The following is a 115,343-nucleotide window of genomic DNA, read 5'->3' as shown; positions in this document are numbered from 1 at the left end:
CGATCCATGCGACGCCTGAAATCGCGAGCCATCCGCAGATGCGCCGGAAGTTCGCGGTGAGCGCATGGTCGCGGCCCAGAAACGCCAGCACGACCAGACTACGGCCCACCTGGATCACCACGTAACTGATCGCGAAGACGAGGCCGCGTTCGCCGTAGGCGAGCGGCAGGCTCGCGGCCATGACCATGCCGATCACCATCACCGCGAACAGCAGCAGACGGACCTGGATGCGCTCGGGATCGAACCAGTTGGTGACCCAGCAGGTGTACTGCCAGCCGAGCCATACCGCGAACCACAGGACCAGCGTTTCGAGCGCGCCGAACGCGCTCAGGTTATGCATCAGCCGATGCGAGAGTTGCGTGACGGCAAACGCGTAGATCAGGTCGAAAAACAGTTCGACGTTGGTAACGTGGGCCTCTTGCCCGTCGCGTTCGCGCAGGAAACGCGCGGGGGCGCGGGTGAGCCCGCGGGCGGTGTCGCTGGACATGCTGTCGTTCCTTCTTGCGGGAGCGGGCAGGGTGGTTCGGTGGCGTTCATGCTGCGTGCTATTGCGCGGGCAGCTGTAGGGCGCAGTAAGTCAAAGACAGGCGCGGCGTGCGGCAGCTTACCGCGCAGACGCGGTGTCTAGTGGTGTTTCTTTGCTTTGTCGGGGTGATGGGTTGCTGGAGGCACAGGCGTGGGATGCGGCCGCTCGGTGGGATCGACAGCGATCGGGTCGCTCGCGGGGAAGGTTTCGTCGAGAGCCTCATCGAGACGGTCTTCGGCCGTTTGGGCGGGCGGCGGCGCGTGTGGCTTCGGCTTGGACATGTCGTGCTCCGCAAAGAGTGTCGAATAGTCAGGATAGCGCAAACCCGGCGCCGCGTTCCACGGCTTTTCTGTGGACCGATGCGCCGCACGAAGCCACAAAACGTCACAAAAATGCTTGAAATTTGGGCCTTGTGACTCGTCTTGGGTGTGTCGCGAGAGACGGCCGGCATCGGTCGCATCCGGGCGGCTCAAAGACGAGGTGGCGCAGCTATGGAATCGAACGGATCGCGGCAGGCGCAACGCTTAAACGCACTGCATGTCGTGGAAGCGGAACTGGAGCACCTCGACTGGGCCACACAGCAACCCATGCAGCGCATCCTGAACGCCGGCTATTGGCGCCGGCGTGTGCTCGCGGTCAAAGCCGGGTATGAACTGACGCACCAGCAGGGGGTGCGTCTCGAGCAGATCTTGCAGCGTCTGGGGAATGCGGCGCAATCGGCCGGCTGAGCGGTGGGGTAACCGGGCGAGCCACTCAGGCCAGCGAAGCTGGCCAGTCAAGCGGATCAAGCAAGGCGGACCAGCCGGCCCGCCTCTGCAACACGACCTATTCCTGACCGTTGTTGTTGCCGTTACCGTCGCCATTGCCCGTGCCGAACAGGCGCCGGCGGCGCGTGACCACTACCGGGCCGTCCGAAGGCGCCCGGTCAGAAGACGGCGTGCGCTCGGCAGGCGGCTGGGCGCCATACGATTCGCGCGGCTCACGCGGTTCGCGGTGTTCCCGCGGCTCGCGCGAGCCATGCGGGCCGCGCGTGGTGTGCTCGCCGTGCGACGGCCGCCCGGCCCGCGGCGCGGGACGCGTGCCGGTGTCGAGCTGGATGGTCGAAATGGCGCGCTTGTAGATGCCTTGCAGGCCGACCGGCGTGCGCAGCATCACCAGATACTGATCGAACGACTCAATACACCCCGTCAGGCGAATGCCGTTGACAAGATAGATCTCGACGCGCTTTCTTTCTTTGCGCGCTGCGTTCATGAAGTCGTTTTGCGGATGCGATTCTGCGGATGCCATGGACAAGTCAGGTAAGAAGGACAGTTGCTCGCCGCGATTCTACCCTTTTCAGGGAAAAGCGCGCGGGGGGAGCGTTCTCTGCGTCCACTATAACGGCTTGCGCGGATAGAAGCATCTGATAACTGACCCTCGTAACGTTGAGTTACCAATCTGGCAGGACTCTGGCGGAGGAAGGCTGGCCCGGCTCCCGGCATTGCCGCTGCTCCGCCTTGCCGCGCTTTATCTGCAAGAGGGCGGAATAAACCTGCTGTCGCGGCGTTAACGTTGCATGGGCGGCGTGTTCGGCGGCGCCCTGCTTCGACTTAGCCCGCGTCCGGACGGCCCTGCAGGCGGGCCAGTCTCGACGCGCCGGCGGTCACGGTCCGCTGCGCCCGTCGCGTGGCAATTCAACGCATGACACACCGCAACATCCCGGCATCCGGTCGCAAACCGGCGCGGGCCCCAAAGCGGGTGTCGTCAGGAGACTGCATATGAAATTGTCCCAACTGGTTTCAACCGCGTGCGTCATCGTGGCGCTCGCGCTAACAGCCTTCGGCACCACGGCTTGCACGACAGCGGATTCGTCCGGCGGCGGAAGCACGAGCAGCACTGGCGGTTATTAACAGCCCGCGCGCGCCGTTCGCTGCGTGAAGTTCGAAGCGGAAGTGATTTCATGGCTCCCGCAGTTGCGCCGCTATGCGCGCGCACTGACGGGCGATACCGCATGGGCAGACGATCTGGTGCAGGACACCGCCGAGCGCGCGCTTGCACGCTGGGCGGCGTTCCGGCCGAACAGCAATCTGCGCGCATGGCTGTTGACGATCCTGCGGCATCTCTACATCGATCAGTTGCGGGTGCGCCGCGAGGTCACGGTCGATGAGGAAACCGCGCCGTGGCGCGATCTCGCAGCGCCGCCCGGCGAAGTGGACGGGCTGGTATTGCGCGATTTGCAACGGGCACTGTATTGTCTGCCGATCGAGCAGCGCGAAGTGCTGCTGCTCGTGTGCGTCGAGGAATTGACTTATCAGGAGGCGTCGATTGCGCTCGGCGTGCCGATTGGCACGGTGATGTCGCGCTTGTCCCGTGCCCGCGAGCACATGCGTGTGCTGCTGACCGAAGGGCCGGCGCGCATCCCCACGCCGTTGAAAGTAGTGAGAACGCCGTGATGAGCCAAGACGACCACGACTCCGCTCTTCCCGATTCGCTGAAACCGGCGGATTTGCGCGCGCTCTCGGCGTTCATCGACGGTGAGTTGCCGCAAGGCACGCGCGCGGCCGTTCTCGAACATCTCGCCGACGATCCGGAGGCGGCCGCGCGGGTGGAAGCGTGGCGGGCGCAGAAATCTGCCTTGCAGGCCTTGTGCGGCGGTGTATCCCAGCGCGATGCGAGCGATGGCGCGCCGTCGTTCGTAGTCGTGCGCGTGCCGCCGCCGTGGTGGCGCCGCGTCAGTCTCGCGGCGTGCTGGCTGGCTGTGGGCGCGGGCCTCGCGCTCGCAGCGGGACCGCTCGCGTCGCGCTTGCCGAGCGGTTGGATCGGCGCGCAGCCGCTGAGCTTCGCCCGACGCGCGGACGTCGCCTATGCGGTCTATACGCCCGAGCAGCGCCATCCGGTCGAGGTCGCGGCTAGCGAAGAACAACATCTGATCAGCTGGCTCTCGAAACGGCTGAACCGGCCGCTCTCGGTGCCGTCGCTGCAGGAGTATGGTTATTCGCTGGTGGGCGGCCGCCTGCTGCCGGGCGAAGCGGGGCCGGCGGCGCAGTTCATGTACGAGAATTCGGACGGCGCGCGGCTCACGCTTTATGTGACCGGGATTCCAGACGATGAAACTGCGTTTCGCCTGTTTCGCGAAGGCAACCGGCGCACCTTTTACTGGGTGAACAGCCACATGGGCTACGCGTTGTCGGGGCCGATCTCGGAGGGCAAGCTACGCGAAATCGCCATTGACGTATGCGGCTCGCTGGGTGGCAAACCGTCGTCGTGGAAAGAATAGACCGGCGCGGCTGGCGCGCCGCCCGACACCTGGCGGCAACGCCTGCTGAAACATGATGTAACGCAACCGGGCCGCGCGTCCGGCGCATCATCGGAATAGCGTTGTCCGGCATTTCGTTTACTCGTTGCAAGCCCATGCTAATGCGGCTTCTGCTTGCGCCGCTTGCGCGGTTTTAAGCAGACAGCCGCATGGGCGGATGCGAGGCGAAACGACGTGGTCTTTACGGCGACGGCCGCGAGTGCGGGCGCAACACCGAAGCGTCGGGACAGGACGGAATCATGCGTTATATCAAAGGACGTTGGGCAGTATTAGCCTTGTGTGTCGCGTGTGCGGGGCCGGTAGCAGCGCAATCCAGTGAGGACGGGCCGCCATGCCAGACGGTCGCGGGTCAGGCCGAAATCAATGGCTCCATGCAGCAGATCACCGGACTCGCGTGCCAGCAACCGGACGGCACCTGGCAGATCGTGCAGGGCGACGACAATGCCGTGGCGCTGTATCCAGCGGGACTCTATCCGTACTACGATCCGTGGTATTGGAGCGGCGTCGTGACCGTCGGATTCGGTGGGCCGTTTATTTTCGTCGACCGGTTTCATCACCGCTATGCGCTGGATCATATTCACTTCAGCCGGGTGGGATTCCGTGGCGGCAGGCCGGCCGGGGGTTGGCACGGCGGCGGCTGGCACGGTGGCGGTGGCATGCATGGCGGTTGGGGCGGCGGAGGTGGGATGCGCCGGTAGTGACAGTGAAGGAGACGTTTTGACACGCATCTTGCCGCCGAATATCGCGGAAGCCCAGTTCGACCGGGCGCTTGCCGAATGGACGGCGATTGTCGGCGAGGAGAACGTCGTGTCCTCCGGGATCGACCTCGCGTCGTATCGCGATCCGTTCGCGCCCGGTCAGGCTGCGGCGTTCTCTGCATCTGCCGCGCTGCGGCCGGATTCGGTCGAAGCGATCCAGGCCATTCTGCGCATCGCGACGCACTACCGTATTCCGCTATGGACTGTGTCCACCGGCCGCAACTTTGCCTATGGCGGCGCCGCGCCGCGGCTGACGGGCTCAGTGGTGCTCGATCTGCAGCGGATGAACCGCATTATTGAGGTTAACGAAACGCTGGCTTACGCGCTCGTCGAGCCCGGCGTCAGCTACTTCGATCTGTACGCCTGGCTACGCAGCAAGGGCTACCGGCTGTGGGTCGATCCGCCGGCGGCCGGCTGGGGCAGCGTGATCGGCAACACGCTGGAACGCGGCTTCGGCTACACGTCGTACGGCGATCACGCTGCCACCCAGTGCGGCATGGAGATCGTGCTGGCTAACGGCGATGTCGTGCGCACAGGAATGGGAGGGATCGACATCGGCACCTCCTGGCAGACCTATCAGCCGGGCTACGGACCATCGTTTGACGCGATGTTCATGCAGTCCAACTACGGTGTGGTCACGAAAATGGGCGTGTGGTTGATGCCCGCGCCGCCCGCTTATCTGCTCGGTGAAATCCAGTTTCAACATGAGCAGGACCTCGAAGCGATTGTCGAGATATTGCGGCCGCTGCGCCTCGCTGAGACGATTCGCAATAACGCGGTGATCGAAGGCGGCCTGCGCCGCGCGGCGGGTATCACGTCGCGGACGCAGTGGTATGACGGCCCGGGCGCGATGCCGGAAAGCGCGCTTGCGGCGATGCTCGAGCACCTGAAGGTCGGCCGGTGGAATCTGCACTTCGCGCTGTACGGCACACCGGAGGTGATCGACGCGCAGTACGCGCTTGTGAAGCGTGCCTTCGCACAGGTGCCGCAGGCCCGCTTTCTGGCGAGCCGCTATAGCGGGGATGCGCAGCCGTCCGGTGGCGGTGACCGCAACATGTCCGGCATTCCCGCGATGACCGCGTTCCGCATGCTCGACTGGCGCGGCGGCGCGGGTGCGCATGTGGACTTCTCGCCGATATGTCCCGCGACCGGGCGCGATGCGATGCGTCAATACACGATGGCGAAGGCGCGCGCGACCGAGTACGGCTTCGATTACTACGGTGGCTTCACGGTGGGCACGCGCCATTTGCACCATATTTTTGCCGCGATTTTCGATCGCGACGACGCGCAGCAGGCGGACCTCGCGGGCGATCTGCTGCGCGTGCTGATCAGCGACGCGCGCGCGGCCGGATATGGCGAGTATCGAACGCATCTTGCGTATATGGATTTTGCAGCGGCGCAGTACAACTTTAACGACGGCGCCTTGCTGCGTTTGTCGGAAACGATCAAGGACGCGCTGGATCCAGCCGGGATTCTTTCGCCTGGGAAACAGGGTGTATGGCCGGCGGCGTGGCGTGACCGGCGTGGATATACGTGAGTGATGTACAGATGTCGGCGCAAAGGCGCAACGGCGGATGCGATGAAGGCTTACGTCTGAGTGAATCACGCAGGTACGAACGATGGACAGGCGTACATTTTTGATGACCGGCGCGTGGCTCTCTACGACAGGTTCTGCCTGGCCGTGGATGGCTCGCGCCGCTAGCGCGCCCACCACAGTCGCGGTAGTGGATGCCAGCCTCGTGGACGCGAAAACGTTCTCAGTCGATGGGGGCCGCGGCGCGCTGCCGGTTTTCGAAACCGGCGACGACATCGGCATGCTCTGGTACACGACACTTGCACCGCGGCTCGCTGCGACGCCAGGCTTGCTGGTCGGCGTCACGCGCGCATCCGATCATTTCGTGCTTGAACAACTTGCGTTGCGTTCGGGCCGGATGGTCGAACACTCCCGTCATCAGTACGCGAGAGGCAGCGCCGCGATTGCATTCCTGATGGGCCCGCGCGAAAGCTGAAGCGGTGGCCGGCGGCGCAGTGGCAGCACCGCCGTTATCGCTCAGAACTTATAGGCCGGGTTTTTCGGATCGAACGTCGCATCGTCGAAGGTCTTCGGCGTAATGCTCTCGAAGACGATCTTCTCGAAGATCTTCCCGTCGTTCGCGTAGGACTCGGCCGTGCGGAAATACGGATGCCGCAAATCGAGCCCGAGCGTTTCTTTCTTCGCATAGAACTGCGGCTGACCGATGGGCGTTTCGTATGTGAAGGTAACGACCCGTACCTCTTCGATAGTTTGCACACTGATGTGGGTAGAGCGCGGCACGCCTGCCTCGACGTATTTTTTCCCTTCATCCAGATACTGGCCGGCGATGTATTCGGTGCCGAGATCGCGCACCTGGTGGTTCGATTGCGAGCGAGCCAATGCGCCTGTCGTCGAAGTCCACAACGGCATCACGCCCAGTATGCCGCCCAGGTGCCCATACATTTCATCGGCCCGTTTGGACTCGTCGTAGATGATCTCCTGGCCTGCATGCGCGCCATCCGGCAACCATTTCGCGTAGATTCGCAGCGGGTCGTGAGCGATGCGCACCAGCATGTGATCGGGCTTGTCCGGCCACTCGCCCTTGAGACGCTCCCAGCGCAGCATCGTGAATTCGTACGATGGGTAGCCGTTCGGCCCGTCCTTGATTAAACGCGGCAGCGTGAGCGGATCGAGCGACTGGAACAACGACGTGAGTTGCGCATCGTCGAGCTTTTCCAGTTCGCCGCTTTCCTGCGCCTGCCGCAACCAGTGCACCTGTTGGTCGAGGGTCAGCTTGCCGGCCTGCGATGGCGGCGTGGAGGGCGCCTGCGCGGTGCTGGCAGCGCCGGCGTCCGCCGAGGCCGGTGCGCTGGCGGGTTGCGGGGCCGATTGCGCGAATGCCGCAGCAGGCGCCAAACCCAGCGCCGCGCCGGCGAGCAACGAGGAGGCCAGTGCGCGCCGCAGCAGGTGCGCGGTGCGCCTGAGCGCCGGTGCTGATGCGGCCGGAGCAGGCTTGAGCGATGGATGTAAGCTACACCCATCGTCAAGGGGGGGAAGGTAATCCAGACGGTGATCCAGGCTGCACGAGCGGCAGTGCTTCATTCATCTCCCTCCAGATCCAGTGTTGGCGGAATCGCGCTCGGTCATGCCGTTCGAGGCGTGCTTCCTCTCAGGCACGCTTTTCTTTCGCGAGTTCCTCGTCGCGTAGCGCCCGCCGCAAGATTTTGCCGACATTGGTCTGCGGGAGTTCGCTGCGGAACTCGACGGCCTTCGGCACCTTGTAGCCGGTCAGATTCTTGCGGCAGTGCTCGATGACCTTCTCAGCGGTCAGCGCGGGATTGCGCGAAACGATGAACACCTTGACGCGTTCTCCCTGCGCGGGGTCGGGAATACCGATAGCCGCCACTTCGCGTACATCGGGGTGCATGGCGATCACATCCTCGATTTCGTTCGGATAGACGTTGAAGCCGGAGACGAGAATCATGTCTTTCTTGCGGTCGATCAGGCGCATGAAACCGCGTGAATCCATCACACCGATGTCGCCGGTAGCGAGCCAGCCATCTTCGTCGAAGACCTTGGCGGTTTCGTCGGGCCGGTTCCAGTAGCCTTTCATCACCTGCGGACCCTTGACGCACAGTTCACCCGCTTCGCCGATATTGGCCCAGGCACCGTCGTCTTTCTTGAAGCGCACCTGGGTGGAGGGCGCCGGCAGGCCGATCGAGCCTTCGCAATCGCGCAGGTTCTTCAGGTCCACCGGGTTCATCGAGACGATCGGCGAGCATTCGGTGAGGCCATAGCCTTCGATGATCGGCTTGCCTGTCACCGCCTTGAAGCGCTCGGCGACAGCCTTTTGGGTCGCCATGCCGCCGGCCATGGCGAGTTTCAGGTTCGAGAAGTCGCGCTTCCTGAACTCCTCGTTTTCGAGGAACGCGCTGTAGAGCGTATTGACGGCGGTGATGCCGGTGAATTTCTCGTTGCGGATGATCATCATCACGCGTTTGGTGTCGCGCGGATTGGCGATCAGGATGTTGCGCCCGCCGAGTCCCATGAAGATCATCGCATTCACGGTCAGCGAATAGATGTGATAAAGCGGCAGCGGGGTGAGCACGGTCTCGATCTCGCCGCTCAATTGCCCCTGCGACCAGACCTTCGCCTGCAGCAGGTTGGCGATGATGTTCTGATGCGTGAGCATCGCCCCCTTGGCGACGCCGGTCGTGCCGCCCGTGTATTGCAGGAACGCCAGATCGCCCTGCGTGAGACGCACTGGCGTCAGTGGTTTCGTATAACCGATGGCGAGCACGTCGAGCAGACGCACCGCCTTTGGCAGGTAATACTTCGGCACCATCTTTTTCACGTGCCGCAGCATGAAATTGAGTAGCCGTCCCTTGAGATTCAGGCCGTCGGCGAGCAGGTCGCCGAGACCGGTGACCACCACGTTCTGCACGCGCGTGCCGGGCAGCGCCTGTTCGACGGTCTTCGCGAAGTTCTCGAACACGATGATGGTCTGCGCGCCGCTGTCTTTCAGTTGATGCGCCAGTTCACGCACCGTGTAGAGCGGATTGACGTTGACCACCACCGCACCAGCCTTCAGGATGCCGAACAATGCGACCGGATACTGGAAGGTGTTGGGCAGCATGATAGCGACCCGTTCGCCCGGTTTGACGCCGATGTCCTGCAGCCATGCTGCGAAAGCCGTGGCCTTGCGCGCCAGTTCTCCATAGGTCAGATTGGCGCCGACACTCACATACGCAACCCGTTCGCGGAACTGCGTGGTGCATTCGTCGAAGAACTGCACGATCGATTCGTACTGCCGCACGTCGATTTCGTGTGGCACATCCGCTGGGTACGACGCATACCAGATGCCGTCGGTATTCGGTGCGCGCGGTGCCGGTTTGGCATCGAGAGGCGGAGTCGGTGCCGACTGGATAGGTTGGTTCATCTTTTGTCTCCTGAAGCGAAACGCTTCATCTGTGTCTGTTATGTATGCCTATGGCTGGCGATGTACGGTGCAAATGCATGGCGGGAGCTAGCGTTCGAGAATCGCAACAACGCCCTGGCCGCCCGCTGCGCAAATCGAAATGAGACCGCGCGCCGTGCCAGCCGGTTTGTCGAGCTGCGCAAGCATCTTCGCGAGGCCGGCGACAATTCGTCCACCGGTTGCGGCGAATGGATGACCGGTGGCGAGAGAGCTGCCGTTGACGTTCAGTTTCGCACGGTCGATCGCACCGAGCGTTCCGGATAAGCCCAGTTGTGTGCGGCAGTACTCATCATCCTGCCACGCTGTAAGCGTGCATAGCACCTGGGCCGCAAAAGCTTCGTGAATCTCGTACAGGTCGAAGTCCTGCAGGCTGAGTCCGGCGCGGGCCAGCATGCGTGGCACGGCGTAGGCGGGCGCCATCAGCAGGCCCTCTTTTTTGTCGAAGTAGTCGACCGCAGCGGTCTCCGACCAGCTCAGATAGGCGAGCACCGGCAGGCCGTGTTCTGCAGCCCACGCTTCGCTGGCGAGCAGCACCGCGGAGGCGCCGTCGGTGAGCGGCGTCGAATTGCCGGCAGTTAGTGTGCCGGCATCGCGGTCGAACACGGGTTTCAGGCCGGCCAGTTTTTCCAGCGTCAGATCGGCGCGCAGGTTGTTATCGCGCGCGAGGCCTTTGTAGGGCGTCATCAGATCGTTGAGAAAGCCACGTGTGTAGGCGTCGGCGAGCTTGCGATGGCTCTCGTAGGCCAGTTCGTCCTGCGCCTCGCGCGCAATGCTCCAGCGCTTGGCCATCAGCTCGCAGTGCTCGCCCATCGAGAGGCCGGTGCGCGGTTCGCCATTGCGCGGCAGGAGCGGTTTGAAGAACATGCCGGGCCTTAGTTTGGTCAGTGCGCCGACCCGTTGGCCCGGCGTCTTGCCGCGATTCGCTTCGAGCAGGATCTTGCGCATCCGCTCGTTGACGCCAATCGGCGCGTCCGAGGTGGTGTCGACGCCGCCTGCAACGCCCACTTGAATCTGTCCCAACGCGATCTTGTTGGCAACGAGGATGGCGGCTTCCAGGCCGGTGCCGCAGGCCTGTTGCACGTCGTAGGCTGGGGTTTCTTTCGCGAGGGTTGTTGAGAGGACCGACTCGCGCGTGAGGTTGAAGTCGCGCGAATGCTTGATGACCGCGCCCGCTGCCACTTCGCCGAGGCGCTCGCCGTGCAGGTTGAAGCGGTCAACCAGCCCTTGCAGCGTGAAGGTCAGCATGTCCTGGTTCGAGGCGCTCGCGTAGGCGGTGTTCGAACGCGCAAACGGAATCCTGTTGCCGCCGATGATGGCGACGCGTCGCACAGCGGGAAGCGGGTGGGACATGCGTGACTCCTTGCAGGGTGAAGCGGGTTGATCGGGTTGAGCGGTGGCCACGACTGCTGCGTGGATGGGCCGTTTGCAGCTTTGCGGGTATGGCGCACCGCGAGCTCAAAAGGGCGAACGATGGGTCATGACGGTGGCCGGTTCATAGAGATGTCCATTGAAAGCGGCCGCGCAAATGCGGTTTGTCACCAGCCGCGTCGCGCACTTCCAGTTCGCGTGTGCTGGGCGAGGGTGAGCTGGTCCATAACGAGGCGTCGCCGGGCAGCAGCATCGGCAGCTTGAATTCCGCGCTGATGACCGCTTCGGCGAGCGGCTTGGGCGGCTGCAGTGCGGCGGCGCTGCGCGCGAGCGTCCACATGCCGTGTGCGATGGCGCGTGGGAAACCAAATGCCTTGGCCGTCAGCGTGGTCAGATGAATCGGGTTGTAGTCGCCGGACGCATGTGCGTAGTCCCGCCCGAGTTGCGCAGGAAGCTGCCAGCGTGCCACTCGGTGCAACGTGTCGCGTTCGATCTCGAGTGCGGCCAGGGGATCGCCCATTGGGGCTGCACCGCGCTTCAGATAGACGCTGTCGCCGTCCCACACCGCTTCGCCGCGCCGGTACAGGCGCGTATGCAGTACGAACGCCTGACCCTTGTCGTGACGCAGCAAGGCACCGAATTCGACCTCGACCCGCAACGCCTCGTTGTACGCGAGCGGTCTGCGCAGCCGCACGTGATTGGCGAGATGCACGAGCCCGAGCGCGGGCCATGGGAAGGCCGGATCGGTCAGCATCAGCAGATGCAGCGGGAAGGCGAGCAGATGCGGGAAGGTCAAGGGCACGCCGTGCTCGGGGATAAAACCACAGACTCGCGCATAGCGTTCGATCGCTGCCGGCTCGAGCGGCGCCGCCGGACGCACGAGCCGCAGCGCCGGCAACTGGGAGGGGCGGCCGCGTTTGATCAGGCCGGACAGCGCGCGCGCATACAGTTTCGCCGGCGCGGGTAACGCCTCGATGACCACCGTCTTCGGACGCACCGCGCCGTAAGCCTGGCCGATGCCGGAGGGCTCGTGCATGCTCATGCTCCGATCAAGCTTTGACCGCAGACGCGCACCACCTGGCCGGTGACGCCTGCCGATCCAGGATGCGCGAGCCACGCAATAGTCTGGGCCACGTCCACAGGTTGGCCGCCCTGACTCATCGAATTCATCCGGCGTCCGGCTTCGCGGATGGCCAGCGGAATTTTTGCGGTCATCTGCGTTTCGATGAAACCGGGGGCCACGGCGTTGATCGTGATGTTTCGTTTGCCTAACGGGATAGCCATGCTTTGCACGCGGCCGATCACGCCCGCTTTCGAGGTTGCGTAATTGGTCTGACCCATGTTGCCGGCGATGCCGCTGATCGACGACACGCACACGATGCGGCCGCCGTCGCGCAGCGTCCCGGCCGCGAGCAGGGCGTCGTCGAGGCGTTCCTGCGCGGACAGGTTGATGTCGATCACGCTGTGCCATGCGGCTTCTGTCATGCGGGCGATGGTTTTGTCCTTCGTGATGCCGGCGTTGTGCACGACGATGTCCACACCGAGTTCATCGAGCGCCGCGGCGATCTGCGCGGGTGTCTCGGCGGCGGCGATATCGAAGGCGAGGGCGGTACCGCCGAGTGGCCGGATGGTGGCGTCGAGCGCGTCTTTGGCCGAGGGGATATCGATGCCGATGACGTGCGCGCCTTCGGCTGACAGGGCACTGGCGATCGCCGCGCCGATTCCGCGTGCCGCACCGGTTACGATCGCGCGTTTGCCGGCGAGAGGTTGAGCCCAGTCGAACGTGGTTGCGTGAGAGGTGCCGTTCGCAGCAACGCGCACCACCTGACCCGAAACATACGCCGAGCGTGGCGACAGAAAAAAGCGCAGCGTCGCCTCGGCCTCATGTTCAGCGCCTTCTGCAACGTAGACCAGATTAGCCGTGACGCCGCGCCGCGCCTCCTTGCCGAGCGAACGCGTGAGTCCTTCGAGCGCACGTTGCGCAGTCCATTGCCGCGAACCCGCGCACGCTTCGGGCGGCCGCCCAAGCACAACGATGCGGCCGCATTTGCCGAGCGAGCGCAGCGTGTCGTGGAAGAACGCGAACAGCGTATCGAGCTGGCCGCTGTCTTCGATACCGCTCGCGTCGAAAATCAGCGCGGCAACCCGTCCATGCGGTCCGGCTTCGGCGGGCTCGAAGCGGCCCGTCATCAGACCATGACGCGCCGCGAGCGATACCCATAATCCGGCGCTTTGATGCGCGACGCTGGTGAAACCGGTGCGCGCGATCACACCCGCCAGCGCATTGAGCAGACGCGGCTCGCGCCCCGCGCCGATCGCCACGAGTCCATCGAACTCAGGCTGGTCCGCGCGATAGCGGCGCAATACCTCGGGCTTCGGCAAGCCGATCGAGCGCGCGAGGCGCGCGCCGAACGGCGAGTTCACGAAGTTCAGGTAGGTGTCGTTCATCTTCTGTTGCTCCGCTGGCCAGTCGGGGTTGCTTTCGTATGCCTGGGTTTCAGGTTTGGATTACGTGACGCATCAGTGTGCACGGCGCAACGCTCAGGCTGCAAGCTGCATCGCTTTTTCCAGTGCCTCCTTGCGCCGCTGCAGCGCTTCGAGCATGCCGAAGTCCGGTTCGAAGTCGTCCACCTTGATGACCTCGGCGCCATAGCGGGCATAGTCGTCGAGCACTCGCCGCTCGTCGGTGTCGAGCACACCCTGCTGTTGGGCGTTGGCGGTCCACTCCGCGAGATGGGCGAGGCTCTGCGGCATCGGCGCGAGCAGGCCCTGCTTGACCGCATCGCGCAGCTTGCGATCGATGGCGTCGATACTCGGACTCAGCGCGAACAGCAGTTCGCCGTACCCGAGCGGGTCGACGTCAGGATGCGGCACATAGGAGTCGGATACCAGCCGTTCACGCGCTGCGCCCGGCGTTTGCATCAGTTCGGCGATTGCCGTTCCGAGCGTGTCGGAAGGCGCACGATGTGGCAGGCCGAACGGAAACGCCAGCAGACGCACGAGACCCGCGGCGAGACGGTTCGGATAGTTAACCAGCACGCCGTCGATAGCCTCCTGCGCCTGATGCAATGCATCCTCGACGCCCCAGCGCACGAGCGGCAGGTCGCTTTCCTGACGGCCTTCGTCCTCAAAGCGCTTGAGTGTCGCCGAGATCAGATAGAGCTGCGACAGCACGTCGCCCAGCCGGCCGGAAATCCGTTCGCGCCGCTTCAGATCGCCGCCCAGCACGAACATCGATACGTCGGCGAGCAGCGCGAACACCGTGGAGATCCGCGTGGCTGCGCGATAGTAGGGGACCAGCGGCGCATACGCACGCTGCGGTCTCCTGATGAATGCGCCGGCCGTGATGCCATAGATGAAGCTGCGCACGACGTTCGACAGCGTAAAGCTGACATGCCCGAAGAACGCTTCATCGAAATCGCGCAGCGCTTTGCCGCGGTCGGCTTCACGCGTCGCAGCCATTTCCTTGAGCACATACGGGTGGCAGCGGATGGCGCCCTGGCCGAAGATGATCAGGCAGCGCGTGAGAATGTTCGCCCCTTCGACGGTGATCGACACCGGCACCTGTTGGTAGGCACGCGCGAGAAAGTTCGACGGTCCCATGCAGATGCCCTTGCCGGCGGTGATGTCCATGCCGTCGTTGATGACCTTGCGGGCGCGCTCGGTGACGTGATATTTCGCGATCGCCGAGATCACCGAAGGTTTTTCGCCGAGATCGACTGCGTGCGCGGAGAGTCGCCGTGCCGCGTCCATGACGTACAGGTTGCCGCCCATCCGGCCGAGCGCTTCCTGTACTCCTTCGAACTTGCCGACCGCGGTGCGGAACTGGCGGCGCACGGCGGCGTAGGCACCGGTACCGCGCACGGCGATCTTCGCCATGCCGACATTCGACGACGGCAGCGAGATCGCGCGGCCCGCGGCGAGGCATTCCATCAACATGCGCCAGCCGTTGCCGACCTGATCGCGTCCGCCGATCACCCAGTCGATCGGTATGAAGACATCCTTGCCCGAGTTCGGACCATTCTGGAACACGGCGTTGAGCGGCCAGTGACGGCGGCCGATGTTGACGCCTGGATGACTGGTCGGAATCAGCGCGCAGGTGATGCCGGGTTCATCAGTAGAACCGAGCAGATGATCGGGGTCGAGCGCACGGAACGCGAGGCCCAGCACGGTCGCAATCGGTCCGAGCGTGATGTAGCGCTTGTCCCAGGTGACGCGAAAGCCGAGCGTCTCGCGGCCTTCAAAGGTGCCTTTGCAGACGATGCCCACATCGGGAATTGCCGCGGCATCCGAACCCGCGTACGGACTCGTCAACGCGAAGCAGGGGATTTCGATGCCGCGCGCGAGACGCGGCAGATAGTGGTTCTTCTGCTCTTCCGTGCCGTAGTGCATCAGCAGTTCGGCCGGCCCGAGCGAATTCGGCACCATCACCGAAACGGCGGCGGCCGAGCAACGCGTGGCAAGCTTCATGATGACCTGCGAATGCGCGTAAGCGGAGAACTGCTTGCCGCCGTACTGCTTCGGAATGATCATGCCGAGGAAGCCGCGCTCCTTGATGTATTGCCAGGTTTGCGGCGACAGGTCTTGCCAGACAGCGGTGGTTTCCCAGTCGTTGGCGAGATCGCAAAGATGCTGGCATTCGACGTCGAGAAACGACTGCTCTTCAGCAGTGAGTTTCGCGGGGCCGTGCCCAAGCAGGGTGTCCCAATGCGGGCGTCCGGAGAACAGTGCAGCGTCCCACCAGACCGTGCCTGCTTCGATGGCATCGCGCTCGGTCGGCGACATCTCCGGCAGGATCTTGCGAAAGATCTCGAGCACCGGCTTCGATATCCAGGCACGCCGCAACGGCTTGAGCGTGAGAACAAGCGCGGGCAGCACGAACACGATGGCGAGGATAGCCGTAGCAACCGGCCCCGCCGCGCCGCTCAGATGCGCGGCGGCGACCCATACGATCAGGAAGGCGAGCCACCACGAGGCGCGGGCCTGCACATAGACGAGTGCCGCAGCGGCGAGAACCAGCACTAAGAAGAACCATGACATGGCGTTTCCTCCTGATTTGATGGTGCGCGCGGACGCGTCCGCAGGATGCGGAAGGTTCGCATTGTTTGTTTGACAGCACATGCGGTGCCAGGTGCACCGCGGCGCCGGTGGGAGACAGGGCGGTCACATCCGGGCCAGCCCGGACGTGACCTGCTCAGGCTGCGCCGTGCGCGACGTGCCGCAACGAACCGCTCAGGCCGCCACTCAGTCCACCGCCCAGGCGTTCCGGTTCACGTGACAGCGCCTCGGGTTCGGCGGCGCCCAGCGCAGCCGCTGCGTTGCAGCCGCTGCCACTGTCCTGACCGTCGCCCGTACCGTCGGTGGCATCGCCCAGTACGGCCGCGAAGGCGGCCAGCTGGGTCGCATCGGGTAGCGGCGCCTTGAGCGCGGCGACCATCAGCGAGGCGAGGCGTGCGATCAGTTGCAGATCGTTCATCGACTTGCCTTGCGAGAACTCCGTGATCAGGCTGTCAGTATCGGTGCCCGCCAGTACGCCGGAGAGCGCGCCGATCGCAAAGTGCAGCCGCCAGCCGAGTTCGTCGCGTGGCAGATGCGGCAGCGCGCGCTGGAACGCTGCAAAGAAACGCTCCGCCACCAGGGCGTAGTGTCCATTCAGAAAGTCGCGAATGAACGACGACGGATCGGTGTACGCGCGTCCGAGCAGACGCAGGAACGCCTTACCGCCCACCCGCGGATCGCGCGACAGCCGCAACGCCGGAATGAACATCGCGCCCAGCACGTGCTCGCACGTAAGCCGAGGTCCGAGCATGTTGTCGAAACGCTCGAGCAGCTTGACCCGTTCCTGGTTGAGGCGGTCGAGGCGACGCGAGAGCATCGCGTGAATCAGCGCTTCCTTGCTGCCGAAGTGATAGTTGACCGCTGCGAGATTGACCTCGGCGCGCGAGGTAATCTGACGCAGCGACATGGCCTCGTAACCGCATTCAATGAACAGCGTTTCTGCGGCATCGAGGATGCGAGACTTCGTGTCGCCGGTGTGCCGGCCTGTCGTACGAACTGCCATGTTGCGTCTCCCAATTACCGGTTACCCGGCCGCAAACAAGCGATTCAAATGCGCATTTGAAACGCGCGTTTTTTTCAGGATAAGAAGGTTATGGATCATCGGGCAAGGGCTCTCTATGGACGGACTCCTCTAAAAAAGCACCGCTGCGGTGCATCAAATGCTTCGGACACCGCACGGTTGCTGTTCCGGTTGCCGAATAAAAAAGGCCGTTCCGATAGCAATCGGAACGGCCTCGCGGGTACTGCCTGGCGTGGCGGCCTGGGGCCGCCTATAAGTGTGTTTCGCGTCTTTCGGTGCTGCTGATACTAAACCGCTGCAACCTCTTTGGCAGATTGTGTCATATCTATGCCTCGACGTTCACGACTAAACGGAATCAGTACCGCAATTACCACGGCGACGATACCGATCACCACGGCCATGACTAGCGCATAGTTGTTGCCGTGCTTCTCGGCGAGGCCTGCCTGCAGCGGCGCGTTGACCGAAGCGAGCAGGTTGCCGAGCTGGTACACGAGGCCCGGGAAGGTAGCGCGGATTTCATCCGGCGAGATTTCATTCAGGTGGACCGGGATCACACCCCAGGCGCCCTGCACCGAAATCTGCATCAGGAACGCGCCGACCGCCAGTAGCACCGGCGTGGTCGAGAACGCCCACAACGGCAGAACCGGCAGTGCGATCAGTGCTGCGATAAAGATCGCGCGCTTGCGGCCGATTTTCTCGGAGAAGAAGCCGAAGAAGAGGCCCCCGCAGATTGCGCCGATATTCAGCACGATGGAGATCAGCGAGACCGTATGCGCATCGAAATGATGCTGTTCGCGCAGGAAGGTTGGGTACAGATCCTGTGAGCCGTGCGAGAAGAAATTGAACGCGGTCATCAGGATGATCGAGTAGATCGACAACGCGACGTTCTTCTTCAGCGTTGCAAGCAGCCCTGGCCTTGCGCGCTTTTCCAGCGTTTTGAAGGCCGGCGACTCAGGCACGTGCGCGCGCACATAAAGCACCAGCAGTGCAGGCAGCACGCCGACCATGAACATGCCGCGCCAGCCGATGTATTGATACAGCACGCCGAACACGACCGAGGCAAGCAGATAGCCGCTGGGATAACCGGCCTGCAGCAGACCGGAGACGATGCCGCGCGATTTGGCCGGCACGGTTTCCATGGTCAGTGCGCCGCCCACGCCCCATTCGCCGCCCATGGCGATGCCGAACAGCGCGCGCAGCACGAGCAGTGTGGTGAGGTTGGGGGAGAAGCCGGACAGCAGTTCAAGCAACGAATAGCACGCGATGTTGACCATCAGCGTGGGGCGGCGGCCGAATTTATCGGCGAGCCAGCCAAAGATGAGTGCGCCGACTGGGCGCATCATGAGACTCAACGTGATGCCAAAGGCTACGGTTTTGACGTCCGTCCCGAATTCGCTCGCGATATCTTTCAGGATGAACACCATCAGAAAGAAATCGAATGCATCGAGCGTCCACCCGAGGTAGGCGGCGATAGTGACGTTTTTCTGTTCCCGAGTCCAACTCATGTGTTTTTTCTCCAAGTCTCCGAACAACCCGTGCCTTACGGCGGATCGCAAGGCGACCCGCGCGCCCCGTGCAGCGGGCTCGCAGGGAGTGTACGCCGACGGTTAAGCGTCTGCATGCTTGAAATGCGGTTTCTCAGTAGATGTCCCTAATGTCTGCACGTCCCCGAGCGCGTGCTGGCTATAGATATATTCATAAAATGAATCAATAAATTATAAAAATAAATTTGCCTCATGCTGTGGTGCGGCATACGATGACGGCATCCGAAAATAGCTCCTATCATTGCTCTCACCATGTCCACCAGACCGATCCCCTCCGAGCCTGCGGCTGATCATCGAAGCCCGTTCGCCGTGCTTGTCAGCGTGACCTTGCTCACCGGCGTCGGCGCAGGTCTCGGCGGCATGTCGCTGGCGCTGTTGCTGCACTGGATCCAGCACGTTGCGTTTGGCTACAGCCTCGAGCACGTCATCAGCAACGAGAGCTTCCTGAGCGGCGTGAGCGGCGCGGCGCCCGAACGGCGAGTGCTGGTGATGGTCGTCTGCGGCCTTGTCGCCGGTCTCGGCTGGTGGGCGCTGTATCGCTACGGGCGTCCGCTCGTCAGCATCAAGAAGGCGGTCAAATCGGAAGATCCGCGCATGCCGGTCGTCAGCACGGTGATTCATGCCGTGCTGCAGATCGTGACCGTCGCGCTGGGCTCGCCGCTTGGCCGCGAGGTGGCGCCACGCGAGATCGGCTCGGTGTGGGCCGGCTGGCTGTCGCATCGCGCGGGGCTGACGGTTGCCGAAAGCCGCATCATGGTGGCGTGCGGGGCCGGGGCCGGGCTGGCTGCCGTCTATAACGTACCGTTAGGCGGCGCGGTGTTCGTGCTCGAAGTGTTGCTGGGCACGTTCGGCTGGGCCGCGTTGGTGCCGGCGGTGGCGACATCTGCCATTGGCGCCGTGGTCGCGTGGATCGGTCTGGGCGATGAGCATCAGTATTCGGTTCCGCAGCTGCTGTTAAGCACGCCTCTGGTCGTCTGGTCGGCGCTGTGCGGTCCCATTTTCGGGCTGGCGGCGTGGGGCTTCACGCAACTGACCACGCGCGCCCGCGCTCATGCGCCGAAGGACTGGCGATTGCCGGTTCTGGCGCTCATCAACTTTGCCATCATCGGTGTGCTGGCCATTGAGTTTCCGCAATTGCTCGGCAATGGCAAGGGCCCGGCAGGTCTGTCGTTCAATAGCGAACTGACGATCGGGCTGGCGGCGGTACTGCTGATCCTCAAGGTTGCGATCACGGCCGGCAGTCTGCGTGCCGGTGCCGAAGGCGGTCTGCTGACGCCGGGGCTCGCGAACGGCGCATTGCTCGCGATCGTGCTTGGCGGGATATGGAACATGATCTGGCCGGGCACGTCTTCGGGCGCTTTTGCGATTGTCGGCGCGGGGGCGTTTCTTGCCGCATCGATGCAGATGCCGTTGACGGCGGTCGTGCTGATTCTCGAGTTCACCCGCGTGAGCCATGACTTTCTTGTGCCCATCCTGCTGGCGGTGGCTGGCTCCGTGTCGACCTTCAAGCTGCTGGCGACCGTATGGGCGGCGCGCAACGTGCCGGCCGCGGCGTCGGCGAAGCCGGCGGGCGCGGTGATGGCGAGGTCGGCGGGCGAGGGTTAAGGGGGGAGATACCGCTCAGCTCATATTGGTGCATCTTCGGCTTGCATCAGTTTAATTCTATGGTGACTCGCTAGCCGTCTTCGTATGAATGCCTGGGCAGGTCTTTCAATCATCGAGAAAGCATATTTTGAAGACACCAGGGTTACGGCAATAAACCCGAGAAAGAACCAGACGCTTCTATAGGGCACAGCTACGCCAGTTTCGCGACAGACCAGCATAATGCATAGCTGGATAGGGAAGTGAAGCAGATAACTGGAATATGTCATATTCCCCGCTGTTTCAATAGCGCCGCGAATCCTCGCCGGAGGATTGAAATATTCCGACATAAAATATACGCAGGATAGGGTTGCCGCCATCAGGAAAAATTTTGGCTGAATTTCAAGTTCGGGTCTGCTGTTAAGGAAATGCCAACCGGCTACCATTGCAATGACCACAAAAAAAGAAGCCCCCGCCGCCGTTCGGTGTCTCCGCATAAACGGACCCGCCATCGTCAGGACCCCGCCGGCATAGAACAGGGCCAGGCACTGAAGTACTGGGCTTGACACGCCGAAGCCCATTGCAACGGCAGTTGCAACCACCACCATTCCAGAGAGAAAGATGTTATTTAAAAAAATTCGCAAAAATGCATAGAATATAAAATATATCAAGATTTCCACCGAAATCGACCAGATCGGACCGTTAAATCCAACTGGAGCCGTACCGATCCAGCTGCTCGCCATGAATATCTGGAGAAAGAATTCCCTAAAATTATTGTTCTGATAAACAAAATAAACGCCGCTTTTCCGGAAGTAAGCGTACTGCAGAAGCGCTACAGCCAGAAGCGTGACGAAATGAAGAGGATAGAGCCGGGATAGTCTGTAGACAAAGAAATTCCATCCTGAAATCGATCCCGTTGCTATCGCCTCACCGTATTTCCAGAAGAAAATATAGCCGCTTATGCACCAGAATATCTGGACCCCAAGGTATCCGTATCGATATATCGGGAGCAATAAAGAATAGAGCGGTTGGGTCGACGGCGAAAATTCAACGGGCTCGCTGCCAAGATATGAAAAGTGTTTGTAATGCCAGACAAGAATCGCGAGTGCAGATACAAATCGTATGCATTCGAGACCTAATATTTTGCTCCGTGATTTTTCGCCTTCGGTGTTGCTTTCAGAGAGGATGCTGGCGGGTTGGGTGGCCGTCATGCTGTCGATCCTTTGGAGCGGAGAAGAATGCCTGCGGGTTGACCGCGGGATGGCAATTGCATCTACTGCACGACCAAAGTCGCCATCGTTGTGATGGACAAAACGGCTTTGCAACTGATCCTAACCAGCCGCTAACACGTGAACTGTTGGTTGGCGCACAGTCAGCCGTGTACGGCGCCCTGTAGCGGGCTTTAGCTCCCCGTTCTTTGCAGCTGCCCGGATTCTTCACGCCATCGCAACCTGTCCGCCCCGACGGCTCCAGCGAAGTGGCAAGCGCGCTCCATATCCGAAGCTTGTGTTTGTTCAGCTCTATTCGATGTTCATAAAATACGAACGAGAAAAAGAAAACGATTGAACATCGGCTGTGGGGCCATTTCGATTAAAGTTCGGCCATTTCAACCCGATATACATAGGACAAGTAGATAGAGACCACATCTGCCGGGGGACAAAAAGCATGTTGAAAAACCTGTCGATTCGCGCCAGCCTTAACCTGATGATCGCGTTGTTCGGGATCCTGCTGGCGGTAGGGGCTGCGGTCGGGCTTTTATCAATGCGTGATGGCAATGAATCCTTGCGCCAGATGTACACGGTCGATACGCCTGCCGTGGCTGACCTCGAGGGCGATTCCGTCAAGTTGCTGAACGCACGGCTCGCGCTTGCGACCTACGCGTCGCTTGCCGAACTGAAGGATCAGGCGGGCCAGGACGCCGTGCTCGGCCGCTTGGGCACCTACCTGCAGGCCTCCAACGATTACCTGTCGCACTATTTGAGCCACGCAGGCCATGGCGATGAGGAGCAGGCCCTCGTCAAGGACATGCAGGACAAGCGTGCCGCGTTCCTGCATCAGGGCCTAGAGCCAGCTCTCGCTGCGATCAAATCCGGCGACACGCAAGCCTTCGTGCAACTTCAGGCGCACGTCATGCCAAAACTGTTCAACGTGTATTCGACGGCGATGGCGGCGCTCATCAATGCGCAACTCGATCGCGGTGCGCGTCGCTACCAGGATGCGGAAAACCGCTTCCACATGGTCAGCGTGGCGGTCGCCGCCGGTCTCGTAGCCGCACTGCTGCTCGCCTTGGGCGGCCGCATGATGCTGATGCGTGCGATCGTCGATCCGGTCAACGCGGCGATCGGGTATTTCAACCGTATCGCCGAGGGCGACCTGACGGGCCGGATCGTCGCCACGGGCGCCAACGAGATGAGCAAGCTCACGGCCGCGTTGCAGAAGATGCAGGATTCGCTGCGTGCAGCGATCACCTCCGTGCGGGGTGGCACCGAATCGATCAATGTTGAGGTGAACGAAATTGCCGCGGGCAACGCCGACCTGTCGCAACGCACGGAAGAGCAGGCGGCATCGCTCGAGCAAACGGCGGCGAGCATCGAAGAACTGACCTCGACGGTCAAGCAGACCGCAGAGAACGCCAGGCAGGCGAGCCAGCTCGCGCAGAGCGCATCCGGGCTGGCCGTAAAAGGCGGTGAGCTGACGCAGCAGGTGGTGGGCACGATGCAGAACATCGTCGGTGATTCGCACAAGATCGCCGACATCGTCGGGGTGATCGAAGGCATCGCCTTTCAGACCAATATTCTGGCGTTGAACGCAGCGGTGGAGGCCGCCCGCGCGGGCGAGCAGGGACGTGGCTTCGCGGTGGTCGCGAGCGAGGTGCGTGCGCTCGCGCAGCGCAGCGCCGGCGCCGCCAAGGAGATCAAAGGATTGATCGCCGAGTCGACCTCCCGGGTGCAGTCGGGCTCCGAGCTGGTCGACCAGTCAGGCACGACGATTACCGAGATCGTCCAGTCGATCGCACGCGTGAGTTCGATCATGAACGAGATCGCGGCGGCTTCGGCCGAGCAGAGCGTGGGCATCGATCAGGTCAACCTCGCCGTCGCGCAGATGGACGAGGTGACCCAGCAGAACGCGGCATTGGTCGAAGAAGCGTCGGCCGCTGCGCAATCGATGGCTGGACAGGCTCGCACACTCAGCGACGCAGTAGCGGTGTTCAGGGTCGCCGAGACGGGCACTTCGACGGTGTCGCGAGCCGTGGCTCCGCAAATTGCCTCGCAAAGCGCATCACGCCGGCCTGCGTTGGCAGTTCGCACGCCGCCAGCCCGTACAACGAAGGCAAAGCCGTCACCCGCCGCCGCTGCAGACAGGCCGACGGCCATCGTGGCGGATACCAGTGCTGCGGACTGGGAGAAATTCTGAGTCCGGATTTCGCGGGACTTTGAAATTCCCGTGCGTAAGTCACCGCCACCGCCTGCTTCATGGAGCCGCCCGATCCTCATCGCGGCGGCATTCCCCTTTGCGAATCATGGCGACCGCCAATAGTACGGTGCGCGCTCATCGCTTTGCTCTGATTTTCACGGGTACGCGCAGGGTTTACGTGATACCGCAGCGCCAGTTTATTCACCTAATATATTCAAAATATTGAATTCAAAATGCCACGGATAACGATCATGTAGTCAGGGACAACGCGGTGTACCCAGGAGACGGTAAGCATGCGTATTTACCAGTTCATCAACAAGGTGCCGGGCGGGCTAATGGTGGTTCCGCTGTTTATCGGCATGCTGATCAATACATTCTGTCCGAACGCTTTAAAAATCGGCGGCTTTACTCAGGCGCTGACTAATCAGGGATATCCAACTGTCCTTGCGATGTATCTGTTCACGGTCGGCACCAAGATGACCTTGCGAGCGGCCCCCGGCATGCTCAAACGCGGTTTCGGCATTCTGCTTTCGAAGGTGGGTATCGCGGTTCTGATTGCACTCGCCATTTCGCATTTCTTTCACGGTAATTTTCTGGGACTCAGCACGCTCGCGGTGCTGGCCGCCATGAACGACACCAATGGCGGTATGTTCCTCGCGCTGACAAGCACCTTTGGCAGCAAGGAAGATTCCGGCACGTATGTCGCGCAAAGCATCGAGACGGGTCCGTTCGTGACGATGATCGTCCTTGTCGGCGCCGGCCTCGCCAATATCCCGTGGCTGACCATGCTATCGGTTATCGCGCCGATTTTCGCCGGCGCGATTCTTGGTAATCTCGACAGCGAACTGCGTGATTTCTTTGGCAGGCATGAACCGCTGATCGTGCCGTTCATGGCCTTCACGCTGGGACAGGGGATCAATCTCAAAGCGGTATTTACGGCAGGTGTGCCAGGCATCCTGCTGGGCGTGGCCGTATTTGTCGTCACGGGCATCGTCTGCATCTTCGCGGACCGGTTGCTGGGCGGCTCCGGCGTGGCGGGCGCCGCCGCGTCGAGCACGGCAGGCAATGCAACCGGCACGCCGCAGGCGATCGCGCTGGCGGACCACTCCTATGCGGCGATCGCGCCGGCTGCAACCATCCAGGTGGCGGCATCGGTGATCGTGACGGCCGTGCTTACGCCGATTCTGACTGCCTGGGTATTCCGGAAACAACAAAAGAAACAGCTGCAGCCGGACGCACAGATCGATCGCGAGAACCGCGAATCGCAAGCCGACGAAGATCACTATCCGCCGCCAATCGGTGCAAATGAGTGAGCAGGCGATGCGCCGTGTCTTACCCCGGCGCTTTGAGCTTTGAGTCCATGACATCCGCTCATGGACGCCATGACAAACTTTCGATTGGCCGCTGATATCGGCTCGGGCTAAATTCCTCCGCACACCCCGGATGCACGGAAGCGTTCATCCGGACCCGATCCCCGAGGAGGACCCATGCGAAGCGCCAGCGCGCCCCGTTCGAAGCTGCCCGACGTCGGCACCACGATCTTTACCGTGATCGGTCAGCTCGCGTCCGAGCACGACGCGCTCAACCTGTCACAGGGCGCGCCGAACTTCGCGCCGGATCCGGCGCTTGTCGAAGGCGTGGCGCGTGCGATGCGCAACGGACACAACCAGTACGCGCCGATGGCCGGCATCGGGGCGCTGCGCGAAACGCTCGCCGACAAGACCGAGCGCCTGTACGGCGCGCGCTACGATCCGCAGACTGAAGTCACCGTGATCGCGAGTGCGAGTGAGGGGCTGTATGCCGCGATCAGCGCGCTCGTGCATCCTGGCGACGAGGTGATCTATTTCGAGCCGTCGTTCGACAGCTACGCGCCGATCGTGCGGATGCAGGGCGCGACGCCGGTCGCCATCAAGCTCGCGGCGCCGGACTTCCGCGTCGACTGGGACGCGGTCGCCGCCGCGATCACCCCGCGCACGCGGATGATCATCGTCAACACGCCGCACAACCCGACCGCGACCGTGTTCTCGGCTCATGACATCGAGCAGCTCGCCAGGCTCACGCGGCAGACCGACATTGTGATCCTGTCCGACGAGGTCTACGAGCACATCGTGTTCGACGGTGTGCGCCACGAGAGCATGGCGCGGCATCGCGAGCTCGCGGAGCGCAGCGTTATCGTGTCGTCGTTCGGCAAGTCGTTTCACGTGACCGGCTGGCGCGTCGGCTACTGCTTCGCACCTGCCGCATTGATGGACGAGATCCGCAAGATCCATCAGTTCATGGTGTTCTCGGCCGACACGCCGATGCAGTTCGCGTTCGTCGAGCACCTCGCACAGGCCGACAGCTATCTGGGGCTGTCCGCGTTCTATCAAGCAAAGCGCGACCTGCTTGCGCGCGAGCTCGCGGGTTCGCGCTTTGAGCTGTTACCGAGCGAAGGCTCGTTCTTCATGCTCGCGCGCTTCCGGCATTTCTCCGACGAGCGCGATAGCGATTTCGTGTTGCGCCTGATCCGCGACGCGCGCGTTGCGACGATTCCGCTGTCCGCGTTCTACACGGATGGCACCGACCCCGGCGTGATCCGGCTCAGCTTTTCGAAGGACGACGCGACGCTGGTTGAAGGCGCGCGCCGTCTGAGCAATATCTGAGGCCGTCGACGTACGGCAGCCACCCGCCCGACTATTCACGATTCCAATAGAAGGACATCACGATGAAGCACCTGAAAATCTGGCTTGCGCTCGCCTGCGCGTTCGGTTCCTGTGCGGCGCTCGCCGATGCGCAGACGCTGCGCTTCGGCCTCGAGGCGCAATATCCGCCGTTCGAATCGAAGGCGCCGAACGGTGAGTTGCAAGGGATGGACATCGATGTCGGCAATGCGGTGTGCAAGGCCACGAAAATGACGTGCGCGTGGTCCGAGACGTCGTTCGACGGCCTGATTCCGGCGCTGAACGGCCGCAAGTTCGACGCGATCAATTCGGCGATGAATGCGACCGACAAGCGGCGCGAGGCGATTGACTTCACGACCCCGATCTACCGCGTGCCCACCGAACTGATCGCGCGCACCGGCAGCGGTTTGGTGACGACGACGGAATCGCTGAAAGGCAAGCGCATCGGCGTGCTGCAGGGTTCGATCCAGGAGACGTTCATGAAGGTGCACTGGGAACCGGCCGGCGTCATCGTGGTGCCGTACCAGGATCAGAACCAGGTGTTCGCGGATCTGACGTCGGGCCGCCTCGACGGCACGCTGCTGCTCGCGCCGGCGGGCCAGCCGTTCCTGCAGCGTCCGGACGGCAAGGACTTCTCGTTCGTCGGGCAACCGGTGCACGACGACAAGATCCTCGGCAGCGGGATCGCGTTCGGCGTGCGCAAGGGCGACGACGCGCTGAAGGCGAAGCTGAACGAGGCGATCGCGAAACTCAAGGCGGACGGCAGCGTGAAGTCGCTCGGCGCGAAATACTTCGGCGATATCGACATCTCGACAAAGTAACGCCGGACGACGATGCGATGCCAGACAATCAGATCGACGCCGCGCTCGATCCGCTCGGCATTCTGAATCCCGGCAAGGTGCTGTGACGGGAGAGCGGGGCAGAATCCCCGCTCAGTGGCTGTGCCGTTCGGCAACAGGCGAGGGTGGCTGCTTCGACTGCCGGCTCAGCATCACGGTAACGACAGCCGACACAGCCAACGTCGCGCCAACTGCGTACAAGCCTGCTGCATAGCCGCCCGTTACGTTCTTGAGCCATCCGATCGCGAACGGGCCGACGAAGCCGCCCAGGTTGCCCACTGAATTGATCATCGCGATCCCCGCAGCCGCGCCGGCGCCTGACAGGAACATGCTGGGCATCGCCCACAACGGCGCCTTGGCTGCACTGATGCCGATGTTCACGATTACGAGCGCCAGGATGATCATTAGCGCTGTAGTCGCGCTACCGGCAAAGATGAATCCGAGGCATGCCAGGATACACGGGATGACAACGTGCCACGTGCGCTCTTCCGTGCGGTCCGAATGCTTCGCCCACCAGATCATCGCAATGACCGCGAGAATGCTCGGCAGGCCTGCCAGCAGGCCCGTTTCGAACGATCCGAAGCCATACTGGCGAATAATCAGCGGTGCCCACAGTCCAAGCGTATAAAGCCCTGCCGACGTGCCGAAGTAGATCAGCGCCAGCGCCAGAACCCGTGGATCGCGCAAGGCGGTGAGTGCACCGGCGGTGTGGCCGGCATGTGACTGCTTCGCTGCTGCTTCCGTGTTCAGTTTTGCGATCAGCCATTCGCGCTCTTCCGGCTGCAGCCACTCCGCTTTCGCCGGTGTATCCGTGAGGTACTTCAGCACGCCGAAGCCGAGGATGATCGCCGGCACCGCTTCGAGAATGTAGAGCATCTGCCAGTCGGCAAGTCCGGCGAGCGGAGGCAGTTTCATGATCGCGCCGGAAATCGGCGAGCCGATCGCGGTGGAGATCGGCGCGGCGGCCATGAACCATGCTGCAGCGACTGCGCGTTGACGCAATGGGAACCACAGACTGAGATACAGAATGATGCCGGGAAAGAAGCCCGCTTCGGCGACGCCCAGCAGGAAGCGCAGCGCGTAGAAGCTGTTCGGGCCGATCACGAACGCGGAGGCCGCCGACACGATCCCCCATGACACCATCACGCGGGCAATCCAGCGGCGCGCGCCGACCTTGTGAAGAATCAGGTTCGACGGCACTTCGCACAGAAAATAGCCGATGAAAAACAGTCCACCGCCGAGACCGAACGCCGTCGGCGACAGACCGATAGCCTTGTTCATCGACAGCGCCGCAAACCCCACGTTGACGCGATCCAGAAAACTCACGAAATACAGCAGCATCACGAACGGGATAATGCGCAGCATGAGCTTGCGCGAAACCCGGCTTTCGAGTTCGGAAATCATTGTCTCCTCCGTGGAGGCTTGAGCAGTGCTCTATTCAGAAACGGAGTTGAGTTACAAAGCGCGTCGTGGCCGTCCGGTGCGGCTCTCCTGTTTTTTTCGGCGCGCTTGCCGGTCAAACCCTCGTATCGCCACGCTCGGGGCGAGCGGGGCCACGGCCGCCGGATGACGGCCGTGCGTTCCAGGCCCCTGGGGAGCCGCTGATGGAGAGTTAAGCTGCGTTGGCCGAGGGCACTGCGGCTGTTTCAATGAAAGAGCAGACGGCCGCGGTCACCTGCGCGGTCGTTGCCGTGCCGCCAAGGTCGCGGGTGTGCAGCGATGTATCGGCAGTCACCGCTTCGACGGCTTGCATCACGCGTTTTGCCGCGTCGAATTCGCCCAGATGTTCGAGCAGCATCACAACCGACCAGAAGGTGCCCACCGGGTTGGCGAGACCTTTGCCCATGATGTCGAACGCCGAGCCGTGGATGGGTTCGAACATCGACGGATAGCGGCGCTCCGGATCGATGTTGCCTGTCGGTGCAATGCCGAGGCTGCCGGCGAGTGCCGCGGCGAGGTCGCTGAGGATGTCGGCGTGCAGATTGGTGGCGACGATCGTATCGAGCGAGGCGGGGCGGTTGATCATGCGGGCGGTCGACGCGTCCACCAGTTCCTTGTCCCATTTGACGTCCGGGAATTCCTTCGAAATCTGCAGCGCAATCTCGTCCCACATCACCATGGCGTGACGTTGCGCGTTGCTCTTCGTAATGACGGTCAGCAGTTTGCGCGGACGGGATTGCGCGAGACGGAACGCAAAACGCATGATCCGCTCGACACCGGCGCGCGTCATCATCGACACATCCGTCGCGGCTTCGATCGGGTGTCCCTGGTGGACGCGTCCGCCTACGCCGGCATATTCGCCTTCCGAGTTTTCACGGACGATGACCCAGTTCAGGTCCTCCGGCCCGCAGCGCTTGAGCGGTCCGTCGATACCCGGCAGGATGCGGGTCGGACGCACGTTGGCGTACTGGTCGAAGCCCTGGCAGATCTTGAGGCGAAGGCCCCACAACGTGATGTGATCGGGAATGTCCGGGTCGCCCGCCGAGCCGAACAGGATCGCGTCCTTGTTGCGGATCGCGTCGAGCCCGTCGGCGGGCATCATGACGCCGTGCTCGCGGTAGTAGTCTGCGCCCCAGTCGAAGTTCTCGAATTCGAATGCGAACGACTTCGTCGTCTTTGCCAGGGCTTCGAGCACCTGCGCGCCGGCCGGTACGACCTCCTTGCCGATGCCGTCGCCGGGGATGGTCGCGATGCGATAGGTTTTCATGTCTCCGTCCTTCAGGTGTTGTACGAATGAATGAACTCTACCTATCTCCGGGCGCAAAAACCGGTGCTAGACTCAAAGCATCTTTAACTTTAATTCACAAGTGAAAGCCATGCGAGATACGGTCGATCCGTCGGATTTGAGCTTTTTCTCGACGCTTGCGGCGTCCGGCAGCCTGAGCGCCGCCGCGCGGGAACTGGGACTGACGGCAGCGGCGGTCAGCAAGCATTTGACGCAGATGGAAAGCCGCGCGGGCGTGGGACTGATCAACCGGACGACGCGGCGGATGATGCTGACGCCGGAGGGCGAGTTGTACCTCGAGCACGCGCGCCGGATTCTCGACGAGATCGACGAACTGGCCGAATTGCTGGGTACCGCGAAGAAAAGTCCGAAGGGATTGCTGCGCGTGAACGCGACGCTTGGCTTTGGACGCAGCCATGTCGCCCCTGCGATTTCGCGCTTTGTCGCGAAGCACCCGCAAGTATCGGTTCAGCTTCAGCTATCGGTCACGCCGCCTCCGCTGACGGACGATACGTTCGATGTCTGCATCCGCTTCGGCGAGCCACCCGATACGCGGGTGGTCGCGCGTCGCCTGGCGACGAACCGGCGCTTGCTGTGTGCGGCGCCTTCGTACATCGCCGCACGCGGGATGCCGGTGACCGCGCATGACCTGACGCGGCACAACTGCATCGGCATCCGCCAGGGTGACGAGGCTTACGGCGTGTGGCGTCTGACTTCGGGCAGGGGTGCGTCACGCAAAACGGAGGCCGTGCGCATTAACGGGACGCTGACGACGAACGATGGCGAAATCGCGGTGAAGTGGGCGCTGGAAGGACACGGCATCCTGATGCGGGCCGAGTGGGACATCAAGCAATATCTGGCCGATGGTTCGCTGGTCCTCGTATTGCCCGATCACGACACGCCGAACGCGGATATCTTCGCCGTTTATTCGCAACGGCACCAGATGTCCACGCGGATTCGCGCGTTTGTCGATTTCATCGCCGGGGATCTTCGAAGCGAAGCGGGCGAACTGGGGTGAGACGCAGCGACGCTCATTCGGAGCCCAACTGCATTTGTCGACATACGATGGCGTTGCTGGCTTGCGCAGACAAGAACGCAGGCAACAAAAAACCCCGTAAGACGTTGATCTTACGGGGTTTCTCGAACTTCGCCGGCTTATGCCGGAACAACCGATGGTGCCCAGGAGAGGACTCGAACCTCCACGGTGTTGCCACCGCTAGGACCTGAACCTAGTGCGTCTACCAATTCCGCCACCTGGGCACATTTTCAAGCTAAACCGTTATTTTAACGGGACGACTCAGCGTGTCAATGGGGACTTCAACAACCGCTTCATTGCACCGTCCGGACTTTCAGGTATTGAATCACGTTCGATACTGATTTCCGCACTGCCGATACGCTGTTGTTCATTCGAACAAGTTCAAACGAACCGCAGAGCCTCACACAAAAAGCAAAGCCGCTCGGAAGCGGCTTTGCTTTTGAATCTGGTGCCCAAGAGAGGACTCGAACCTCCACAGTGTTGCCACCGCTAGGACCTGAACCTAGTGCGTCTACCAATTTCGCCACCTGGGCAGGTGTCTGTACAGCAGAGACCGCTATTATAGCGACAGCTTCAAAGCTGTCAAGCATTTCGAGAAAGCCTCCGCATGGCGCCGGATTGCGGTTCACGGCAAGTACTGCAGCAAGTATTGACGCGCCGCTTGGCGCGCAATACGGGTGTTAGAATGCCTCGCAGTAGTTCGTTGGCACGGTGCCCAGGCCCGTCGGACTCAGCTTTGAATGAGCCAGACCCGAGCAGTCAATCGCAGGTGCAACAGAGCCGCGTCATAACGCCGACCGACGTCCATGCAACGAGAAAAAATCATCGACAAGCCCTTGAGCAAATATCCGTACCCGATTCCGAGCCGCGAGGAAATCCTCGGCGTGCTCCGCACGAGTGAAGCGCCGCTTGCAGCGAATGACATTGCCGAAGCGTTGTCGATCAAGCGCCAGGAGCGCGAAGGATTTTTCAAGCGTCTCGCGGCCATGGAGCGCGACGGCCAGATCCGGCTCGATCAGCGCAACCATTACCAGCTTACGCATCCGTCCAATTTTGTCGGCGGCCGAGTGCAGGGCCATCGCGACGGCTACGGTTTCCTCGTGCGCGACGACGGTCAGGACGATCTGTTCCTGCCCACTGGCGAGATGCAGAAGGTCATGCACAACGACCGCGTGCTGGCGCGGATCGTCGGTTATGACCGGCGCGGACGGCCCGAAGGCCACATCGTCGAAGTCACGGACCGCGCCAACAAGCGCGTGATCGGGCGCCTGCTGAACGAGAACGGTGCGCTGATCGTCGCACCTGAAGACAAGCGCATCGGCCACGACATCCTGATCACGCAGAACACCAAGAAGGCCAAGGTCGGCCAGGTGGTGGTGGTCGAGCTGACGGATTTCCCGAGTCGCCATTCGCAGCCGCTCGGCCGCGTGGTGGAAGTGCTGGGGGATATCGACGATCCCGGCATGGAAATCGAAATCGCCGTGCGCAAGTACGGCGTGCCACACGAGTTCAGTCAGGCCGCGCTCGACGACGCCGCAAGGCTGCCGGACGAAGTCCGTCCCGTGGATATTCGCCATCGCGTCGATCTGCGCGATGTGCCGCTCGTTACGATCGACGGTGAAGACGCCCGCGACTTCGACGATGCGGTGTACTGCGAGCCAATCGCGGTCGGCAAGGGCGAGGGCTTTCGCCTGATCGTGGCGATCGCCGATGTCTCGCACTATGTGCATCCGAAGAGCGGTCTCGATGTGGACGCGATCGAACGCAGCACCTCGGTCTACTTCCCGCGCCGCGTCATTCCCATGCTGCCGGAGAAGTTGTCGAACGGCCTGTGTTCGTTAAACCCGCACGTCGACCGTTGCGTGCTGGTGTGCGACATGGTGATCACCGCGCGTGGCGAGATCAAGGCTTACCAGTTCTATCCGGGTGTGATGCACTCGTCGGCGCGCCTGACCTATACCGAAGTCGCCGCGGTGCTGAAGAACACCAAGGGCCCGGAAGCAACGCGCCGCGCGGCGCTATTGCCGCAACTGCAGAATCTGTATGGCGTGTACAAGTCGCTGTTCGCCGCCCGGCAAAAACGTGGCGCGATCGACTTCGACACCACCGAGACCTACATCGTCTGCAATGCGCAGGGCAAGATCGAACAGATCATCCCGCGCACGCGCAACGACGCGCACAAGCTGATCGAAGAATGCATGCTGGCCGCGAACGTCTGCGCGGCCGACTTCATGAAACGCAACAAGCACCCGGGCCTGTACCGCGTGCACGCCGGACCGACCGCCGAAAAGCTCGAGAACCTGCGCACTTTCCTGCGTGGCATGGGCCTGACGCTGGGCGGCGGCGACTCGCCGCACGCGAGCGACTACGCCGCGTTGATGGCGCACATCCGCGACCGGCCCGACGCGCAGATGTTGCAGACCATGTTGCTGCGCTCGATGCAACAGGCTGTCTACAGTCCGGACAATATCGGCCACTTCGGTCTCGCGTATGAGGCGTACGCGCACTTCACGAGTCCGATCCGGCGCTACCCCGATCTGCTGACGCACCGTGCGATCTACGCGGTCCTGCAGGGGCGCAAGTACACGCCGGAAGCGCCGCATGGCGTCGATCTGAATACGGCGCTGTCGCCGCGCGCCCGCGCGATGCAGCAGGCCGACGACGAAAAGCGCGGCCGTACGCGTTCGAACAACGTGGCGATCTGGGAAGAGCTCGGCTTGCACTGCTCGGCCAACGAGCGTCGGGCGGACGAAGCCTCGCGCGACGTCGAAGCCTGGCTCAAGTGCTACTTCATGCGCGACAAGCTCGGTGAAGAGTACGGCGGCATGGTGAGCGGCGTGACTTCATTCGGCATTTTCGTGCAGCTCGATGCGCTGTTTATCGAAGGCCTCGTGCATGTCACCGAACTGGGCTCCGATTACTTCCAGTACGACGAGATCAAGAACGAGCTACGCGGCGAACGCACGGGCATCCGCTACCGCCTGTCGGACCGGGTGCGCGTGCAGGTGAGCCGCGTCGATCTCGACGCACGCAAGATCGACTTCCGGCTGGTGCGCGATACGCCGATCAAGTCGCCGGGTGCGCGTCCCGCGCTCGCCGACAAGGCTGCCGTTGAAAGCGGCGGTGCGCGTGTACGCTCTCTGGCGCCGGCCGAAGCCGGCGCAGGGGCACGCCGCAAGAAGGCCGCACCGGCGCCGACGCTCGCGGTCAAGGAGGCGCGCGCGGCACGCAGCGCCGCCAGGAAACACGGCGCCTCGGCCAAGTCTGCTTCTTCTTCGAAGGCACAGACACGCAAGAAGCGCTGAGCTCACACGCAAATCGCGAGGCGAGTCGGCACCAGCAGGCTCGCTGCAGCGGGTTCGCCGCGCGCAACCGGTACAGGTTCATGTGCCGGTTGCGCGCGGTCTGCATTTCGGTTTGTCTTTATCCCAGTAGCGCAGCCGCGTCGCGGCGCGCTCAATCAAAGGTTGTTCAGTCATGTCACGTCTCAAGGTTCTATACGGTTTCCACGCGGTGACCGCCCGTCTGCGTCACGATGCGTCCACGGTCGAAGAGGTCTATTACGACGCGACGCGCAAAGACCGCCGCATGACGGAGTTCCTGCACACGGCTAAGGAAGCGGGCGTGCGTCTGATTGCTGCCGACGAAACGCGCCTGTGGGGCCTCGCGCACACGGAGCGTCACCAGGGCGTGGTGGCGCGGGCAGGGGACATGCCGCTGGCGCAGAATCTCGCGGAGCTGCTGGATGGCATCAACGGTTCGCCGCTGATTCTGGTGCTCGATGGCGTGACCGATCCGCACAACCTCGGCGCGTGTCTGCGGGTCGCCGATGCGGCTGGCGCGCATGCGGTGATCGTGCCACGCGATCGTGCCGTCGGCCTGAACGCGACGGCCGCGAAAGTGGCGAGCGGCGCAGCCGATACGGTGCCTTACATCACGGTGACGAATCTGGCGCGCGCTCTGCGCGAACTGAAGGACGCCGGCGTATGGGTGGTGGGCACGGCGGGCGAGGCGAGCAAAAGCCTGTATGAGACCAGGCTCGACGGTCCGGTCGCGCTCGTGATGGGTGCGGAAGGCGAGGGCATGCGCCGCCTGACGCGCGATACTTGCGACGAAGTCATGCAGATTCCCATGGCCGGCAGTGTGGAAAGCCTGAACGTGTCGGTCGCGAGCGGCGTGTGCCTGTTCGAAGCCGTGCGCCAACGCTCGGTGAAGGTCAAGACCTGATTCAGGACGCGGCATGCACGATGACCGTCGTGCCGCGCCGGGTCTTCCGGTCCCGATTGTGCCCACTTGCCGGATAAGTTCGAGCGGCGCATGCTAGTCCGGTAAACTTGCGGTTTTCCGCCTCTAGCCAGCAACTCCCATGACTCAAGACGAACTCAAGCAACTGGTCGGTCAGGCCGCCGCCGACTACGTGAACGCCAACGTACCCGAAGGCGTCGTGATCGGCGTCGGCACCGGCTCGACCGCCAACTGCTTTATCGATGCGCTGGCCGCCACGAAGCACCGTTATCGCGGCGCCGTGTCCAGCTCGCTGGCGAGCACCGCGCGCCTGCAGTCGCACGGCTTCAAGGTGCTCGATCTGAATGAAATCGAATCGCTGCCGGTCTATGTCGACGGCGCGGACGAGATCGACGCCAGCGGTGCGATGATCAAAGGCGGCGGCGGTGCGCTGACGCGCGAGAAGATCGTGGCGTCGGTGTCGGAAGTGTTCGTCTGCATCGTGGACTCATCGAAACGCGTCGATGTGCTCGGCCAGTTTCCGTTGCCGGTCGAAGTGGTGCCGATGGCACGCACCGCAATCGGCCGCCGCGTGATCGCGTTGGGCGGCGTGCCGGTGGTGCGCGTGACGAAGGAAGGCACGCCGTTTATTACCGACAACGGCAATGAGATCATCGACATCAAAGGGCTGAAGATTGCCGATCCTCGCGCGCTCGAAGCACAGATCAATGCGTGGCCAGGCGTCGTCACTGTAGGTCTCTTCGCAGAACGCGGAGCGACCCTGTCGCTGCTTGGCACCGACACCGGCGTAGAAACCATCCGCTACACGCGCTAAATAAAGCTGCGCGTTCAAGGCACCGCACCGCGTCAGGCGCGACGCGGTGACGGTGGCGCGAATGCGCATCTCCCAGGCGACCCGCCTCGCCGTCATCCTCTCCCGGTTGACGGCTCACGTCCTCTCTCCTCTGCGCCAGCCTGCTCCGATCGCGTTTGCCGTTGCCCCACAGTCGGCGTTCTGCTTTCGGCTAGTCGACAAACCCTCACATTTTACTGTCTCTCGATTGCGGAGTGTGGTCGGGCGCACGCTCTGCGGACGGCGCTCCTTTTAAACTCGGTCTCGTGGCGTTGGACAGTTACGCCCAGGTGAAGTCGCGAAAGCGATGAGCGGCACTGCTCGCCTCATCGTCCCGCGACCACGCCGGCGGTACGGATCGATTAAATGCTTTCGAACTGTTAGCAATTCGTCATCCTTAATAAAATGAAAAGATTGATATGGGTAATTGCCGTCATTCAGGGAGAGGGAGTCGTGAGAGAACAGCGCTCGCTGTCAGCCCGCATTGACCAACGCCTAAAGAATACGATCTTCTGACAAGGAAAATTCAAACAACATGAATGCCGATCGCCTTTCGGGCCAGGTCCCCGATATCGTTGAAGCTTGGGCTGCGTTGCAGAGCAAGGTGCCTCTCAAGCCTATTCGCAATGAGCAGGAATACGAGCAGCTGACGCAGCTCGCGAATGCGCTGACGAACCACCTTCACGGCGACGCGGACAATCCGCTAACGGATCTGCTCGGCGTTCTGTCCGCTCTGATCGGCGGCTGGGAGTCTCGCCAGGTGGTGGTACCCAGCGCGGAGCCGCGTGAGGTGCTGCGCCATCTGCTGGAAACCCACGGTCTCAAGCAAAAGGACCTGGCCGATATTGCCTCGCCCACTGTGGTCAGCGACATCCTCGCAGGACGCCGGGCAATCAGCAAGAACGTGGCAAAGGCGCTGGCCGTGCGCTTTCGAACAGACGTCAGCGTTTTTATCTGACGCCGCCTCAAAGACGTTGAATCGCCCGCACGAAAGTACCGGGCGTGTTTCAGCAATGCATGACTAATTGAAAATTCGTTTTCCTAATTAATCAGCATTGTGCGAATTAATTCGCCGGGTCTGATTATTAAACGGGCGCGAGGCCTCTGTCCTGGCGTTTCGCATTTCAATCGCACGCTGCTTTTCACGCTGCCGCACATCCAAAACGCGAACTTCTTCGGCCTCTAGACGAAGAAGTCGGCCACACGTTTTCTTGACAATCTTTTGAAAATTCATCGCTGCTTCTTTGGACGATTTTCCGTCGTCGTCGATGAAACCGTGCGGTTGGTGTGATGCCGCACGGAATGTATCCGGTCGAGGACGTAGCTTATTACTGTGGACTGAAAGAGTGCTTAACCGGTGGATAAAACGGTGACGCGCACCGGCACGGAGTACCTGTGAACGAGTGTGCATGCTCCGCGCTGAACGGCGTGGAAGAGCCGAACCCCGGGGCAAGCTGCCGTTCGGGATCAACAAGGTGCGGTCGATGGGATACGTCGGCGTGGACGATAGGGCGCGTCTCGCCGCTAGCGATACAGGAAGCGAGCTTTCCGTCGCTGGTCTATGGCCATCCGGATGGCAAGCGCATTAACCATGTGTCGCGACGAGGCCGAAACGCTCGGTGCGGAGAACGTTAAGGTTTGGGGTAACCGAAATGTCAGAACTAGTCCATCGAGTGATCGACATCGCACTTATCGTACTGGGTGCGGTCGGCGCGTTGCATCTGAATCTGCCGCAGGCAGGTCATCCGCATCAGCTTGATCCTTCACTGGTCGCGTTCGTGGCCGCGCTTGCGTTGTCCGTGTTTCCTGCGTGTGGAACCTACCCATCGCGACGCACCCGCTCGGTGGTGAGTCTGGCGAGCCGTACAGCGTTCGCGTGGCTGGCAGTGCAGCTCTGCGGTCTCGCCCTGCTGTACGCCATTCATCGCGAGAATCAGGTGTCCATGCCGTGGTTTCTGTACTGGACGCTGACGACCGGCATCTCGCTGCTTGGCTCGCATACGTTGATCTTTGCTGAATTCAACCTTGCCCGGAATGCAGGACTGCGCCTGTTCCGCACCGCGACGGTCGACGCACCGCAGTTCGATACGAGTTCCGCGACATCCACGGCACCCGCTAGCGCGGCGAGCTCCGGCAAGACAGGTCTGGACTGCGCAGGAGCAGCGCGACAAGTGGTCAAGCGAGGCTTTGACGTCGTGTTCGGCACCTTGCTGATTGTCTCGCTGCTGCCAGTGTTCGCGCTGCTTGCGGTTCTGGTGATGAGCGACGGTGGTCCCGCGACGTTCGGACACGTTCGCGTAGGACGTAACGGCAAGAACTTTCGTTGCCTGAAATTCCGTTCGATGGTTCTGAACGCCGATCAGGTGCTCAAGGCCTTGATCGAAAGCGACCCACAGGTGCGTGCAGAGTGGGAACGCGATTTCAAACTGAAGAACGATGTGCGCATCACGCGGATTGGGCGGTTTCTGCGCCGCACGAGTCTCGACGAATTGCCACAGCTGTGGAACGTGGTTCGCGGCGACATGAGTCTCGTCGGACCACGGCCCGTCATCGATCAGGAGCTGGAGCGCTATGGCGCAAACGTCAGGTACTACCTGATGGCCAAGCCTGGCATGACCGGCTTGTGGCAGGTGAGCGGGCGCAGCACCACGGACTACGCGACGCGGGTGTCACTAGACGTCGCGTACGTAAAGAACTGGTCGTTGCTGCGCGATGTCTCGATTCTGTTCAAGACTTTCAAGGTTGTCTTCAAAGGTAGTGGGGCGTACTGAAACAGCGGGCCGGGTTGGTTGAAGGTGATATGGCGGGTTGATTTTGGGGGGCCGGGTATCGTCGGCGATGAAGGCGGTAGCCGTCCCGGACTAGAGCATAAAAAAATCTACATAGCGGTGTGTGCGTCTCAGCGGGGGCAGTGGCTTGGGCGCGCGACGGAAGGGAGTAGCGATGATGTCATGCAACAAGTTGGGTTCGGAAAGGACCACGAACGCATCAAAGTCAAACGTGCTGGTTCAAGCGCAAACGGCCGAAGTGCCCGATCCATTGACTCGATCTGATGCCGGATGCCATCCGCGACGGGTTGGGCTCGCAATCGCCGGCGTAGTGCTGGCGGCATGCCTCGCCGGCTGTGCGTGGTCGCCGGGGATGTCATACAGCGCCCCATCGGGCATGTCTAATCAGACCCCTGCGGATACCAGCAACCTCGCGGCGTCCAACGCTCACCCCGGTAAGGGGGCGGACGCGCCGCCGGCAGGCCAGCTGATCGAAATTACCGACGATCTGGTAGAGAAGGATCGCGCTGCACGCTCGAATACGGTGCCCGACGACGTCACGCAACTGTTCGCGAAGCCCGAGCCGTACACCTTGGGGCCGGGCGACATCCTGAGTATCGTCGTCTGGGATCACCCCGAGCTGAATATGCCCGGCGCCTCCGCGACCAATGGACCGGAGGCGACCGGCACCGATTCGATGACCTCCGGCTATACGGTGGACTCGGGCGGCATGATCCAGTATGCCTATATCGGTCCCTTCAAGGTTGCAGGGCTCACCGAAATGGAAGCGCGCGACGCACTAGCCCAAAAGCTCAGCCGTTATGTGCGGCAGCCTCAGCTCACGTTGCGGATCGAAGCCTATCGCAGCAAGCGCGTCTACATGGATGGTGCAGTCAAGACCCCCGGTGTGCTGGCGCTTAACGACATGCCGATGACCTTGCCCGAAGCCATCAATCGTGCCGGCGGATTTACGCCGGTCGCGGACCGCTCGAAGGTCGCGATTACGCGAGGCAACAAGACCGTGGTTGTCAACATTCCCGACATGATCGCCAAGGGTGTGAATCCGGACAACATCGAATTGCGCAGGGGCGATCTGGTGCGCGTCTTCGCGCAGACCGACACGAAAGTGTACGTGTTCGGCGAAGTGAACCGCCCCGGCAGCCTGACATTCAACAACGGCCGGATGAGCCTGAACGAAGCGCTCGGCGACGCCGGCGGCATCAGCCAGACTTCGGGGGATGCGTCGCAGGTCTTCGTCGTGCGTGGACGCGATGCGGGCAAGCCGGTGGTCTATCACCTGAACGCCGGGTCTCCGGCGGCGATGGCGACCGCGGATGGCTTCCCGTTGAAGCCGAATGACGTCGTGTTCGTCGATGCGTCTGCACTGGTCAGGTGGAGCCGCGTGATGGGCCTGATTGTGCCTAGCACGGAGGCGGCGGCCGCTAGCCGGGCCGTTGGTTACTGATGAGTCAACTATTTGTTAGGCCCGGTGGTAAGGCATCCGGTGGCGCGCTGGAGCAGCCGCCGCCGGAGCGCGTGGGAATGGGGAGGGGGCGCATGAAATACCGTGACACGTCGATGGACACGATAGATGTAGGCCCCCCGCAGGGCGACCACCTTGGTAGCTATATAGACGTCCTGTATCAGAACCGCGGCTTGATCTTCCTGATCACCGCGTGCTTTCTCTTTGTGGGTGCGGCTTATGCACTGCTTGCAGCGCCCGTGTATCAGGCCGACATTCTGATCCAGGTCGAGGAGAATCCGACCGCCGCCAAGGACGCCCTGGGCGACGTGAAGTCGATGTTCGCCGTCAAGACGGCCGCTTCGGCCGAGATCGAGGTTTTGCGTTCGCGGCTGGTGATCGCAGGAGCCGTGACCGCTGCGCAACTGAACCTCAGCGCGGTGCCGCGCTATTTTCCGGTGGTCGGCCGGTGGATTGCCAACCATCTGAATGACCTGTCCCACTCGGGCCTGGGCGGCTATGCATGGGGTGACGAGCGGATCGGCGTTTCAAAATTCGATGTGCCCGACGCGCTGCAAGGCGAGAAATTCGTCCTGACGCTGCAGAAGAACGGCAACTATTCGCTCAAGTACAAAGATATCGATTTGTCCGGGCGCGTCGGCGAGCTGATGCACGCAGACACGGAGTACGGGCCGATCGCTCTTCTCGTCGACCAGGTTGTCGGAAAGCCGGGCGTACGTTTCGAACTGGTCCGGACTTCCGAGCTTTCCGCGATCCAGGATGTGCAATCGGGCTTGCTGATTGTGGAGAAGGGCAAGGACTCGGACGTGATCGGCGTTGCGCTGGAAGGCACCGACCCGAAGAAGATCAGCGCCATTCTCAACGCGATCGGCACGGCATATGTCCGGCAAAATGTCTTGCGGACCCAGGAAGAGGCGCAGAAGTCGATCACCTTCCTCGATGGTCAGTTGCCTGAACTGAAGACCAAACTGGAGACCGCGGAAAGCGAGTTCAACACGTTCCGCGCGAAGAACGGGACGGTGGATCTGAACGCAGAGGCCGCCGCGCTTCTGCAACGCTCGGCTCTCGCGCAAGGCAAGGTTGCCGATCTTCAGCAGCAGCGGGCGTTGCTTCTTGCGCGGTACACGTCGGAAAACCCAGCGGTGATCGCCGTCAATGACGAACTGGCCGAAGCCGAGAGGGAGGTTGGCGGCATTGCCTCCGTTACGCGGCAACTGCCGCCCATGGAGCAGAGCCTGCTGCGGTTGCAGAGAGAGGTTCAGGTAGACACCACCATTTACACGAACCTGTTGAACACGCGTGAACAGTTGCGCCTGCTCAAGGCAGGTAAGGTGTCGAATGTGCGACTGGTCGACCCGGCGATCGTGCCGGATAGTCCGGTTCGTCCGAAACGTGCGCTCGCGTTGATCGGAGCCCTGATGGCGGGCCTGTTCGTGAGCGTCGCGGTGGTATTGCTCAAACGCAAGGTCTTCGACGGGATCACGGCTCAGGACGATATCGAAACAGGGACGGGGCTGGCCGTGTACGCCACCATCCCGCGCAGCAAGGTGCAGGAAACGCTCACGCGGAGCCTCCAGACCAACGTCGACTCGAACCTGGTGCTAGCGCATTCGGCAAGCGGAGATGCGGCGATCGAAAGTCTGCGAAGCTTCAGAAGCGCGCTTGAATTTGCGCTGGTCGACGCACCGAACCGGATCGTCCTGCTCGCCGGGCCGACACCGATCGTCGGAAAGTCGTTCGTGTCCGTCAATCTCGCCGCGCTGATCGGCGCATCGGGACAGCGTGTGCTACTGGTCGACGCCGACCTGAGAAGGGGCACGTTGCATCAGTACCTCGGGGTGCCGTGCAGCCCGGGCATTTCGAATATCGTCACGCGTGGCCGCACGTTCGAAAATGCGGTACACCGCAACATACTGCCTGGTGTCGACTTCGTTGCTAACGGCGGCTACATGCAGAGCGCGAGCGAGATTCTCAAACATCGGAACTTCCTCGCGTTCGCCCAGCAGGCCGACAGCGAATACGACGTGGTGCTGATCGACGCGCCGCCGATTCTGCCGGTAGCCGACTCGGGCATCGTGGCATCTCTCGCCGGCATGGTGTTCGTGATTGCGCGACACGGCGTGACGACGGTTGAAGAACTGCGCGAATCCGCGCGCAGGTTCGAGCAGATCGGCGTGCCGATTCGCGGCGTGATTTTCAACGACGCGATGCCGACGAGGCCAGGCCGCTACGGAAGGGCGTATACCACCTACGGCTACGCTAGCCATGGCAATGACGTGCCGACGTAGGGTTGGCTGATACACAAGCGAAAACCGCCGCGCGAGACGTGGCGGTTGCATTTTCAGGTGCTCACTTGGCAGGTGCTCAGGTTCCCGGTGTATTCGCCGGTGTGATTTCGAGCAGAATGACGTGATCGGGTACATCCACGGTGAGTTGGCGCAGGTCGCGATGGCTTGCGCCGGGCGTTGCCGAAACGAGTGGATCGTACACGTCGATACGGCTTACCTGCGCGCCGAGGTCCAGTTCGACGCTGGCGGGTGGGCTGGTGAGCGGCTTTCCCTTCTCGCGGTTCCAGATCGGCGTTTCGTTCCATAGCGCCAGCACGAAGCGACCATCCTTTTTCTGCAGCAACAGGCTGTTTGCCGATACCGGCATTCCCTGGAGCGTATACGCGAGCGTGCCTTGCGATGCGCCGTTGGCACGGTGCGGCGCGCCGTCGTTCAGGATCGACGTGAGATTGCGGATCGCCTGGGCCACCGGCTTGGGACTGTTGTCGTTGCGAAAGAGGCCGTAGTGCATCTCGCCGCTCTTGCTGTCCGGGTCGGGCTTTTCGTCGAGCAGTTCGTAGACATAGGTCCGCTTCACGCCTGCCGCCGCCGCGTCCATGTAGCCGTTGAGAATGCCTTTGGCCTGGGTGCGCTCGTCGACGCCGATCATGTACCAGCCCGCCTGAGGCATCGAGAAGTAGCCGAACTCGGTGATGACGAGCGGTAGATGGTACTTCTTGACGACATCGATGGCCGAGCCCATCCACCTGTCGCCGTTCGCGTTATAGGTGGGTTGTTCGCCGTTTTGCGGGTAGACGTGCTGATTCGCGTAATCGGCCGAATCCGCGCGTGTGTCGACCGTCTTTTCGTCGTAGCCAGTGAGATCGTAGACGGGTACGCCCTTGAGCTCCGGCGTAGCGTGTACGCGTGTAAAGATCTCGCGCTGCACGGCCAGTCCGGCAGCCGTGCCCGTGAGGCCGTGATAAGGGATGGGCCAGTTGTTGATCTCGTTGAAACCTTCGACGGCCGCGACGCTGCCAGGCACGGCGGCGTTCAGCTTCGCCGCTTGCCCGATCGCTTCCACGAACTTCGAGCCCGTCAGGAAGTTGAATTTGACGCCGCGTTGCGCGAGATAGACATAAGTCGAAAACGGCGGCGAGTCGCCGGGTGCATAGTCGCGAACGTAGTGGATCCCGAGCCATGCCAGATCGTCGGCGACGTTGTGCACATTGACATAGGCGCCATCGGTGTAGTTCACGTGCGTAATGACAGCGAGCGTTTCGATGAAGGCGTCGGTTGGCATGGCGCGCACGGCATCGGCGGCTTGCACCGTCGATGCGCATGCGAGCGCGCAGAGGCTGGCTGCGAGGCTTGCGGCGGTGCGCACGCCAAACGCCCTATAGGGCCTTTCCCGTCTCGCGTGTCGCGCGCCGGGAGGGGCGGCTGGGCTGGCGAGCACGTTATGGGCGGTTGCTGCGGAATGCTTCACGGGGACTCCTTGCGCGGGAAGGTTGCCGGTTCCGCGCGCTTTGCGCCATGCCGGCAGCTCGATGGGTTCACCTCGCATGGAGGCGTATTCATCGATCATTTTGATGCGTGGTGGCGTGCTTCGTGTGTGGGGCGGCGAACGGATAGGGCGCCCCCTCTGAAAACTGGCGTTGCATGAGCGACGGCGAACATTTTTCTGGCGGTGGGTCGGTCACACTCTGGGCCATAAGACCTGTATCACAGGGTCTGCCGAATCTGGTTGTGTGTCGCGGTGACTTTGCGCACGCGTAACGACGTACTTTGAGCGATGCCCGGAACCCGCCGATGAAATCCCTGCATATTCCGAATCTGGTAATCAATGGCCGATTTCTGGGCCGGCGCGCGACGGGCGTCGATCGCTTTGCATTCGAGACCATTCGGGCGCTCGACCAGATGATCGAAGTGGGCGATCCGCTCGTCGCCGGACTGAGGACCGAGATCGTCGTGCCCGAAGCACTGGCCGATATGGCCAATCCGTTCAGGCACGTCGGACTGCGGGCGAGCGGTAAAGGCGGCGGCCTGCGTTGGGAACAGCTGGCGTTGCCGAAGGCTGCATCCGGACGGTTGCTGGTCAATCTCTGCAACTCCGGGCCGCTGCTGTACGGCCGCCAGGTGACGGTGCTGCACGATGCAGCGCCCGCGCGCGTGCCGGACAGCTATAGCCGCTCCTTTGTCGCCTGGTATCGGCTGATGGCGCCGCGCATCGGCCGGGTATCGCGCCGCGTGCTGACCGTGTCGGAATTCTCGCGGCGCGAGTTGAGCGACGCTTACCGGATTCCTGCCGGCAAGATTGGCGTCGTGCCGGAGAGCGGCGAGCACATGTTGCGCGTCCAGCAGGAGCAAGGCGCCGTGGAGGCCACGCTGAACGGACGTCCGTTCGTGCTGGCGGTGGGAAGCCTCAACCGGCATAAGAATTTTCGTCTCGTGGCCGAGGCCGCGCGCCTCATTAACGATGCGCAGTTCGACATCGTGGTGGTGGGCGGCGGCGATGCGCGGGTGTATGGCGCGGGCCAGAATGCCTTGCCCGAATTCGTGAAGCACCTCGGTTATGTGAGCGACGGCGAACTGGCAGCGCTCTACCAGCGTGCGGCCTGTTTTGTGTATCCGTCGCTTTACGAGGGTTTCGGGCTTCCGCCGGTCGAAGCGCTGGCGCTCGGCTGTCCCGTCATCGCCTCGAGGTTGCCGGCCGTGATGGAAGCGTGCGGCGATGCCGTGCTCTATACCTCACCGGACGATCCCGCGGAACTGGCGCGCCTGCTTGAACAGATCACCGGCGACGCTGCGTTGCGCGCGAGCCTGCGTGAGCGGGGCCGCGCGCGTACCGCGGAACTGACCTGGCGTGCCACCGCAGTCAAACTGATCGAGGAGATCTCGCCGTGGCTAATGTAACGCTTGCCGCAACCCTTGCAAGCGACACACGTCGTTTCGGCCGGGTCGCCCTTGTGCACGACTGGCTCGCTGCATACGCGGGTTCGGAAAAGGTGGTGGAACAGATTCTGCAACTGTTTCCCCATGCCGATCTCTACAGCATCGTCGACTTCTTCCCGGAGTCGCAGCGCAGTGTGCTGGGCGGCAAGCGCGCCCATACTTCATTCATTCAACACTTGCCGCGGGCGCGCAAATCGTTTCGCGCTTATCTGCCGCTCATGCCGCTGGCGATCGAGCAGTTCGATCTCTCTTCTTACGACCTCGTGATTTCGTCGAGCCATGCCGTGGCCAAGGGCGTGCTGACCGGACCGCATCAGGTGCATGTGAGCTATGTGCATTCGCCGATTCGCTATGCGTGGGATCTGCAGCATCAATATCTGGCCGAAGCCGGCATGCAACGTGGAATGAAGAGCTGGATCGTGCGCCTGCTGCTGCATTACATGCGTATCTGGGACCAGCGCACCGCTCATGGCGTGGACGCTTTCGTCGCCAATTCGGCCTTCGTCGGAAGGCGCATCCGCAAGGCTTACGGTAGCGAAGCCACCGTCGTCTACCCGCCTGTCGATGTCGAGCGATTCGAGCTCGGCACCCAGCATGAGGACTTCTATCTGATTGCCTCGCGCATGGTGCCGTACAAGCGGATTCCGCTGATCGTCGAGGCCTTTGCGGCGATGCCCTCGCGGCGTCTCGTGGTAATCGGCGACGGCACTGATTTCGCGCGCGCCAAAGCGAGCGCGACGCCCAACGTGACGCTGCTCGGCTATCAGCCCGATGCGGTGCTGGTGGACTACATGCAACGCGCGCGTGCCTTCGTTTTCGCCGCGGAAGAGGATTTCGGTATTTCGGTAGTCGAGGCACAGGCCTGCGGCACCCCGGTGATCGCTTTGGGCCGCGGCGGTGTACGGGAGATCGTCGTCGATTCGGCGGATCCCGAGCGCGGCACCGGGCTGTTCTTCGAAGAACAGACTGTGGCGTCCATTGTCGATGCGGTGGAGCGTTTCGAGCAGCGCCCGGCGTTTCGCGGGGAAGTCTGCCGTCGCAATGCGTTGCGCTTTACAGCGGAACGGTTCAAACACGAATTCATGGATGTCGTGGAACGCGCGATGCATGACAACAAGGGGTTCGCCGATGCACAGCCGGCGCTCCAGTACCGACGCTCCGCATAAGACGGTGCAGCAACAGGATCGTTCGCGCATGAGCGTGCGGTGAACGGATAGGGGTTCAAGCAAGTGGAACTGACGGTATTTGGGATCCTGGTGATCGTCACTGGCATGGTGGCGCTCTACACGTCGCATAGCGGCGTGGTTTACGGAATGGCGGTGTACTCGCTGTTCGGTTGTGCGCTCGCGCTCGGATTGGGCGGAATCGGCATCCTGCCCCCGCAGCTCTTTCTCGCATTCTTCGTCCTGAAGGCCTTCCAGATGGGGGGCGGGAAGAAGATTAACGAGGCGTTCTCGATGGATCAGCCGGGCTTCTGGCTGCTGTGCAACTGCGTGTGGGCAAGCGTGGGCGCCATGCTGCTGCCGCGCCTGTTGCTCGGTACGACGCTCGTGTTTCCCGTCGATCGCAGTACCACGGAAATTCTGCTGAAGCCGCTCGCTCCCGTCTCGGGCAATCTGTCCCAGGCGGTGTATTGCATTGGCGACGTGCTGGTGTATTGTTGCATGTATGCGTTTCTGAAGTGGCGTGGCACGTACAGGACGCTCGCCAACGCTCTCCTTCTGCTGACCCTGCTCGACGTGGTCGCGGGCGTGCTCGATGCCGTGTCGCACATCGCCGGCATGGACATTCTTTCTTCCGTCAAGACTGCGCAGTTCGCCGACCTGAGCGGCGAGGAACTGGGTGGACTGGTGCGCATCAGCGGCACCTTCAGCGAGACGTCTGCGTTCTCGACCTTCACACTGCCGTTGTTTGTCTTTTGCCTGAACCTGTGGCTGGTCGGGTGGCGGCAGAAACTGGCTGGCGCGCTGGCTGTTGCGACGGGGATACTGATGTTGCTGTCCACGTCGGGGAGCGCCTATGTCGGGATGGCCGGGTATCTGGTCGTACTGGTGTTCAGCCGGCCCGGTCTCGTCACGCGTGACGCCGCCGCACGCAAGCAGCGCATGTGGCTCATCTCGGCCTGCCTCGGCATGCTCGGAGTGATCTATGTCATGCTTTTCCTGCCGGCGGTGGTAACGACGATTGGCGATTTTGTCGACGCCGCGATCCTGAGTAAAGCGGGCAGCTCCTCCGGCGTCGAACGGATGGGGTGGAACAATCAGGGCATCACCAACTTCTTCGATACCTATGGGATAGGCGTTGGATTGGGCAGCATCCGGGCATCGAGCTTCCTGGTGGTCTTGCTGGGGAGCCTGGGTGTGGTGGGTGTGGTCTGCTACGGGATATTCGTGGGCAAGTCTTTGCTGTCGCCCATGCCAACCCATTACTCGTTCACGGAGCGCGCCGTCTGCTACGCGTCCCGGCACGCCATGATCGCAGCATTGATCGTGGCTTCGACTTCGGCCGGGGTGTTCGAGCTTGGCTCGTGTTTCTACCTGTTTGCGGCCGCTGCGGGCGCACTCTCGCCGCTTGCATCGACGGGCGTGTCGAGGCGCCAGACACGGGTTGCATCTGCGGCCTATGTCTGGCCCAGTCACAACGCGGAACCCGTCATGCACGCAGAAGCTGCGAACGTAGAAACGGTGAACGTGGAAAATGTCGAAGTGGTGATGGAGCCGCGGCGCGGCCGCAAGCGTTCTGTCGAAGAGAAGCTTGCGAGAGTGCGCCGGACCTTTTAGGACCTTTTGGTCCGGCGCGTCTGAGTTACAGCTTGGCCGCGCGTTCGGGCGTCAGCCTTCCGCGCAGAAAATCCCACAGGCCTATCAGATTGCCGCTCAGACGGCCCCGACGGTCGACCCAAGGCTCCGGCGCAACGCTTCGCACAATATTGCTGCCCACGTTACGCATAACGTGGTCAAGCGCATCGCGCAACGGCATCGTATTCTTTCTCACCAGATAGAGCGGATTGATAACCTGCGAATAGCCGAACTTGCGCCCAGATACTCGTCCGCGCTTGACGCCCAGGTGCACGCCGAGCGCAGTATTGATGCGAACCACGCGGCTGCCCAGATTCCAGATCTGGCCTCCAAAGTCGCGGTCCTCCTGCCAGCCATAGAGAACCAGGCGCTCGTCGAAGCGAAGGCCTGCAATGCTGCGCGCCCGGAATGCCATATTGCATCCATAGGGACCGCCCGTCGAAGTGATGGATAACCTCTCCGGAATTTCATTCGTGCTGGCGAGGATTGCCCGTCCTTCTTCGAAAGAATAACCCGGTCCATGGATGCCATCCGCGATGACGGTTCCAGTCACGCAGGCAATCGAGGGGTCGCTGTCCATGACCTTGAGGACTTCCTGAATCCATGTGTCATGCATCAGGAAATCATCGTCCAGAAAGATCACGACATCGAAGCCGTCCGGCACATGGTTCAACGCATTGTTACGTTGCGCGGGGAGGCCGGGCTTCCCCTTGATCACGAGTATTCCGGGGTGGCTGGCCACGTTGCCCACATCCTCGTCCGACACGCAGGAGACAATGGTCAGGTCCGGCTTGACAGTCTGCAAATCGACGAAGGCGATGACATGCTCAAGGAGCTCGGCGCGGCCCCGCGTGGCGAAGATCAGGCAGATTCTTGATCGTTTGCCGGGAGAGGAGCCTTTGTCGGGGCTTATTTTCACAGTTTCCATCCTCAGTTCCTATGCTGGAGCCAACTTCCGCGGTCTGGTCTCGGGCTGAAAATCCCAGCTTCCACAAGCAACGCCAGCCCGCATATAGGAGGGCATGGTATGGGTGACGCAGATACAACACTGCTGCCTACCGCACACGCAAGCGCACGCGTCTCGAGCGCGGGCCGCGGCGATTCTGTTCCACATGGAAGGTGCCGCAAGGACGCTGCCTGAGCATGGAGGATGGTTGCGCTTACGTGGGGTAGGTCGCAGTACGCGTACTGGCGAGCCGATACTATTCAGGGACAAACTGACCGGCGCTGCGTCGCGCGTCGTCATCGAGCGGACCGGCCATTGGCCAGGCCCGCAATCAAAAGAATGATTGGGGGGAATTCCCGGTGAGCGTCACATTACGCAGGCCCGTGGCCGGCTATCGGCCGGACATTGATGGATTACGCGCGGTCGCGGTTATCTCAGTGGTCATTTTTCATGCGTTCCCGACGGCGTTGGCCGGTGGCTTCGCCGGTGTGGACATCTTCTTCGCGATCTCCGGCTACCTGATTTCGCAGCACATCATCGAGACGCTCGATCAGGGACGTTTCAGCCTGATTGACTTCTACGTACGGCGGATCAAGCGCATCTATCCGGCGCTCATCACCGTGATGGTCGCCACGCTTGCGGCGGGCATCGCGCTGATGGCCTCGGGCGAACTCAGGCAGCTCGCCGCGGATGCGCTCGCGAGCGTCGCGTTCGTCGCGAACGTCTATTTTTATATGACGCGCGACTACTTTTCGCAGGGCGCGTCGGCAAGCCCGCTATTGCATCTGTGGTCGCTCGGCGTGGAGGAGCAGTACTACATCATCTGGCCGGTAGCGCTGTTCGTGCTCTGGCGATTCACGAGCCGGCGCGTGGCGACGTTTGCGATCGCGGCGGCCATCTTGCTCTCGCTTGCCTGCAGTATCGTGCTGAGCAGGACGCACGCTATCGCAGCGTTCTATCTGCCGCTCACGCGCTTCTGGGAATTGCTGTTCGGTTCCGCGCTCGCATGGGCGCAGTTTCATTCCGCCAAACGCGCCGCCATACCTGCATGCGACACGGTGCAGGCAGCGCGCCTGACGCTGCGCGATCTGGCCTCGGTGGCAGGCGCGATCCTCCTTGCCATGAGCTTCGCGCTGTTCGATCCGGGTACGGTGTTTCCGGGCTGGCGTGCGGCACTGCCTGCCGGCGGCGCTACGCTCATCATTGCCGCGGGTCCGGCGGCGTGGTTCAACCGGCGCGTGCTTTCCGTCAAGCCGATGACCTACATCGGACTCGTCAGCTACCCGCTCTATCTCTGGCATTGGCCGATACTGGTCTTTGTGCGTCTGCTGAGCGGCGATACGCCAACCGTTGCCATGCTGGCCGCCGCCATCGTCGTCGCTTTTGCGTTGTCGGCCATCACATTCAGGTTTATCGAGAGGCCTGTGCGCTACAGCCGCGTGGTGCGCTGGCATCCGCTGCGTGCCGCGTGTGTTCTCGTCGCGATGATGATGGGCATCGGCCTGTCCAGCTACGCGATCTCGCGCGATAACGGCTTGCCCGGCCGTTTTCCCGATGCAAACTTTGGTGCGAATCCGGAACACTGGGCATCCACCGATGCGTGCAAGAAGACCTTCCCGGCTTCCGAGCTATGTGTGATGCCCGCGCCCAACGGCCGTCCTGAGGTTGCCTTGCTCGGCGACAGTCACGCCAATCACTTTTACGATGGGCTGCAACCGGCATTGGCATCCGACGGGGATAACCTGTTTGCGGTCGGCGCCGGCAATTGCCCACCGTTCTCCGACGTCGACATTTATCTTGATAAACACGTCAAGCATTGCTCGGAGCTGTTCCGTAGCGTGCTCGATTACGTTGTGAATTCGCCCGACGTCCATTCGGTGATCCTGTCGAGCTATGCCATTTCGACGATCGCGGGTGGCCTCGACTATGGCGAGGGCGACACCATCCGTCTGCTGACAGCGGACAGCGGCCGGGCGGGTCTGACGACGGTAGGTCAGAGCGACGGGAGCAACCTGAGCGTCTATCTCGCGGGTCTCGAACACACCCTGACCCGGCTCACTGCCGCAGGTAAGCGCGTGGTGTTCGTGCTCGACACGCCGGAGCTGGATTTCGATCCCAGCACCTGCGTACGCCGTCCTGTGCAATTTTCGCTGCGCTCACCCTGCGCGGTCCCACGCGCGAAAGTCGAGCGTCGACTGACGCGCGCGGAAACGCGCATCCTCGCGGTGCTGGCGAGGTATCCCGGTGTAAAGGTGTTCAATCCGCTGCCGTTCCTGTGCGATGCGCAGAATTGCTACGCGCGGCGGGGCGGCGAGTTCATGTACGCGGACCGGGATCACCTGACGCCTGACGGTTCACGCTACGTCGGCAAGTGGCTCGCGCAAGACGTCGAAGACGCACACGGGATCTGAGCCAGTCAGATAGCGTCCTGTTTGACGGACACGTTGCGTGCAGGGACGTCATGGGCAGCCATGACCGGCTGGCTGATTACCGCGTGCCTCGTTCCATGCCGCGGCATCTTCATTAGCCGGTGCAACAGCCGGCGCGCGCCGGTGTGCAGCGGCTTGTCGACGAACCAGTAGAGCATGCCGCCCACGGCGGTCGCCACGACGATGATGGCCGCTACCCCGATGGGCGACGTGACGTCAAAACCGTGGATCGCCTTTGGCAACAGTTTGCGCGCGGCTTCGACGCAGTAGGGATGGCTCAGGTAGACGGCATAGCTGGCATTGCCAACGAATATCGCGCCACGGGTCAGCGGGTCGGAACCGATCATCGATTCGAGACTCAGGCTGCCGAAGACCATCAGAAACGCCGGAATGCCGAAATACAGCAGCGGCGTATCGGCCATCTGGTGCCAGTCGACGAACGCCATCCACACGTAACATCCTGCCACCGTGCAGGCGGCGAGGACCGGATTGATCCGGATCCCACGCTTCCAGAGCCACCAGGCCGTGAAGCCGAGCGGGAACTCAAAGACGCGCTCGTGAGAGTAGAACGTGGCAATCGCGCCGTGCGAGCCGGATGCCCTGACTACGCAAAAGATCGCGAGAATCAACGCCGATGCGAATAGCAGCCGATGGCGGCGCATCAGTATCAACGACACGGCGGCGACCATGTAAAACATCATTTCGTAGTTCAGCGTCCAGCCGACGAACAACATCGGGAAGATTTCGCCGCTTTCCTTGCGGTAGGGAATGAAAAGCAGTGACTTGAGCAGGTTCCCGAGATTGGCCGTGGTTGAATTGAACAATGACGGGGCGATCAGGGTGGCGGCGAACACGCTGAAGGTCAGCAGCCAGTAGAGCGGCACGATCCGGGCAATGCGATCGGCGAGGAAGTGCCGTGCGGTCATGCCGGGGCTATCCAGCACGAGTGCGATCACAAAGCCGCTCAGCACGAAGAAAATATCCACACCGAATCCGCCGAACGTGTGGCCGGTCGGCGCGAGGGTGTGAAAGAAAATCACCGTCGTGGCTGCGATGGCGCGCAGCACGGTTAGCGAGTGGAGCTTGTTCGTCATGGGCGGCTCATTGGCTGCTTTGCGCCCAGCGGCGCGTGTAGTTGCGCATCGATGCGACCAGCTCGAGCAAACGCGCGTAGGCCCGTGGTTCGGTGCGCGCGCTCCATGCAAGCGCAACGACCGTCGTGCCGAGCCAGACCACGATAGCGGGCCACGTGAGTGGAGCGAAGACGAGCGTGCCGACATACGCGAGCGCGATGATCAGCGCCGGCACGGCCAGCATGCGCGTTGGCCGGGCATCGAGGCGCGCGGCATGGAGCAGCAGCACGCCATCGAGCAGGCAGCGCGCGCTCCATGCGAGCGCAGCGCCCAGTACGCCGAAGTGTTGCAGCATCCACCACAGCAGGGCGAAGAACGGCAACATTTCGTAGGCCTGGAAACGCGCGACGATGCCGGGCTTGCCGATTGCCTGCAGGTGACAGGCAGCGAGCGATGCAATCGAGGTGAGCCAGATGCCGACGAGAATCGTTTCACCCACCGACGCGGCCCGTGCGGCGAAGTCCTGGCCCACCCACAGCGAGAGAAACGGATGCATCAGGAATATGCCGAACACGGTCATCGGCGTGAGTGCGGCGGCGAGGCCCCGTATCGAGCTGGAGGAGAGTGCTGCGGCGCTCGCGGCGTCGAGCGCAGAGAGGCGCGGAAATAGCGTCCGGACAATGACCGAGGGAAAGATCCGCACACGGCCGGCGAGATTGAACGGCACCTGATAGTAGGTGACCGCTTGCGGGCCAAGCGCGTGGCCGATCATGAGGCGGTCGGCGGTCTCCAGCAGAGGCTGCGCGAGGCTGGTCACGCTGATCCAGGCGCCGTACGAGAAGAGTTTGCCGACCAGGTCGCGGCGCGGGCCGGCGGCGAGGCGCAGCGGAAAGACGCGCCACACCGCGAACGCGGTCACCAGCAGCGCCGCTATCCCGGCCACTAGCGTGCCGTACACCAGATACCGCAGGTTCGGGCCGAAGAGAAGCGCCGCCCCAAGCGGCACGAGCTGGTACATCAGGGTGACCGGAAGCGTGACGACGTTGAGCGTGCCAAAACGCTCGCGTCCCACCAGTGCGCCGTTGAAAACGGAAATGAGGTTCGAGAGCGGCACGAGGCAGGCCACGCAGGGCAGCGCGGGCAACAACTCGTTACGCAGGTCCGGACCCATGTCGAAGTACGAGAGCAGAACGTGCATGAGCCCATAAAGTGCGACGCCGCCCGCGAGACCCAGTGCGGCGTTGAGGATCAACGCGGTCCACAGGACGGCCTCGCGCTCGCGGTGCGGCTCTTCGCCGAGTTGCGCGATACGGTTGGACGTCGCGGATGACAGCCCCAGATCGAGAAAGCCGAAATAGCCCTGCACCATCCAGACGATGGCGAGCACTCCGTAGCGCGCTGCGCCGATGTAGTGCAGATAAATGGGCGTCGTCACCAGCGCGACGAACATGGGCAAGATTCCGCCGATGAAGTTGAGCGTGGCGCTGCGTTTGAGGCTGGGTCTAGCTGTCATGTGGTACTCCAATGCGCGACTTGCACATTCTGGCCGAGGCGGCCCGGAGCGTTTGTGTGTCGGCGCACGGTGGGGTGGGCTTTGCATTATTAAAATTCGCCTGCACCGCGGGGCAAGGCGGTGACGGGCGTTTGCGTGCCGCAGCGGCATGCATGTTGCATGCTGCAGTTGCGTGCGGTAGGCAGCAGTGCCGCGTTTTGTGCGCCGATAACCTGTCTTCTTGAGAAAACTGCTTCGTCCTGCGTGATGTCGTCACATTCGGTCGTCCGCAACATCGTGCGCACTATTGCGAAGAACATTCACGCGTGAGCGTACGGAAAGGCTATGAAAACGATCGCATCGAAAACGATAGCGTTCAACGGCAAGTTCTTCGGAGCAGCGCCGACGGGCGTGCACAGGGTTGCGGAGCAGCTGGTTGCAGCAACGGATGCCCTGATCGCCGGGCAGGGCGGTAACGGCGTGAACTACGCCGTCGTAGTCAGAGATCGGGTCGAGATTCCGCCTTACCGCAATATTTCGTGCGTTCGCGAGAGTCATTGGGCTCGCAAGATCCACAGGATCGCGTGGGAACAAGGCTATCTTCCTTTCGCGCGCAGGAAGGATTTCATTCTCAATCTCTGCAATCTTGGGCCGCTGCTTCATCGCAATTCGGCGACGATGATTCACGACGCCCAGGTGTATTCCGCACCCGAATCCTATTCCCGGGGTTTTCGGACGTGGTACAAGTTTCTGTTCTTTTTCATCGGCAAGCGGCACAAGATCATTTTTACCGTTTCGGAGTTCTCCAAACAGGAACTCGTACGTTACGGCGTTGCCAGTGCCGACAAGATCGTCGTCGTACACAACGGTTGCGACCATGTTTTGCAGGTTGTGCCGGACGAGGGGCAACTCGCGGCATTGCGCCTCACGCCGCGACGCTATGTGCTTGCGCTCGCGAATACCCAGAAGCACAAAAACATCGGTGTCCTGCTCAAGGCCTTCGCCGATGCGGAGCTGCGGGGCGTCGAGCTCGTGCTGTTCGGTGGCGCGACACAGGCCGATTTCGAAAATCTGGGGCACGTCGTACCGCCCAACGTGCGATTTGCCGGCCGCATTAGCGATCCGGAGCTCGTTGGACTGATGATCAATGCCGGCGCGCTCGCCTTTCCGTCGCTAACGGAAGGGTTTGGTTTGCCGCCGCTGGAAGCGATGGCGCTGGGCTGTCCGGTTGTGGCCGCGCCGTTCGGCGCACTTCCGGAGGTGTGCGGCGAGGCCGCGCTGTTTGCGGACCCTTTCAGCCCGGACGCGTGGCGTCTGAATATTCTGAAGGCGCTCGACAACGAAGCCGTGCGGCATTACCTGATATCCGCCGGACGCCGGCAGGCTGACGGCTTCACCTGGAAACAGGCGGCGCGCAACCTGTGCGACGCCCTGAAGGCGGCGAACCGCTAACTTGCCTGAAGACAGAGATATTTGGGGTAAACAATGTCGATTGATGTTGATTTCTCATTGGCGCTGAATGATCGTACCGGGAAGCTTTTTTTGGGGAGGGACATTATTTCCTCGCTCGGTCACCGGATCGCGAAGGTCCGCTACGGGCGATTTCACGGATTTCCGCCCAATAATTTCATGCGCCGTGTGGTGGGTCGCCTGACCCACAAGGAAACCATCGCGAGGGTGTATAGGCCCCGGTTGGCTTCGTTCATGCCGGTCATTCGTACGCCCCGTCCTACGTTGCATCTCGATCCGCTCAGCGTCGTGCGTCATCGCCTGGAGGCGAGGGACATCGTGCTCTGTCACGACGTCGGTCCAATCACGCATCCGCAATACTTTGCCCCTGGCGTGAATGATCTGTACAGCCAGGCTTATGAGCAGATCCGTCGAACCGGGCCTCACATGGTGTTTGTCAGCAAGACGTCCCAGCGGGAATTTCATCGGCTCTACGGCGACGATTTTGCTTCGTCGAATGTCATCTACATTCCGACCCGGTTGGGGGTAACGGAGGGCGAAGGGCGCCCGGTGGATGGACTGGAGTTACCCTTTATCCTGACCGTCGGGAGTATCGGTGACCGTAAAAACCAGGCCCGTTGTATCGAGGCCTTCGCGGCAAGCGGGCTGGCGGAGAAAGGGTGGCGGTATGTGATCGTCGGCGGGCGCGAGCCCGGTGCGGATAACGCTATCCAGCTGGCGAAGCAAACCCCCGGGGTTGTGATGCCGGGATATACGACTGATGAGGAGCTTCGCTGGCTCTACCGTAACGCATCCGGTTTTGTGCTGATGAGTCTGCTGGAAGGATTCGGAATGCCGGTTGTCGAGGCAACGGAGCATGATTTGCCGTGCCTCGTTTCCAGCTCCAGTATTTTGACGGAAATAGGTGGGGAGGCGATGCTGGATGCCGATCCGCTTGATCCTGAATCGATCGCATCGGGTATGCGGTTGCTGGCCGACATGCCGGATGAGGAACGTGCCCGGCGAATTTCCCAGGCCCGTTCGCATCTCCTGAATTTTGCCCGCGAACCCATCCTCGCCAGCTGGAGAGAGCTGATCGAGAGGGTGAGCTGAAGCGGACAGGAAAATTACGACTGTGATGCCGGATTAGCGGACCCGCTCCAGATTGCGAACGATACGCCTGCGCACGGGAACGACAACCTTCATCACCGATGACTTCGCATTGTCGGTGCCGGGGTTCGTACCGGGCGGCTGGGGAGTGACACCGAGTTTGCGCAGGAAGTGATTGGCGGCAAAGATACGGCCACGGGCCCGGCTCGCGTCGGTCTCGTAGACGAACGCATAGGACACGCTACGTTCCGCGCCGGTTTGAACCCAATGGGGCGCGTCCTGCGGCTGATGAAAGCCATTACCGGGCACGAGGTCGAAGACGTGTTCGAGGCTCTTGTCGCGCGTGGCGAGATCCACCTGGCCGATCTCTATTTTGCCCTGCACGTAGAAATCCTCGAGTTCATCTTCCCGAACCGCACTCGGACGATAGACGTGGTATTGCTTGCCGCCCTCGATCTGAAAGAAGTGATTGATTTCCGGATCGAAATGGAACGGTGTGGTCGAGGAGGCGGAGCTGATGAAGATGGCCGATTCGAGTCGCACGATCTTTTCACCGTTGAGACCGCCGCGCAGTTCGGCCACTCTTGCGAACAGCGTGTCCAGCAGTTCTCGAAAGCCGGCGTCATAATTTTCGGGCCGCTTCAAAAGCACGCGCGTCGGCCCCATGGCAAGCTGGGCGAGCGCTTCATCCGGTTTCGACGGTTTTGCCTTGACATCGAAGAACCTGGTCCCTGGCGTGGGGGCCGAGTTGGAGACGTAATAATCCGCGGGTTTCTCACGATACTTCTTTGCCAGCTCCGTCAATGCCTCCGGCTGGAACATCGGCAGCTGATGCAGATAGTGTTTGAAACTGAACGGCGTATTGTTGAACGCGGTCTTGTAGACAGCGGGATCAACGGTCAGTAGAGCATCGGCAGAAGGTAGCATTATTGTCAATCCGGACTAGGTGAAACAACTTCTCAAACGCGGCAGGAACCGATGCCCATTCATCCAACTCCGCGTTCTGCGGCACTAACCGCCTCTGCGCAAAGCCGACCTGGCAGCTTCGCGAACGGCCTTCGCTGTCCCAAACGCCATAGCCTTGGCGCGATCCTTCACCGGGCTTTGTCCGGGTGGAGTGGGATTGATTCCAAGCTTCCTGAGGTGATGGTTGGCCCGATAGATATCCGCTCGCACGGAGTCGATGAACTGGAAGTTCACGCTCAAAGTCACTGAGATGTTGTCGGCGTTCTTCAACCAGTGGGGACAGTTGACAGGAACGTGAACGCCATTTCCGGGAGCCAGTTTGTACAGGCGCGCGCGGTCCTGCAGTTCGGGTCTGTAGTTCGGCGCGTTGTTGTCCACCGCCCAGAATTCCTCGATTTCCTCCTCTGGAAGAATTTGCCGGTCTTGACGATCGAAGACGTACAGATCCTTTTCCCCTTGGAGCTGAAGAATGAAATTGCATTCACGATCGATGTGATAGGCCGTCACCCGCTTCGGCGACGTCACGAAGATGATGATGTCTTCCCTGCTGATCTGGGGTTCGATGTGGCGTCCAACGAGATCCTTGACCTCTTCCATCGCTTGTCTGTACAGCTCGGTATAGAGCGGATCTCGTTGCGCACTTCTGAAAATGAACCAGGCGTCCGACTCTTCCAGCTGGGTTAGCGCGTTCAGTGGTGAGAACGCGCGATTCGTATCTCGCCATTTTTGACCAGGTGCGACGTTGCCCATGTCGTAGTAGAGATCAAATGGGCGCGTCTTCAGGGTTCGCTCCGCGAGGCCCATCAATTGAGGGAGTTGAAACAGCGGATGGCCCGCCAGATGGTGGGCGACCTCGAAGCTCTTCCGCTCGAAATTCTCGCGGAACAGCGAAGAATCCGAGTCGATCCATTTGTCAGGCAATGTCGCTTCAAGTACTGGGGGAACCGTGGACATGTCCATGCGATCGCTCCTTGCAGTCTGATCAGGAAGCCGTCTCATCCAGCCGCTCGCTTGGCGGCACTGGTATTAAAATCTTTATCTATAAAACGGTACTATTTCAGGGGTTTCGAATAAACCGCTCTGTTGCAACTGGCTCATATGGCCTGAAGTGTGGTCCGTGTTCGCCCCGGCGAATGTGCGCCGTCGCTCATGTCATGCTATTTGGTTAAAGGTGTGAGTAGTGGCGCGTCTGCGCGCGTGCTTGCAGTGAAGCTCGGCTGCAGAAAGCCGAACACCTCGGCATCCGTGACCGGTTTGAGATGCAATCCGAACGCAGTGTTCAGGGAAGTGACAAGGTGTTGCGTCCAGAGGGTATTCCAGACTACGCCGGCATGTCCGTCGGCAAGGACAGCGTTGTGCGGATCATCGCCGGATGCATTGGTGATTGCCCAGCCAGGCGACAGATGCACGGTCTTGTACAGCGGACGGCCCTGGTCGTCGCGGGTGCCCCACAGGCTCCTGAACCAGGCGCGATCATCGAGAAAGTGGACATGTCGATCCGCCGCGGCCAACTTGCGCAAGCCGTTGTCGAAGCGATCAAGGCCTGCGTCGATATTGGCTATCTGTCCGGCCGATTGCCAATTGTCGAACTTGATCGACCAGTCCGCATTGCTGAGCACACCCACCAGCACGATATTCGTATCCGGGTGTTTTCTGCGGATCAGAGCGACGCTCTCGGCGATTGCGCCAATGCAGGCGTTGATCGCGGCCCCGGGGCGCGAAGCATTCGGATCACGGGAGAGCTCGTCGAGGATGTCGTGCGCACCGAGATCGTTGATGCCAATCCGGATCAGCACGATGCCGCCTCGCCAGGCTTGTGGTTCGGTGTCCATCAGGTCGACGAGGCGGGGCGTCTCGCGCAACGGATGGCCCATCAGTTGATTGCAGGTAGCGCCGCTGACGGCAAAATTGTAGCGATAGTCGTCCTTGCGAGGCGCCCGGGCGGGAGCACCGAAAGCCTCGTCGAAATAGGCGCGATACTTGCCGGTGCCCCACGTCCCCCAGTCGCCGAGGTCGATCTGGTTGCCCCGCAGCTGGGCGAGGACTTCGGTCCACTGCCAGGTGGTTGCGCGCCGGGGGCCGCCTCGCATGCTCGGGTCTCCCAACATCCGCGTGTCATGGTAGGACTGGCTATCGGAATCTCCGAGCACTGCAAGTCGTATCCTGTCAGACGGCATCGGCAAGCCGGCAGCAAGGGCGGTGGGCGGGTGGCGGAACAGGTAAGGCATGGCGAGCGTGACAAAGATCAGGCCGGCCACGGTCAGTGCACCCAGAAACGCCGCCAATAGCACTCTACGCAAACGGGACATAACCCAGCCGCCTTGTCGAGTCACGTCCCGTTCTGGCGCAAAGGACTGTTTTTGAAGCCACTTCTGATCTAGGCCTCGGCACGGCTCAGCAATGCTGCCGGGGCGTCCTGCTCACCCGAACTGGCTGCAACCCTGTTCGCTCCGATTCCGCCCAGGCGTTCACGCAATTGCTTGCCGATCACCGCAGAGCCGGCGGGGCGGAAAATCTGATCGTGCATGCCCGGCACCTCGGTGACGACCAGCCTGTTCCCGACCACCGGTTGCCATCCCAGATCCCACGCGAACAGACGCCCTTTGAGCACCTGGCCACTGCGGAAGATCTGAACGTCGCCGTCATAGGGTGCCGGACGGTAGCGGGCCTGCTGAGCCAGCAGATACTCGATGTACCAGCGATTCTCAGAAACCATATGCTCCGAAGCATTGCCCTTGATGAGGCCGAGCCTGAGAGCAAGGTCCGCGATGCCGAGCCAGCGCACGATCCGATACTGCTTGAGGAAGGTGACCATGGAGGTTTCGCCGCGCATGGCCTTGCGGAAGTCGCGCGGGATGTTGTCCGCACGCACCTGCATCTTGCGCAATTTCTGATCGTACCAGGGCATCGACTCGCGATAACCCGGGCACCATGAATCGTTGAGAACGACGAGCTCTACCGTTTCGCCCTCGCGCCGCAGCTGATGGGCCGCCTCCAGCGATAGCGAACCCAGCACGCAATGTCCCATGAGGATGTAGGGACCTGTTGGCCGGGCCAGCCTGATCAGGCGTACGGCGTCCGCGGCGATATCCTGGAAGGCCCGCGGCGGGAACTCGCGCGGCGGCCCTTCGGGCACCATCGGAATGTCGATGATGGGCCGGTCGGTGCCGATCTGCCGGGCCAGTTCGTAGAATACGGCCGTGTTGTTGAGCACGATGATCGGCGTGCCCGGCGCGTTCTCGTTGAAGCGCACGATGTTGCGTACTTTTGCCTCGATCTCGGCCTGACTCATGAAACCGCTGGCGCCGACGCCTGCCGTGAGTTTCACCGTCTCTTTCGCGGGTGCGGGTGCTGGCGAGCGCTGCGTGACGATTTCAACGGTTTCCAGCACCTCGCGCCACTTCGCCAGATGACGGTCGATCGTCTCGACGTCGTAGAGGTCCGTGTCGCCTTCGCAGGAGATGCGCCAGCCATCCGGGCGCCGCACCATAAAGAAGTTGAGATCGTAGAGCGCGCCCGCGTTGAACGAGGGCGAGGTCGTCGCGGCGAAATCCTGGCGGCGAACCTCGTCGCCCATGCCGACGAAGCTTTGCTGCAGGGCGAAGTTCACCGAGCAAAGCGGCGGGCGATCTACGCCGGAAACCTCGCCGGCCATCTGCATCATCTCTTCGAACGGCAAGTGCAGATGTTCGATGGCGTCGCTAAGCTTGGCGCCACACTGCGCGATTATGGAGGCAACGGTGCTGCCTTCCGGAACGTCGAGGCGCAGGATCACCGTGTTGATGAGCGGTCCGACGACGCCCTCGAGTTCCTGTTGATCGCGCACCGACATCTGCGTGCTGATCGCTACCCTGGTCTGGCCGGCCGCCGTTTGCAGCGCCATCGCGAGGCCCGCAGCCGCCACGCTGAACAGCGTCACGCCCTGGGCCTTGGCGGCCGCTATCAGGCGATCGCTCAGCGCAGCGGGCAACAGAATGGAGCGAATGACGCCCTGGAAGCGCCGCTCCTGCGGCCGGGGACGATCGCCAGGAACGTCGAAGCGGCTGAAACCCTGAAGCTCCTGACGCCAATGGGTGCGGGCGCGATCGAGCGCGCCGCTGGTCAGGAACGCTTCCTTCCACAACGCGTAGTCGCCATGATGAAGGTCGACCTCGGGGAATTCGGCGTCATGGCCGGCATGCAATGCGGCAAGGCCTTCCACTAGCTCGCGCGTGAGGATTGCGAAGGACCAGCCGTCCATCACAAGCGAGTGGAAGGTCAGCTGCAATTCGCCCTGCGTGTTCGACCGTGGCAACCACACGGCGCGGAAGAAGGAGGGGGACGACAATGCGAAAGGCGTGCGAGCCTGCTGTCTGCCGACACGTTCGTCCTCGGCAAGGGCAGCCTTCTCGTCGAAACCGGCAAGGTCGACCACTTCGAGCTGGAAGGGCGCGAAGCTCCAGACCTGCTGCTGCAGCCCCGCACCCGTCATCAGGAAGCCAGTGCGTAATATCTCGTGCCGTGCAACCAGTTCGCTGAGTACGCGTTCGATCCTCGCGGCACTCAGCGGCCCGGACAACTGCAGCCGGAACGCGATATTGAGCGCGGACGCCTTCGGCGATGCGTTCTGTTCATGCCAGAACCGCACCTGGCAGGCGGTCGCCGGGAACAAGGCGAAGCTGGCTTCGCTCTCGTCGGTCTCGGCGATCCTTAAGGCTATCCCGTTCATTGCTCAGATCCCCCCCGCGTTCTTGCGCTTGAAGTTCAGGATCGATGGCCGGTTCACCGCAGGAGCCTCCATCGATTCGTTCTCCTGCGTGCCGTCAAGGCTTGCCGCCAATTCGGCGATCGTGACATTCTTCATGAGCTGACGGGCATCCACGCCCAGTCCGCGCTCGTTCATTCGCGCGACGATGCGGAACAGCTGCAGGCTGTCTGCGCCGAGGCTGAAGAACTGCTGGTCGATGCCGACATGCTGCAGGCCGAGCACGTCTGCCCAGATCGCCGCGAGGGTAGCCTGGGTCGGCGTCATCGCTGCGGGTTTGACCACGATGAGTTCGGGCTCCGCCGGTTCCACCGCGGCTGGTTCCACCGGCATGGAGGCAGGCTGAACCACCTTGAGCGCAGCGTGTGATTGACGCACAGGCGCCGCCACCATATCCGCCGTCGGCACCGGCAGCGCTTTACGGTCGAGCTTGCCGTTGCTGGTCTGCGGCAGCGCGTCGAGCGTCATCCACAGAGTCGGCACCATGTAGGCCGGCAGTTGCGCGGCAACGTGCGCTGCGACCGCGCCCTGGTCGGTCTTGTCCGAGGCCGTCTCGACGATGTAGGCCGCGAGGCGAGGGCTGCCGTTGACCGTATGCAGGGCTACGGCTGCCGCGGCGACGCCAGGCGCCTTGCGCAGGGCAGCTTCGATATCCTCGATCTCGATGCGGAAACCGCGCAGCTTGATCTGCTGGTCGCGACGGCCGAGGTGTTGCAACGAGCCGTCGGCAAGCCGTTTCGCGAGGTCGCCCGTGCGGTAGAGCCGGCTCGGCGCAGCGCCCTCGATGGCCACTTGCCTGAAGGCGGCGTCGGTGAGATCGGTACGGTTGAAATAGCCCTTTGCGAGGCCTTCACCGCCGATCCACAGTTCGCCGCTGACACCTTGCGGCGCCAGACGCAGTTCGTCTGTCAGCACATGCAGTTGCGTATTGGCGAGCGGGGCGCCGATCACCACCGGTCCGTTGGCAACGACACGCGAGGCCGCAGACCAGATCGTCGTTTCGGTCGGACCGTAGAGGTTCCAAACCTGCGCGCCGGTCGCCAGCAGGTCGTCGGCGAGATCGCGCGGCAAGCCTTCACCGCCGCACAGGATCTTGAAGTTCTCCGGTGCCTTGAAGCCAGCTTCCAGCAACATGCGCCAGAGCGACGGGGTTGCCTGAAGCGCGGTGGCAGCCTGCTCCTTCAGCCGGGTCACCAGCTCGAAGCCGGTGCGTACTTCCTCATGACCTGCAATGAAGGTCTGTCCACCGACGATGAGCGGCAGGAACAGTTCGAGACCGGAGATATCGAACGAGAAGGTGGTAACCGCGATGATGCGGTCGCTAGCCGTGAAGCCTGGCGCTTCCTTCATCGACAACAGGAAGTTGCTCAGGGCGCGATGGGGAATATCCACGCCCTTGGGCTGGCCGGTCGAGCCCGACGTGAAGATCACGTAGGCCGAATCGGTATCTGGCACGAGGGGCAAAGACACGGCCGCGTCGTCGCGTTGCGCAAGCAGAGCCTCGAGTTCCAGCACGCGATGTTCGCCCGCTTCCAGTACGGTGCGGCTTGCGCTATCGCTGAGGATAGCGGCAATGCCGGCACCGTCGAGGATCTGGCGCAGGCGCGCAGGCGGCATCGTCATGTCGAGCGGCACGTAGGCGCAACCGGCACGCCACACGCCGATCATGGCGGCCACGGTCATCGCCGTGCGGTCCATCGCGATGGCGATGCGTCCGCGCGGTGCGATACCCGCCGCCACGAGTCTGCGGGCGATCTGGCTGGCGCGTGCATCGAGCGCGCCATACGTCAGGCGCGTCGTCTCGTCCGATACCGCTGCTGCGTCGGGCGTTTGGCGAGCCTGCGCGGCGATCAGCGCGGCGGTCGTCTGCGAGAGATCGTAGGCACGGCCGGAGGCGTTCAGTTCGTCGCGCAGGTGGCGGATTTCGCCATCGTTGAGCAGAGGCAGTGCCGCAACCGGCGTTTCGGGATCGTGAGCGATCGCCGTCAGCAAGGTTTCGTAGTGGCCGAGCCAGCGCTGGATCGTCGCCTCGTCATAGACGTCGGTGTTGAAGTCGCAATCCAGACGAAGTCCCTGCGCCGATTCGATGATGTTCAGGAACAGATCGAAGTTGCTATAGGCCTTTGCGTTCGGCGCAAAGCGCGTGGTGACGCCGGCCATGTCGAGCTGCCCGTCGACCTTCTCCAGATTGAACTGCAGATCCGTCAGCGGAAGCCGGTTGAAGTCACGCTTGATACCGAGCTCGCGTACCAGCGCGCCGTAGGTGTAGTTCTGCCGGTCGCCAGCGTCGAAGAGGTGATCGCGCACCGCCTTCATGTGCGCGGCGAAAGGCTTGTCGCCATCGAACCTGACGCGCAATGGCAGGAAGTTGACGCAGTGCCCGACCAGCAGCGCTTCGCCGGCTTGCGACTGACCTGCCATCGGTGCGGCGATGACGACATCGTCCCTGCCGGACAGACGGCCGAACAGTACTTGAGCGGCGCCGAACAGGGCGGCAAACAGCGAGCAGCCCTGCTTCGACGCAGCGGTTTTGACCTGCTTGAGAAGATCGGCACCCAGATGACGTGTCGTCGATGCGCCGTTGAAGGTCTTCACCTCGGGGCGTGCGCGGTCGCCGGGCAAGTCGAGTTGCGGAGCGGGCTCGCGATGAAGGTTCAGCCAGAACTCGCGCGTCTCCTTGTCGATGCCGGCCTCATCCTGATCCTTGGCAAAGGCGAGAAAGCTCTGCACTTCGTCGAGCTCAGGCGCTTGGCCCGAAATTTCGGCCGAGTAGAGCGCTTGCAGATCGCGCAGGACGATGTTGATCGACCAGCCGTCGCAGACGATGTGGTGCGCGGTGAACACGAACGCCCACTTCTGGCTTTCCAGACGGATCAACGCGGCACGCACGAGCGGAGCGCGGGTGAGATCGAACACCTCACGCGCTTCCGCATCGACGAGGGCCTTGAGATCGCCGGCGGCATCGGCGTGGCCGGAGAAGTCGATTCTTTCCAGTGGCACGGTCGTCGCTGCATCCACGAACATCGTATCGCCGACGCGTGAGAAGTGAGCGCGCAACGCATCGTGACGGGCAATCGTCGCCGCGAAGGCGCGTTCGAAAGCCGCTTCGTTCAGGTTGCCCATGAGCTCGAGCGTGAAGGACTCATTGAACGCGAGCGATGCTTCGTGGCCGAGCTGGGCCGACATCCAGATTTCTTTCTGCGGCTCGGTGAGCGGCGACTGCGTGAGCTGTTTCGCTTCGACCGGAGCCGTGAGAGACGGGGCTTCCTGCGTGCTTCGGAGAATGCCGACGCTCTGGAGTGCGCGAATGCTTTCGACGAAGGCATCGCCGATCTTGCGGATGTCCTCATCCGAATGGCTGGTGGTCAGGAAGCAGGGGAAGCCTTCCATGATGTGCACGCCGAGGTAACGCATATAGGCATAGAACAGACTGCCCAGACGATCCTCGCCGGCGAAGCTGATATAGAACCAGCTCGAGAACGATTCCGCCCGCGTGGTGATGCCGACTTTTTCCAGATGCGTATTGATGCGCTGTACGAGGCCCTCCATACGTGCACCGAGCGATTCCTGCAGCGTCGGACCGGCCTCCTTGAGATGCATGAGAACGGCTTTCATCGCGGCCAGCACGACCGGGTGGCGCACGAAGGTGCCTGCGAAGAAGGTCGGCGGGACTTCGGGAACCGACGCGTCGCCGAATTGCCACTGGCCGCCGTCGAGCGCATCCATGTACTGGGCGCTGCCGGCGAGCACGCCGACGGGCAGACCGCCGCCGACCACCTTGCCATACGTCGCCATGTCGCCCTTGATGCCCCAGTAGCCTTGCATGCCGGCCGGGTGCACGCGAAAGCCCGTCACAACCTCGTCGACGATCAGCGCGGACTCGTTGGCCGCGGTGACCTCGCGCAATTGCTGAACGAATTCCTTCGGCCGCAGATTGGGATGGCGCGACTGCACAGGCTCGATCAGGACCGCGGCGATATCGTCGATGTTGGCCTTGATCCACTCGAGGCTTTCGGACCTGGCGTAGGGCAGCACGACCATGTTGCCCACGGAGCTCTGCGGGATGCCGGGTGCGAGCGGGAACGCACGCGGCACGCCGGCTTCGCTGCCCGGCTTGACGAGCACTTCGTCGAACTGGCCGTGATAGTCGCCGTCGAAGCAGACGACCTTCTCCTTGCCCGTCACGGTACGCGCGAGACGCATTGCCGCCATCACGGCTTCCGAGCCGGTATTGCAGAAGGTGACGCGCTCATGTCCGGTCATCTCGGCGAACATCTGGGCGACCTCGCCCGCAAGCGGCGACTGCGGTCCGATGGCGAAACCTTCCGCCATCTGCGCGTTCACCGCTTCGACCACGAAATCCGGCGTATGGCCAAACGCGGTCTGGCCGTAGCCGTTGACCACGTCGATATATTCATTGCCGTCGACGTCCCAGATCTTCGAACCTTTGGAACGCTGGGCGACGATCGGGTAGACGAGTTCCTTCCATTCCTCGCGGAAACCGCTCGCGGTGCGCGGATCGGCAAGCACCGCACGATAGGTCTGCGTACGAGCCTTGGAGGTGGCTGTTTTGGCCGAGTAGCGAACCGACAGGTCGGCGATGAACGCCGTCTGCGCATCCGTGATCTGCGCCGAGCTGGATGCGCCCGGCTTGTACGCGGTGAAGCGCGTCGGCCGGTTCTCTTCGAACTTGATCTCGGGGGCAGCGGCCCGCGCGGGCACTGCGGCTGGCTTCGGAGCCACGGCCGGTGCCGGCGCGGCAGGGGCCTGGGTGGCTACAACCGTTGCTGCTACAGGCTGCTGGACGGCTGCCGGTGCGCCTTGCAGCAGGTCGAGCTGACGCGACATCAGCGACTGCATCGCCGCGAGCTGATCGCGGAACACCGATTGAATGTCGCCCGTGGCCGGGGTGGCCGCAAACGGAGCGGCCGCTGCCACAACAGTGACCGGTGCGGCCACGCTGGGCGCGCTCGGCGCTGCAACGGCAACTGCCACTGCGGCGGGCGCGGCCTCGGCCACGACCGGCGCGACCTGCGGTTCCGGGTCAGGCGGCAATGCGCCGTCGAGGAACTGTGCCAGCGCGGGCAGCGTCGGGTAGTCGCTCATGATCTGCCGGAAGCTGATCGTGACATCGTAGCGGCGGCGAAGCTGGCGGGACACCTGTCCCATGAACAGAGAGTCGTAACCGAGATCCCAGAAGGTCACGTCCGGATTGGACGTATCCGGCGCCTCGCCGGACATCTCGGCGAGAAGTGATGCCAGTTCGGCAATGAGACGCGGTTTGCGGTCGATTTGGTCAGTATGGGCCATGGCGGTCTGAGGAATGTCGGTTATGACGTCGGACGAAGCTGGAGCGGCGAGCGCCGCGGCGGGCATCGTCGTGTGATGTGAAGAAGCGGTTGCAGGGGCATCGATCCAATGCCGTTCCGGTTCGAACGGATAGGTCGGTAGCGAAATGCGGTGGCCGGCTTCGGCCCGGACGGTTTGCCAGTCCGGCGTGACCCCGTTCAGCCACAGTCGCCCGGTCGCTTCGGCGAGGATTGAGAGTTCACGGTCGCGCATGGCGAAATCAGGCAGCGAGGCAATCGCGCCCAGATGCCGGTCCTTGGGCAACCCCTGCATGACGAAGGTCGACAGTGTCCGGCCGGGACCGATTTCCAGAAGCAGCGGTTTGCCCTCGGCAGTCACCGTGGCCAGTGCATCACTGAAGCGCACGACATTGCGGCAATGACTGGCCCAGTAATGTCCCGGCACCGGCTGATCCATCGACGCCCACTGTCCGGTCACCGAGGACACGTACGGGATCTTCGGCCTTGCGAAGGAAAGACTGTCCGCCAGCTTCGCGAGATCGTCCACGACACCGGACATCATGCGCGAGTGGAAGGCATGCGACGTATGCAGCCGTCGATGCTCGATATCGCCCGCTTTCAGCGTGGCTTCGAAAGCCTCGATCGCGGCGAAGGGGCCCGCTACGACGCTAAGCGATGGCGCATTGACTGCGGCCAGATCGACGTCGGCGGGCAGAAGGGGGACGAGGTCCGTCTCGGACAAGCGTACCACCAGCATCGCGCCCGGTTCGGCCGACTGCATGAGCGCACCGCGCCTGGCGATCAGGTACAGCGCATCCTCGAAGGTGATCGCCTCGGCCACGCAGGCGGCGACCAGTTCGCCGATGCTATGGCCGATCATGGCCGTCGGCTTGATGCCGCGCGACATCCACAGTTGCGCCAGCGCATATTCGACCAGGAACAGGGCCGGCTGCGCGTAGAGCGTCGAACGGATGGGATGCGGGGTGTCGTCGCCTTCCGGGGAGTCGCTCAACAGCAGGGTGCGGATATCCAGGCCCACATGCGGAGCCAACGCTTCGGCACCCTTGTCGATCCACTGGCGATAGACCGGCTCGGTGCGATAGAGCGCTTGTCCCATGCCCGGGTACTGCGCGCCCTGGCCAGGAAACATGAACACAACCGGAGGCGTGGCTTGAGGGGCCTGTGCTTCGATCGCTCCTTTGACGAGCCGGGCCTGCGCTTGCTCGACGCTGTCCGCGATGACGACGGCGCGATGCGCGAAGTCACGGCGACCCATTTGCAGCGTCGCGGCCACGTTGGTGAGCGAGACGCCGGGGTTGGCGGCCAGATGCCCGGCGAGATTGGCCTTGGCCCGTTCGAGCGCTGCCGCGCTCCGTGCCGAGAGCGGCAAAATCTGCAGCGCTTCTGGTGGCTTTTCTTGCGGCTCACATGCGGCGTCGACACGGCGCGGCGCTTCTTCCAGCACCACGTGCACATTCGTACCGCCGACGCCGAACGAACTCACGCCGGCGCGACGCGGCGTCGCGCCGGCAGCCCAGGCGTTCGCGCCGACGTTGAAAAAGAAGGGGCTGTTAGCGACATCGATGCCCGGGTTGGCTGAACGGAAATGCAGGAGCGGCGGCAAGACCCGGTCGCGCAGCGCGAGCGACGCAGCGATGAAGCCCGTCACGCCGGCGGCCGCGTCGAGGTGGCCGACATTGGCCTTCGCCGAGCCGAGGGCGCAGAACTGGCCGCCTTCGACGCCGCCGAGGCGGAATGCCTGCACGAGACCCGCGAACTCGATCGGGTCGCCGAGCGGCGTCGCCGTACCATGAGCCTCGATGTAGCCAATGGAGGCTGCATCTACACCGGCTTCGGCGTGCGCGATGGCAATAGCGCGAGCCTGGGCATCGACGCTAGGCGCCGTGAAACCGACCTTGTCGGAGCCATCGTTGTTGATGCCGACACCACGGATCACGGCATAGATCGGATCCTCGTCGGCGATCGCGTCCTCGAGACGTTTCAGCAGGACAACCCCAGCGCCGCTGCCGAATACCGTGCCCTTGGCCTCGGCATCGAACGGGCGGCACACGCCATCGGGCGCGCCCATCCCGCCTTCTTCATAGTAGTAGCCGCGCTTTTGCGGGAAGGTGATCGACACACCGCCGGCCAGTGCCATGTCACAGCGGCCCGAGCGCAGGTTCTCTACGGCGAGACCAATTGCAGTCAGCGAGGTCGAGCAGGCCGTCTGCACTGAGAGAGCTGGTCCCTTGAGACCCAGCTTGTACGCGGTGCGCGTGGCGACGAAATCACCGGCCCCGACCAGCTTTTGGTACTCGCCGATCTGGAACTGGCTCGTGAACTCGTCGATGACGCCACGGTCCGTCAGCACATGCTTGAGGAAGTAGGTGTTCATCGAGGTGCCGGCGAATACGCCGACGGCGCCAGCGATCGTCGCCGGATCGTAGCCGGCATCTTCGAACGCCTCCCAGGCGATCTCGAGGAACAGGCGCTGTTGCGGGTCGGTCAGCGCTGCCTCGCGCGCAAGCATCCCGAAGAAGCCTGCATCGAAGCGGTCGACGTCCGGGAGTATCGGCCGTGCCTTGACATAACTGACGTCGCGGCGCGAGTTCTCGTCGAAGCTGTCTTCCAGTTCCGCCACGTCGAAATGGGTGATGCAGTCGCGTCCCGCGAGGATGTTGGCCCACAGCTCGGAGACATTGCGCGCGCCCGGGAACCGTCCGGACATGCCGATGACGGCGATTGCCCCGCCCTGGGCATCCCGGCGTTGCCGGATTGCCTCGTTCCTTACCGCTCCGAGGGTGGTGCGCAGGTGCGCGGCCAGCGCCTCGACATTGGGATGGCGAAACAGATCCACTAGCGCCATCTTTGCCGCTACATCGCGCGCGATGATGGCGTGGGCCCGCATCAGATCCAGCGAGCGCAGTCCAAGGTCGAAGAAGTTCGCGCGGCGATCCACGGGGTTGCCGAGAATTCCCTCGAACACGGCTGCCAGCTTGCCGGCGATATCGTCGTCCACCTGCTGCGCCGCAGCTGATGCGGCAGCATGCGCATCGGCCTGCGTGAGCTCCTCGAGCAACGCTTTGCGGTTGACCTTGCCGTTCGGCGTAAGAGGAAAGGCCGACAGGACACGCAACTCCGTCGGCACCATGTAGTCGGGCAATGCAGTCTTGAGGTAAGCGCGTAGCCCGGCGAGGAAGACGTCAGACTCCGCCGCGTCGGCCTTCACGAAGCCGGCGATGGACTTGCCTCTGCGGCCGTCGAATGCCGCCACCGCCGCATCGGCGACGCCGGGAGCCGCACGCAGGGCATGTTCGATTTCATCGAGCTCGATACGTTTGCCGGCGATCTTGATCTGCCGGTCGTTGCGACCCAGGAAATCGATCGCACCGTCCGGGCGCCGGCGCACCAGGTCGCCGGTGCGATAGAGCTTGCCGCTGGGGCTGAAGACGTCGTCGACGAACTTCTCCGCGCTCAGTTCGGGGCGATTGAGGTAGCCGAGCGCCACGCCGTCACCGCCCACGACGAGCTCACCGACTTCTCCTTCGACAACCGGCACGAGCTTCTCGTCCACGATATAGACGCGCGTGCCCGCGATGGCGTCGCCGATCGGAATGGCGTCGCCATTTGCCAGGGCTTCGCCACTGCGCGGAATGCGGTAGCAGCAGGAGAAGGTCGTGTTCTCGGTCGGGCCGTAGCCATTGATGATCTGCAGCTCGGGATGCGCCTCCATGACCTTGCGGATATGGACGGGCGACAGCACGTCGCCGCCGGTCAGCGCCTCCTTGAGCGGAAGAAAGGCTTCCGGCCGATAGTCGGCGAGCGCATTGAAAAGGCCGGCTGTGAACCAGGCGCCGGTCGCGCCGAGTCGCGCGATCTCAGAGGCGATCGTGTCGAGCGAGGGCTGAACCTCGTTGATGATCGCAGCGCACCCGCCGTTCAGCAGCGGACCCCAGATCTCCAGCGTACTGGCATCGAAAGCGAGCGGCGCCAGGTTGAGGAAGCGCGTCTGCGGCGACAGCTCAGCGAAGCTCTGGCCATGCACGAGGCGCAGAATCGCGCGGTGCGGCACGATCACGCCCTTGGGTTTGCCGGTGGAGCCGGAGGTGTACATGATGTAGGCGGGGTCGTCGCGGCCGCAAGCCTGGAGCGGAGCGGGATCCGCCGTCTCCGCCGATGTCACGATATCCGCCAGATCGACCGCCGCACCGTTCAGGTCGCCGACGCTGGCGAGAGCCGCCCCTTCCGCGATGATGAGCTTGGGCGAGCAATCGGCCACGATGAAATCGAGTTGTGCGCGGGGATAGGCCGGATCCAGCGGCACATAGACGGCGCCGACACGCAGGATCGCCAGCATCAGGGCCAGCGTGTCGCGACTGCGTGGAACCATGATGGCGCAGCGCTCGCCTCGTTCCAGTCCCATGCGGGACAGGACGGTGGCAAGGCGGGCCGACCGTTCGCCGAGGTCGGCATAACGCTCTTCACCCGTTGCGTCGATCACAGCAAGATGATCGCGAAACTCTGCACATACGACATCGAAGCACGCTGCCACGCCAGGTACATGACCTGCCCCGTTCGGCAAGTCGCCTGGATAGTTGTCTCTGTGTGACATTTGCCGCTCTCTAATAATTTAGATGAAGGCCTTGTACTGAGCTACGCCTGGCCATTAGCGCGCAGCTAGCGCACATAACGGCGGCCGGTCCCGGCAGGCGCAAGCAGCACGAGGCTCTCTGCACCTGACCCGTGTCTCAAGCGCGAAAGATGCTGTAAGTGAAAGTTAATCTTTCGCGGACCACCTCTCCGTACGCCTTCGCACACACGAGCGATTCAACAACACATCAGCTCGACGAGATTGCGTGTTCAGAGCGTGTCAGGCGCCCGCGCTAAAGCCTGGAATCTGACGGGAGAACAGACCGCACGACGTTGAAGCAGACGCCGTCCGTCAATTCATTTCGACAATCGACCAGTCCGTGCTTCGGGCCGCTACTGCTCCCGCGCAGGTCGAACTGGGTGACAGGGCACAGATGCGCCACTGGGTTGCTTCCTCCGCCTCGCCGCCGACAAAGCGCGGTGTCGTGTCGCCGCGAATGGACAGATCGAACTCGAAGTGGGCCGGGGGCAGGGTAAAGCCGGTGCCGAGCGCTTTCAGGCAGGCTTCTTTGCGCGCCCAGCTTTCGAAGAAGACCTCTTGCCGTTCTTCATCCGGCAACGCGCTGAATTCCGCGCACTCCTGTATGGAGAACACTTCGAGTGGCACACACTCTTCGATCGGGCGAACGTTTTCTACGTCGATGCCGACCTCGAAGCCGTTCGAGATGGCGAGAGCCGCCGCACTCTCGCTGTGGCTGAGGTTGAAGCAGACCGTCCATCCGACAGGCTGGAGGTTGCAGAACGGTTTGCCGTCGGGACCATAGTCGAGGGCGACCTGTCGCGGCGATAAGCCGAGATAGCGGCTCAGGAGCTCCCTGAGTTCGCCTCGACCTGCCACATAGCGACGGCGATGCCGTTCGAAGCGGAACTTGTCGGCGCGCTCGCGCTCTTGCGTCGACAGCATGGCCCAGTGCCGATCGAAATCGTCACCGCAGACATCGAGATCCCACTGCCAGACATGCACTTCCTGTGCAGAGGGCGGTGTGAGGAGAGAAGAGGACATTGAAAAACCTGGATTCGACTGGCAGCGACACGCACGCGTCGCGGCGCACAGGACAGCAAACCGGCGTTCAGGAGGACGCCGGCTTTATCACGCGCCCTTCGGCGCCTCTTGGGGATTCGCGTTTTCGCGAATCGTGCCGCCAGAGTTCAACGAACTGGCGTAAGGACGCTCTCGAAGGCAGCGCGATGCTTCTTCTATTACTGCAACTGCGCGAACGAAGGTGAAGGCTTAGCTGACCGTGTCGGCCTGACGCATACGCGGCAGCAACCGGTCGAACTCGCGCTTCACGAGGCCGTAGCATTCGCATGCACGCGATTCCAGCGCCTTGCGGTCGAGTACCTTGATATGGCCACGGCTGTGATGAATCAGGCCGTCGTCATGCAGCTTGCCCGCGGCTTCGGTGATACCCTCGCGGCGTACGCCGAGCATGTCCGCGATCAGTTGCTGTGTGACCGTCAGCTCGTTTGAGGCGACGCGATCGATCTCGATCAGCAGCCAGCGGCACAACTGTTTGTTCAGCGAGTGATGGCGGTTGCATGCCGCGGTCTGTGCAACCTGCGTGAGCAGGGCATGCATATAGAGCATCAGCAGGCGGCGCAGAAAGTCGGAGCGCGCGAACTGCTGGCTGAGGGCTTGCGCCGTCATGCGATAGGCGAAACCGGCGCTTTGCACCTGCACACGGTTAGGCATGGTCTCGCCGCCCGTCAATACCGGAACGCCCGTCATGCCTTCGCGTCCAACTGCGGCGATCTCAACGGAGCTGCCGTCTTCCATCGTCGACAACATCGAGATGATCGCGGTTGTCGGAAAATAAACGTGATGAATACGTTGTCCGGAATCGCACAGAAGCTGTTCAGTGCGCAGATGGACGAGTTCGAGGTGAGGGGCGATGGCTTGCCACTCATGGGAGGGCAGTGCGCCAAGCAAATGATTGCCGTGCAGATCGGATTGAAGCGTAAGCATGATTCGGTCCTCGCGTGGAGCCGCGTGAGGCAGCTCCTTGTTTTTTCTACCCGTCCCTGCATCCGTCTTGCGTTGCCGCCTGGCGAGCGGTCATGGATTTGCAGTGCGGGCCCCGTATGGCTGTTGCGCGCCAGCGTTATTTTTGGGTTGTGTACATCGGCGCTGGTGTTGCGCTTCTCATTTAGCGAGGACTGTGCCAGCTTGTCCGGAATGAGTACTGGTGCGACGCAGCGAAGAGGTCAATGGGGGTTTGCGCTGCAAAATGTGCGTTTTTGTTTCAATTTTGTACCAGGGGCCTCCCTGGTCATGGCCGCGCCCGAAGCATTTGTTTTTGACTCAAGTCTTTGATCGGATTGCGTTAGTTCGTGTCGGACAGGCGGCGGAGCAAGGCGAATCGACGCCGAAATGCTAGCTGGGCGGGACCATACACCGCCGTCCAAGATGACTCAGAAATGATTCACATGTGGTTAGCGGATTGCGTGGGCTGGCGCACGGAAGTGGTTTTTGACGACCAGTTCGATGTCGACGCAACCTTCTCGAACTCGCTACAACGAAATGCGTAGAGTGAGGTTCCATGCGCGCTGTGGGGCAGTCAGGTGATCCAGTGGATCGCGTCAGCGCTAAAAAAACGGTGCTTCAGTATTAATTCTGCATACCTCGGGCTCAAGTGCGGCATCTGTATCGTTCGCGTTAAACGGCACCTGGTGAATCGTTCATGAACAGTTGAACGACACGATGGAACATGCGCGAGCAGGCTTGTCCAGTTGACGGATTGCGAAGTGCCGCGTGCATCACGTCATGCGTGTGCGGGCCGAAGCGATGTGCATAGATGAAGTCGACGAGTCGTCCACGACAGTCGGCGGCGTACATGCGCTGCACGATGTGTGACTTGTGTGTGGCCGATGCGTGGCGCGAGTTGAAGCACGCGATTTTCGATGCAATCTTGACTCCTGAGTCGTTGAGGCAGATATGCCGAGGTTGTGCCTGCAACGACTTACTGGTGTCATGGATCAGGTGTAGTTCGAGGCCGTTCTGTCCTTCCCGGTTGTTCGCATTTGACTGCTTGTGACGTCTTGTCGTCGGTGCGCTTGCGCACCGAGTTCGAAAGGAGCGTCGGCGTACCTTGCATGCATGGCAATGACCAGGTCCTGTCGAATAAATCGCAGGAGGGGACGCGCGATGAACTGGAAGACGCTCGAATTCGAGCAATGCACGGTACGTGAGTTGTATCTGATCATGCGCGCACGCAGCGCCGTATTCGTCGTCGAACAGTCGCACCTGTGTCTCGACGCCGATGGCCGCGACGAATGCGCGCTGCACATTTTCGCGGCCGAAGACATGTCTCATGCAATGCCCATCATGGCGTATGCGCGGATTCGGCGCGTCGATACAAAGCATCCGCAAGTGGTGCTCGACAAGGTCTTGACAAGCCCGGCGAGACGCGGCGACGGCACGGCCGAGGAACTGATCGAGCGGGTTCTATGGGCGACGGCGGAGCGCTGGCCGGGAATCCTCGTGCGAGTGACTGCGCCAGTCGGCATGCGTGCCTTCTATGAGCAGTTCGGCTTTCGCAAGGTGGAGGGGCCATTCCTCGACCATGGCGCGCTATCTGTCGGTTTGACGTGCCGCACGCGTAACGTCCGGGCGCCGATGGCCTTTGCCCGGCGCGAGCGCAGCATCATGTCGGGCGCGGGAACGTTCGAAAATCTGTGAGCACATCGGCGTGGGCCCCGAATCGCTGCGTGCTGCCGGAGAGGGCATCCATTCGCGGGTTATCTGTCGGCGAAGATGGTAATTAATTCGGTATTCTAATCGTTATAACCACATGAACGGCAATGGCGTCGGTACGTCTTTCCGGCTTTGGCGCCTATGAACCCGTAGAGACAGATCGAAGGCCGCCGGGCCCGTGAGGCAGTGTGTGGGTACGAACAGAGACGGGCTGCCTGAGCATGCTCCAATCAAACTATCACGCCTATTGTGTCGGATTCAATCAGGGTCGCGGGGGCTCTGGGGGTGTGCATTGGAGAGGCTCGAATGAACAATTTCAATTTGAACGAATTTGCATCGCCGGCGGCGCAGCCAGCACTGGCACGCGAGGCAATGGAAGACTGCGTCGTGCAGCCCGTGATTCTCGCGGGCGGCTCGGGCACGCGGCTGTGGCCGTTGTCGCGCGAGCAAAGCCCCAAGCAGCTGATCAACCTGTTCGGCGACGAGTCGCTGCTCGAGTCGACGGTTCATCGGCTCGAGCGCCTGTTTGCCGGCGAGCGCCAGTCTCAGGGTGCACCGGGTTTCGTGCGGGCTGCGCCGATCGTCGTATGCGGCGGCGATCTGCATCTGGCCACGCTCGAGCGGCTCAAGCGCTGCGGCGGCGTGCCGCGTGTTCTCGTCGAACCGTCGCCGCGCAATACTGCGCCGGCACTGACGCTCGCCGCGCTTGCCGCGCAGGCCGATCTGCCCGACGGCCCGGATCCGGTACTGATCGTCGTGCCTGCCGATCATCTGATTGCCGACAACGAGGCGTTCGTCGCGGCGCTTGCGCAAGCGGTGCTGCATGCCGCGCAGGGTGCAATCGTGACGCTGGGCGTGCCGCCCGAGCGGGCGGAGACGGGCTACGGCTATATCCGGATCGGCGCGCCGGTCGGGCTGCAAGGGGCGTGTGCAATCGACGGCTTCGTGGAGAAGCCGGATCGGGAACTGGCCGAACGCTACGTCGAGAGCGGCGGGTATTGGTGGAATAGCGGCATTTTCGTGGTGCGCGCGTCGGTGTGGCTCGCTGCCATTGCGCGTTGCCGTCCCTCGATCGCGTCGACGTGCGTGGAGTCGTTTGCGCGGGCGTCGCTCGACAGCACAGGCGCACGCCAGTTCGATCAGTCGGCTTTCGCAGCCTGTCCTTCCGATTCTATCGACTATGCGGTGATGGAACAGGTCGGTGCCGAGGCGGGTCTCGCCGGCGTCGTCGTGCCGCTTGTCGCGGGCTGGTCCGATGTCGGCGCGTGGGATGCGGTCTGGGAAGCGTCGGGCAAGGACGCCGATGGCAACGTTGGCCGCGGCCGGGTGCTGTTCGAAGGTTCGAGCGACAGTTTCGCGCATTCGGATGGCCGGCTGGTCGCATGCGTCGGCCTGTCGGGCGTGGTGGTGGTCGAAACCGCCGATGCGGTGCTGGTGGCCGCCAAGGACCGTGTCCAGGACGTGCGCGCGATCGTCAGCCGCCTCAAGACCGAGCGCGGCCCGGAAGTGCAGGAGCATCGCAAGGTCCAGCGGCCGTGGGGCTTCTACGATTCGATCGACCGTGGCGAGCGCTTCCAGGTGAAGCGTATCGTGGTGAACCCGGGCGGCCGTCTATCGCTGCAGATGCATCATCACCGCGCCGAACATTGGGTGGTCGTGCGCGGCACGGCACGCGTCACGCGCGGCGAAGAGACTTTCCTGATGTCGGAGAACCAGTCGACCTATATTCCGCTCGGCGTGACGCACCGGCTCGAGAATCCGGGCAAGACACCGCTCGAAATCATCGAGGTGCAATCGGGCGGCTATCTCGGCGAGGACGATATCGTGCGCTTCGACGATCAATATGGCCGTGCCCCGGAGGCGGCACATGAGAGTAGCGACGCTTCGGGCCGCTAAACCGTCCGCTACCGGAGCCAGGTTGTGCGCTGTCGGACACAAGCTGTTGTAGATCCGCCAATCGACGACGCTGCGTGCGTCGTCGCACGATGCAATCTGTGAGGCCCGCGCACGCTTATCACGCAAGCTTGGCGCGCTTCTTCGGCCAGCGCGTTACATGAACGAAACAATTCTTCAGAGGGATAACCCTGTCAGGACGTTTCCCAACTGGCGCATCTGTTTTTAAGCTAGCACCGTATCGATTAATACAACAACAAACAATACAAAACGACACACGAGGGCCGCTTGATCAACAGGCTACGCGGGGGGATAACCCGCTTTCGGGGAGAGTGTCATGGAACAGGGAAACAAGGATCGTTCGTTGGTCAGCAAGGTCATGGACGGGCTCGTCACGGGCATCGTCGAAGAAAAATATGGCGCTGTGCTGCCACCGCAGGATGTGTTGTCCAAAGAGTTCGATGTGAGTCGAACTGTGATGCGTGAAGCGCTGTCGATGCTGCTCGCGCGCGATATGCTCGATGTGCGGCCGAAGATAGGCACGCGCATCAGGCCGATGCGCGACTGGCGGATGATCGATGAGGATGTGGTGAGTTGGCGTTTTCGTGCAAAGCCCGATCCGGTGTTTCTGCGCGATGTGATTGAGTTTCGCATCCTGATCGAACCGCGTGCGTGCGCTCAGGCGGCGGCGCGCGGCAGTGCGGCGGATATTGCCGGGATTCGCGATGCCTACGACGCGTTCCGCACCATCCGCCCGGGCGAGGCCGGCTATCAGGCGGCCGACGAGCTGCTGCATACGCGCATCGTGGTGGCGAGCGGCAACCAGTTCTTCCAGCAGATGGCTGCGATCATCCGCGGTGCGCTGGCGGCTGCCAATCCCATCGTGACGGCCAGGCCGGGCGCGTGGGAGACCGTGGTGGCGAACCACGGGCGCGTGGTCGCGGCGATCGAGCGGCGCGATGCGAAGGAAGCGGAAGCGGCTTCGCTCGCGTTGATCGATTTCACAGCGGAAGAGATCGGCAGCACGTTTTCGGCTTAGTTGGCGGTTCGCGGTTGCGTGCGATCGGGGAGACCTGGGCGACAATGGCGCCTGGTCTCTACCGCACCGGAACTCGAACGCCACATGAACAACGCTCTGGAGGCCGTCCCCGGAGGGGACGTGCCTGAACACTTATCCTCTGTGAACCCCACCGTGATTCGCTGGGGCATCGTCGGCACGGGGCGTATCGCCCGCCGCTTTGCCCAGGGCCTCGCGCATGTCGAAGCCGCGCAACTGACCGCGCTCTGGTCGCGCCGCGCCGAACCGGCGGCGGCTTTTGCCGCGGAGTTTGGCGGCACGGCGTGCGCGAGCTTCGACGCGCTGCTCGCCAGCGGTATCGACGCGCTCTATATCGCCACGCTGCAGGACAGCCACGTGGACTACGCGATCGCGGCGCTCGAGGCAGGCCTGCACGTGCTGTGCGAAAAGCCTGCCACGATCAATGCCGCCCAGCTCGAACGCGTGCTGACGGCCGCGCGCGGTGCGCGACGGCTCTTCATGGAGGCGATGAAGCCGCCTTTCTATCCACTGTATCGGGCTTTGCGTGCCCATCTGGCTGACGACCCCATCGGCGAAATCGGCCTTGTGCGGGCCGGCTGTTCGGCGGCGAACGTGCCGCCCGATCATCCGTCGTTTTCCTTCGAACACGCGGGCGGCGCGCTGCTCGACATCGGCATCTACGAGATGTTCCTGGCCGTCGACTGGCTCGGCGCACCACTCGAGGTGCAGACGCTCGGCCGGCTCGGGCCGACCGGCGTCGATATTTTTGCGAGCCTCAATAGCCAGCACGAGCGCGGCATCTCGCAACTGTTCTGCGGGCTCGACCTGCATGGCAAGGGCGATGCGCTACTGCTGGCGGCGGGCGGACACGTCACGATCCACGAGAACTGGTGGAACCCGGCCCGCGCCACGATCCGCTATGCGGATGGGCGCGTCGTCGAACTGGATGTGCCGTTCGAAGGCGGCGGCCTGAACTATGAAACCGCGCATTTCTGCGAGCTGATCCGGGCGGGGCAACTGGAGAGTCCGGTGATGCCGCACGCGAAGTCATTGCAGATGATTGCGATGACCGACGCGGCGCGGGCCGCGCTAGGACTGCGTTTCGCGGGAGAGTGAGCCGCGCGAAGGGCGGTGTGGGCAGAGCCGCGCTTCGGGCACCCGTGACGCGCACGGTGTGCCGCGGTGGTACGATTTGCGCGGACGCGGTGCCCAGGCGCCGCCGAAGCTTTCGATTACCTTCCGCAGGAGCCGCTTTCGATGCGCATGCTTGGAAAATTGTGGCGCGACAACAAGAGTCTTGTCGCGTTTATCGTGCTGATGGTGTTGTTCCGTAGTGCGATCGCCGACTGGAACGTGGTGCCGAGCGGCTCGATGCTGCCGACCATTCGCGAGGGCGACCGCATCCTCGTCGACAAGATGGCCTATGACCTGCGCGTGCCGCTCACGCATATCGCGATCGCGCATCTGCACGATCCGCAGCGTGGCGACATCGTCACGATCCAGTCGTCGGCAGCCCACGAACTGCTCGTCAAGCGGCTGATCGGCCTGCCGGGCGACAGCGTGGCGATGCGCGACAACGTGCTGTATGTGAACGGCGTGCGCGCGGCCTATCAGCCGCTCAAGTTCGGGCCGCTGCCGGGCGATGCGTCGTCGCCGGGCGACTATCTGACTGAGCGTTTCGACGGTGTGTCGCATATCGTGCGGCTCTCGCCGGATTCGCCGAGCCCGCGCAATTCGTTCGGGCCGGTGGTCGTGCCGCCGGGCCAGTATCTGATGCTTGGCGATAACCGCGACAACAGCGCGGATTCACGCTACTTCGGCTTTTTCCCGCGCACGGAACTGATGGGCCGCACGCGTCGCGTCGCGTTCTCGCTCGACCCCGATCATTACTACGAGCCGCGCTTCAGCCGCTTCGGGGCGCCGCTGGATGCGCCGCTCGCGGCGCGCTGAGCGCTCGCCGATCAGGTACGCTCACGCTCACGCTGCTACGCGGCGGCAGTCCGGACGCCTCGCCTCACACGTGGCTCAGTGCCGCGTGGGTAGCGCGAGGCGCTGTTCGTACCAGTGCTGGACCCATTCGAGCACCTGGCACAACACCCAGTAGATGGCCGCCGCAGCGAGGTAGAGCGGCAGCGGCTGATAGGTCGACGCAATCACTTCCTGCGCGCTGCGCAAGAGCTCGGTCACGGTGATCACCGACACCAGCGAAGTGTCCTTGATCAGGCTGATCAGACTGTTCGACAAACTCGGCACGGCGATGCGCAATGCCTGCGGGGCCACCACATACCGCAGCGTCTGACGGCGCGACAGACCTAAGCTGTAAGCCGCGAGCCACTGGCCACTCGGAATGCCGAGGATGGCGCCGCGCATGCTCTCCGACAGATACGCCGCGACATTCGCCGACAGCGCGATCACACCCGCAGGCGTTGGATCGAGCGAGATGCCGAGACTCGGCAAGCCGTAGTAAATCACGAAGATCTGCACCAGCAACGGTGTGCCGCGCATCAGGCTCACGTAGACGCGTGCGATCCAGTTCAACACGCGGTTGTGACTGATGCCCATCACGGCGATGACGCTGGCGGCAAGCAGTCCGAAGATCATCGACAGGACCGCGAACTTGACCGTCAGAATGACGCCCTGAGCGAGCACCGGAAGCGATTGGACGAGCAGGGAAGTGGTGGACATGGGCGATGAGTGATGTGCGCAGCAAAGCGCACATCATAAACGCTCAGTGGGGCTCAGTTCGCGATGGGCTTCGTGACGTCGATGCCGAACCACTTCTCGGAGATCTTCGTGAAGGTGCCATCCGCTTCGAGCTGGGTCATTGCATCGTCGATCGCCTTGGCGAACTTCGGATTGCCCTTCTTGAACGGAATGCCCGACGGCGTGCCGGTGCCGACCATCGCACCAGTGCGCAGCGGCAGCGGCGAAGTCTTCAGCAGATAGGCCAGCATCAGACGGTCGTTGAGCGCGGCGTCGAGACGGCCGGCGGCGAGGTCAGCCAGATATTCAGGTGCGCCCGGGTAGGTCTTGACGTCGATGCCCGGCACCGACTTCGCCATATCCATGTAGTTCGTGCCGAGACCCACGCCGAGCTTCTTGCCCTTCAGGTCGTCGAGCGACTTGAACTCCCGCGAGTCGTCCTTGCGCTGGATCAGCTGGGCCGCGGAGAACGTGTAGCCGGGCGAAAAATCGAGCACCTGTTTGCGCGCGTCCGTGATGCCGACCTGGTTGACGATCACATCGAACTTGCCGGCCTGCAGACCCGCGATGATGCCGCTCCATTCGGTCGTCACGAACACCGGCTTCACGCCGAGCTTCTGCGCGACCGCTTTGGCGATATCCACGTCAAACCCGACCAGCTCACCCGACGGCGCCTTGGAGTCGAACGGCGGGAACGTACCTTCGAGGCCGATGCGCAGCGTGCCGCTTTGCTTGACCTGATCGAGCAGGTCTGCTGCGTGGGCGGCTACGGCGGTGAACGAGGCGCCGATCAGACCAGCCACGAGGAGTTTTTTCAGCAAGCGAGATTTCATCGTCTTCCTTTATTCGTTTTTTTGCCCAGACGGGCGGTTAGAACATCGGAAAGGATAACAAAGCAGACTATCAATACTTAAATACTGTTTGTTTATGCCTATATAACGTGGCCGGGCGTTGCCCGGGCCGGCATAGCCGTAGTTTAAGCCAGCGCCTGCGCGCATTCGGCTACCAGCGCCGGGCCGCGGTAAATGAAGCCCGTGTAAAGCTGGACCAGCGCCGCGCCGGCGGCGAGTTTGGCGCGCGCGTCTGCGCCGGAAAAGATGCCGCCGACGCCGATGATCGGCACGGTCTCGCCGACTTCGGCGCGCAGTTTGCGGATCACTTCATTGGAGGCATCGAATACCGGCTTGCCCGACAGGCCGCCGGTTTCCTCGGCATGCGGCAGACCCGTGACCGCCGTACGCGAAAGCGTCGTATTGGTGGCGATCACGCCTTCGAAGCGATGGCGCAGCAGCGTGTCGGCAATCGATTTGATCTGCTCGTCGTCGAGGTCCGGGGCGATCTTCAGTGCGAGCGGCACCAGCTTGCCGTGCAGATCCGCGAGACGCTGCTGCTTGTCCTTCAGCGCGGCGAGCAGGGCGTCGAGTTCGCCGGCACCCTGCAACTGGCGCAGGTTCTTCGTGTTCGGCGACGAGATGTTGACCGTCACGTAGCTCGCGAACGGATAGACGCGCTCGAGACAGTACAAATAGTCCTCGGCGGCGCGCTCGATCGGCGTATCGGCGTTCTTGCCGATGTTCAGTCCCAGCGGACCGCGATAGCGCGCGGCCTGCACGTTCTTCACGAACTGGTCGACCCCGGCGTTGTTGAAGCCCATCCGGTTGATCACAGCGTTCGCCTGCGGCAGGCGGAACATGCGCGGCCGCGGATTGCCTGGTTGCGCGCGTGGCGTGACCGTACCTACCTCAATAAAACCGAAGCCCAGCGCGGCCAGCCCGTCGATGCACGCGCCGTCCTTGTCGAGCCCGGCGGCGAGCCCCACCGGGTTGCGGAACGTCAGCCCCATCACGGTGCGCGGCGCGTCGGGCACGCGCGGCGCGAGCGCGCTTGCGACGCCCGTGCGGCCGGCCGCGCCGAGCAGGCGCAAGGTCAGGTGGTGAGCGTCTTCCGCGTCCATGCGAAAGAGTTGGGCGCGTACGAGCGGGTAGAGGGAACTGAACACGGGGCGGAGCCGGACGGCTGGAAATGGGAACCCGGTATTTTACCGGCTTTAACGAGACGGCAGGGCGCGGAGGCGGAGGAGAGTTCGTCGCGCTGGCATTCAGGAGGGCGCTTCAGCGGGGCAGCTTGACGGGGCCGCGCCGGCCCTGAATCGCGGCGTCGACGGGCGCCAACTCGAGGCTTTGCGGATCGAGCGTGCGCCATGTGCTGTCCACGAGGCCTTCCAGCGGTCGGAAGTTGGCCTTGTACGCCATTTTCTGGCTCTCGCGGATCCAGTAGCCGAGGTAGACGTAAGGCAGACGCAGGCTGCGCGCCTGTTCTATCTGCCAGTAGATGTTGTAGGTGCCGAAACTGCTGTGCGCGAGATCCGGTTCGAAGAAGGTATAGACCGACGAGAGCCCGTCGCCGAGGATGTCGATCATGCTGATCATGCGCAGCACGCCCGGCGCGTCAGGGTGTCCCGCGAGCGGCTCGCGGAATTCGACCAGCCGCGAGTTGATCCGGCTTTGCAGCAGGAACTGCTCGTACTGATCGCGGCTGTCGCGATCCATGCCGCCGCCGGCGTGCCGTGCCGACTGATAGCGCATGTAGAGCGCGTAATGCTCTTCGTCGTAGTGCAGCGGTGCAACCGTGGCGACGAGACCGCCGTGTTTTTTCCACACCTTGCGCTGGGTGCGGTTCGGCTCGAACTGGTCGACCGGCACGCGCACCGGCACGCAGGCGCGGCAGCCGTCGCAATACGGGCGGTAGGTGAACACGCCCGAGCGCCGGAAGCCCGCCTTGACCAGGTCGGTGTAGACGTCGGAATTAATCAGATGGCTTGGCGTGGCGACTTGCGAGCGTGCCACGCGCCCCTCCAGATAGCTGCAAGGATACGGCGCCGTTGCATAGAATTGCAGCGCGGAAAGGGGTGAAAGCGGCAGCTCGTTGGGGTGCGTCACGTTGGCAGCTCTCGAAGCGTCTCTGAGTATTTCAAACCCGTTTTACCGGCAACGGGCCCGGCTATGCTCGCTACGCCGCAGGCGCGACGACATCGAGCAGGACCGTCTTGTCGAAGCGCCAGGGGATGGGCGCGGCATCGACAGACGCGCGGACATGCGCGATGAACGCCTTGCGCGCTATCTCGCGACCGCCCAGCGACGCCAGATGCGACGTGTTCTGCTGGCAGTCTATCATTTCTATTTTGTGACGTCGCAAGTGTCCGATGAGCGCGGAGAGCGCCATTTTCGACGCATCCGTGACCTCCGCGAACATCGACTCGCCGAAGAACATGTGTCCGAACGACACGCCATACAAACCGCCTACGCGCTCGCCTTCGAACCAGGTTTCGATGCTGTGCGCATCGCCCGTGCGATGCAGCGACGTGTAGGCATCGACGACGTCCGCGGTGATCCACGTGCCGCGCTGGCCGCGGCGCGGCGCCTGGGCGCAGGCGCGCATCACAGCGGGGAAATCGTGGTCGACGCGGATTTCCCAGGCGTCCTCGCGCAAGACCCGCTTCAAGGTCTTGCGTAGCGACGGGGATACCTTGAATTCGGCCGGACGCAGGATCATGCGCGGATCCGGGCTCCACCAGAGCACCGGCTGACCGTCTGAATACCACGGAAAAATGCCGCGCCGGTAGGCGTCGATCAGGCGCGAGGGCAGCAGGTCCGCACTGGCGGCAAGCAGGCCCGGCGCGCCGCTGGCCGCGCCGAGCGCGCGCTCCACGGCAGGGAACGGATCGTCGGGTCCGAGCCAGGGAACCATGCCGGGACGCTCAGCCTTCGCGCAGCGAACGGAAGATGTCGCCGGTGTGCAGGCCGTAACTGCCGGTCTGACGGTCAGCGAAATAGAAGCGCAAGGTCTGGCCGACGGTGGGAAACGCGATGTCGTCCCACGGAATCTCGTGTTCCTCGAACAGCTTTACTTCGAGGCTTTCCTCGCCGGCATCCACGTCGAGATCGAGCAGCCGCGCCAGGTAGAAAATATGCACCTGATGCACATGCGGCACGTTGAGCAGCGAGAACAGGTTTTGCACCTCGACGCGCGCGCCGGCTTCCTCCAGCGTTTCGCGGGATGCCCCTTCGGAGGTCGTCTCACCCATTTCCATGAAGCCGGCGGGCAAGGTCCAGTAACCGTAGCGCGGCTCGATGGCGCGGCGGCAGAGCAGCACCTTGTTGTCCCAGACGGGGATGGTGCCGACCACGTTGCGCGGATTCTGATAGTGCACGGTACCGCAACTGGCGCAGACAAAACGCTCGCGATTGTCGCCCGGCGGAATGCTCAGGCTGACCGGGTGACCGCAGACAGAACAGAATTTCATAGGAAGGGGACGAAGAATGGTGATAGGAGTTTATCACCAGGGCGAGCTTTGAAGATGGGAGCGATTGAGTTGGAGAAAAGCAGGAGCGCGGAGCAGTAGCGCTGGCCCTGGCCGGATGGCTAATCCGAAAGAATCGCTTAGCAAGGGGTGAGCGATTGCGTTAGGATTGCTACTCTATTTGGTTGCCCTCGTAAGGGCACTTGTCACGCGGTGGGGGAAGGGCATTATGCGCAAGTGGAAAATCTTTGAACAGCTTCGGTTTATCTTCGGTTGTGGGGTGATTGGCGGGGTCACGGCCAGCATGTTCTTTGGCTGGATCGACCGATCGGTTGATATGCAGACAATAGGCATTGTGATTGGCGCAGGAGCGGCGACGCTCACAGAATTTGATATCGTCTGAGCATGGCGCTACAAGTTGGCATAACTCTATTCGGACTACAGATTGATGGAGGTTGGGTTGATGAATTTTCCTACTTGATGGCGGTTGCGTGGTCGTGGGCCCGCTATGTCAAACGCGTGTGCTTGCCGACGCGGCGTTCTGCGAGGCGGGTGCATCCAATGCGGGCGTTTTTCTGCAAAATGACTGCGGCGGACTTTTTCGGCGGCCTCGGTCTTTTCCCGCTGTGTGTACTGGCCGTGTCGGTGTTTTCAAGTTCGCTGGTGCAGGCGCTGCTGTCGGGCAACCGTTTGCTTTTGAGTGCCGCTGGAATCATCGCGCTATATGCGATGCTCGAGAATTTTTAGCGAAGCCGCGAAGGAAGAAAAGCTGTGGGGCGCAAAGCAAGAAGAAGAGGGAAGCAGGCAGAAGAGACGCAAACAAAAAAGGCCTGCCGGTTTGGCAAGCCCTTGATGTTGTTCGACGTGATTTACTTGGTTGCGGGGGTAGGATTTGAACCTACGACCTTCGGGTTATGAGCCCGACGAGCTGCCAGACTGCTCCACCCCGCGTCCGTCGAAGAAAAGATTATAGCGGAACCAGATTGTCCGTGCAATACCTTTTTAAGAATCGACTTCAACGCACGGATGATGGCGGTGCTGTTACGTGCTCGCGAAGTGGCTTGTTGCAGCTAGAATCCGTGTTCCATCTGCGTTGCCGCTCCGTTGATCTTCGTCGGTCATCGGCAAGTGATTGCAGCGTGTCCTTCCTTCATTCCTTTCCCGCTCATGGACATCGTTCACGATCTGCAGTCGATTGTCGCTCAGGAAAACGCGCTGGTGTTTCCTCAATTCGATGCCGACCGTGCGTGGCAACTCGGCGCTTATCTGCACGAGCTTGCCAATGCGCGCGGACTCGCGCTGGCCATCGACATACGCACGTTCGGTCAGCCGCTGTTCTTCAACCTGCTCCCCGGTGCGACACCTGACAATGTCGACTGGGCGCGCCGCAAGGGCAACACCGTTGCGCATTTCCGGCGCAGCTCTTATGCAATCGGTTTGCGTATGCAGCAGGCGGGCAGCACGCTCGCCGAAAAGCACGGCTTGTCGCTCAACGAATATGCGTCGCATGGCGGTGCGTTTCCGTTGACTGTCGCCGGTGCCGGTGTGATCGGTTCGGTGACGGTGTCGGGCTTGCCGCAGCGATCGGATCACGAACTGGTCGTGGAGGCGTTGTGCGCGCACCTCGGTCACGACTACAGCAAGCTCGCGCTTGCGAAGGCCTGAACCGATGCGCTTGCCACCGTATGTGCTGCTCGCCATTGCCATCGTCGCCGAAGTGATTGCCACTTCCGCACTACGCGCCTCGGAGGGCTTCTCGCGTCTTTTACCCGCAGTCGTCGTGGTGCTGGGTTACGGCGTGGCGTTCTACTGTCTTTCGTTGACGCTCAGAAGCATTCCCGTCGGCATCGTCTATGCGATCTGGTCGGGCGTCGGCATTGTTCTGATTACGCTGGTTGCCGTGGTGCTCTACGGTCAGGTGCCCGACTGGCCCGCCATTTTCGGACTTGGGCTCATCATCTGCGGCGTCGTCGTGCTCAACCTGTTCTCGAAGATGCAGGCGCACTGACGCCTCGCGTTTTATTTGCAGCGGACGATCATCGAACGGTTTTTCACATTCGCCGTAACGACGTTGGTGACGCCGCCGCCTGTCGGGCCGCCCTGGTCGTTGTCTTTGGAGATGATGTCGTAGCCGGTGGCGCCGCAAGCCTGGCCCGCTTGCACGTAGCACGATGCCCAGCTCGAGTCGGCGTCCGCGCCGCTGCAGTTAACCGCGAAGCCGGTTTCTCCGTTTGGCAGATTGATCAGCGAGGTTGTATTCGACGACGCACATGCGCTGAGACCGACGGTGGCCAGCACGGCGAGGGGCAGCGCAGCGTAGCGCGCAAACCCGCGGCGGGTGCCGCATGCGGCGATGGCGGCCAGGCGTCGGCTAAACGGGAGACAGCCCCGTGTAAGTGGCTTCATGGTGTTTCCTTTTTAGACGGATGACGACGGAAGTCTAAAAACATTCTCCCATATCGCCGATTCGAGGTTCGTGTGGGCCGACGCACAGATCGTACCCGACCCCAGGATGCGTCCGAGCTGCGTTTGGGGATCGTGCGTTGTCCGTAAGGCAACAGCATGTTCTCGCGCGCAGAACTTATTGGGCTCAAAAGCGACTTATACCTTAGAGGAACACCTCGGCGCGCAACGATGCGCGCCCGCCGGTCTGCGCCGAACGTGGTGGACCCGCGAAAATTAACGAGGAGAACGCATATGGCAGAACGTGTGAGCGGTCCGTACCGCGGTTACTTCATCAGTGCCGCTGCGCGCCTCGTTGTCACATATGAGGCAGCGGAGGCGAACGCGCCCGACGCGATTTACGTGGGCTCGGTGAGCCTGTCGCAGCGTGGACCGGATGATTCGCATCGTATCGAGACGTTGCTTGACCTTGGCGGCGAACATCGCTTCGCTACGGAAGCAGAGGCGCTCGAACATGTCGAGCAGTCTGCGAGAGCTTACATCGACCGGTTGATCGAGCATGATTGAAGCAAGTGCTCCCGGTGTCGACTGTAGGGAGTGGACCACATTCCGTTCGGGCGAGTACCATAAGCGCGACACCCGAACGCGCCGGACTGCGTGTTCCGATGCCTGCTTTTCCGACGGATTCTTCTGATGAGGCAACCATGGAAATTCGGTTTCCCGCGGACGCGCCCGCTTACCGCGATTCCAATCTGACTGTCGTATTCCGCGCGCTGGTCGACGGCGAGACCGTGCCGTGCGCGATCTCGGTCGAAGCGCTCGAGGACCATTTCGGCGCGCGCTCCGAAGATCTCGAAGGCTGGATGCGCGCATTCGATGCCGGGCGCGGCCGTATTGAAGAAGTGGCGCGCGAGCATTTGCAGATCAGCAACGGCACCCCGGTGTTGCTGAAGAGCGGTCACTTTCCGCCAGGCAACGTCGCCGGACTGTGAGGCTGCCGGCCAAGCGTCAAACCGCGCGTCTTTAGTGCCTGTTCGGTTGTGGCTGCGAACTGGCCCCTGCCAACGCGATGCGGATCCCATCGTCATAGGAGGTCTTGCGGATCGGACCGATCAACGTTTGCAGCGCGCTGTCGTCGAGCACAAGCGGCTCGCTCATCAGGTAGTTCATCTCCACCAGTTCGCGCATGATCGGATTGAAGAGACCGAGCACGCGCAGCATCGGCTTGCCGGCCACCATCATCTTGAGCTTATGTCCGGCTAGTGCGTACGCTTTCTCGGCAACCTCACGCTGCGTAATCGTGCCGGGGCCGGCGAGGTGCAGCCAGCGCCCGTAGGCCTCAGGGGTACGCGTGAGCGTCTCGACTACCGGGCCTACATCCGGCACGAACACGAATTCGTGCCGCACATCGATGGGGCCGACCATCTGCGCGCGCGTGCCATGCGCCGCGCCTTCGAAGACGCCATTCAGAACGCTGCGTTCGATACCCGGGCCGTAGAAGTCCGGCAGGCGCAGCACGAGCGTCGACAGTCCCTTGCGACCGTGCGCCTCGAGCACCAGATTTTCCTGGGCGAGCCGCATCTTTCCTTTGAAAGTGTGCGGCTCACGTGGATGCTTCTCCGTCACGAATTCGCTGCGTGCGCGACCATAGGGATAGACCGTGCCGATCAGGATCAGGCGCTCGACGCCCGCTGCGTTCAGGCCGGCCAAAGTTTTTTCCATCAGCGGCGGATGCTTCTCGAACTGGTTATAGGGCACCCCGACCAGATATACCGCGGTCTGCAGACCTTGGGCCGCGGCTGTAACCGACGCCGGATCTTCCGGGTTCCAGGTGACGATTTCCGCATACGGATCGTGGCCGAAGGCCGCTTCGAGCGCACTGCGCGAGCGTCCGATGACCCGATAGTGACGACCGGCCGCGGCGAGCGCGACAGCAATGCTTTGCCCGATAGCGCCCGCGGCGCCGAACAGCCCGACTTTCCCTGCGTTTTCCATGACGACTCCTTGAACAGGTGGCTGCCGGACACTACCCTTGAGTGGCCGGTCAAAATTTTATGAACGATGTTCAGTAAACGGTGTTCAGTTTAATTTGACTTTTCAGTTTGTCAACCGGAAAATGCATGCCATGGGAATCACAGAAAGAAAGACTCGCCAGAAGCAGGCGCTACGCGAACGCATCCTCGATGCGGCGCGGCGCATCGTGGTGCGCGAAGGCTTCGCTGCGCTGTCGATGCGCAAGATTGCCGACGCCATCGAATATTCACCGGCCACGCTCTACCTGTACTTCGCAAGCCGCGACGAGATTGCGCGCGCGTTGTGCACCGAAGGGTATGCGCAGCTTCTTGCCACGTTCGAGCCGCTCGCGCAGATTGCCGATCCGGCAGAGCGCCTCAAGGCGATGGCGCACGCCTATGTGGGGTTCGGCGTCGCGCATCCGCAGACATACCGGCTGATCTTCATGGAAGATCCAACGTATATGGGTGCCGCGCTCGGGGCGGCGTCCGAAGCGGAACAGGGCGCCGGCAGCGAGCCTGATAAACGGGCGGATAAAGGGGCGGATAAAGGGGCTGACAAGCACCCCGAAAGTCATACTCAGGCCGTGGCCGCCTTGATCAACCCGGCGGCGTCCGACGACTCGAGCGACGCAGCGATGCGTCTCATGGTCAGCGCGCTCGACGAACTGAAAGCGGCAGGGCGCCTGCGCACGTCGGCGGAAGGCGCGGTATTTTCCCAGGTGTTGTGGGCCACGCTGCACGGTATTGTCGCGCTCAATCTCACATGCCCGGTGTTTCCGACTGCACCGCTCGGAACCATCATCGACGCCGCGCTGGACGCCTGGTTCGGCGAGCGGGAGCCGCCGGCGGCGTCCCGGGATGCACCAGTGGTTGTCGCGACCGCAGCCAACGACATCCCGGCCGCTGGCCCGGCCGCACTGGCCACCCCAGCCACCCCATCTGCAACGGCACCGCGCGCACGGCGCCCCGCCGCAAAGCGTAAAGCGGCGGGTGCGTGATAACGTTCACCCTTCCCATCCACCGGTCTTTTCACCTGTCACGTCATGTCAATTTCTGAAGCCGCCGCCGTCAGCGAAGAAGTCACCACCTACATTGCCAACCGGATCGGTTTTATCGAGCTCGAACGCCCGAAAGCGTTGAATGCACTGTCGACCGGCATGATTCGCGCGATCCAGGCCGCTCTCGATGCGTGGCGCGAGGAACCCGGTGTGCTCGCCGTCGTGGTGCGCAGCCAGCATCCGCGCGCGTTCTGCGCGGGCGGCGATATCCGCTTCCTGTACGAGTCCGTTCAGCGCGGGGATGGGGCGGCGCGCGATACGTTCTTCATCGAGGAATACCGTCTCAATCACAGCATCTTCACCTATCCGAAGCCTTACATTGCGCTGATGAACGGCGTGGTGATGGGCGGTGGGATGGGCATTTCGCAAGGGGCGCATCGTACGGGCGGCCTGCGCGTGGTGACCCAGTCGACCCGTATGGCGATGCCGGAAACCCGCATCGGGCTCTTTCCCGATGTCGGCGCGGGCTGGTTCCTGGCCCGCACACCGGGCGCGCTCGGCCGCTATCTGGCCGTGACCGGTGAGACGATCGGGGCGGCCGATGCCCTGTACGCAGGTCTCGCCGATACCTACATCGACGATGAAGCCTTGCCCGCGCTCGTCGAAACGTTGCGTACCGAGGTGTTCGAGCATGGCGCGGATGTGGTGGCGTGCGTCGAGCGCGAAACCTCGGCCCACAAGGTCGTTCCAACGCCCGATACTTCGCCGCTGGCCAGTGCCCGCGCCTTGATCGACGGGCATTTTGCGCTGCCGGACATGAAGCAGATTCTGGCTTCGCTCGAAGCGGAACAAACCGGCTGCGAGGCCGCCGACTGGGCCGAGCAGACCATCGGCGTGCTGCGTGAACGCTCGCCGCTGTCGATGGCCGTTTCGCTGGAAGTGGTGACGCGCGCGGAGGGGGCGATGGCCGATTGTCTGCGTCGCGATCTGGATCTGACCCGTACGAGCTTTGAACACGGCGACGTGGTGGAAGGCATTCGTGCCCGCATCATCGACAAGGACAACGCGCCGCACTGGCGTTTCACCCGTATTGAAGACGTCGGCGCCGACGACGTTGCGCGGATGTTCGACAGTCCGTGGCCGGCCGCCGAGCATCCGTTGGCCGATCTGCAGGGCTAAACCCCCGAATCTCCGGAGTACCGGCGCCGCATCAGCGAAATCGCAGCCGCGCCGGTGTCAGCGTCATTCCTCGTCTTCGAACGCCATAAAGGCGCGCATGAATACGAGCGCGCCCCATCCCCACATGGCGTTTGCCGCGAATCCCATGGCGAGGCGCGGCAGCATGTTGCCGCTCGGCCAGATGCCCCGCAGCGGATCCACCACGAAGACGCTTGCCGCGGTCAGCACGATGCCGCCGAATACGAAGGCCTGAATCCACGGCGCACGCCGCTCGGGCGCCACGCGCAGCAGCCACGCCATCAGCACGGCCCAAACGGCACTCCAGACGGCGTTGGCGATGAACTCCGGCAACCCTAGCGGCTGAAACGGCGCGGTCGAGAAACCTGCCGGATCGATCAGCCCGGCTGCATGCAGCAGTCCGAGGGTGGACTCATGAAAAAACAGCGAAGCCAGAAAGCCGGAGACGAACGGCAGGATGATTTTTTGCATGCAATGCAGCGCCAAGGACCCGGGCGCAACTGACACGGCCCGCGCCGGATTATCGAAAGACGCGTCATTATATAGACGCTTCAGCAGGTTTCAGCCAAGCCGCTTGTATGCTTTAGCGTCAGGCTAATCACGAAAGTGGAAAACCTAAGCTAAAAAAAATCGTTCAAAAGCCTGGGCCCGATCCATAGACTGTTTCTCCATGTAGACGGCATGACTGCCGTCGTCCACTTTTCGTGCCCCGCTGAGGTGCACGTTTCGTCAAGGGAAGCTGTCGCGATGTCCTCTCTGAAGCCGATCTCCGCCATCCTCGCTGCGTCACCCGGGCGCGCCGAGCCTTGCTGTCTGGTCTGCCGGTAGCCACGCATCGGGTCCTAAGGCCGGCTCTGCCGCTAGTCCACATCGCACGACGCTCGAGATCTTCGCGGTCCTGTAGACACGCTTTTCCGGTTATCGCTCGACGCGTGCTCCGGCAACCGCCCGGGGCGGCGTCGCAGGTCTGGTCCGCCGCGCTCCGGTAGCGTGTGGCCGCCGACCCTTTCGTCCTTCATCAATCCAGTCTCGAACAAGCAGGAGCAGCAAATGAATGTGTTCTGGTTCATCCCGACTCACGGCGACAGCCGATATCTCGGTACGTCCCAAGGCGCACGCGCAGCCGATTACGACTACTTCCAGCAGATCGCCGTCGCCGCCGATACGCTCGGCTATGAGGGCGTGCTGCTGCCGACAGGCCGTTCATGCGAAGACGCGTGGGTGGTCGCCTCGAGCCTGATCGCCGCGACGCGGCGTCTGAAGTTCCTCGTCGCGATCCGTCCGGGCATCACGTCGCCGGGACTGGCGGCGCGCATGGCATCGACGTTCGACCGTCTGTCGGGCGGGCGCCTGCTGATCAACGTGGTGACCGGCGGCGATGCAGCGGAGCTGGAAGGCGACGGCGTGTTCGTCAGTCACGACACGCGCTATGAGATCACCGACGAGTTCCTGCACATCTGGCGCAAGATGCTGGCCGCCGCGCATACCAACGACACGATCGACTTCGAAGGCAAGCATCTGCAGTCGAAGGGCGGCAAGCTGCTCTATCCGCCGGTGCAGAACCCGCATCCGCCGCTGTGGTTCGGCGGCTCGTCGCCGGCTGCCCATGAGATGGCCGGCGAGCACATCGATACGTACCTGACCTGGGGCGAGCCGCCGGAAGCGGTCGCGAAGAAGATCGCCGACATTCGTGCGCGCGCCGAAGCGCATGGCCGCAAGATCAAGTTCGGGATTCGCTTTCACGTCATCGTGCGTGAGACGGAAGAGGAAGCGTGGGCCGCCGCCGACAAGCTGATTAGCAAGCTGGACGACGAAACCATCGCGCGTGCGCAGGCGTCGTTTGCCAAGATGGATTCGGAAGGACAGCGCCGCATGGCTGCGTTGCATGGCGGCAAGCGCGGCGGTCGCGCGGATCTCGAGGTCTATCCGAATGTATGGGCAGGCGTGGGGCTCGTGCGCGGTGGGGCAGGTACGGCGCTGGTCGGTAGTCCTGAGCAGGTTGCCGCACGCATGAAAGAGTATGCGGATCTCGGCATCGATACGTTCATTCTGTCCGGCTACCCGCACCTGGAAGAGTCGTACCGCTTCGCCGAACTGGTGTTCCCGCTGTTGCCGAACCGCAAGCGCACCAGCGCGAGCGGGCCGCTCTCCGGACCGTTTGGTGAAATCGTCGGCAATATCCATTTGCCCAAGGTCAGCGCCAGCTGATTGCATCTGGGCGCAGCCCCTGCATCAAGAAGGAGTGGAGTAAGCAATCATGGCTCGATCCAGTGGAACCGAAAATGTTTGGCGGCGTATCGGCGGGCATGCTGCGCCGTGGATTGCCCCGCTTGTGATCCTGCTCGCGTGGGAAGTCGCTGCGCGCAGCGGTCTCCTTTCGACGCGCGTATTGCCCGAGCCGCTCGCTGTGGTGAAGGCGGCGTGGTCGCTGATCCAGTCCGGTGAAATGTGGGCCGACGTGAAGGTCAGCACCTGGCGCGCGGTGTCGGGTTTCGCGGTCGGCGGTGGTATCGGCCTCGCGCTCGGACTGGCGACGGGGCTGTTCAGACCGGTCGAAGTCGTGCTCGACTCGACCGTGCAGATGGTCCGTAATATTCCCGCCCTGGCGATGATCCCGCTCGTCATCCTGTGGTTCGGGATCGAGGAAGAGGCGAAGGTGTTTCTCGTCGCGCTCGGGGTGTTTTTCCCGGTCTATGTGAATACGTTCCACGGCATACGCTCGGTCGATGCCAACCTGATCGAAATGGCGCGCAGTTATGGCGTGAAGGGCTTCCGGCTGTATTGGGATGTGATCCTGCCGGGCGCGCTGCCGTCGATTCTCGTCGGCGTGCGATTTGCGTTCGGCTTGATGTGGGTCACGCTGATCGTCGCTGAAACGATCTCTGCGCAATCGGGCATCGGCTACATGACGATGAATGCGCGCGAATTCCTGCAGACCGATGTCGTGGTGGTCGGCATTCTGCTGTATGCGGGGCTTGGGAAGCTCGCCGACCTGCTGGCGAAAACGCTTGAACGCGTCACGTTGCGCTGGCATCCGGCCTATCAACGAGGAGCGAAAGCATGAGCAGCCCGACCTTTTCGACGACGAGCTTTGGCGGTATCGCAGGTGTGGTGGACGCCGCTGCCGCCGCACCGCTTGCGCGTGAGGCACAGCGCGGCACCGATCATGCGGTCGAATTGCGCGGCGTCGGCAAGCAGTATGGCGAACGCGCCGTACTGACGGACTTCGATCTGTCGATCGAGCGTGGCAGCTTTGTCGCGATTGTCGGCCGCAGCGGCTGCGGTAAATCCACCTTGCTGCGCCTCGTCGCCGAACTCGAGAAGCCTACTGCCGGTGTGCTGGAAAAGCGCGCCGAGGATGGTCGTCCGCTCGATACCCGCATCATGTTTCAGGACGCGCGTCTGTTGCCGTGGAAGAGCGTTTTGAACAACGTGATGCTGGGGCTAGGACGCGGCGCGCGCGAGGATGCGCGAGCGGTCCTCAATGAAGTCGGTCTGCTAGAACGCGCCAACGACTGGCCGGCGCAGTTGTCCGGCGGTCAGCGTCAACGGGTGGCGCTCGCGCGTGCGCTCGTGCACCGTCCGCAACTGCTGCTGCTCGATGAGCCACTCGGCGCGCTCGACGCACTGACGCGGATCGAAATGCATGCGCTGATCGAACGCCTGTGGCTCGAGCATCGCTTTACTGCGCTGCTTGTCACGCACGATGTGCATGAAGCGGTTGCGCTGGGCGACCGGATCCTGTTGATCGAAGACGGCCGTATTGCGCTTGATCAGCCCGTGCCGCTCGAGCGGCCGCGTGCACGTGCGTCGGCGGGATTTGCCGCGCTTGAGGATCACGTGCTGCAGCGCGTGTTGAAGACTACGTCGAACGATGATGCACTTCCTTATCGTCCCGATCCGCATCACGACGACCGCCTCGTGCGGCCTAGCGAAGTCCGTTGGGCTGTCTGACAGTCCTTGCCTGAGCTTTTTCTCGATTTATCGATCTACTGGAGTCACTCGAAATGAGCATTTCCGCAATCAACGTACGTAATCAGTTCAAGGGCAAGGTCAAGGAAATCATCCGCGGATCGGTGGTGTCCGAAGTCGACGTGGAGACGCCGTTTGGTATCGTCACCTCGGTGATTACGACGCGTTCGGTCGACGAACTCGATCTTCAGGTCGGCTCCGAAGTGGTGGCGCTGGTGAAGTCGACCGAGGTGTCGATCGCGCGGCTCTGAGGCCACGCAGTTTTGCATTCGCGCGGCAGGGGTAGTCGTGCGGCAGGGATATGCCGCATCGCTACCTCTGCCGCGTTTTATTTGGCGACGGCCGCGCTGGCAGGCGGCTCATGCGTCATCTTGTCGTGCGTAGGGGCGGGAGGACGTTTGACCGGCATGTTGTCGGGATTCGCCGGATTGGTCGTGCCGGCCGCGTCAGGCGGTTTTACCATCGAAGCGCCGCTATCCTTCGGCGGCGTTTGCGCGAGCACCCCGTGGGGTGCGACGGTCAATACAGCGAGCGCGCAAGCCGCTGCGAGCAACGCAGATTTGCCTCGTTTCATCCGATCCTCCTTGGCCGTGCCTTGCGGTGCCCGATCAGCGGCCGCGCCCGGCCCTGTCGAGAGATCCGCTGTCCGTCTTGGGTAGACCGCGGCCTGACAGGAAAATTCGCTTCCCTTTCAGATTCCTCGCGGCGGGATTTTCCGCGGATGCCGTTTTTATAGGCTGAGGTCGGCTTAGGTCGATCCAGCCCGTCCTATGCCGCCTTCGGCGGTGCCCGCAAAACAGGGGCGCGCCCACAAGTCACGTTGGGCTTACTTGGTCGGGCACGGAAACGCTGCCTGCAGCGAGCGCAGGATCGCAAGGCCGACCGGGAAGTCGTCGGAGAGGCCCGGGTGGTTGGTGAAAAACTCATCCAGCAGCGGGTACACGGTCTGCGCGCCGATAGGCAGCTGTTCGGGCGGACAGAAGAGCGGAGGGCGCTTTTTCGCTATCAGGTCGCCGTTTGCCCAGCCCAGTTCATTGATCGCGCCGGTGATGTAGGCGGCGTAGACCGAGCTGTTGTCCGCGTGCGCCCACTTCTTGTATTGGTCCGCCGTCATTTCGGCTTTCGCGTTGAGCGTGAAGCACGCCGTGAGCAACGTCAGCGCGAGCGTCCGGGCGTGTGTTCTGATTCTTGACTGCATGTGCTACATCCTCATACCAGATCGATTAGCCGGCTATTGTAGGGCAGGCGCCCGTATGCCTGCAGGTTTTGGCAAGGGCAAAAAAAAGGCCCACCAGGGGAAGTGGGCCGCAAGAGTGTGAGAGACAAACCCTCTCAGGGAAGAGGAGTACCTAGTGTAGAGCCGGTGGCGATGCCGCAGGTTTCACCGCAGCTTAACGCGCCTTACGGCACCTGACGCCGCGCGATTCTGTGGAGAGCTTTTGTTTACCCCGTGCCGTCCCGACGTGACACCGCGAGGCGGTGAAGGACTGGAACGGATACCGGGTTGACGAGGCGGGATGTAGTCGCATCACTTGTATGAATATACAAAGGAATCCTGATTGAGTGGAGCGGGCGGGAGCCGCGAGCAATTGATTGAAGGTTAGTTGTCGATCGACGGTTTATCTCAGGAAAGCCTCCTCATACGAACGACGCATGGACCATGCGCCCAACCCCGCGTCCCGCGTGCTGGGAACGGTTATTGCTGCCCGGCACATAAGGCATTACCAAGGGAGCGTTCGCATCATGCAGGACGTGAAGATAAATGAATCACAGGGGAAGGGCGATGCGAAAACGAGTCGTTAGCGGATTGCTGGCCGGCGCTGCCGGCCTGTTGACCTTACCAGGCGTGGCGTTCGCACAGTCGCAGGCTTACACCAATAGTCCGGTGAATCTCTATGCGGGACCGGCGGATGATTACCCCGCAGTGTCCCAGTTACCTCCCGGCGCGCCGGTCACGGTGATGGGTTGCGTCAGCGGGTATAGCTGGTGCGACGTGGCGGCGCCGGATGTGCGTGGCTGGGTCTACGCAGGCAGTCTCAGTTATCCGTATCAGGGGAGCAACGTGCCGATCCTCACTTATGGAACGGCGATTGGCCTGCCTATTGTGACGTTTTCGATCGGCTCATATTGGGGCAGCCATTACCGCGGACGGCCCTGGTATAACGACCAGCAGCGTTGGGCGCATCACCCACCGCCGCCGCCCGGACGCGGTGGGCCTCCGCCGGGCCATGGCGGCCCGCCCCCTGGGCATGAAGGACCGCCGCCTGGGCATGGTGGTCCGCCCCCCGGACACGAAGGACCGCCGCCTGGGCATGGTGAGCCGCAGCCGGGACATGAAGGGCCGCCGCCTGGGCGTGGTGAGCCACAGCCGGGACATGAAGGGCCGCCGCCTGGCCATGGTGGTCTTCCTCCAGGAGCCGGCGCGCCGCCGGCGCATGTCGCGCAGCCGCCGGTCCACGCGGGTCCGCCGCCAGCCCATGGTCCTGCTCCACAGGAGCATGGAGGCGGTCATGAGGGACATGAGCAGCACAACTAGGATGGTTGGCTAAACGAGGAAGACGGTAGAGATGCGGTCTTCTTTGCAGTGGCTTATGTCGCTGCGGTCAGCCGACTTACATGCGCCGCGTTGGTAGACGATGCCATCGCGGCGTATTTCGTTTGGGAGATGAGTTTTATCGCAGACGCGATGGAGTGCGAAATGAATGCAGAGGGATAAGCGGAAGGTGTGCGTGCGCGAGTTTTATCGCAGGGACAAAAGCGACAACTGGGTTCTGGTAACAGGCGCGAATGATGAGCTTCGCCGGAGGGCAAAAAGCCATAACGAAGTCGCAAGCCGAAAAAGCTCAAATGTCCCTAACGGAGGAACTAGCGCGGAACAGCTTTGGGGAAAGTGGGGTGGCTGATGGGACTCGAACCCACGACGACAGGAATCACAATCCTGGACTCTACCAACTGAGCTACAGCCACCACTGGAACATCTGCTTGGCTCACCAAGAACTGGCTTGCCGATCAAGAAGCGAGATTATACAAACATGATCTGTATTTGCCTAGCCCTTTATTCAAAGATTTCGGCGGGCTCGCGCAGATGCTGTCTTGCTTCGTCGAAAATCGCGAGATCGCGCGCGGCCAGTTTTTTGCTGTCCGAAAGCACGCGACGCCAGCCGCGTGCGCCGGCCACACCGCGGTACAGTCCAAGCGCATGACGCGTGATCGCACCAAGGAACGTGCCGCGCGCGAGTTCAGCCGCGCAATATTCGATCAGTTTCGCTTCGGCCTCTTCGCGTGTCACCGGGACAGCAGTCGAGCCATAAAAGCGCGCGTCGACATCGGCCAGCACATACGGGTTGTGATAAGCCTCGCGGCCCAGCATTACACCGTCGACGTGTTGCAAATGCAGTTCGACTTCGTCGAGCGTCTTGATACCACCGTTGATGATGATCTCGAGCTGCGGAAAATCACGCTTTAGCTGATACGCGAAATCGTATTTGAGCGGCGGAATCTCGCGATTCTCTTTGGGGCTGAGGCCTTTCAGAATCGCATTGCGCGCATGCACGATGAACACTTCGCAGCCGGCCTCGGCAATCGTGCCGACAAAATCGCGCACGAAGCCATATTCCTCCACTGCGTCGACGCCGATCCGATGTTTGACCGTCACCGGCACCGAAACAGCATCGCGCATCGCCTTGACGCAGTCGGCCACCAGTTGCGGTTCGTTCATCAGGCATGCGCCGAATGCGCCGCGCTGCACCCGCTCCGACGGACAGCCGCAATTCAGGTTGATTTCGTCGTAGCCCCACTGTTCGCCGAGTTTCGCCGAGCGGGCGAGGTCGTCGGGTTCGCTGCCGCCCAGTTGCAGCGCAACCGGGGCTTCGTGAGGCGTGAATGCCAGATGGCGGGGGACGTCGCCATGCAGCAGCGCGCCGGTCGTCACCATCTCCGTGTAAAGCCACGTATGGCGCGACAGCACGCGATGCAGCGAACGGCAGTGGCGATCAGTCCAGTCCATCATCGGCGCAACACTGACGCGACGTGGATTGGCAGGTAGGGCGAGAGACATGGGAAACGGCCGGCGGCGGAAATCAAACCGCAATTTTACCGCAAGCCGGCGAGAGTCCGAGCGGCGCGCCGCCGGTGTCGCGGAGCCGGCTTGTCGGGGGCGTGACAGATAAAAGAAGGGCCAGAAGAAAATCGACCCTGACATCTTTTTGGGTAGTCCTGACCCCCTTGTCATCCGCCTCAGGTAAGGCGCTGACGGATTGTTTCAGCCACAAGAAAAGTTATTTCGGATTATCAGTATAAATTCTCGATAGTAAGGGAATACACTTATTCCCATCGATGTTGCAGACAGCCTTAGCAGCACCATGTCGCGACGTCTTCCTGAAACGAAATCCGAAACATTTATTGGAGTCATCATGAAGAACAAGCTTATCGCCGCCCTGTTGGTTGCCGCTTCCGCCTCGCTCGCAGCACCTGCTTTCGCCAGCGGCTACGGCCCGGCACCGTTCTATCGTCCGGGCGTTGGTGCTCCGGCTTCGCAACAAGGCCAAAGCGTGCAAACCGTTGCCGCTGAGCGCGCTGCTGCAGACCAGAACGCATACGGCGGTGTGAACGCAACGTCGTCGCAATCGGGCTCGCATCAGGTTTCGAACGGCCAGCAAGCTCAGTAATTGCAGTAATCGGGTAACACAAGGCGTTCGCAAAGAACGCCTTGCGAAGAAACGCCAGACTCTGGAGGCAATCGCCGGCAGAGTCTGGCGTTTTTTATTGGCGGCATGCAATTTTATCCTGGCAGCTACCTCATCCTCACGTCGTGTTCGCCGCTACCTCACACCGTTACTCCTCCTGTAACAGTTTGTGAAATTTGGAAATCAAGTTCTGACGCATTCCTGCTAAGTTCGCGCTCTATTGGTACGACGTACGCCGCCCGCCGCTCAACGGTGCTTTTAGTCGCGATTTCTGGCCGTCCATGACGCAAGACAAACAGCTGGCAACAGCGGACGACTGGTTCGCCCGTGGTAACGCGTGCGCCGAACGCGGTGAGTTCGAGGAAGCGCTCGCGTGCTACGAACAGGTTCGGCTCGAGCGGCCGGCAGACCCCGGCGTCTACAACAACCTCGGCTCGACGCTCGCCAGAATGGAGCGCCTCCCGGAAGCGCTGGAGCGTTACCGCCAGGCGCAGGCGCTCGACCCCAACAACGCGGACATCCATCACAACATCGGCTGGATTCTCGAGCAGATGCATCAGCTCGAAGAGGCGGTGCTCAGCTATCGGCGGGCGGCGCAACTGGGCACGCTGGTCGACGGTTCGTACAACAACATGGCGAACTGTCTGCAATCTCTGGGTCGTTTCGACGAGGCGCATGCGGCTTACCGCCGTGCGATCGAGATCGCGCCGCACAGCATGGTGTACTACCGCAATTTCGTTCAGTCGAAGCGCATGACGCTCGACGATCCGTGCTTCGTCACGATGCAAAAGCTGGTGCGGCACACCGCTGCGATGACCCCGGACAATCAGGCGCAACTGCATTTCGCCATGGGTCACGCGCTAGGCGATCTCGGCCAGCATGACCAGTCGTTCGAGCATCTGCTGAAAGCCAATACGATGTATCGCCGTGGCGTGAACTACAACGAGGCCATGACGCTGGACCTGTTCGGTCATCTGCCTCGCCTGCTGAACGCAGAGGTGTTGAAAGCCAAACGGGGTCTCGGCGATCCGTCCACGTCACCGGTTTTTATCGTCGGGATGCCGCGTTCCGGATCGACGCTGATCGAGCAGATCCTGGCGAGCCATCCGCAGGTCTTCGGTGCGGGGGAGCGTCCGGATTTCGGCAAGGCGCTGGTGAACGCGCTCGCGCGCAGCGAGGCGGACAAACACAAGCTCAACTTCGACGACATGCGTTCGGCGACTGCTGTGCAGCTGGCTCCGCTCGGCGCGGACTACGTGCGCCGCATTGGCGTCGAGGTGCCTGACGCATCGAGCTACGGGCGCATTACCGACAAGTATCCGTTCAACTTCATCAACGTCGGCCTGATCCATCTGGCGTTGCCGAATGCACGGTTCATCCATAGCCGCCGTTCGCCGGTGGAAGTCTGCCTGTCGATTTACTCGCGGATTTTCCAGGACGTCCCGTTTGGCTACGACCTGGGCGAACTGGGCCGCTACTACCGTGCGTACGATGCACTGATGGCCCACTGGCGCGAGGCACTACCTCCGGGCGTGATGATCGAGGTGCAATACGAGGACCTCGTGAACGATCTCGAGGGCAACGTGCGACGCATGCTCGCTCACTGCGGACTCGACTGGGACGAACGTTGTCTCGCGTTCCATCAGACCCAGCGTCAGGTGAATACCGCGAGCGCTTCGCAGGTGCGCAAGCCGTTGTTCCGCACCTCGCTCGAACGCTGGCGTCCGGCCGCGGAACTCCTTCAGCCTCTCTACGATGGCCTTGGCCCCGCGTTGCTGGAGGCAGATCGCAAGCGGAGTGCCGTCTGACGCAGGCCGTCCACCTGCGACTGAAAAAATTTCCCTCTTTGGCCTGTTTCCGCGATACCTTTCGACAACTCAAACGAGGGTAGGGGTGACAGGGCAATGCCAACACTGTCGATCAGCAAAACAAGGTTAAACGTCGAGACAGTCATCTGGGCGGCCGATCTGGCCGGCACGTTTGTATTTGCAGTCGAGGGGGCGGTCAGCGCGATGCGTGGCGGTCTCGATCTGCTGGGGGTGATGGTCATATCGTTCGTCGCCGCACTCGGCGGCGGCGTGATCCGCGACCTGCTGCTCGGCGCGACACCGCCAAGCGCCATCCGCGACTGGCGCTATCCGGCGCTGACGTTCGCAGCAGGTCTGCTCACCTTCGTGCTTCATTCGTTTGTGCCGCCGGTTGCGGGCCTGGTGGTGACCGTGCTGGACGCCGCGGGCCTCGCGTTGTTCGCCGTGGCCGGGGTTGAGAAAGCGCTGCTCTACAAGATCCGCCCGTTTGTTGCGATGCTGATGGGTACCATCACGGGCGTGGGTGGCGGTGTGATCCGCGATATCCTGCTGGCCCGTGTGCCCCTTGTACTGCGGGCGGATATCTACGCGAGCGCGGCTTTTTTCGGTGCGCTGGTGGTGGTGCTTGCGCGTCGCGCCGGCGTGTCGCCGGGTTGGGCCGCATTCGCAGGCGGGGTGGCGTGTTTCGCGCTGCGAATGGCAGCTGTCAAGTTTGGCTGGCATCTTCCGAAGGCTTCGGGTTATTAGGCGCAACGGAGTTGATAAGGATACCTACGGACGATCTTCCCTCGCCCAAACTCCGGCGACTATCCGGCCTGACCGGCTGGCCGCGGCTTGGCGGCATCATCGGGACGTGTGCGCACTGCGCGGACATCGGGATGCTCGCCTAGCGAAACGAACTTTGGCGGGTTGGCTGAACCGTCGAGAGCGTCAATTGCGCCTCGCTCGATGTCATACACCCAGCCGTGCAGGTTGAGGCGCCCTTGTGAGAGCGCCACTGCAACCGACGGATGAGTCCTGATGTTGGCGAGTTGTGCCTCGACGTTATCGCGCACCAGTGCGTTCAGGCGCGCCTGGGGCGTCGCATGATTGTGGGCGGCGTTGACGGCTTTGGCCGCATCGGCGTGCCGCAACCACGCATCCACGGCGGGCAGCTTATCGAGGTCCATGCAGCTCGAGATGGCGGTCATCGCTCCGCAGTCCGAATGCCCGCAGATGACGATGTCTCTGACGCCCAGCACCGCCACCGCATATTCGACGGTCGCGGAGACGCCGCCCGGTTCCGGTCCATATGACGGCACGATATTGCCGGCATTGCGGATCACGAACATATCGCCAGGCTCGCGTTGCGTCAGCAGTTCGGGTACCACGCGGCTATCGGAGCAGGTGACGAACAGCACCCCAGGTTGCTGGCTGCTGGCGAGGCGCTTGAAGAGCGCGGAGCGGGCGGGGAACACTTCCCGCTGGAACTTCAGAAAGCCTTCGATGATGTCCTGCATGTGTTTTTCTCCGGGCGTGGAACCATGACGCGAGCATGTCCCCCTTTGGCTACGGGGTCCAAGACCGGATTATGACGGATCGAATGAGTCAATCCTATAGCTGGGCGGTTATGTTGCAGTGCTAGTGCGTCACGCTGATCGCTGGCGGTGGCAAATGCAACGCATGATGCAACATCGGGTACACGCACACGAGGAACGCGGCGTACAACGCGGCCATTGTCACACCGGCCGCCGTGCCCCAGACGTCGCGCGACGCAGCACCCTGGCGGAAGTGGACAGGCAGACCCACGATGACATAGCCGAACATGAAGAATGCAATGACGGCCCATACGGGCGACATGTCGTGACCGATGTATTCCAGCAGATGAATGAGGCTGAGATTGTGCATAGAAGCAAACGGGATCTGAACTGAGAAACGGATCAGTGGTGCTGATTACAACGCGATGAATCCGATGGGTCAAGCCGCAAAACGTTAATATTTTTTACAGAAGAAACAGCACGCCCGACAGCTTTCATTCTGTATTGCTTTGGTGATGAAACTGTCGACTGATTTTGCAGAACTGAAAGCTCGACGATCAACGTTTGCGTAGTGGTTCGATTAACGACTTGAGGCCGTTGTGATCGATCTCGTGCATAAGCGCCAACAGGCGGCCGATTTCGCCTGGAGGGAAGCCTTGACTCGCAAACCAGTTCAAATAGTGACCCGGCAAATCCGCAATCAATCTGCCTTTATATTTTCCGAAAGGCATGACGCGAGTGACCAGCAATTCGAGGTGTTCTGGATTCATCGCGAGGGTTGAGGTGAGCTTACCGGAGTGACGTGAGGCCTGCATTTTAGCTGCGCTGCAAGCATTCTGCCGGCATGGTAACTTCGTGGCCTTTCGTACAATCAACCAACCAACCAACAGGAACAGTTCGATGGAATACCGCAGACTAGGCAACTCCGACATCGAGGTCAGCCTGATCGGTCTCGGCACCATGACCTGGGGCGAGCAGAACAGCGAGCGCGAAGCGCACGAGCAGATCGGCTATGCACTCGACCACGGCGTCACGCTGGTCGACGCCGCCGAAATGTACCCGGTGCCGCCGCGTCCGGAGACCCAGGGCGCGACCGAACGCTGTATCGGCACCTGGCTCGCGCAGCATCGCAGCGCGCGCGAAAAAATCGTACTCGCGACCAAGATCGCCGGCCCGGCGCGTCAGCCGCATAATCCACGCCATATTCGCGGCGAGGGTAATCAGTTCGACCGCAAGAATCTGACTGAGGCGCTGAACGACAGTCTCAAGCGCCTGCAAACCGAATACGTCGATCTGTACCAGTTGCACTGGCCCGATCGCAGCACCATGACCTTCGGCCGTAGCGCGTATCCGTGGGTTGAAGATGCCTATACGGTGCCGATCGAAGAAACCTTGTCGGTGCTCGCTGAGTTCGTCAAGGAAGGCAAGGTGCGGCATATCGGTGTGTCGAACGAAACGCCCTGGGGCGTCGCGCAGTTCCTGCACGCCTCCGAGAAGCTCGGCTTGCCGCGCATTGTCAGCATCCAGAATCCGTACAGCCTGCTGAACCGCACGTTCGAAGCCGGGCTGTCCGAGTTCACGCATCGCGATGGCGTTGGTCTGCTGGCGTATTCACCGCTTGCCTTCGGCTGGCTCTCAGGCAAGTACGAAGGTGGAGCGCGTCCGGCGGGTGCCCGCATCACGCTGTTCGAACGCTTCCAGCGCTATAGCAAGCCGCAAGCCGTGCAGGCGACCAGCCGTTACGTCGAACTCGCGAAACAGCATGGCCTGTCGCCCGCGCAGTTCGCGCTGGCGTTCGTCAATAGCCGGCCTTTCGTGACGAGCAATCTGATCGGCGCGACCTCGCTTGAGCAGTTGAAGGAGAATATCGCGAGCGTGGACGTGAAGCTCTCGCCGGAAGTGCTGGCTGAAATCGACGCATTGCACGAGCGGCAGCCGAATCCTGCGCCGTAATTTGCGGTAGGAAAAGAAGCGGGCCCGGTTGCGTATGCAAGCGGGCCCGTTGTTTATTGTGGCGTGCTGCATGGCATTGTCGTGGCACCGTCTTGGCGCTGTCCTCGCGTCGACTCGGCAAGCGCTGGTCTCAGCCCCTCGCTGCCGCCACCGTGGGTGCGTTCTCGCCGAGGTCCCAGAACAGCCCCGCCATGATCTGTAGTCCTTCACGCGCCACCGGGCCGAGCAGATGCTCGTTCGGCGCATGCTGCGAACAGGCCGGATACGAGTGCGGTACCCAGATGGTCGGCAGGCCTAGCGTGTCGGCGAACACTTCGTTGGGCAACGTGCCACCGAGGTTCGGCAGGACCGCCGTCTTTTTGCCGGTAGTGCGTTCGAGCGAAGCGATGGCCCAGGTGACCCACGGGTCGTCAGGATCGAGCCGCGTGGCCGGCGCGCCGCGCTCGACTCTGATCTCGACCATCGGAAAGCCGTGTGCATCGAGATGGGTGCGCAGATACCCAGCGAGGTTCTGCCAGTCGGTGCCCACCACGAAGCGCAACTGGCAATACGCAAAGGCGGACGCGGGAATCGCATTGACCGGATTCTCGGGATTGCCGGCCTTGAGCGCGAGCACTTCGAAGCTGTTCCAGCCGAACACGCGTTCCGGCGGGGTGAGGCCGGGCTCGCCCCAGTTGTTATCGACGGCGGGGTCGCCCGGACCGCCGCCGACGCTGATATCGGCGAGCGCGCGGCGTACCGCGTCCGGAATCGGCGGCGGTCGCAGGCCTTCGACCGCGATCACGCCGCGTGCGTCCACAAGGCTTGCCAGCGCATTAACAAGGACGGTGGCGGGATTGCGGAGCAGCCCGCCCCAGTTGCCCGAGTGATGCGCACCCTCGCGCAGGTTCAACTCCAGCCGGAAATTGATCGAGCCGCGCGAGCCGAGAAAGACCGTGGGGCGCCGCGCCGCGAGGCGCGGGCCGTCCGAGGCGATCAGCACGTCCGCGCCGAGCGCTTCCTTGTGCGTGTGACAGAAGGCGTCGAGTCCCGGCGAGCCGGTTTCCTCGCCCATCTCGATCAGCAGTTTGGCATTGAAGCCGAGCTTGCCGTCGCGTGCGTCGAGCACGCTGGCGAGCGCCGCCAGATTGATGCTGTGCTGGCCTTTGTTGTCGGCGGTGCCGCGGCCGTACCAGCGCTCGCCCTCGACCTTCACGGTCCATGGCGTCAACGACTCGCGCCACTGGTCGTCGTAGCCGCGGACCACGTCGCCGTGGCCGTAGATCAGCACGGTCGGCAGGTCGTCGCCTTCGTGCCGCGTGGCGATCAGAAGCGGGCCGGCGCCGGCCACCGGGTTGTCGAAGATGCGCGTTTCGAATCCAAGGCGCTCAGCCTCCGGGACGATCTCGCCGGTCAGATAGGCGAGCAGGGTGGCGGCACGTTCAGGCTCCTGGCTCTCGGTGCGAAAGCCGACGCGGCGATTGAGGTCGGCGAGAAACGCGCCCGAATCGAAGTGGTGGGTTGCGTGCTGGATGGCCTGGTCGCGGGTCAAGGTCGTCTCCGGTGGGGCGATAGAGGGCAGGGGTGCGATCGATTCTAGGAGGGTGCCTGTTTTGTCACAATCATTGTCTTTAGAAGCTTGCGTTGCCGAAATGGCAAAGCCCGGGGCGTTTGACGAGATTGCCCGATTGCAGCGCTCAAGGCGTCCCGGCCGCCGCCCATCCACCCCATGCGATAATTCTGGCTTGCCGATTGCCGTCATTCCGGCTATTTCATTCGAATTCGGCCTCTCTTCACGTGTCGTTCAATTGAAAAATCTGCTTGTTCCGCTCGATCAACTGGCGCGATTCGATGAGATCGTGGACGTTCGCACGCCGCTCGAGTTTGCCGAAGACCACATCCCGGGTGCGATCAACGCGCCGGTGCTGAGCAACGAGGAGCGCGTGATCGTCGGCACGATGTACAAGCAGGTCTCGCCGTTCGAGGCCACTCGCGTCGGCGCGGCAATGGTCGCGCGCAATATCGCGGCGCATCTCGAGACGACCTTTGCCGAGCGTCCGCGCAACTGGCGCCCGCTGATCTACTGCTGGCGTGGCGGCAAGCGCTCCGGCTCGATGACGACCTGGTTCAACCTGATCGGCTGGCAGGCGCGACAGCTCGATGGTGGCTACAAGGCGTATCGCGGCTCGGTGGTCGCGGCGCTCGCGAGCTTGCCGGAGCAGTTCGAGTACGTCGTCCTGACCGGCCATACCGGTAGCGGCAAGACGCGGCTGTTGCAGGCGCTGCACGCAGCCGGCGCGCAGGTGCTCGATCTGGAAGCGCTTGCGTGTCATCGCGGCTCGTTGCTCGGCGCGTTGCCGGATCAGCCGCAGCCCGCGCAAAAGGGCTTCGATACCGCGCTGATCGGCGTGCTGTCGGGCTTCGACGTGCGCCGGCCAGTGTTCGTCGAAGCGGAAAGCCGGCGCATCGGCACGATCACGTTGCCTCAAGCGCTGTTCGAGCGCTTTCATCGCGGCGCCTGCGTGGAAGTCGATACTACCCATGACGACCGCATCACGTTTTTGCTGCAGGACTATGCGCATCTGTTCGACGACCCGGCATCGTTCAAGCGTCAGCTCGAACGCCTGATTGGCTTGCATAGTCGCGAGCAGGTCAGGCACTGGCAGCATTTGATCGACGCGGGCAGCACGCCTGCCATGGAAGGCGTAGACCGTGCGGATATTGCAGCCACACGCGCCGAGCTGTTCGGGGAACTGATCGAACGGCACTACGATCCTGCATATCAACGTAGCAGCCGGCAGCATTTCAAGCGCCTCGGCGAGGCGCTGCACTTCAGCTTCAGGCCAAACGCGGCCGACAGCGTCGGGCAGGCAACGGCGTTGCTGGCGAAACTGGCCGCGACGCAGGGACAGGCGCTCGCGGGCACGCAGCAGGGCGCTGAAGCGCTTGACCAGGCCGCCGCCGCGGTCTCTACCACGTCTGCGGCATCGTCAGCAAGCGCTTCGACGAATGGCGCTACGCCGCGTCCTGTGGCCATCAAGCCCGGCTAGCCCGAGTTTCCAGTTCAAACCCAGGTAGCCCAGTTTCCGGTTCAAACCCAAACACACGATAACAATGAACACCACACGCTCAACCCAACCCGCCTCAGGATGGCTGATTTTTCTGCTGGTCGCCGTCGCCGGGCTCTTTTATGTGAAGTGGTTTCCATACTATCACCGCGCCTTCACGGCCGCGGAGACGCATTCGATCGGCAAATCCATCCTGATGGGTACGGACGCCAGTCCGCCCGCGCCGTCGCTGGCGGCGGCTCTCGGCTACGCGCTCGCCTACGGCAAGGCGATCTGGCAGGCAATGGTGCTCGGCCTCGTGCTCGGCTCGGCCGTGCAGGTGCTCTTGCCGGTGCAATGGATCGCCCGCGTGCTCGGCAAGACCAGCTTCGGCAGTGTGGCGGCGGGCGGCCTGCTGGCCATCCCCGGCATGATGTGCACCTGCTGCGCGGCGCCGGTGGTGGTCGGCTTGCGGCAACGCCAGGCCTCGCCCGGCGGCGCCATCGCGTTCTGGCTCGGCAATTCGGTGCTCAATCCGGCCACACTTGTCTTCATGGGTTTCGTGCTTGGCTGGAACTGGGCGGCCCTGCGTCTCGTACTGGGCGTACTGATGGTGTTCGGCCTCGGCTATCTGGTGAACCGGCTCGTGACGCCACAAGAGGCCGCCGCGGCCGACGGGCAACTGGCGCAACTTGCTGCATCGCAGGAGCAGCAGCGAGGCAATCCCTTCGTGCGCTGGCTCAGCCTGTTTGCCCGCATGGCCGCGCGCCTGATCCCCGAATATATCGTCCTCATCCTGCTACTCGGTGCAGCGCGCGCCTGGCTCTTTCCGCACGTCGGCCCGGAGATCGGCAACCAGTTTGGCTGGATCCTCGCGCTGGCGGTCGCCGGCATGCTGTTCGTGATCCCCACCGCGGGCGAGGTGCCGATCATTCAGGCGATGCTCTCGCTAGGCATGGGCGTCGGCCCCGCAGGTGCGCTGCTGATGACCCTGCCGCCCATCAGCGTGCCTTCGCTGGCGATGCTGGCACGCTCGTTCCGGCCGCGTCTGCTAACGGTGGTGGCCGTTTCGGTGGTGCTGTTTGGCTTGCTGGCGGGTGGACTGGCTGTCGCGCTCGGATTCTGAGCGCGAGCGGGCGCTCGCCCCCATTGCGGCCGACAAATCCCGCTGCCAGTTGTCGAATCACGACCTAAACTGAGGAACTGGAGGTGCCGGGATCGAATGCGCGATGGCTTGGATGTCATGGCGATGCCGACTAGTGGTACGATTTTCAGCCCAAAAAACAATAAGCGAAGCACAAGCGGCGTGCACCTTTGCCACCGGTGCGCAGGCGACCCGCCGCATACACTCGAGCAATTGCAATCAGGAAATCGAATGGCCCAACAAAAAACAAATCCGAAGCTTGAACAGGCGCTGACGCGCGGGGACCTCGCGATCCGCCAGGCGAACTCGGCGCGCGCTACGGCGCTGTTGCGCGCCTTGGGCAAAATGATCGTCGACGCCTCGGCGACGATCGGCGTCGACGCCTTCACGCTGATTCCCGATGGCGATCGCATTTACGATCCGGCCGACGGCCTGTGGCCCCAGGAACTGCTGGTGTCGTTCGACGGCCCGGTAGAAGAGTCCGATCCCGACGAAGTGCGCACGGTTCGCCTGATTGCCGATGATCCGGGCACGCTGTTTCGCGTCGAGTGGCAGCGCGCGGACGGCAAGATCGGCCGCCAGGAAGGCGGACCGTTCGCGACGGTCGCGTTCATCTCCGACGTCGATATCCCCTGGACCGACGACGAAGACTGAGCGCGAGCGAGATGCGCCTTAGCGCATCATCCGTCGACGAAACAGCACGGCTGCGATACAGAACGGCACCACCACGTAGGCGGCCAGTACGGCGACGTGCAACGCTACGTGGTCGAGCGGCCGGCCAAGCATCGCAGGGCGGATCAGATCGACCGCATGCGCGAGCGGCAGCAACTGCGTGACGAATTGCGCGACGGGCGGCAGCTGGGCGATCGGAAAGAACACGCCGGAGAGCAGCAGCATCGGCGTGAGCGCCAGCGTCTGATAGAACATGAAGAAATCGTACGACGGTGCGAGCGCCGTCACGATCATCGCGACGCTGGCGAAGGCGAGGCCGGTGAGCGCGATGACAGGCAATGCCAGCAACATCGACGGCAAGCTCGCATAGCCGAGCGCTCCGGCGACCAGCATGATCGCCACGCCGGACAGCATCGACTTGCTGCCGGCCCACATCACTTCGCCCAGTACGATATCGCCTAGCGTGAGCGGCGTGTGCATGATCGCCTCCCACGTTCGCTGCACGTGCATGCGCGAAAAACCCGAGTACATCGATTCGAAGCTCGCCGACATCATCACGCTCGACGCAACAGTGCCGGCCGCGAGAAACGCGATATACGACACGCCGTCGACGTGGCCGACCATCAGGCCGAGTCCGAAGCCGAGACCGAACAGATAGATCATCGGATCGGCGAGGTTGCCGAACATCGACGCAATGGCAAGCTTGCGCCACACCAGATAATTGCGCCGCCATACGGCGATCCAGTTGACCGCGTTCGCGGGCAGGGCGGCGAAAGGCTCGCTCGCAGGCGCTGCCTGGCTGGGAGTGTCGTAGGTGCGTGCGTCCATGGCGGGTCGGTGAGTGATTGAGTCGAAGCTTGTGTCTATGCGTGGGTCGATGCAATGGCTGTTTTTGTTTGCCCGTGCATTGATGGCTCAGTCCTGCATTTCACGGCCTGTGAGCCGCAGAAACACATCTTCGAGATTGGCTGGCCGGTGCAGATAGCGCAGATCCGCGCGCTGCCTGAGGCGGGCATGTACCGGCTCCGCGTCGGTGACATAGCAGAACAGCGTCTCGCCGCTGATCTCCGTACGCTCGGCAAGCGGCGCCAGTTCGTCGCGCAACGCGACAGGGTCCGGTCCGTAGATCTCGATCACATCGCAGCCAATTTCCGAAGCGATCAGTTCATTCGGCGCGCCTTCCGCAATCTTGCGTCCTTCTTCGATCACGCACAGGCGATGGCACAGCCGCTCGGCTTCTTCCATGAAATGCGTGGTCAGAAGAATGGTTTTGCCGCGCGAGAGCAGCGAGCGCAAGCGTTCCCAGATCAGATGGCGCGCTTGCGGATCGAGCCCGGTGGTCGGTTCATCCATGATCAGCACGTCGGGGTCGTTGACGAGTGCGCGGGCCAGCGTGAGGCGCCGCTTCATACCGCCCGACAGCTCTCCGACCCGCGCATCTGCCTTGCTTTCGAGCCGCGCGAATTCGAGCAGCGACGGCACCATGGCGCGCGTTTGCGCCGCGCTCAGACCGAAGTAGCGGCCGAACACCAGCAGGTTTTCGCGCACGGTGAAATCCGGATCGAGGTTGTCGAACTGCGGCACTACGCCGACTCGCGCGCGGGCATATCTGGCGCGCGATGGAATCGGTTCACCACCGAGGCGGATCGTGCCTGCGTCCGGCGCAGCGATGCCGAGCAGCATGCGTAGTGTGGTGGTCTTGCCTGCGCCGTTCGGGCCAAGCAGGCCGAAACACTCGCCGGGCTGTACATGGAACGACAGGCCGTCAACGACAGTCTTACCACCATAGCGCTTGTGGACCTGTACGAATTCGATGGCGGCTTCTGGCATGGGTCGTTGTGGATTCCGAAAGATGTGAAGGGCCGTAAAGCTGCCCATTTTAGGGCATCGACGGCTTCATGTCGGCACTCGTGCACTGCTCGGGTGCGGGTTCCTGCGCTGCGGCATGATGCGCGAGGTGGCTGGGGACAACGGATGTGTTGTTAGCGTGCTGTTAGTACCCAGTTAGCGTTTTCCAACCCTTGCAAGCTGAATTGCGGCGCACCATGATTCATGACAGAGACCGCGATCGACGCGGTAGGGAGAACATCATGGCGAGCTACAAGAAAATCCTGCTGTGCTACGACGGCTCGCGCGAAGGCCGCAAGGCGCTGCGCTGCGGCGCCGACCTGGCGCTGGACCTGAAGGCGGAAACACATCTGCTGTCGGTTGTCGACATGCGCTCGAGCATTGCGCAAAGCGCCGGTCTCTTGACCGATGTGGCCTGCGGCAGCTTCGAGAAAACCGCTCGCGACATCCTGCAGGAAGGTGTGGAATGGCTCACGGAGCGGGGCGTCACCGCACAAGGTCATTTTGCGTTCGGCCATCCCATAGACGAAATCGCCAATCTCGCCAACGAGCTGCATGTGGATCTCGTGGTGGTCGGTCACCGTTGCCGCACCGGCCTCTCGCGCTGGTGGATGGGCGCGGGCAATACGCCGCTGCTCGACCGCATCTCGTGCAGCATTCTGGTGGCGTGTTCGTCGGCGCAAGAGCAGGAGCAGGCCGCTGCACCGGCTGCTGCAGCTACCACTGCGGCCTGAGATAGAGCGGAGTGGAGTGGCAGAGGCGCGCCTTTGCGGGTCGGGTCGTGCCTTGGGTACAGTCAGGCTGCGCGGGAGCGGGCGGCCTGACTGGTGAAGGCGCATTGCTTCGCCGCACGGCGAGCGCTAGCCGTTCAGATCTACCGCGGCCAGCTTCCATGAGAACAATCCTTCGCGCCGCAGAATCGCGGCATAGCGCGTATCGCCGACACCGTGCTGATACGTGACGACGAATTCATTGATGCCACGATAGGCGGCCGTTGTCTGCGGCGGTTGCGGCGGGGTTGTCGGTGAGCCAGCCGTCGCGGGAGCGGGCGCCGTCGGCGTCGAGTCTGCGCTGCCGGCAGGCGCATTGGCTGGCGCGTTCGCCGGCGCATCGGGCGGTACCGGTGGCCGTTGGGTCGGATCGCCGCGCGGCGGCATTCCGTTCAGGAGTGCGGCGACGCCATCTGGGGTTGCGTAAGCATCGACCAGCGGGCCAATGAGTGCGACGCCTATCATCGCGCCGAGGGCCGCGAGCGGATTGCCGTTGGCACGCGCCTGGATCTTTCTCGTCAGCAGACCAGCAATCTGATCCTTCAGGCTTTCGCGCAACGCGGGATAGTCGACATATTCGCTGACGGTTTGCGCGTCACGTTCATCGGCGGCGCGTTTCAGACGATCGAGTGCGAGATACGGCGACGCATAGCCGTACCCGAGTACAGCCACGACCACAATGACAAGCACTGTGACGATCAGCGGCCGCGCGACGCCGCGTTTTGCAGGTGTTGAAACAGCCATCGGGCGAGCTTCTCCGTGAGGTGTGATCTAACGTGGACCGCATCCGCGGGAAAACGATCCCCATACGACCGATGCACGATTATCCCTGAGCCAACCGCGCGCAACCTCACGTAATGATCTTTACCGGGCGTGCGAACTGCCTGACGGCCGGTTCACCCACCTCTGGGCTTTCTTCCGGATGCTTACTCGAACATCGCGTTCTGCACGCCGGCCGTTTCTTCGGCGATGCAGCGGTCGATCATGCGGCACACGGCGTCCACCGTGCCGACCATGATCAGACGCGACGGCCCGTGGTACACCCGCACCGGCGCGCGCCGGGCTGGCTCCGCCGTATTGAGCCCTGAATTTAGCGACACCCGTGCGAAGGCCGGCAGCGCCGACGGCAAGGTCGAAGCATGCGGCTGCGGGTCGTCGAACAGCGAAGCAGTAACACTGGACGCCTCGATCGGCGCGCACGGTACGAGATTGCGCAAATGGCGCAGGCGACCGAACTGGCGGAAGGGCAGCAGGCGGGCAAGGCGTTCCATGATTCTCTCCAGTCGTTGTTCAGGCAAGGTTCAGAACTCAGTGGGGCGGATCAGCCCCACTGCGATGCCTTCCAGTGCGAATTCCGCACTGCCGGCCTGAACA

The 115,343-nt window shown here is 62.3% G+C and carries 98 protein-coding genes and 4 tRNA genes (2 of these 102 running past the window's edge); 52 read left to right on the top strand and 50 right to left on the bottom strand.

The window, feature by feature from the left end:
- Both P3T24_RS14680 and P3T24_RS14675 read right to left on the bottom strand, forming a co-directional pair.
- Positions 1-487, bottom strand: partial view of a low temperature requirement protein A gene (locus tag P3T24_RS14680; protein WP_429435570.1) — the 5' portion only. It extends 731 nt beyond the left edge of the window; the window shows 487 of its 1,218 coding nt (coding positions 1-487); the start codon lies at positions 485-487; its stop codon lies off the left edge, out of view.
- A 137-nt stretch (positions 488-624) separates the two neighbouring features.
- Positions 625-807 carry a hypothetical protein gene (locus P3T24_RS14675; protein ID WP_429287546.1) on the bottom strand — a complete coding sequence of 61 codons (183 nt, stop codon included), beginning with the start codon at positions 805-807 and terminating at the stop codon, positions 625-627.
- Between the two features lie 210 nt (positions 808-1,017).
- On the opposite strand from P3T24_RS14675, the gene P3T24_RS14670 reads away from it, so the two are divergent.
- Entirely contained in the window at positions 1,018-1,254 is a 237-nt protein-coding gene (locus P3T24_RS14670) for a hypothetical protein (RefSeq protein ID WP_074264954.1), read from the top strand.
- Between the two features lie 97 nt (positions 1,255-1,351).
- On the opposite strand, the gene hfq is transcribed toward P3T24_RS14670, so the two are convergent.
- The gene (gene hfq / locus P3T24_RS14665; RefSeq protein WP_074264953.1) at positions 1,352-1,813 is read right to left on the bottom strand and encodes an RNA chaperone Hfq; all 462 of its coding nucleotides are present in this window, start codon (positions 1,811-1,813) and stop codon (positions 1,352-1,354) included.
- Positions 1,814-2,283: 470 nt separating this feature from the next.
- Here hfq and P3T24_RS14660 point away from each other — a divergent pair, with 470 nt between their 5' ends.
- The 6 genes from P3T24_RS14660 to P3T24_RS14635 all read left to right on the top strand — a co-directional run bounded on the left by P3T24_RS14660 (position 2,284) and on the right by P3T24_RS14635 (position 6,588).
- Entirely contained in the window at positions 2,284-2,415 is a 132-nt protein-coding gene (locus P3T24_RS14660) for a hypothetical protein (protein ID WP_302050853.1), read from the top strand.
- A 24-nt stretch (positions 2,416-2,439) separates the two neighbouring features.
- Complete coding sequence (locus P3T24_RS14655; RefSeq protein ID WP_074264952.1) at positions 2,440-2,958, top strand: sigma-70 family RNA polymerase sigma factor; 519 nt, start codon at positions 2,440-2,442, stop codon at positions 2,956-2,958.
- The gene (locus P3T24_RS14650; RefSeq protein ID WP_429435568.1) at positions 2,958-3,782 is read left to right on the top strand and encodes an anti-sigma factor family protein; all 825 of its coding nucleotides are present in this window, start codon (positions 2,958-2,960) and stop codon (positions 3,780-3,782) included. Before P3T24_RS14655 ends, P3T24_RS14650 begins: the two co-directional genes overlap by 1 nt.
- Positions 3,783-4,060: 278 nt before the next feature.
- On the top strand, positions 4,061-4,519 hold the full coding sequence (locus tag P3T24_RS14645; protein ID WP_074266102.1) for a hypothetical protein: 459 nt from the start codon (positions 4,061-4,063) through the stop codon (positions 4,517-4,519).
- Between the two features lie 19 nt (positions 4,520-4,538).
- Positions 4,539-6,116, top strand: coding sequence for an FAD-binding protein (locus tag P3T24_RS14640; RefSeq protein ID WP_429407452.1), 1,578 nt, complete (start codon positions 4,539-4,541; stop codon positions 6,114-6,116).
- 82 nt (positions 6,117-6,198) lie between these two features.
- A complete protein-coding gene (locus P3T24_RS14635) occupies positions 6,199-6,588 on the top strand; it encodes a hypothetical protein (protein ID WP_429435567.1) in 390 nt (129 codons plus the stop codon).
- Between the two features lie 41 nt (positions 6,589-6,629).
- On the opposite strand, the gene P3T24_RS14630 is transcribed toward P3T24_RS14635, so the two are convergent.
- The 8 genes from P3T24_RS14630 to P3T24_RS14595 form a co-directional block, all read right to left on the bottom strand.
- Entirely contained in the window at positions 6,630-7,694 is a 1,065-nt protein-coding gene (locus P3T24_RS14630; protein ID WP_429287551.1) for a DUF1571 domain-containing protein, read from the bottom strand.
- A 67-nt stretch (positions 7,695-7,761) separates the two neighbouring features.
- On the bottom strand, positions 7,762-9,531 hold the full coding sequence (locus P3T24_RS14625) for an AMP-binding protein (RefSeq protein ID WP_429287552.1): 1,770 nt from the start codon (positions 9,529-9,531) through the stop codon (positions 7,762-7,764).
- 87 nt (positions 9,532-9,618) lie between these two features.
- Positions 9,619-10,920 (bottom strand): acetyl-CoA C-acetyltransferase, encoded by a 1,302-nt coding sequence (locus P3T24_RS14620; protein WP_429435564.1) that lies wholly within the window; start codon positions 10,918-10,920, stop codon positions 9,619-9,621.
- Positions 10,921-11,062: 142 nt separating this feature from the next.
- Positions 11,063-11,980: a MaoC/PaaZ C-terminal domain-containing protein gene (locus P3T24_RS14615; RefSeq protein ID WP_074264945.1), complete on the bottom strand. Its 918-nt coding sequence runs from the start codon at positions 11,978-11,980 to the stop codon at positions 11,063-11,065.
- The gene (locus P3T24_RS14610) at positions 11,977-13,386 is read right to left on the bottom strand and encodes a 3-oxoacyl-ACP reductase (protein WP_429435561.1); all 1,410 of its coding nucleotides are present in this window, start codon (positions 13,384-13,386) and stop codon (positions 11,977-11,979) included. The genes P3T24_RS14615 and P3T24_RS14610 overlap by 4 nt, the downstream gene beginning before the upstream one ends.
- Positions 13,387-13,479: 93 nt before the next feature.
- A complete protein-coding gene (locus P3T24_RS14605; RefSeq protein WP_429435559.1) occupies positions 13,480-15,978 on the bottom strand; it encodes an acyl-CoA dehydrogenase in 2,499 nt (832 codons plus the stop codon).
- Between the two features lie 154 nt (positions 15,979-16,132).
- Entirely contained in the window at positions 16,133-16,999 is an 867-nt protein-coding gene (locus P3T24_RS14600; RefSeq protein ID WP_429435556.1) for a TetR/AcrR family transcriptional regulator, read from the bottom strand.
- 305 nt (positions 17,000-17,304) lie between these two features.
- A complete protein-coding gene (locus tag P3T24_RS14595) occupies positions 17,305-18,522 on the bottom strand; it encodes an MFS transporter (RefSeq protein ID WP_429407440.1) in 1,218 nt (405 codons plus the stop codon).
- Between the two features lie 291 nt (positions 18,523-18,813).
- On the opposite strand from P3T24_RS14595, the gene P3T24_RS14590 reads away from it, so the two are divergent.
- Positions 18,814-20,166, top strand: a complete 1,353-nt coding sequence (locus P3T24_RS14590; RefSeq protein WP_429435554.1) for a chloride channel protein — start codon at positions 18,814-18,816, stop codon at positions 20,164-20,166.
- Positions 20,167-20,186: 20 nt separating this feature from the next.
- On the opposite strand, the gene P3T24_RS14585 is transcribed toward P3T24_RS14590, so the two are convergent.
- A complete protein-coding gene (locus P3T24_RS14585; protein WP_429435551.1) occupies positions 20,187-21,353 on the bottom strand; it encodes an acyltransferase family protein in 1,167 nt (388 codons plus the stop codon).
- Between the two features lie 454 nt (positions 21,354-21,807).
- On the opposite strand from P3T24_RS14585, the gene P3T24_RS14580 reads away from it, so the two are divergent.
- The 4 genes from P3T24_RS14580 (at position 21,808) to P3T24_RS14565 (ending at position 27,037) form a co-directional block, all read left to right on the top strand.
- Positions 21,808-23,556, top strand: coding sequence for a methyl-accepting chemotaxis protein (locus tag P3T24_RS14580; RefSeq protein ID WP_429435548.1), 1,749 nt, complete (start codon positions 21,808-21,810; stop codon positions 23,554-23,556).
- A gap of 293 nt (positions 23,557-23,849) precedes the next feature.
- The gene (locus P3T24_RS14575) at positions 23,850-24,869 is read left to right on the top strand and encodes a 2-keto-3-deoxygluconate permease (RefSeq protein WP_429287557.1); all 1,020 of its coding nucleotides are present in this window, start codon (positions 23,850-23,852) and stop codon (positions 24,867-24,869) included.
- A gap of 174 nt (positions 24,870-25,043) precedes the next feature.
- The gene (locus P3T24_RS14570) at positions 25,044-26,198 is read left to right on the top strand and encodes a pyridoxal phosphate-dependent aminotransferase (RefSeq protein ID WP_429435545.1); all 1,155 of its coding nucleotides are present in this window, start codon (positions 25,044-25,046) and stop codon (positions 26,196-26,198) included.
- Positions 26,199-26,260: 62 nt separating this feature from the next.
- The gene (locus P3T24_RS14565) at positions 26,261-27,037 is read left to right on the top strand and encodes a transporter substrate-binding domain-containing protein (protein ID WP_074264939.1); all 777 of its coding nucleotides are present in this window, start codon (positions 26,261-26,263) and stop codon (positions 27,035-27,037) included.
- Positions 27,038-27,148: 111 nt separating this feature from the next.
- On the opposite strand, the gene P3T24_RS14560 is transcribed toward P3T24_RS14565, so the two are convergent.
- Both P3T24_RS14560 and P3T24_RS14555 read right to left on the bottom strand, forming a co-directional pair.
- The gene (locus P3T24_RS14560; protein ID WP_429435542.1) at positions 27,149-28,459 is read right to left on the bottom strand and encodes an MFS transporter; all 1,311 of its coding nucleotides are present in this window, start codon (positions 28,457-28,459) and stop codon (positions 27,149-27,151) included.
- Positions 28,460-28,667: 208 nt separating this feature from the next.
- Positions 28,668-29,762 carry a tartrate dehydrogenase gene (locus P3T24_RS14555; protein ID WP_429435539.1) on the bottom strand — a complete coding sequence of 365 codons (1,095 nt, stop codon included), beginning with the start codon at positions 29,760-29,762 and terminating at the stop codon, positions 28,668-28,670.
- 109 nt (positions 29,763-29,871) lie between these two features.
- On the opposite strand from P3T24_RS14555, the gene P3T24_RS14550 reads away from it, so the two are divergent.
- Positions 29,872-30,798, top strand: coding sequence for a LysR substrate-binding domain-containing protein (locus P3T24_RS14550; RefSeq protein WP_074264935.1), 927 nt, complete (start codon positions 29,872-29,874; stop codon positions 30,796-30,798).
- A 155-nt stretch (positions 30,799-30,953) separates the two neighbouring features.
- Here the strand turns inward: P3T24_RS14550 and P3T24_RS14545 are convergent.
- Positions 30,954-31,040, bottom strand: a tRNA-Leu gene (locus tag P3T24_RS14545).
- Between the two features lie 222 nt (positions 31,041-31,262).
- Positions 31,263-31,349 (bottom strand) — tRNA-Leu (locus P3T24_RS14540).
- A 273-nt stretch (positions 31,350-31,622) separates the two neighbouring features.
- On the opposite strand from P3T24_RS14540, the gene rnr reads away from it, so the two are divergent.
- The 7 genes from rnr (at position 31,623) to P3T24_RS14505 (ending at position 42,432) form a co-directional block, all read left to right on the top strand.
- The gene (gene rnr / locus P3T24_RS14535; RefSeq protein WP_429407408.1) at positions 31,623-34,121 is read left to right on the top strand and encodes a ribonuclease R; all 2,499 of its coding nucleotides are present in this window, start codon (positions 31,623-31,625) and stop codon (positions 34,119-34,121) included.
- Between the two features lie 172 nt (positions 34,122-34,293).
- Positions 34,294-35,043, top strand: coding sequence for a 23S rRNA (guanosine(2251)-2'-O)-methyltransferase RlmB (gene rlmB / locus P3T24_RS14530; RefSeq protein ID WP_074264933.1), 750 nt, complete (start codon positions 34,294-34,296; stop codon positions 35,041-35,043).
- Positions 35,044-35,182: 139 nt separating this feature from the next.
- Positions 35,183-35,875 (top strand): ribose-5-phosphate isomerase RpiA, encoded by a 693-nt coding sequence (rpiA, locus tag P3T24_RS14525; RefSeq protein WP_429435536.1) that lies wholly within the window; start codon positions 35,183-35,185, stop codon positions 35,873-35,875.
- 553 nt (positions 35,876-36,428) lie between these two features.
- On the top strand, positions 36,429-36,851 hold the full coding sequence (locus tag P3T24_RS14520; protein WP_074264931.1) for a helix-turn-helix domain-containing protein: 423 nt from the start codon (positions 36,429-36,431) through the stop codon (positions 36,849-36,851).
- Positions 36,852-37,545: 694 nt separating this feature from the next.
- A complete protein-coding gene (locus tag P3T24_RS14515; RefSeq protein WP_429435534.1) occupies positions 37,546-38,664 on the top strand; it encodes a sugar transferase in 1,119 nt (372 codons plus the stop codon).
- 394 nt (positions 38,665-39,058) lie between these two features.
- Entirely contained in the window at positions 39,059-40,126 is a 1,068-nt protein-coding gene (locus tag P3T24_RS14510) for a polysaccharide biosynthesis/export family protein (protein ID WP_429407401.1), read from the top strand.
- A gap of 92 nt (positions 40,127-40,218) precedes the next feature.
- Positions 40,219-42,432, top strand: a complete 2,214-nt coding sequence (locus P3T24_RS14505; RefSeq protein ID WP_429407399.1) for a GNVR domain-containing protein — start codon at positions 40,219-40,221, stop codon at positions 42,430-42,432.
- Between the two features lie 76 nt (positions 42,433-42,508).
- Here P3T24_RS14505 and P3T24_RS14500 read toward each other — a convergent pair whose 3' ends face one another.
- Entirely contained in the window at positions 42,509-43,900 is a 1,392-nt protein-coding gene (locus P3T24_RS14500) for a calcium-binding protein (protein ID WP_429435532.1), read from the bottom strand.
- A 323-nt stretch (positions 43,901-44,223) separates the two neighbouring features.
- Between P3T24_RS14500 and P3T24_RS14495 the strand changes: the two genes are divergently transcribed.
- From P3T24_RS14495 to P3T24_RS14485, 3 genes are all read left to right on the top strand, one after another.
- On the top strand, positions 44,224-45,327 hold the full coding sequence (locus tag P3T24_RS14495) for a glycosyltransferase family 4 protein (protein WP_429407396.1): 1,104 nt from the start codon (positions 44,224-44,226) through the stop codon (positions 45,325-45,327).
- Entirely contained in the window at positions 45,315-46,532 is a 1,218-nt protein-coding gene (locus P3T24_RS14490; protein ID WP_429435530.1) for a glycosyltransferase family 4 protein, read from the top strand. Before P3T24_RS14495 ends, P3T24_RS14490 begins: the two co-directional genes overlap by 13 nt.
- Before the next feature lie 63 nt (positions 46,533-46,595).
- Entirely contained in the window at positions 46,596-48,146 is a 1,551-nt protein-coding gene (locus tag P3T24_RS14485) for a hypothetical protein (protein ID WP_074264925.1), read from the top strand.
- Positions 48,147-48,171: 25 nt separating this feature from the next.
- Here P3T24_RS14485 and P3T24_RS14480 read toward each other — a convergent pair whose 3' ends face one another.
- Positions 48,172-49,092 carry a glycosyltransferase family 2 protein gene (locus P3T24_RS14480; protein ID WP_429435528.1) on the bottom strand — a complete coding sequence of 307 codons (921 nt, stop codon included), beginning with the start codon at positions 49,090-49,092 and terminating at the stop codon, positions 48,172-48,174.
- A gap of 377 nt (positions 49,093-49,469) precedes the next feature.
- Between P3T24_RS14480 and P3T24_RS14475 the strand changes: the two genes are divergently transcribed.
- Positions 49,470-51,521: an acyltransferase family protein gene (locus P3T24_RS14475; RefSeq protein WP_429435526.1), complete on the top strand. Its 2,052-nt coding sequence runs from the start codon at positions 49,470-49,472 to the stop codon at positions 51,519-51,521.
- Between the two features lie 5 nt (positions 51,522-51,526).
- Here the strand turns inward: P3T24_RS14475 and P3T24_RS14470 are convergent, their stop codons facing one another.
- Together P3T24_RS14470 and P3T24_RS14465 are read right to left on the bottom strand one after the other, a co-directional pair.
- Positions 51,527-52,633, bottom strand: coding sequence for an acyltransferase family protein (locus tag P3T24_RS14470; RefSeq protein WP_429435524.1), 1,107 nt, complete (start codon positions 52,631-52,633; stop codon positions 51,527-51,529).
- Positions 52,634-52,640: 7 nt separating this feature from the next.
- Positions 52,641-54,125 (bottom strand): flippase, encoded by a 1,485-nt coding sequence (locus tag P3T24_RS14465; protein WP_429435522.1) that lies wholly within the window; start codon positions 54,123-54,125, stop codon positions 52,641-52,643.
- A gap of 324 nt (positions 54,126-54,449) precedes the next feature.
- Here P3T24_RS14465 and P3T24_RS14460 point away from each other — a divergent pair, with 324 nt between their 5' ends.
- Both P3T24_RS14460 and P3T24_RS14455 read left to right on the top strand, forming a co-directional pair.
- Positions 54,450-55,556, top strand: a complete 1,107-nt coding sequence (locus P3T24_RS14460; protein ID WP_429435519.1) for a glycosyltransferase family 4 protein — start codon at positions 54,450-54,452, stop codon at positions 55,554-55,556.
- Between the two features lie 33 nt (positions 55,557-55,589).
- Positions 55,590-56,666 carry a glycosyltransferase family 4 protein gene (locus tag P3T24_RS14455; protein WP_429407383.1) on the top strand — a complete coding sequence of 359 codons (1,077 nt, stop codon included), beginning with the start codon at positions 55,590-55,592 and terminating at the stop codon, positions 56,664-56,666.
- 33 nt (positions 56,667-56,699) lie between these two features.
- On the opposite strand, the gene P3T24_RS14450 is transcribed toward P3T24_RS14455, so the two are convergent.
- The 7 genes from P3T24_RS14450 to P3T24_RS14420 all read right to left on the bottom strand — a co-directional run bounded on the left by P3T24_RS14450 (position 56,700) and on the right by P3T24_RS14420 (position 74,298).
- Positions 56,700-57,590: a hypothetical protein gene (locus P3T24_RS14450; RefSeq protein WP_074264918.1), complete on the bottom strand. Its 891-nt coding sequence runs from the start codon at positions 57,588-57,590 to the stop codon at positions 56,700-56,702.
- Positions 57,591-57,674: 84 nt separating this feature from the next.
- Complete coding sequence (locus P3T24_RS14445; protein ID WP_074264917.1) at positions 57,675-58,589, bottom strand: transcriptional regulator; 915 nt, start codon at positions 58,587-58,589, stop codon at positions 57,675-57,677.
- A 197-nt stretch (positions 58,590-58,786) separates the two neighbouring features.
- Entirely contained in the window at positions 58,787-59,920 is a 1,134-nt protein-coding gene (locus P3T24_RS14440) for a GDSL-type esterase/lipase family protein (protein WP_429436157.1), read from the bottom strand.
- Between the two features lie 86 nt (positions 59,921-60,006).
- Positions 60,007-62,337, bottom strand: coding sequence for a condensation domain-containing protein (locus P3T24_RS14435; RefSeq protein ID WP_429435515.1), 2,331 nt, complete (start codon positions 62,335-62,337; stop codon positions 60,007-60,009).
- A 3-nt stretch (positions 62,338-62,340) separates the two neighbouring features.
- Entirely contained in the window at positions 62,341-72,294 is a 9,954-nt protein-coding gene (locus P3T24_RS14430; protein WP_429435512.1) for an amino acid adenylation domain-containing protein, read from the bottom strand.
- Positions 72,295-72,624: 330 nt separating this feature from the next.
- Positions 72,625-73,335, bottom strand: coding sequence for a 4'-phosphopantetheinyl transferase family protein (locus tag P3T24_RS14425; RefSeq protein WP_429435509.1), 711 nt, complete (start codon positions 73,333-73,335; stop codon positions 72,625-72,627).
- 228 nt (positions 73,336-73,563) lie between these two features.
- On the bottom strand, positions 73,564-74,298 hold the full coding sequence (locus P3T24_RS14420) for a Crp/Fnr family transcriptional regulator (protein WP_074264911.1): 735 nt from the start codon (positions 74,296-74,298) through the stop codon (positions 73,564-73,566).
- 1,179 nt (positions 74,299-75,477) lie between these two features.
- On the opposite strand from P3T24_RS14420, the gene P3T24_RS14415 reads away from it, so the two are divergent.
- The 5 genes from P3T24_RS14415 to lepB all read left to right on the top strand — a co-directional run bounded on the left by P3T24_RS14415 (position 75,478) and on the right by lepB (position 80,908).
- Entirely contained in the window at positions 75,478-76,011 is a 534-nt protein-coding gene (locus P3T24_RS14415) for a GNAT family N-acetyltransferase (protein ID WP_429435506.1), read from the top strand.
- A 387-nt stretch (positions 76,012-76,398) separates the two neighbouring features.
- The gene (locus tag P3T24_RS14410; protein WP_429436154.1) at positions 76,399-77,922 is read left to right on the top strand and encodes a mannose-1-phosphate guanylyltransferase/mannose-6-phosphate isomerase; all 1,524 of its coding nucleotides are present in this window, start codon (positions 76,399-76,401) and stop codon (positions 77,920-77,922) included.
- Between the two features lie 334 nt (positions 77,923-78,256).
- On the top strand, positions 78,257-78,958 hold the full coding sequence (locus P3T24_RS14405; RefSeq protein ID WP_074264908.1) for a FadR/GntR family transcriptional regulator: 702 nt from the start codon (positions 78,257-78,259) through the stop codon (positions 78,956-78,958).
- Positions 78,959-79,042: 84 nt separating this feature from the next.
- On the top strand, positions 79,043-80,074 hold the full coding sequence (locus tag P3T24_RS14400) for a Gfo/Idh/MocA family protein (protein ID WP_429435503.1): 1,032 nt from the start codon (positions 79,043-79,045) through the stop codon (positions 80,072-80,074).
- 141 nt (positions 80,075-80,215) lie between these two features.
- Positions 80,216-80,908 (top strand): signal peptidase I, encoded by a 693-nt coding sequence (gene lepB / locus P3T24_RS14395; RefSeq protein WP_429435501.1) that lies wholly within the window; start codon positions 80,216-80,218, stop codon positions 80,906-80,908.
- Positions 80,909-80,983: 75 nt separating this feature from the next.
- Here the strand turns inward: lepB and P3T24_RS14390 are convergent, their stop codons facing one another.
- The 6 genes from P3T24_RS14390 to P3T24_RS14365 form a co-directional block, all read right to left on the bottom strand.
- Positions 80,984-81,643 (bottom strand): amino acid ABC transporter permease, encoded by a 660-nt coding sequence (locus tag P3T24_RS14390; RefSeq protein WP_429435499.1) that lies wholly within the window; start codon positions 81,641-81,643, stop codon positions 80,984-80,986.
- A gap of 53 nt (positions 81,644-81,696) precedes the next feature.
- Positions 81,697-82,494 carry a cystine ABC transporter substrate-binding protein gene (locus P3T24_RS14385; RefSeq protein ID WP_074264904.1) on the bottom strand — a complete coding sequence of 266 codons (798 nt, stop codon included), beginning with the start codon at positions 82,492-82,494 and terminating at the stop codon, positions 81,697-81,699.
- 143 nt (positions 82,495-82,637) lie between these two features.
- Positions 82,638-83,660: a quinone-dependent dihydroorotate dehydrogenase gene (locus P3T24_RS14380; RefSeq protein ID WP_074264903.1), complete on the bottom strand. Its 1,023-nt coding sequence runs from the start codon at positions 83,658-83,660 to the stop codon at positions 82,638-82,640.
- Positions 83,661-83,772: 112 nt separating this feature from the next.
- Positions 83,773-84,600: an arginyltransferase gene (locus P3T24_RS14375; protein ID WP_074264902.1), complete on the bottom strand. Its 828-nt coding sequence runs from the start codon at positions 84,598-84,600 to the stop codon at positions 83,773-83,775.
- A gap of 70 nt (positions 84,601-84,670) precedes the next feature.
- Entirely contained in the window at positions 84,671-85,408 is a 738-nt protein-coding gene (gene aat, locus P3T24_RS14370; protein ID WP_074264901.1) for a leucyl/phenylalanyl-tRNA--protein transferase, read from the bottom strand.
- A gap of 10 nt (positions 85,409-85,418) precedes the next feature.
- A complete protein-coding gene (locus P3T24_RS14365; protein WP_074264900.1) occupies positions 85,419-85,964 on the bottom strand; it encodes an NUDIX hydrolase in 546 nt (181 codons plus the stop codon).
- 226 nt (positions 85,965-86,190) lie between these two features.
- Here P3T24_RS14365 and P3T24_RS14360 point away from each other — a divergent pair, with 226 nt between their 5' ends.
- The gene (locus tag P3T24_RS14360; protein WP_167379388.1) at positions 86,191-86,364 is read left to right on the top strand and encodes a hypothetical protein; all 174 of its coding nucleotides are present in this window, start codon (positions 86,191-86,193) and stop codon (positions 86,362-86,364) included.
- Positions 86,365-86,366: 2 nt separating this feature from the next.
- Positions 86,367-86,708, top strand: coding sequence for a hypothetical protein (locus P3T24_RS14355; protein WP_143787518.1), 342 nt, complete (start codon positions 86,367-86,369; stop codon positions 86,706-86,708).
- A 127-nt stretch (positions 86,709-86,835) separates the two neighbouring features.
- Here the strand turns inward: P3T24_RS14355 and P3T24_RS14350 are convergent.
- Positions 86,836-86,912, bottom strand: a tRNA-Met gene (locus P3T24_RS14350).
- Between the two features lie 216 nt (positions 86,913-87,128).
- Here P3T24_RS14350 and P3T24_RS14345 point away from each other — a divergent pair.
- Entirely contained in the window at positions 87,129-87,626 is a 498-nt protein-coding gene (locus P3T24_RS14345) for a heme-degrading domain-containing protein (protein WP_429407360.1), read from the top strand.
- 4 nt (positions 87,627-87,630) lie between these two features.
- Positions 87,631-87,969 (top strand): DMT family transporter, encoded by a 339-nt coding sequence (locus tag P3T24_RS14340; RefSeq protein ID WP_074264896.1) that lies wholly within the window; start codon positions 87,631-87,633, stop codon positions 87,967-87,969.
- Between the two features lie 11 nt (positions 87,970-87,980).
- Here P3T24_RS14340 and P3T24_RS14335 read toward each other — a convergent pair whose 3' ends face one another.
- Complete coding sequence (locus tag P3T24_RS14335) at positions 87,981-88,367, bottom strand: hypothetical protein (protein ID WP_429287572.1); 387 nt, start codon at positions 88,365-88,367, stop codon at positions 87,981-87,983.
- Positions 88,368-88,658: 291 nt separating this feature from the next.
- Here P3T24_RS14335 and P3T24_RS14330 point away from each other — a divergent pair, with 291 nt between their 5' ends.
- Positions 88,659-88,931 carry a hypothetical protein gene (locus P3T24_RS14330; RefSeq protein ID WP_074264894.1) on the top strand — a complete coding sequence of 91 codons (273 nt, stop codon included), beginning with the start codon at positions 88,659-88,661 and terminating at the stop codon, positions 88,929-88,931.
- Positions 88,932-89,068: 137 nt separating this feature from the next.
- Positions 89,069-89,356, top strand: a complete 288-nt coding sequence (locus P3T24_RS14325) for a DUF1488 domain-containing protein (protein WP_074264893.1) — start codon at positions 89,069-89,071, stop codon at positions 89,354-89,356.
- 31 nt (positions 89,357-89,387) lie between these two features.
- Here P3T24_RS14325 and P3T24_RS14320 read toward each other — a convergent pair whose 3' ends face one another.
- Entirely contained in the window at positions 89,388-90,359 is a 972-nt protein-coding gene (locus P3T24_RS14320) for an NAD-dependent epimerase/dehydratase family protein (protein ID WP_429435496.1), read from the bottom strand.
- Between the two features lie 130 nt (positions 90,360-90,489).
- Between P3T24_RS14320 and P3T24_RS14315 the strand changes: the two genes are divergently transcribed.
- Together P3T24_RS14315 and P3T24_RS14310 are read left to right on the top strand one after the other, a co-directional pair.
- Positions 90,490-91,377 carry a TetR/AcrR family transcriptional regulator gene (locus tag P3T24_RS14315; protein ID WP_429435494.1) on the top strand — a complete coding sequence of 296 codons (888 nt, stop codon included), beginning with the start codon at positions 90,490-90,492 and terminating at the stop codon, positions 91,375-91,377.
- Positions 91,378-91,422: 45 nt separating this feature from the next.
- Positions 91,423-92,556 (top strand): enoyl-CoA hydratase/isomerase family protein, encoded by a 1,134-nt coding sequence (locus tag P3T24_RS14310; RefSeq protein WP_074264890.1) that lies wholly within the window; start codon positions 91,423-91,425, stop codon positions 92,554-92,556.
- Between the two features lie 63 nt (positions 92,557-92,619).
- Here the strand turns inward: P3T24_RS14310 and P3T24_RS14305 are convergent, their stop codons facing one another.
- A complete protein-coding gene (locus P3T24_RS14305) occupies positions 92,620-93,045 on the bottom strand; it encodes a hypothetical protein (RefSeq protein ID WP_074264889.1) in 426 nt (141 codons plus the stop codon).
- A gap of 579 nt (positions 93,046-93,624) precedes the next feature.
- On the opposite strand from P3T24_RS14305, the gene ssuD reads away from it, so the two are divergent.
- From ssuD to P3T24_RS14285, 4 genes are read left to right on the top strand one after another with little or no spacing between them, the layout of a single operon-like run.
- The gene (gene ssuD, locus P3T24_RS14300) at positions 93,625-94,782 is read left to right on the top strand and encodes an FMNH2-dependent alkanesulfonate monooxygenase (protein WP_074264888.1); all 1,158 of its coding nucleotides are present in this window, start codon (positions 93,625-93,627) and stop codon (positions 94,780-94,782) included.
- 49 nt (positions 94,783-94,831) lie between these two features.
- Positions 94,832-95,638: an aliphatic sulfonate ABC transporter permease SsuC gene (gene ssuC / locus P3T24_RS14295; RefSeq protein ID WP_429435491.1), complete on the top strand. Its 807-nt coding sequence runs from the start codon at positions 94,832-94,834 to the stop codon at positions 95,636-95,638.
- On the top strand, positions 95,635-96,528 hold the full coding sequence (locus P3T24_RS14290) for an ATP-binding cassette domain-containing protein (protein WP_429435489.1): 894 nt from the start codon (positions 95,635-95,637) through the stop codon (positions 96,526-96,528). Before ssuC ends, P3T24_RS14290 begins: the two co-directional genes overlap by 4 nt.
- A 53-nt stretch (positions 96,529-96,581) precedes the next feature.
- Complete coding sequence (locus P3T24_RS14285; protein WP_074264885.1) at positions 96,582-96,797, top strand: TOBE domain-containing protein; 216 nt, start codon at positions 96,582-96,584, stop codon at positions 96,795-96,797.
- A 77-nt stretch (positions 96,798-96,874) separates the two neighbouring features.
- Here the strand turns inward: P3T24_RS14285 and P3T24_RS14280 are convergent, their stop codons facing one another.
- Both P3T24_RS14280 and P3T24_RS14275 read right to left on the bottom strand, forming a co-directional pair.
- Positions 96,875-97,120, bottom strand: coding sequence for a hypothetical protein (locus P3T24_RS14280; RefSeq protein ID WP_429435486.1), 246 nt, complete (start codon positions 97,118-97,120; stop codon positions 96,875-96,877).
- 252 nt (positions 97,121-97,372) lie between these two features.
- Positions 97,373-97,744 carry a hypothetical protein gene (locus P3T24_RS14275; protein ID WP_074264883.1) on the bottom strand — a complete coding sequence of 124 codons (372 nt, stop codon included), beginning with the start codon at positions 97,742-97,744 and terminating at the stop codon, positions 97,373-97,375.
- A 585-nt stretch (positions 97,745-98,329) separates the two neighbouring features.
- Between P3T24_RS14275 and P3T24_RS14270 the strand changes: the two genes are divergently transcribed.
- Positions 98,330-99,082, top strand: coding sequence for an SH3 domain-containing protein (locus tag P3T24_RS14270; protein WP_429435483.1), 753 nt, complete (start codon positions 98,330-98,332; stop codon positions 99,080-99,082).
- A 355-nt stretch (positions 99,083-99,437) separates the two neighbouring features.
- On the opposite strand, the gene P3T24_RS14265 is transcribed toward P3T24_RS14270, so the two are convergent.
- Positions 99,438-99,513 (bottom strand) — tRNA-His (locus P3T24_RS14265).
- 88 nt (positions 99,514-99,601) lie between these two features.
- Positions 99,602-100,603 carry a tRNA dihydrouridine(20/20a) synthase DusA gene (gene dusA / locus P3T24_RS14260; RefSeq protein WP_074264881.1) on the bottom strand — a complete coding sequence of 334 codons (1,002 nt, stop codon included), beginning with the start codon at positions 100,601-100,603 and terminating at the stop codon, positions 99,602-99,604.
- Between the two features lie 355 nt (positions 100,604-100,958).
- Between dusA and P3T24_RS14255 the strand changes: the two genes are divergently transcribed.
- From P3T24_RS14255 to P3T24_RS14245, 3 genes are all read left to right on the top strand, one after another.
- A complete protein-coding gene (locus P3T24_RS14255) occupies positions 100,959-101,213 on the top strand; it encodes a hypothetical protein (protein ID WP_074264880.1) in 255 nt (84 codons plus the stop codon).
- 299 nt (positions 101,214-101,512) lie between these two features.
- A complete protein-coding gene (locus P3T24_RS14250; protein ID WP_429435480.1) occupies positions 101,513-103,039 on the top strand; it encodes a tetratricopeptide repeat-containing sulfotransferase family protein in 1,527 nt (508 codons plus the stop codon).
- Between the two features lie 96 nt (positions 103,040-103,135).
- On the top strand, positions 103,136-103,786 hold the full coding sequence (locus P3T24_RS14245) for a trimeric intracellular cation channel family protein (protein WP_429435477.1): 651 nt from the start codon (positions 103,136-103,138) through the stop codon (positions 103,784-103,786).
- 59 nt (positions 103,787-103,845) lie between these two features.
- On the opposite strand, the gene P3T24_RS14240 is transcribed toward P3T24_RS14245, so the two are convergent.
- The 3 genes from P3T24_RS14240 to P3T24_RS14230 form a co-directional block, all read right to left on the bottom strand.
- The gene (locus P3T24_RS14240) at positions 103,846-104,538 is read right to left on the bottom strand and encodes a carbonic anhydrase (protein WP_074264877.1); all 693 of its coding nucleotides are present in this window, start codon (positions 104,536-104,538) and stop codon (positions 103,846-103,848) included.
- Between the two features lie 121 nt (positions 104,539-104,659).
- Entirely contained in the window at positions 104,660-104,926 is a 267-nt protein-coding gene (locus P3T24_RS14235; protein WP_074264876.1) for a hypothetical protein, read from the bottom strand.
- A gap of 187 nt (positions 104,927-105,113) precedes the next feature.
- Positions 105,114-105,326, bottom strand: a complete 213-nt coding sequence (locus P3T24_RS14230) for a DUF3820 family protein (RefSeq protein ID WP_074264875.1) — start codon at positions 105,324-105,326, stop codon at positions 105,114-105,116.
- A 130-nt stretch (positions 105,327-105,456) separates the two neighbouring features.
- On the opposite strand from P3T24_RS14230, the gene P3T24_RS14225 reads away from it, so the two are divergent.
- Complete coding sequence (locus P3T24_RS14225) at positions 105,457-106,509, top strand: NADP(H)-dependent aldo-keto reductase (RefSeq protein ID WP_429435474.1); 1,053 nt, start codon at positions 105,457-105,459, stop codon at positions 106,507-106,509.
- A gap of 130 nt (positions 106,510-106,639) precedes the next feature.
- Here the strand turns inward: P3T24_RS14225 and P3T24_RS14220 are convergent, their stop codons facing one another.
- Complete coding sequence (locus P3T24_RS14220) at positions 106,640-108,040, bottom strand: M20 family metallopeptidase (protein WP_429435472.1); 1,401 nt, start codon at positions 108,038-108,040, stop codon at positions 106,640-106,642.
- A 256-nt stretch (positions 108,041-108,296) separates the two neighbouring features.
- On the opposite strand from P3T24_RS14220, the gene mnmH reads away from it, so the two are divergent.
- The 3 genes from mnmH (at position 108,297) to P3T24_RS14205 (ending at position 111,333) form a co-directional block, all read left to right on the top strand.
- A complete protein-coding gene (gene mnmH / locus P3T24_RS14215) occupies positions 108,297-109,538 on the top strand; it encodes a tRNA 2-selenouridine(34) synthase MnmH (RefSeq protein ID WP_429435469.1) in 1,242 nt (413 codons plus the stop codon).
- A 64-nt stretch (positions 109,539-109,602) separates the two neighbouring features.
- Positions 109,603-110,661: a permease gene (locus P3T24_RS14210; protein ID WP_429435466.1), complete on the top strand. Its 1,059-nt coding sequence runs from the start codon at positions 109,603-109,605 to the stop codon at positions 110,659-110,661.
- 249 nt (positions 110,662-110,910) lie between these two features.
- Positions 110,911-111,333: a hypothetical protein gene (locus P3T24_RS14205; RefSeq protein WP_074264871.1), complete on the top strand. Its 423-nt coding sequence runs from the start codon at positions 110,911-110,913 to the stop codon at positions 111,331-111,333.
- Between the two features lie 18 nt (positions 111,334-111,351).
- On the opposite strand, the gene P3T24_RS14200 is transcribed toward P3T24_RS14205, so the two are convergent.
- Positions 111,352-112,179: an ABC transporter permease gene (locus P3T24_RS14200; RefSeq protein ID WP_429435464.1), complete on the bottom strand. Its 828-nt coding sequence runs from the start codon at positions 112,177-112,179 to the stop codon at positions 111,352-111,354.
- An 87-nt stretch (positions 112,180-112,266) separates the two neighbouring features.
- Positions 112,267-113,229, bottom strand: coding sequence for a nodulation factor ABC transporter ATP-binding protein NodI (gene nodI, locus P3T24_RS14195; protein ID WP_429435461.1), 963 nt, complete (start codon positions 113,227-113,229; stop codon positions 112,267-112,269).
- A 212-nt stretch (positions 113,230-113,441) separates the two neighbouring features.
- Between nodI and P3T24_RS14190 the strand changes: the two genes are divergently transcribed.
- Entirely contained in the window at positions 113,442-113,933 is a 492-nt protein-coding gene (locus P3T24_RS14190) for a universal stress protein (protein WP_074264868.1), read from the top strand.
- Positions 113,934-114,059: 126 nt separating this feature from the next.
- On the opposite strand, the gene P3T24_RS14185 is transcribed toward P3T24_RS14190, so the two are convergent.
- The 3 genes from P3T24_RS14185 to lexA all read right to left on the bottom strand — a co-directional run.
- Positions 114,060-114,713, bottom strand: a complete 654-nt coding sequence (locus tag P3T24_RS14185; protein WP_074264867.1) for a DUF2939 domain-containing protein — start codon at positions 114,711-114,713, stop codon at positions 114,060-114,062.
- Positions 114,714-114,895: 182 nt separating this feature from the next.
- Complete coding sequence (locus P3T24_RS14180; protein WP_074264866.1) at positions 114,896-115,240, bottom strand: hypothetical protein; 345 nt, start codon at positions 115,238-115,240, stop codon at positions 114,896-114,898.
- Between the two features lie 30 nt (positions 115,241-115,270).
- Positions 115,271-115,343 carry the final stretch of a transcriptional repressor LexA gene (gene lexA, locus P3T24_RS14175; protein ID WP_074264865.1) on the bottom strand. The gene runs 581 nt beyond the window's last position, so 73 of the gene's 654 nt are visible here — the last part of the coding sequence; its start codon lies off the right edge, out of view; it ends in the stop codon at positions 115,271-115,273.

The sequence above is a fragment of the Paraburkholderia sp. GAS33 genome, assembly GCF_050436645.1.
GTDB classification, from domain to species: Bacteria; Pseudomonadota; Gammaproteobacteria; order Burkholderiales; family Burkholderiaceae; genus Paraburkholderia; species Paraburkholderia phenazinium_B.
The sequence above is the reverse complement of the archived record's forward strand: the minus strand, read 5'-3'. Positions and strand labels throughout refer to the sequence as shown.

Bases quoted from the DNA above. Each gene is read 5' to 3' on its own strand.
- P3T24_RS14675 (WP_429287546.1), bottom strand. From the start codon at position 807: ATGTCCAAGCCGAAGCCACACGCGCCGCCGCCCGCCCAAACGGCCGAA.
- P3T24_RS14670 (WP_074264954.1), top strand. From the start codon at position 1,018: ATGGAATCGAACGGATCGCGGCAGGCGCAACGCTTAAACGCACTGCAT.
- hfq (WP_074264953.1), bottom strand. From the start codon at position 1,813: ATGGCATCCGCAGAATCGCATCCGCAAAACGACTTCATGAACGCAGCG.
- P3T24_RS14660 (WP_302050853.1), top strand. From the start codon at position 2,284: ATGAAATTGTCCCAACTGGTTTCAACCGCGTGCGTCATCGTGGCGCTC.
- P3T24_RS14650 (WP_429435568.1), top strand. From the start codon at position 2,958: ATGAGCCAAGACGACCACGACTCCGCTCTTCCCGATTCGCTGAAACCG.
- P3T24_RS14645 (WP_074266102.1), top strand. From the start codon at position 4,061: ATGCGTTATATCAAAGGACGTTGGGCAGTATTAGCCTTGTGTGTCGCG.
- P3T24_RS14635 (WP_429435567.1), top strand. From the start codon at position 6,199: ATGGACAGGCGTACATTTTTGATGACCGGCGCGTGGCTCTCTACGACA.
- P3T24_RS14630 (WP_429287551.1), bottom strand. From the start codon at position 7,694: ATGAAGCACTGCCGCTCGTGCAGCCTGGATCACCGTCTGGATTACCTT.
- P3T24_RS14625 (WP_429287552.1), bottom strand. From the start codon at position 9,531: ATGAACCAACCTATCCAGTCGGCACCGACTCCGCCTCTCGATGCCAAA.
- P3T24_RS14620 (WP_429435564.1), bottom strand. From the start codon at position 10,920: ATGTCCCACCCGCTTCCCGCTGTGCGACGCGTCGCCATCATCGGCGGC.
- P3T24_RS14615 (WP_074264945.1), bottom strand. From the start codon at position 11,980: ATGAGCATGCACGAGCCCTCCGGCATCGGCCAGGCTTACGGCGCGGTG.
- P3T24_RS14610 (WP_429435561.1), bottom strand. From the start codon at position 13,386: ATGAACGACACCTACCTGAACTTCGTGAACTCGCCGTTCGGCGCGCGC.
- P3T24_RS14605 (WP_429435559.1), bottom strand. From the start codon at position 15,978: ATGTCATGGTTCTTCTTAGTGCTGGTTCTCGCCGCTGCGGCACTCGTC.
- P3T24_RS14600 (WP_429435556.1), bottom strand. From the start codon at position 16,999: ATGGCAGTTCGTACGACAGGCCGGCACACCGGCGACACGAAGTCTCGC.
- P3T24_RS14595 (WP_429407440.1), bottom strand. From the start codon at position 18,522: ATGAGTTGGACTCGGGAACAGAAAAACGTCACTATCGCCGCCTACCTC.
- P3T24_RS14590 (WP_429435554.1), top strand. From the start codon at position 18,814: ATGTCCACCAGACCGATCCCCTCCGAGCCTGCGGCTGATCATCGAAGC.
- P3T24_RS14585 (WP_429435551.1), bottom strand. From the start codon at position 21,353: ATGACGGCCACCCAACCCGCCAGCATCCTCTCTGAAAGCAACACCGAA.
- P3T24_RS14580 (WP_429435548.1), top strand. From the start codon at position 21,808: ATGTTGAAAAACCTGTCGATTCGCGCCAGCCTTAACCTGATGATCGCG.
- P3T24_RS14575 (WP_429287557.1), top strand. From the start codon at position 23,850: ATGCGTATTTACCAGTTCATCAACAAGGTGCCGGGCGGGCTAATGGTG.
- P3T24_RS14570 (WP_429435545.1), top strand. From the start codon at position 25,044: ATGCGAAGCGCCAGCGCGCCCCGTTCGAAGCTGCCCGACGTCGGCACC.
- P3T24_RS14565 (WP_074264939.1), top strand. From the start codon at position 26,261: ATGAAGCACCTGAAAATCTGGCTTGCGCTCGCCTGCGCGTTCGGTTCC.
- P3T24_RS14560 (WP_429435542.1), bottom strand. From the start codon at position 28,459: ATGATTTCCGAACTCGAAAGCCGGGTTTCGCGCAAGCTCATGCTGCGC.
- P3T24_RS14555 (WP_429435539.1), bottom strand. From the start codon at position 29,762: ATGAAAACCTATCGCATCGCGACCATCCCCGGCGACGGCATCGGCAAG.
- P3T24_RS14550 (WP_074264935.1), top strand. From the start codon at position 29,872: ATGCGAGATACGGTCGATCCGTCGGATTTGAGCTTTTTCTCGACGCTT.
- rnr (WP_429407408.1), top strand. From the start codon at position 31,623: ATGCAACGAGAAAAAATCATCGACAAGCCCTTGAGCAAATATCCGTAC.
- rlmB (WP_074264933.1), top strand. From the start codon at position 34,294: ATGTCACGTCTCAAGGTTCTATACGGTTTCCACGCGGTGACCGCCCGT.
- rpiA (WP_429435536.1), top strand. From the start codon at position 35,183: ATGACTCAAGACGAACTCAAGCAACTGGTCGGTCAGGCCGCCGCCGAC.
- P3T24_RS14520 (WP_074264931.1), top strand. From the start codon at position 36,429: ATGAATGCCGATCGCCTTTCGGGCCAGGTCCCCGATATCGTTGAAGCT.
- P3T24_RS14515 (WP_429435534.1), top strand. From the start codon at position 37,546: ATGTCAGAACTAGTCCATCGAGTGATCGACATCGCACTTATCGTACTG.
- P3T24_RS14510 (WP_429407401.1), top strand. From the start codon at position 39,059: ATGTCTAATCAGACCCCTGCGGATACCAGCAACCTCGCGGCGTCCAAC.
- P3T24_RS14505 (WP_429407399.1), top strand. From the start codon at position 40,219: ATGAAATACCGTGACACGTCGATGGACACGATAGATGTAGGCCCCCCG.
- P3T24_RS14495 (WP_429407396.1), top strand. From the start codon at position 44,224: ATGAAATCCCTGCATATTCCGAATCTGGTAATCAATGGCCGATTTCTG.
- P3T24_RS14480 (WP_429435528.1), bottom strand. From the start codon at position 49,092: ATGGAAACTGTGAAAATAAGCCCCGACAAAGGCTCCTCTCCCGGCAAA.
- P3T24_RS14470 (WP_429435524.1), bottom strand. From the start codon at position 52,633: ATGACGAACAAGCTCCACTCGCTAACCGTGCTGCGCGCCATCGCAGCC.
- P3T24_RS14465 (WP_429435522.1), bottom strand. From the start codon at position 54,125: ATGACAGCTAGACCCAGCCTCAAACGCAGCGCCACGCTCAACTTCATC.
- P3T24_RS14460 (WP_429435519.1), top strand. From the start codon at position 54,450: ATGAAAACGATCGCATCGAAAACGATAGCGTTCAACGGCAAGTTCTTC.
- P3T24_RS14455 (WP_429407383.1), top strand. From the start codon at position 55,590: ATGTCGATTGATGTTGATTTCTCATTGGCGCTGAATGATCGTACCGGG.
- P3T24_RS14450 (WP_074264918.1), bottom strand. From the start codon at position 57,590: ATGCTACCTTCTGCCGATGCTCTACTGACCGTTGATCCCGCTGTCTAC.
- P3T24_RS14445 (WP_074264917.1), bottom strand. From the start codon at position 58,589: ATGGACATGTCCACGGTTCCCCCAGTACTTGAAGCGACATTGCCTGAC.
- P3T24_RS14435 (WP_429435515.1), bottom strand. From the start codon at position 62,337: ATGAACGGGATAGCCTTAAGGATCGCCGAGACCGACGAGAGCGAAGCC.
- P3T24_RS14430 (WP_429435512.1), bottom strand. From the start codon at position 72,294: ATGTCACACAGAGACAACTATCCAGGCGACTTGCCGAACGGGGCAGGT.
- P3T24_RS14425 (WP_429435509.1), bottom strand. From the start codon at position 73,335: ATGTCCTCTTCTCTCCTCACACCGCCCTCTGCACAGGAAGTGCATGTC.
- P3T24_RS14420 (WP_074264911.1), bottom strand. From the start codon at position 74,298: ATGCTTACGCTTCAATCCGATCTGCACGGCAATCATTTGCTTGGCGCA.
- P3T24_RS14415 (WP_429435506.1), top strand. From the start codon at position 75,478: ATGAACTGGAAGACGCTCGAATTCGAGCAATGCACGGTACGTGAGTTG.
- P3T24_RS14410 (WP_429436154.1), top strand. From the start codon at position 76,399: ATGGAAGACTGCGTCGTGCAGCCCGTGATTCTCGCGGGCGGCTCGGGC.
- P3T24_RS14405 (WP_074264908.1), top strand. From the start codon at position 78,257: ATGGAACAGGGAAACAAGGATCGTTCGTTGGTCAGCAAGGTCATGGAC.
- P3T24_RS14400 (WP_429435503.1), top strand. From the start codon at position 79,043: ATGAACAACGCTCTGGAGGCCGTCCCCGGAGGGGACGTGCCTGAACAC.
- lepB (WP_429435501.1), top strand. From the start codon at position 80,216: ATGCGCATGCTTGGAAAATTGTGGCGCGACAACAAGAGTCTTGTCGCG.
- P3T24_RS14390 (WP_429435499.1), bottom strand. From the start codon at position 81,643: ATGTCCACCACTTCCCTGCTCGTCCAATCGCTTCCGGTGCTCGCTCAG.
- P3T24_RS14385 (WP_074264904.1), bottom strand. From the start codon at position 82,494: ATGAAATCTCGCTTGCTGAAAAAACTCCTCGTGGCTGGTCTGATCGGC.
- aat (WP_074264901.1), bottom strand. From the start codon at position 85,408: ATGGTTCCCTGGCTCGGACCCGACGATCCGTTCCCTGCCGTGGAGCGC.
- P3T24_RS14365 (WP_074264900.1), bottom strand. From the start codon at position 85,964: ATGAAATTCTGTTCTGTCTGCGGTCACCCGGTCAGCCTGAGCATTCCG.
- P3T24_RS14360 (WP_167379388.1), top strand. From the start codon at position 86,191: ATGCGCAAGTGGAAAATCTTTGAACAGCTTCGGTTTATCTTCGGTTGT.
- P3T24_RS14355 (WP_143787518.1), top strand. From the start codon at position 86,367: ATGGCGCTACAAGTTGGCATAACTCTATTCGGACTACAGATTGATGGA.
- P3T24_RS14345 (WP_429407360.1), top strand. From the start codon at position 87,129: ATGGACATCGTTCACGATCTGCAGTCGATTGTCGCTCAGGAAAACGCG.
- P3T24_RS14340 (WP_074264896.1), top strand. From the start codon at position 87,631: ATGCGCTTGCCACCGTATGTGCTGCTCGCCATTGCCATCGTCGCCGAA.
- P3T24_RS14335 (WP_429287572.1), bottom strand. From the start codon at position 88,367: ATGAAGCCACTTACACGGGGCTGTCTCCCGTTTAGCCGACGCCTGGCC.
- P3T24_RS14330 (WP_074264894.1), top strand. From the start codon at position 88,659: ATGGCAGAACGTGTGAGCGGTCCGTACCGCGGTTACTTCATCAGTGCC.
- P3T24_RS14325 (WP_074264893.1), top strand. From the start codon at position 89,069: ATGGAAATTCGGTTTCCCGCGGACGCGCCCGCTTACCGCGATTCCAAT.
- P3T24_RS14320 (WP_429435496.1), bottom strand. From the start codon at position 90,359: ATGGAAAACGCAGGGAAAGTCGGGCTGTTCGGCGCCGCGGGCGCTATC.
- P3T24_RS14315 (WP_429435494.1), top strand. From the start codon at position 90,490: ATGGGAATCACAGAAAGAAAGACTCGCCAGAAGCAGGCGCTACGCGAA.
- P3T24_RS14310 (WP_074264890.1), top strand. From the start codon at position 91,423: ATGTCAATTTCTGAAGCCGCCGCCGTCAGCGAAGAAGTCACCACCTAC.
- P3T24_RS14305 (WP_074264889.1), bottom strand. From the start codon at position 93,045: ATGCAAAAAATCATCCTGCCGTTCGTCTCCGGCTTTCTGGCTTCGCTG.
- ssuD (WP_074264888.1), top strand. From the start codon at position 93,625: ATGAATGTGTTCTGGTTCATCCCGACTCACGGCGACAGCCGATATCTC.
- ssuC (WP_429435491.1), top strand. From the start codon at position 94,832: ATGGCTCGATCCAGTGGAACCGAAAATGTTTGGCGGCGTATCGGCGGG.
- P3T24_RS14290 (WP_429435489.1), top strand. From the start codon at position 95,635: ATGAGCAGCCCGACCTTTTCGACGACGAGCTTTGGCGGTATCGCAGGT.
- P3T24_RS14285 (WP_074264885.1), top strand. From the start codon at position 96,582: ATGAGCATTTCCGCAATCAACGTACGTAATCAGTTCAAGGGCAAGGTC.
- P3T24_RS14280 (WP_429435486.1), bottom strand. From the start codon at position 97,120: ATGAAACGAGGCAAATCTGCGTTGCTCGCAGCGGCTTGCGCGCTCGCT.
- P3T24_RS14275 (WP_074264883.1), bottom strand. From the start codon at position 97,744: ATGCAGTCAAGAATCAGAACACACGCCCGGACGCTCGCGCTGACGTTG.
- P3T24_RS14270 (WP_429435483.1), top strand. From the start codon at position 98,330: ATGCGAAAACGAGTCGTTAGCGGATTGCTGGCCGGCGCTGCCGGCCTG.
- dusA (WP_074264881.1), bottom strand. From the start codon at position 100,603: ATGTCTCTCGCCCTACCTGCCAATCCACGTCGCGTCAGTGTTGCGCCG.
- P3T24_RS14255 (WP_074264880.1), top strand. From the start codon at position 100,959: ATGAAGAACAAGCTTATCGCCGCCCTGTTGGTTGCCGCTTCCGCCTCG.
- P3T24_RS14250 (WP_429435480.1), top strand. From the start codon at position 101,513: ATGACGCAAGACAAACAGCTGGCAACAGCGGACGACTGGTTCGCCCGT.
- P3T24_RS14245 (WP_429435477.1), top strand. From the start codon at position 103,136: ATGCCAACACTGTCGATCAGCAAAACAAGGTTAAACGTCGAGACAGTC.
- P3T24_RS14240 (WP_074264877.1), bottom strand. From the start codon at position 104,538: ATGCAGGACATCATCGAAGGCTTTCTGAAGTTCCAGCGGGAAGTGTTC.
- P3T24_RS14235 (WP_074264876.1), bottom strand. From the start codon at position 104,926: ATGCACAATCTCAGCCTCATTCATCTGCTGGAATACATCGGTCACGAC.
- P3T24_RS14230 (WP_074264875.1), bottom strand. From the start codon at position 105,326: ATGAATCCAGAACACCTCGAATTGCTGGTCACTCGCGTCATGCCTTTC.
- P3T24_RS14225 (WP_429435474.1), top strand. From the start codon at position 105,457: ATGGAATACCGCAGACTAGGCAACTCCGACATCGAGGTCAGCCTGATC.
- P3T24_RS14210 (WP_429435466.1), top strand. From the start codon at position 109,603: ATGAACACCACACGCTCAACCCAACCCGCCTCAGGATGGCTGATTTTT.
- P3T24_RS14205 (WP_074264871.1), top strand. From the start codon at position 110,911: ATGGCCCAACAAAAAACAAATCCGAAGCTTGAACAGGCGCTGACGCGC.
- P3T24_RS14200 (WP_429435464.1), bottom strand. From the start codon at position 112,179: ATGGACGCACGCACCTACGACACTCCCAGCCAGGCAGCGCCTGCGAGC.
- nodI (WP_429435461.1), bottom strand. From the start codon at position 113,229: ATGGGCAGCTTTACGGCCCTTCACATCTTTCGGAATCCACAACGACCC.
- P3T24_RS14190 (WP_074264868.1), top strand. From the start codon at position 113,442: ATGGCGAGCTACAAGAAAATCCTGCTGTGCTACGACGGCTCGCGCGAA.
- P3T24_RS14185 (WP_074264867.1), bottom strand. From the start codon at position 114,713: ATGGCTGTTTCAACACCTGCAAAACGCGGCGTCGCGCGGCCGCTGATC.
- P3T24_RS14180 (WP_074264866.1), bottom strand. From the start codon at position 115,240: ATGGAACGCCTTGCCCGCCTGCTGCCCTTCCGCCAGTTCGGTCGCCTG.